At 64.4% G+C, this 102,969-nt stretch carries 99 protein-coding genes, 1 tRNA gene, 1 rRNA gene and 2 pseudogenes; 62 read left to right on the top strand and 41 right to left on the bottom strand.

Features of this window, described 5'->3' with window-relative positions:
- The 3 genes from rrf to C493_RS06820 form a co-directional block, all read left to right on the top strand.
- A 5S ribosomal RNA gene (gene rrf / locus C493_RS06830) occupies positions 1 to 102 on the top strand; the annotation flags it as partial.
- A 229-nt stretch (positions 103 to 331) separates the two neighbouring features.
- Positions 332 to 610, top strand: a complete 279-nt coding sequence (locus C493_RS22995) for a hypothetical protein (protein WP_161606885.1) — start codon at positions 332 to 334, stop codon at positions 608 to 610.
- Between the two features lie 244 nt (positions 611 to 854).
- Positions 855 to 1,727: a universal stress protein gene (locus tag C493_RS06820; RefSeq protein WP_007258688.1), complete on the top strand. Its 873-nt coding sequence runs from the start codon at positions 855 to 857 to the stop codon at positions 1,725 to 1,727.
- A gap of 67 nt (positions 1,728 to 1,794) precedes the next feature.
- Here the strand turns inward: C493_RS06820 and C493_RS06815 are convergent, their stop codons facing one another.
- From C493_RS06815 to C493_RS06805, 3 genes are all read right to left on the bottom strand, one after another.
- Complete coding sequence (locus tag C493_RS06815; protein WP_007258687.1) at positions 1,795 to 2,220, bottom strand: universal stress protein; 426 nt, start codon at positions 2,218 to 2,220, stop codon at positions 1,795 to 1,797.
- Positions 2,221 to 2,322: 102 nt separating this feature from the next.
- Positions 2,323 to 2,796, bottom strand: coding sequence for a universal stress protein (locus C493_RS06810; RefSeq protein ID WP_007258686.1), 474 nt, complete (start codon positions 2,794 to 2,796; stop codon positions 2,323 to 2,325).
- A 47-nt stretch (positions 2,797 to 2,843) separates the two neighbouring features.
- The gene (locus C493_RS06805; RefSeq protein WP_007258685.1) at positions 2,844 to 3,263 is read right to left on the bottom strand and encodes a universal stress protein; all 420 of its coding nucleotides are present in this window, start codon (positions 3,261 to 3,263) and stop codon (positions 2,844 to 2,846) included.
- A gap of 114 nt (positions 3,264 to 3,377) precedes the next feature.
- On the opposite strand from C493_RS06805, the gene C493_RS06800 reads away from it, so the two are divergent.
- Positions 3,378 to 4,235 (top strand): universal stress protein, encoded by an 858-nt coding sequence (locus tag C493_RS06800; RefSeq protein WP_007258684.1) that lies wholly within the window; start codon positions 3,378 to 3,380, stop codon positions 4,233 to 4,235.
- Between the two features lie 39 nt (positions 4,236 to 4,274).
- Here C493_RS06800 and C493_RS06795 read toward each other — a convergent pair whose 3' ends face one another.
- Positions 4,275 to 5,003: an SDR family NAD(P)-dependent oxidoreductase gene (locus tag C493_RS06795; protein WP_007258683.1), complete on the bottom strand. Its 729-nt coding sequence runs from the start codon at positions 5,001 to 5,003 to the stop codon at positions 4,275 to 4,277.
- Positions 5,004 to 5,141: 138 nt separating this feature from the next.
- On the opposite strand from C493_RS06795, the gene C493_RS06790 reads away from it, so the two are divergent.
- The 3 genes from C493_RS06790 to C493_RS06780 all read left to right on the top strand — a co-directional run bounded on the left by C493_RS06790 (position 5,142) and on the right by C493_RS06780 (position 9,618).
- Positions 5,142 to 6,305, top strand: a complete 1,164-nt coding sequence (locus tag C493_RS06790) for a thiolase domain-containing protein (RefSeq protein WP_007258682.1) — start codon at positions 5,142 to 5,144, stop codon at positions 6,303 to 6,305.
- Position 6,306: 1 nt separating this feature from the next.
- Positions 6,307 to 6,678 carry a Zn-ribbon domain-containing OB-fold protein gene (locus tag C493_RS06785; RefSeq protein WP_007258681.1) on the top strand — a complete coding sequence of 124 codons (372 nt, stop codon included), beginning with the start codon at positions 6,307 to 6,309 and terminating at the stop codon, positions 6,676 to 6,678.
- Positions 6,679 to 6,798: 120 nt separating this feature from the next.
- Complete coding sequence (locus C493_RS06780; protein WP_007258680.1) at positions 6,799 to 9,618, top strand: cation-translocating P-type ATPase; 2,820 nt, start codon at positions 6,799 to 6,801, stop codon at positions 9,616 to 9,618.
- Between the two features lie 163 nt (positions 9,619 to 9,781).
- On the opposite strand, the gene C493_RS06775 is transcribed toward C493_RS06780, so the two are convergent.
- Positions 9,782 to 10,222 (bottom strand): pyridoxamine 5'-phosphate oxidase family protein, encoded by a 441-nt coding sequence (locus C493_RS06775; protein WP_007258679.1) that lies wholly within the window; start codon positions 10,220 to 10,222, stop codon positions 9,782 to 9,784.
- 98 nt (positions 10,223 to 10,320) lie between these two features.
- On the opposite strand from C493_RS06775, the gene C493_RS06770 reads away from it, so the two are divergent.
- A complete protein-coding gene (locus tag C493_RS06770) occupies positions 10,321 to 11,079 on the top strand; it encodes a sugar phosphate isomerase/epimerase family protein (protein ID WP_007258678.1) in 759 nt (252 codons plus the stop codon).
- A gap of 115 nt (positions 11,080 to 11,194) precedes the next feature.
- On the opposite strand, the gene C493_RS06765 is transcribed toward C493_RS06770, so the two are convergent.
- Positions 11,195 to 11,845, bottom strand: coding sequence for a cytochrome b family protein (locus C493_RS06765; protein ID WP_007258677.1), 651 nt, complete (start codon positions 11,843 to 11,845; stop codon positions 11,195 to 11,197).
- A 317-nt stretch (positions 11,846 to 12,162) separates the two neighbouring features.
- Positions 12,163 to 13,398: a ferredoxin Fer gene (fer, locus tag C493_RS24025; protein ID WP_007258676.1), complete on the bottom strand. Its 1,236-nt coding sequence runs from the start codon at positions 13,396 to 13,398 to the stop codon at positions 12,163 to 12,165.
- Positions 13,399 to 13,622: 224 nt separating this feature from the next.
- Between fer and C493_RS06755 the strand changes: the two genes are divergently transcribed.
- The 7 genes from C493_RS06755 (at position 13,623) to C493_RS06725 (ending at position 18,128) form a co-directional block, all read left to right on the top strand.
- Positions 13,623 to 13,853 (top strand): hypothetical protein, encoded by a 231-nt coding sequence (locus tag C493_RS06755; RefSeq protein WP_049889182.1) that lies wholly within the window; start codon positions 13,623 to 13,625, stop codon positions 13,851 to 13,853.
- Between the two features lie 186 nt (positions 13,854 to 14,039).
- Positions 14,040 to 14,291, top strand: a complete 252-nt coding sequence (locus C493_RS06750; protein ID WP_007258674.1) for a hypothetical protein — start codon at positions 14,040 to 14,042, stop codon at positions 14,289 to 14,291.
- 138 nt (positions 14,292 to 14,429) lie between these two features.
- Positions 14,430 to 14,834: a universal stress protein gene (locus C493_RS06745; protein WP_007258673.1), complete on the top strand. Its 405-nt coding sequence runs from the start codon at positions 14,430 to 14,432 to the stop codon at positions 14,832 to 14,834.
- 141 nt (positions 14,835 to 14,975) lie between these two features.
- Entirely contained in the window at positions 14,976 to 15,395 is a 420-nt protein-coding gene (locus C493_RS06740; RefSeq protein WP_007258672.1) for a universal stress protein, read from the top strand.
- Positions 15,396 to 15,499: 104 nt separating this feature from the next.
- Positions 15,500 to 15,982: a hypothetical protein gene (locus C493_RS06735; RefSeq protein WP_007258671.1), complete on the top strand. Its 483-nt coding sequence runs from the start codon at positions 15,500 to 15,502 to the stop codon at positions 15,980 to 15,982.
- A 619-nt stretch (positions 15,983 to 16,601) separates the two neighbouring features.
- The gene (locus C493_RS06730) at positions 16,602 to 17,093 is read left to right on the top strand and encodes a universal stress protein (protein ID WP_007258670.1); all 492 of its coding nucleotides are present in this window, start codon (positions 16,602 to 16,604) and stop codon (positions 17,091 to 17,093) included.
- 156 nt (positions 17,094 to 17,249) lie between these two features.
- On the top strand, positions 17,250 to 18,128 hold the full coding sequence (locus C493_RS06725) for a universal stress protein (RefSeq protein WP_007258669.1): 879 nt from the start codon (positions 17,250 to 17,252) through the stop codon (positions 18,126 to 18,128).
- A 12-nt stretch (positions 18,129 to 18,140) separates the two neighbouring features.
- Here the strand turns inward: C493_RS06725 and C493_RS06720 are convergent, their stop codons facing one another.
- The 6 genes from C493_RS06720 to C493_RS06695 all read right to left on the bottom strand — a co-directional run bounded on the left by C493_RS06720 (position 18,141) and on the right by C493_RS06695 (position 23,348).
- The gene (locus tag C493_RS06720; RefSeq protein ID WP_007258668.1) at positions 18,141 to 18,617 is read right to left on the bottom strand and encodes a pyridoxamine 5'-phosphate oxidase family protein; all 477 of its coding nucleotides are present in this window, start codon (positions 18,615 to 18,617) and stop codon (positions 18,141 to 18,143) included.
- A gap of 99 nt (positions 18,618 to 18,716) precedes the next feature.
- A complete protein-coding gene (locus tag C493_RS06715; RefSeq protein WP_007258667.1) occupies positions 18,717 to 20,108 on the bottom strand; it encodes a nicotinate phosphoribosyltransferase in 1,392 nt (463 codons plus the stop codon).
- A gap of 58 nt (positions 20,109 to 20,166) precedes the next feature.
- Positions 20,167 to 20,499 (bottom strand): DUF7344 domain-containing protein, encoded by a 333-nt coding sequence (locus C493_RS06710; RefSeq protein ID WP_007258666.1) that lies wholly within the window; start codon positions 20,497 to 20,499, stop codon positions 20,167 to 20,169.
- Positions 20,500 to 20,660: 161 nt separating this feature from the next.
- Positions 20,661 to 21,077, bottom strand: a complete 417-nt coding sequence (locus C493_RS06705) for a universal stress protein (protein WP_007258665.1) — start codon at positions 21,075 to 21,077, stop codon at positions 20,661 to 20,663.
- 133 nt (positions 21,078 to 21,210) lie between these two features.
- Positions 21,211 to 22,428 (bottom strand): CBS domain-containing protein, encoded by a 1,218-nt coding sequence (locus C493_RS06700; protein ID WP_007258664.1) that lies wholly within the window; start codon positions 22,426 to 22,428, stop codon positions 21,211 to 21,213.
- Between the two features lie 269 nt (positions 22,429 to 22,697).
- The gene (locus tag C493_RS06695; protein ID WP_007258663.1) at positions 22,698 to 23,348 is read right to left on the bottom strand and encodes a phosphoribosyltransferase; all 651 of its coding nucleotides are present in this window, start codon (positions 23,346 to 23,348) and stop codon (positions 22,698 to 22,700) included.
- Positions 23,349 to 23,453: 105 nt separating this feature from the next.
- Between C493_RS06695 and C493_RS06690 the strand changes: the two genes are divergently transcribed.
- From C493_RS06690 to C493_RS06665, 6 genes are all read left to right on the top strand, one after another.
- Positions 23,454 to 24,101 (top strand): dienelactone hydrolase family protein, encoded by a 648-nt coding sequence (locus tag C493_RS06690; protein WP_007258662.1) that lies wholly within the window; start codon positions 23,454 to 23,456, stop codon positions 24,099 to 24,101.
- A gap of 89 nt (positions 24,102 to 24,190) precedes the next feature.
- Complete coding sequence (locus C493_RS06685; RefSeq protein WP_049889190.1) at positions 24,191 to 24,700, top strand: DUF2267 domain-containing protein; 510 nt, start codon at positions 24,191 to 24,193, stop codon at positions 24,698 to 24,700.
- 96 nt (positions 24,701 to 24,796) lie between these two features.
- A complete protein-coding gene (locus C493_RS06680; RefSeq protein WP_007258660.1) occupies positions 24,797 to 25,615 on the top strand; it encodes a universal stress protein in 819 nt (272 codons plus the stop codon).
- A gap of 109 nt (positions 25,616 to 25,724) precedes the next feature.
- Positions 25,725 to 27,074 carry a sulfatase family protein gene (locus C493_RS06675; protein ID WP_007258659.1) on the top strand — a complete coding sequence of 450 codons (1,350 nt, stop codon included), beginning with the start codon at positions 25,725 to 25,727 and terminating at the stop codon, positions 27,072 to 27,074.
- A gap of 127 nt (positions 27,075 to 27,201) precedes the next feature.
- Complete coding sequence (locus C493_RS06670; RefSeq protein WP_007258658.1) at positions 27,202 to 27,597, top strand: DUF2267 domain-containing protein; 396 nt, start codon at positions 27,202 to 27,204, stop codon at positions 27,595 to 27,597.
- A gap of 11 nt (positions 27,598 to 27,608) precedes the next feature.
- Positions 27,609 to 28,394, top strand: a complete 786-nt coding sequence (locus C493_RS06665) for a class I SAM-dependent methyltransferase (protein ID WP_083912379.1) — start codon at positions 27,609 to 27,611, stop codon at positions 28,392 to 28,394.
- Here the strand turns inward: C493_RS06665 and C493_RS06660 are convergent.
- The 4 genes from C493_RS06660 to C493_RS06645 form a co-directional block, all read right to left on the bottom strand.
- The gene (locus tag C493_RS06660; protein ID WP_049889188.1) at positions 28,360 to 29,244 is read right to left on the bottom strand and encodes a universal stress protein; all 885 of its coding nucleotides are present in this window, start codon (positions 29,242 to 29,244) and stop codon (positions 28,360 to 28,362) included. The genes C493_RS06665 and C493_RS06660 overlap by 35 nt on opposite strands.
- A 545-nt stretch (positions 29,245 to 29,789) precedes the next feature.
- Positions 29,790 to 30,401 carry a rod-determining factor RdfA gene (rdfA, locus tag C493_RS06655; RefSeq protein WP_049889180.1) on the bottom strand — a complete coding sequence of 204 codons (612 nt, stop codon included), beginning with the start codon at positions 30,399 to 30,401 and terminating at the stop codon, positions 29,790 to 29,792.
- Between the two features lie 179 nt (positions 30,402 to 30,580).
- Positions 30,581 to 31,345: an IclR family transcriptional regulator gene (locus tag C493_RS06650; protein WP_007258654.1), complete on the bottom strand. Its 765-nt coding sequence runs from the start codon at positions 31,343 to 31,345 to the stop codon at positions 30,581 to 30,583.
- A gap of 259 nt (positions 31,346 to 31,604) precedes the next feature.
- Positions 31,605 to 32,768, bottom strand: a complete 1,164-nt coding sequence (locus C493_RS06645) for an acyl-CoA dehydrogenase family protein (protein WP_007258653.1) — start codon at positions 32,766 to 32,768, stop codon at positions 31,605 to 31,607.
- A gap of 235 nt (positions 32,769 to 33,003) precedes the next feature.
- Between C493_RS06645 and C493_RS06640 the strand changes: the two genes are divergently transcribed.
- From C493_RS06640 to C493_RS06625, 4 genes are all read left to right on the top strand, one after another.
- Positions 33,004 to 34,053 carry a TAXI family TRAP transporter solute-binding subunit gene (locus C493_RS06640; RefSeq protein ID WP_007258652.1) on the top strand — a complete coding sequence of 350 codons (1,050 nt, stop codon included), beginning with the start codon at positions 33,004 to 33,006 and terminating at the stop codon, positions 34,051 to 34,053.
- A gap of 72 nt (positions 34,054 to 34,125) precedes the next feature.
- Positions 34,126 to 36,342 carry a TRAP transporter permease gene (locus C493_RS06635; RefSeq protein ID WP_206537587.1) on the top strand — a complete coding sequence of 739 codons (2,217 nt, stop codon included), beginning with the start codon at positions 34,126 to 34,128 and terminating at the stop codon, positions 36,340 to 36,342.
- Positions 36,343 to 36,473: 131 nt separating this feature from the next.
- Complete coding sequence (locus tag C493_RS06630) at positions 36,474 to 38,048, top strand: long-chain-fatty-acid--CoA ligase (protein WP_007258650.1); 1,575 nt, start codon at positions 36,474 to 36,476, stop codon at positions 38,046 to 38,048.
- A 259-nt stretch (positions 38,049 to 38,307) separates the two neighbouring features.
- Positions 38,308 to 39,447 carry an acyl-CoA dehydrogenase family protein gene (locus C493_RS06625; protein ID WP_007258649.1) on the top strand — a complete coding sequence of 380 codons (1,140 nt, stop codon included), beginning with the start codon at positions 38,308 to 38,310 and terminating at the stop codon, positions 39,445 to 39,447.
- Positions 39,448 to 39,617: 170 nt separating this feature from the next.
- Here C493_RS06625 and C493_RS06620 read toward each other — a convergent pair whose 3' ends face one another.
- A complete protein-coding gene (locus C493_RS06620; RefSeq protein ID WP_007258648.1) occupies positions 39,618 to 40,760 on the bottom strand; it encodes a thiolase family protein in 1,143 nt (380 codons plus the stop codon).
- Between the two features lie 522 nt (positions 40,761 to 41,282).
- Between C493_RS06620 and C493_RS06615 the strand changes: the two genes are divergently transcribed.
- The 7 genes from C493_RS06615 to C493_RS06590 all read left to right on the top strand — a co-directional run bounded on the left by C493_RS06615 (position 41,283) and on the right by C493_RS06590 (position 51,459).
- A complete protein-coding gene (locus tag C493_RS06615; RefSeq protein ID WP_007258647.1) occupies positions 41,283 to 42,164 on the top strand; it encodes a 3-hydroxyacyl-CoA dehydrogenase family protein in 882 nt (293 codons plus the stop codon).
- 848 nt (positions 42,165 to 43,012) lie between these two features.
- Complete coding sequence (locus C493_RS06610) at positions 43,013 to 46,276, top strand: FAD-binding and (Fe-S)-binding domain-containing protein (protein WP_007258646.1); 3,264 nt, start codon at positions 43,013 to 43,015, stop codon at positions 46,274 to 46,276.
- 976 nt (positions 46,277 to 47,252) lie between these two features.
- Positions 47,253 to 47,621, top strand: a complete 369-nt coding sequence (locus C493_RS06605) for a DUF7344 domain-containing protein (protein ID WP_007258645.1) — start codon at positions 47,253 to 47,255, stop codon at positions 47,619 to 47,621.
- 136 nt (positions 47,622 to 47,757) lie between these two features.
- Positions 47,758 to 48,474, top strand: coding sequence for a DUF2270 domain-containing protein (locus tag C493_RS06600; RefSeq protein WP_007258644.1), 717 nt, complete (start codon positions 47,758 to 47,760; stop codon positions 48,472 to 48,474).
- Positions 48,475 to 48,547: 73 nt separating this feature from the next.
- Entirely contained in the window at positions 48,548 to 48,754 is a 207-nt protein-coding gene (locus C493_RS22105) for a DUF4177 domain-containing protein (RefSeq protein ID WP_006671271.1), read from the top strand.
- Entirely contained in the window at positions 48,751 to 49,767 is a 1,017-nt protein-coding gene (locus tag C493_RS06595; RefSeq protein ID WP_007258643.1) for a hypothetical protein, read from the top strand. The genes C493_RS22105 and C493_RS06595 overlap by 4 nt, the downstream gene beginning before the upstream one ends.
- Positions 49,768 to 50,211: 444 nt before the next feature.
- Entirely contained in the window at positions 50,212 to 51,459 is a 1,248-nt protein-coding gene (locus C493_RS06590; RefSeq protein ID WP_007258642.1) for a Cdc6/Cdc18 family protein, read from the top strand.
- An 892-nt stretch (positions 51,460 to 52,351) separates the two neighbouring features.
- On the opposite strand, the gene ahbB is transcribed toward C493_RS06590, so the two are convergent.
- On the bottom strand, positions 52,352 to 53,392 hold the full coding sequence (gene ahbB / locus C493_RS06585) for a siroheme decarboxylase subunit beta (protein WP_007258641.1): 1,041 nt from the start codon (positions 53,390 to 53,392) through the stop codon (positions 52,352 to 52,354).
- A 175-nt stretch (positions 53,393 to 53,567) separates the two neighbouring features.
- Between ahbB and C493_RS06580 the strand changes: the two genes are divergently transcribed.
- The 4 genes from C493_RS06580 (at position 53,568) to C493_RS06565 (ending at position 57,614) form a co-directional block, all read left to right on the top strand.
- Complete coding sequence (locus C493_RS06580) at positions 53,568 to 54,329, top strand: GNAT family N-acetyltransferase (protein ID WP_007258640.1); 762 nt, start codon at positions 53,568 to 53,570, stop codon at positions 54,327 to 54,329.
- Positions 54,330 to 55,031: 702 nt separating this feature from the next.
- On the top strand, positions 55,032 to 56,099 hold the full coding sequence (locus C493_RS06575; protein ID WP_007258639.1) for an anthranilate phosphoribosyltransferase: 1,068 nt from the start codon (positions 55,032 to 55,034) through the stop codon (positions 56,097 to 56,099).
- Between the two features lie 123 nt (positions 56,100 to 56,222).
- Positions 56,223 to 56,984: an SDR family NAD(P)-dependent oxidoreductase gene (locus C493_RS06570; protein WP_049889187.1), complete on the top strand. Its 762-nt coding sequence runs from the start codon at positions 56,223 to 56,225 to the stop codon at positions 56,982 to 56,984.
- 120 nt (positions 56,985 to 57,104) lie between these two features.
- Positions 57,105 to 57,614, top strand: a complete 510-nt coding sequence (locus C493_RS06565) for a small multi-drug export protein (RefSeq protein WP_007258637.1) — start codon at positions 57,105 to 57,107, stop codon at positions 57,612 to 57,614.
- A gap of 22 nt (positions 57,615 to 57,636) precedes the next feature.
- Here C493_RS06565 and C493_RS06560 read toward each other — a convergent pair whose 3' ends face one another.
- On the bottom strand, positions 57,637 to 58,608 hold the full coding sequence (locus C493_RS06560) for a succinylglutamate desuccinylase/aspartoacylase family protein (RefSeq protein ID WP_007258636.1): 972 nt from the start codon (positions 58,606 to 58,608) through the stop codon (positions 57,637 to 57,639).
- Between the two features lie 152 nt (positions 58,609 to 58,760).
- Here C493_RS06560 and C493_RS06555 point away from each other — a divergent pair, with 152 nt between their 5' ends.
- The 9 genes and pseudogenes from C493_RS06555 (at position 58,761) to C493_RS06510 (ending at position 64,076) form a co-directional block, all read left to right on the top strand.
- A complete protein-coding gene (locus C493_RS06555; protein WP_007258635.1) occupies positions 58,761 to 59,279 on the top strand; it encodes a peptidylprolyl isomerase in 519 nt (172 codons plus the stop codon).
- An 87-nt stretch (positions 59,280 to 59,366) separates the two neighbouring features.
- A pseudogene (locus C493_RS22095) lies at positions 59,367 to 59,672 on the top strand (peptidylprolyl isomerase); the annotation flags it as partial.
- A gap of 407 nt (positions 59,673 to 60,079) precedes the next feature.
- Positions 60,080 to 60,445, top strand: a pseudogene (locus tag C493_RS06540) (peptidylprolyl isomerase); the annotation flags it as partial.
- A 216-nt stretch (positions 60,446 to 60,661) separates the two neighbouring features.
- A complete protein-coding gene (locus tag C493_RS06535) occupies positions 60,662 to 61,372 on the top strand; it encodes a CatB-related O-acetyltransferase (protein WP_007258632.1) in 711 nt (236 codons plus the stop codon).
- A 79-nt stretch (positions 61,373 to 61,451) separates the two neighbouring features.
- Complete coding sequence (locus tag C493_RS06530) at positions 61,452 to 62,399, top strand: oxidoreductase (protein WP_007258631.1); 948 nt, start codon at positions 61,452 to 61,454, stop codon at positions 62,397 to 62,399.
- A gap of 84 nt (positions 62,400 to 62,483) precedes the next feature.
- Positions 62,484 to 62,828, top strand: a complete 345-nt coding sequence (locus C493_RS06525; protein WP_007258630.1) for a ferredoxin — start codon at positions 62,484 to 62,486, stop codon at positions 62,826 to 62,828.
- A gap of 421 nt (positions 62,829 to 63,249) precedes the next feature.
- Positions 63,250 to 63,333: transfer RNA gene (locus C493_RS06520), tRNA-Leu, on the top strand.
- Between the two features lie 91 nt (positions 63,334 to 63,424).
- On the top strand, positions 63,425 to 63,730 hold the full coding sequence (locus C493_RS06515) for a response regulator (protein WP_161606884.1): 306 nt from the start codon (positions 63,425 to 63,427) through the stop codon (positions 63,728 to 63,730).
- 97 nt (positions 63,731 to 63,827) lie between these two features.
- Positions 63,828 to 64,076: a hypothetical protein gene (locus C493_RS06510; RefSeq protein WP_007258628.1), complete on the top strand. Its 249-nt coding sequence runs from the start codon at positions 63,828 to 63,830 to the stop codon at positions 64,074 to 64,076.
- A 105-nt stretch (positions 64,077 to 64,181) separates the two neighbouring features.
- On the opposite strand, the gene nadC is transcribed toward C493_RS06510, so the two are convergent.
- The 5 genes from nadC to C493_RS06485 all read right to left on the bottom strand — a co-directional run bounded on the left by nadC (position 64,182) and on the right by C493_RS06485 (position 69,926).
- Positions 64,182 to 64,997, bottom strand: coding sequence for a carboxylating nicotinate-nucleotide diphosphorylase (gene nadC / locus C493_RS06505; protein WP_007258627.1), 816 nt, complete (start codon positions 64,995 to 64,997; stop codon positions 64,182 to 64,184).
- A gap of 101 nt (positions 64,998 to 65,098) precedes the next feature.
- Positions 65,099 to 68,347: a PAS domain S-box protein gene (locus C493_RS06500; RefSeq protein ID WP_007258626.1), complete on the bottom strand. Its 3,249-nt coding sequence runs from the start codon at positions 68,345 to 68,347 to the stop codon at positions 65,099 to 65,101.
- A 154-nt stretch (positions 68,348 to 68,501) separates the two neighbouring features.
- Positions 68,502 to 69,194 (bottom strand): phosphoribosylformylglycinamidine synthase I, encoded by a 693-nt coding sequence (gene purQ, locus C493_RS06495; protein ID WP_007258625.1) that lies wholly within the window; start codon positions 69,192 to 69,194, stop codon positions 68,502 to 68,504.
- Positions 69,195 to 69,446 carry a phosphoribosylformylglycinamidine synthase subunit PurS gene (purS, locus tag C493_RS06490; protein WP_007258624.1) on the bottom strand — a complete coding sequence of 84 codons (252 nt, stop codon included), beginning with the start codon at positions 69,444 to 69,446 and terminating at the stop codon, positions 69,195 to 69,197.
- Between the two features lie 108 nt (positions 69,447 to 69,554).
- Positions 69,555 to 69,926 (bottom strand): rhodanese-like domain-containing protein, encoded by a 372-nt coding sequence (locus C493_RS06485; RefSeq protein ID WP_007258623.1) that lies wholly within the window; start codon positions 69,924 to 69,926, stop codon positions 69,555 to 69,557.
- Between the two features lie 168 nt (positions 69,927 to 70,094).
- On the opposite strand from C493_RS06485, the gene C493_RS06480 reads away from it, so the two are divergent.
- The 3 genes from C493_RS06480 to C493_RS06470 all read left to right on the top strand — a co-directional run bounded on the left by C493_RS06480 (position 70,095) and on the right by C493_RS06470 (position 73,295).
- Positions 70,095 to 70,901, top strand: a complete 807-nt coding sequence (locus tag C493_RS06480) for a helix-turn-helix transcriptional regulator (RefSeq protein ID WP_007258622.1) — start codon at positions 70,095 to 70,097, stop codon at positions 70,899 to 70,901.
- A gap of 180 nt (positions 70,902 to 71,081) precedes the next feature.
- Positions 71,082 to 72,548 carry an FAD-binding oxidoreductase gene (locus tag C493_RS06475; RefSeq protein WP_007258621.1) on the top strand — a complete coding sequence of 489 codons (1,467 nt, stop codon included), beginning with the start codon at positions 71,082 to 71,084 and terminating at the stop codon, positions 72,546 to 72,548.
- A gap of 180 nt (positions 72,549 to 72,728) precedes the next feature.
- The gene (locus C493_RS06470) at positions 72,729 to 73,295 is read left to right on the top strand and encodes an OsmC family protein (RefSeq protein WP_007258620.1); all 567 of its coding nucleotides are present in this window, start codon (positions 72,729 to 72,731) and stop codon (positions 73,293 to 73,295) included.
- Positions 73,296 to 73,349: 54 nt separating this feature from the next.
- On the opposite strand, the gene C493_RS06465 is transcribed toward C493_RS06470, so the two are convergent.
- From C493_RS06465 to C493_RS06460, 3 genes are all read right to left on the bottom strand, one after another.
- The gene (locus C493_RS06465; RefSeq protein ID WP_241430880.1) at positions 73,350 to 74,615 is read right to left on the bottom strand and encodes an MFS transporter; all 1,266 of its coding nucleotides are present in this window, start codon (positions 74,613 to 74,615) and stop codon (positions 73,350 to 73,352) included.
- Positions 74,616 to 75,270: 655 nt separating this feature from the next.
- On the bottom strand, positions 75,271 to 76,476 hold the full coding sequence (locus tag C493_RS22570; protein WP_152421106.1) for a hypothetical protein: 1,206 nt from the start codon (positions 76,474 to 76,476) through the stop codon (positions 75,271 to 75,273).
- Between the two features lie 300 nt (positions 76,477 to 76,776).
- Entirely contained in the window at positions 76,777 to 78,024 is a 1,248-nt protein-coding gene (locus C493_RS06460) for an FAD/NAD(P)-binding protein (protein WP_007258618.1), read from the bottom strand.
- Between the two features lie 181 nt (positions 78,025 to 78,205).
- Here C493_RS06460 and C493_RS06455 point away from each other — a divergent pair, with 181 nt between their 5' ends.
- Positions 78,206 to 78,640 carry an SHOCT domain-containing protein gene (locus C493_RS06455; RefSeq protein WP_007258617.1) on the top strand — a complete coding sequence of 145 codons (435 nt, stop codon included), beginning with the start codon at positions 78,206 to 78,208 and terminating at the stop codon, positions 78,638 to 78,640.
- A 7-nt stretch (positions 78,641 to 78,647) separates the two neighbouring features.
- Here the strand turns inward: C493_RS06455 and C493_RS06450 are convergent, their stop codons facing one another.
- On the bottom strand, positions 78,648 to 80,336 hold the full coding sequence (locus C493_RS06450; protein ID WP_007258616.1) for a nucleoside recognition domain-containing protein: 1,689 nt from the start codon (positions 80,334 to 80,336) through the stop codon (positions 78,648 to 78,650).
- Positions 80,337 to 80,506: 170 nt separating this feature from the next.
- On the opposite strand from C493_RS06450, the gene C493_RS06445 reads away from it, so the two are divergent.
- The 4 genes from C493_RS06445 to C493_RS23360 all read left to right on the top strand — a co-directional run bounded on the left by C493_RS06445 (position 80,507) and on the right by C493_RS23360 (position 82,677).
- Positions 80,507 to 81,865 carry a GTP-binding protein gene (locus C493_RS06445; RefSeq protein ID WP_007258615.1) on the top strand — a complete coding sequence of 453 codons (1,359 nt, stop codon included), beginning with the start codon at positions 80,507 to 80,509 and terminating at the stop codon, positions 81,863 to 81,865.
- 12 nt (positions 81,866 to 81,877) lie between these two features.
- A complete protein-coding gene (locus C493_RS06440; RefSeq protein ID WP_007258614.1) occupies positions 81,878 to 82,102 on the top strand; it encodes a DUF7511 domain-containing protein in 225 nt (74 codons plus the stop codon).
- A gap of 49 nt (positions 82,103 to 82,151) precedes the next feature.
- A complete protein-coding gene (locus C493_RS06435) occupies positions 82,152 to 82,409 on the top strand; it encodes a hypothetical protein (protein ID WP_007258613.1) in 258 nt (85 codons plus the stop codon).
- A 115-nt stretch (positions 82,410 to 82,524) separates the two neighbouring features.
- Positions 82,525 to 82,677 carry a C2H2-type zinc finger protein gene (locus tag C493_RS23360; protein WP_007258612.1) on the top strand — a complete coding sequence of 51 codons (153 nt, stop codon included), beginning with the start codon at positions 82,525 to 82,527 and terminating at the stop codon, positions 82,675 to 82,677.
- A 171-nt stretch (positions 82,678 to 82,848) separates the two neighbouring features.
- Here the strand turns inward: C493_RS23360 and C493_RS06430 are convergent, their stop codons facing one another.
- Positions 82,849 to 84,132 (bottom strand): NAD(P)/FAD-dependent oxidoreductase, encoded by a 1,284-nt coding sequence (locus tag C493_RS06430; RefSeq protein ID WP_007258611.1) that lies wholly within the window; start codon positions 84,130 to 84,132, stop codon positions 82,849 to 82,851.
- Between the two features lie 188 nt (positions 84,133 to 84,320).
- Between C493_RS06430 and C493_RS06425 the strand changes: the two genes are divergently transcribed.
- Entirely contained in the window at positions 84,321 to 85,271 is a 951-nt protein-coding gene (locus tag C493_RS06425) for a formyltetrahydrofolate deformylase (protein WP_007258610.1), read from the top strand.
- Between the two features lie 48 nt (positions 85,272 to 85,319).
- On the opposite strand, the gene C493_RS23355 is transcribed toward C493_RS06425, so the two are convergent.
- Complete coding sequence (locus tag C493_RS23355) at positions 85,320 to 85,478, bottom strand: DUF7576 family protein (RefSeq protein WP_007258609.1); 159 nt, start codon at positions 85,476 to 85,478, stop codon at positions 85,320 to 85,322.
- A gap of 173 nt (positions 85,479 to 85,651) precedes the next feature.
- Between C493_RS23355 and C493_RS06420 the strand changes: the two genes are divergently transcribed.
- Complete coding sequence (locus C493_RS06420; protein ID WP_007258608.1) at positions 85,652 to 86,464, top strand: enoyl-CoA hydratase/isomerase family protein; 813 nt, start codon at positions 85,652 to 85,654, stop codon at positions 86,462 to 86,464.
- A gap of 120 nt (positions 86,465 to 86,584) precedes the next feature.
- Here C493_RS06420 and C493_RS06415 read toward each other — a convergent pair whose 3' ends face one another.
- The gene (locus C493_RS06415; protein ID WP_007258607.1) at positions 86,585 to 86,992 is read right to left on the bottom strand and encodes a DUF2267 domain-containing protein; all 408 of its coding nucleotides are present in this window, start codon (positions 86,990 to 86,992) and stop codon (positions 86,585 to 86,587) included.
- 360 nt (positions 86,993 to 87,352) lie between these two features.
- On the opposite strand from C493_RS06415, the gene C493_RS06410 reads away from it, so the two are divergent.
- A complete protein-coding gene (locus C493_RS06410; RefSeq protein ID WP_007258606.1) occupies positions 87,353 to 89,194 on the top strand; it encodes an amidase in 1,842 nt (613 codons plus the stop codon).
- A gap of 260 nt (positions 89,195 to 89,454) precedes the next feature.
- Positions 89,455 to 90,762, top strand: a complete 1,308-nt coding sequence (locus C493_RS06405; RefSeq protein ID WP_007258605.1) for an acetamidase/formamidase family protein — start codon at positions 89,455 to 89,457, stop codon at positions 90,760 to 90,762.
- Here C493_RS06405 and C493_RS06400 read toward each other — a convergent pair.
- From C493_RS06400 to C493_RS06385, 3 genes are all read right to left on the bottom strand, one after another.
- Positions 90,759 to 91,079 (bottom strand): ubiquitin-like small modifier protein 1, encoded by a 321-nt coding sequence (locus C493_RS06400; RefSeq protein ID WP_007258604.1) that lies wholly within the window; start codon positions 91,077 to 91,079, stop codon positions 90,759 to 90,761. The genes C493_RS06405 and C493_RS06400 overlap by 4 nt on opposite strands.
- A gap of 277 nt (positions 91,080 to 91,356) precedes the next feature.
- The gene (locus C493_RS06390) at positions 91,357 to 91,572 is read right to left on the bottom strand and encodes a hypothetical protein (protein ID WP_007258602.1); all 216 of its coding nucleotides are present in this window, start codon (positions 91,570 to 91,572) and stop codon (positions 91,357 to 91,359) included.
- A gap of 237 nt (positions 91,573 to 91,809) precedes the next feature.
- Positions 91,810 to 92,829 carry a phosphoribosylaminoimidazolesuccinocarboxamide synthase gene (locus C493_RS06385; protein ID WP_007258601.1) on the bottom strand — a complete coding sequence of 340 codons (1,020 nt, stop codon included), beginning with the start codon at positions 92,827 to 92,829 and terminating at the stop codon, positions 91,810 to 91,812.
- 272 nt (positions 92,830 to 93,101) lie between these two features.
- On the opposite strand from C493_RS06385, the gene cofH reads away from it, so the two are divergent.
- From cofH to C493_RS06370, 3 genes are all read left to right on the top strand, one after another.
- Entirely contained in the window at positions 93,102 to 94,490 is a 1,389-nt protein-coding gene (gene cofH / locus C493_RS06380) for a 7,8-didemethyl-8-hydroxy-5-deazariboflavin synthase subunit CofH (RefSeq protein WP_007258600.1), read from the top strand.
- 187 nt (positions 94,491 to 94,677) lie between these two features.
- Positions 94,678 to 95,436, top strand: a complete 759-nt coding sequence (locus C493_RS06375) for an SDR family NAD(P)-dependent oxidoreductase (protein WP_007258599.1) — start codon at positions 94,678 to 94,680, stop codon at positions 95,434 to 95,436.
- Between the two features lie 115 nt (positions 95,437 to 95,551).
- Positions 95,552 to 96,004: a nucleoside deaminase gene (locus C493_RS06370; protein ID WP_049889185.1), complete on the top strand. Its 453-nt coding sequence runs from the start codon at positions 95,552 to 95,554 to the stop codon at positions 96,002 to 96,004.
- Here C493_RS06370 and cofG read toward each other — a convergent pair.
- From cofG to C493_RS06350, 4 genes are all read right to left on the bottom strand, one after another.
- Positions 96,001 to 97,191: a 7,8-didemethyl-8-hydroxy-5-deazariboflavin synthase subunit CofG gene (gene cofG / locus C493_RS06365; RefSeq protein WP_007258597.1), complete on the bottom strand. Its 1,191-nt coding sequence runs from the start codon at positions 97,189 to 97,191 to the stop codon at positions 96,001 to 96,003. The genes C493_RS06370 and cofG overlap by 4 nt on opposite strands.
- A gap of 98 nt (positions 97,192 to 97,289) precedes the next feature.
- Entirely contained in the window at positions 97,290 to 97,967 is a 678-nt protein-coding gene (cofC, locus tag C493_RS06360; protein ID WP_007258596.1) for a 2-phospho-L-lactate guanylyltransferase, read from the bottom strand.
- A gap of 176 nt (positions 97,968 to 98,143) precedes the next feature.
- A complete protein-coding gene (locus C493_RS06355) occupies positions 98,144 to 99,322 on the bottom strand; it encodes a tubulin/FtsZ family protein (protein WP_007258595.1) in 1,179 nt (392 codons plus the stop codon).
- Positions 99,323 to 99,597: 275 nt separating this feature from the next.
- Positions 99,598 to 100,518 (bottom strand): complex I NDUFA9 subunit family protein, encoded by a 921-nt coding sequence (locus tag C493_RS06350; protein WP_007258594.1) that lies wholly within the window; start codon positions 100,516 to 100,518, stop codon positions 99,598 to 99,600.
- A gap of 106 nt (positions 100,519 to 100,624) precedes the next feature.
- Here C493_RS06350 and tmk point away from each other — a divergent pair, with 106 nt between their 5' ends.
- Positions 100,625 to 101,230, top strand: a complete 606-nt coding sequence (gene tmk, locus C493_RS06345; protein ID WP_007258593.1) for a dTMP kinase — start codon at positions 100,625 to 100,627, stop codon at positions 101,228 to 101,230.
- A gap of 232 nt (positions 101,231 to 101,462) precedes the next feature.
- Here tmk and C493_RS06340 read toward each other — a convergent pair whose 3' ends face one another.
- Positions 101,463 to 101,693 carry an Lrp/AsnC family transcriptional regulator gene (locus C493_RS06340; protein WP_007258592.1) on the bottom strand — a complete coding sequence of 77 codons (231 nt, stop codon included), beginning with the start codon at positions 101,691 to 101,693 and terminating at the stop codon, positions 101,463 to 101,465.
- Positions 101,693 to 102,412: a potassium channel family protein gene (locus tag C493_RS06335; RefSeq protein WP_049889184.1), complete on the bottom strand. Its 720-nt coding sequence runs from the start codon at positions 102,410 to 102,412 to the stop codon at positions 101,693 to 101,695. The genes C493_RS06340 and C493_RS06335 overlap by 1 nt, the downstream gene beginning before the upstream one ends.
- A gap of 119 nt (positions 102,413 to 102,531) precedes the next feature.
- Here C493_RS06335 and C493_RS06330 point away from each other — a divergent pair, with 119 nt between their 5' ends.
- Positions 102,532 to 102,762, top strand: a complete 231-nt coding sequence (locus C493_RS06330) for an Lrp/AsnC family transcriptional regulator (RefSeq protein WP_049889183.1) — start codon at positions 102,532 to 102,534, stop codon at positions 102,760 to 102,762.
- The last annotated feature ends 207 nt before the right edge of the window (positions 102,763 to 102,969 follow it).

Here is a 102,969-nt window from a genome sequence, read left to right as displayed (position 1 = left end):
GGTGCCTCCCGTACCCATCCCGAACACGGAAGATAAGCTCACCTGCGTGTCAGTGAGTACTGGAGTGGGCGACCCTCTGGGAGAACTGACTCGCCGCCACCCATTCATACACATTCATTACATCCGATAGCTACTGCTATCGGCAATTCGGACTGAATTTGCAAAAGTACCTTCACAGCAGTCACCATTTCGAATAATACGTCGAGATTAGTATTCAGTGAGCGATACGAAGGACAATATTCCGAGTAATTGACTACAGCTCGGATGACAGCGAGTCGAATCGATCCTGTAGTGGATCTTCAGTTGCACTGCGTCCCGGTCGTTTCGGAAGTTGACGTGCCGTGAGAAGGTCGCCGTCTTTGAGCACGACGGTCAAGATATCGCCTTCTTCGACGAACTCGAGTTCGGATCGTGGTTCGACGTGCTGGTCGACGAGTTCACCGTCTCGTTCGAGGAGCAAGACGACGTGTTCGCCGTCGACGATTCGGTCGACGACGGCGACGTACCGCGTTGCGGAGCACGCATCGGTTACCGCATTCGAACGACCAGCAGTATCGCCGGCTGCACTAACGGTCGTTGTCGATGCAACGGCAGCGAGGCCGAGTGTTGAGAGAACGGTACGTCGTGTTCGATGTCGTCGGTTCGACATACGACCGTTGGCCGCGCCATCGGTTATAAACTCGAGGTCGGACCGTCGGCGGTCGTCAAACGAACTGTAAAGAGTGACGACAGTGGGTCTATCCAGCACGCGAACCGCGTACTCGAACGGCGACGGGGGACCGTCCACCGATCAAACGCTCGATCGCGTCGGGCCGGACACTGATTACGGTAGCAGCCGTTGGATGCATCCTACCATGGCAAACGATGACTCGACCGTAGAGGGGTCGCTGCTCGTGCCGATTGCGAACGAGGAAACGGCGGAGCGCCAGCTCGAGACGGCGATCGACATTGCGACCGATCGGTCGTATCGAATTCAGCTCGTGTACGTGCTCGAGGTACCGGTGCAACTATCGTTACAGGATGGTGTACGGTATCTCCTCGAGGACGAAACGACGGAGCTACTCTCGGAGGCTGCGGCACGCGTCGACTCTCGTGGAGTCCCGGTCGAACAGCGAATCCGGGTTGCTCGCGGCGTCGCGACGGGAATCGTCGGAGCGGTGGCGGAATACGACATCGATGCACTGGTGCTCGGGTGGCGTGGGCGGCCCCCGCGGCAGAACATCGTCCTCGGCGGTCATCTCGATCGAGTTCTGCGTCGCGCTGAGTGCGACGTGCTCGTCGAGCGAATCAAGACGCCGCGGCCCGAAACCGTCGAGTCGGTGCTGGTTCCCGTCGCTGGTGGTCCGCACACCGAGTTCGCGGCGGAGGCGGCGGCGTCCATCGCCCGTCAGAACGGTGCATCGGTGACGCTGTTACGCGTGTCCGATCCGGATGCGGCCGCGTCGTCCCGAGACGAGGCGGCGATACTCGAACGGACGACGACGGCGTTCGAAGGAGTGCAAGCGGTCGACAGAGAACTCCTCGAGGACGACGACGTGGCGGGGACGATCACGGACTGGACGGCGGATCACGACGTTACCGTTCTGGGTGTCTCTCGAGGGGGGTTGCTCCAGCGGAAGCTGCTCGGGACGATTTCGGAAGCGGTCGGGAGACACGCCGCCGGGAGCGTTATCCTGGCACAGCGGTACGATCCAGTTCCGTCGCGGCTTCGACGGTTGCTCCCGTAGACCGTGTGGTGTGGTTCGGTAGTTCGACTGCGGCGAGAACGGGAGGCGAGAAGCCACGTCCGCTTTGCTATCGGACGACGGTCACCGGTACGTCGGCGCGCCGGACGACGAGTTCGGCGGTGCTCCCGAGCGGGCGGTTAGGTCTGCCCGGACCGCGACTTCCCATGACGACCTGGTCGACGTCAGTATCGGCAACGTACGCGACGATCGTCTGTGGCGGGTTACCGACTGCGGTGTCCGTCTCGATCGTCGTGTCCTCGTCGACGGTGACGGTCTCGAGGGCGTCCGCGAAGAGATCGTCGGCCGAATCGCGTTGCTCGTCGTGCCACTCCTCGGTCAGTCGGGGCAGTCCCGCATCGTTCGGGGTGACTTCGAACGGATCGATCGCGTGAAAGAGAACGATTCTGGCGTCCGGAAACGTCTCGAGTGCGTACTCGAACGCTGTCTGTGCGTGTGACGAGCCGTCGTGTGGGACGAGGACCGTGTGTGACATCGTGGTGTGTTTCGGCCTCCGGTGCGTAAACTCTTGGCCCGGTTGCGGTTGCGGTCGCGGCTCGGATAGCGACTCGCGGTAGGACCCCACACGGGTTTCCGCTCAGTTTCGAGACTCGGGTGTGTCGGATTCGTCGGCGGGAACGACGAGGACGGGGATCGATGCCTGACGGAGCAGTCGATCGGTGGTGCTCCCGAGCAGCGCTTTCGATAATCTGCTGCGTCCCGTCTGACCGACGACGATCGTATCGATGTCGTTCTCGTCGGCGTACGTGAGGGCAACATCGGCAGGACGGCCGCGACGGATCGCCCCGCGGACGTCGACGTCGCGCGTCCCTGCCGTTTCGACGATTTCGTCGACGAGGTCAGTTTTCGCCTGGTGTAACTCGGCGACGTCGGCCACGTCGAAGCGCAGCGGATCCGTCGTCGTATCGAGCACGGAGAGGACGTGAACGGTCGCGTTCGTCCGGCTGGCATGCGCCAGCGCGCGCTCGAGCGCCGCCGTTGCGGCGTCGCTGCCGTCAGTTGGAACGAGAATCGAGCGGGGCGGATCGGCGACTCGGTCGGCGTTGGACATCGGTGGTCGTACGCCGTTCCAGTCGCCCGCGACGCATAATTGTTGAGTTATCGGACGACGATCACGGGGATCGGCGCTCGACGGACGACGTTTTCTGCAACGCTTCCGAGGAGAATCCGTGAGACGCCCTCCCGGCCGTGACTTCCGATCACGACGGTGTCGTACTCGCCGTCTTCGGCCCAATCGACGATTTCGTGATCGGGCCTCCCCGTGGCGGTTTCGGCGTCGATGTCGCGGTCGTGATCGGCGGCGACCGCCACTGCGTCGTCGAGAATCGTATCGCCGTGGTCGCGAGCGCCGCTTGGAATTCTGTCTTCGGTGTCTTCGAACGCCGCCCAGTATCCCTCGGGGATCGGAATCACGTACAGTGCGGTGACGTCGGCATCGGGAAACGTTTCGAAGGCGTACTCGAGGGCCGCCTCGGCCGGTTCGGAGCCGTCGTAGGGAACGAGGATGTGCTCGCTCATAGCGAGCAATACACCGCCGAATGATATATAGAATGGTGCCGTATCGGGGTCGGAGCCGGATTTATGTCGCCGCTCGTTCAACAGACGTGCAGGCGTTCGATCGCCATACGACTCATGCCACGACACGTTCTCGTTCCGCTCGACGGTGCCGACCGCTCGTTGGGTGCCCTGGAGTACGCCCTCGAGACGTTCCCGAACGCGTCGCTGACCGCGCTGTACGTCGTCGATCCGGCGAGAGATTCGGCTGAGATGGATCTCGAGCGACGCGGGGAACGGGTACTCGAGCGTGCCAGCGAGCGCGGGGCTGATCACGGTCGCGAAATCGAGACCGAACTGCAGACGGGGCTCCCACACCGCGAGATCCTCTCGCGGGTCGTCTGTACCGACGTCGATCACGTCGTCGTCGGCAGCCACGGGGAGTCGCCCGTGAGTCGCCCGTTTCTCGGGCGGGTCAGCGAGGCCGTCGTTCGGCGGTCGCCGATCACGACGACGGTCGTTCCCGAATCGGCGCGATCGATCCGCGAGCGCGACCTCCCGGGTCGCGTGCTGGTCCCGGTCGACGGGTCCGAGCAGGCCGAGGCGGCCCTCGAGTACGCCCTCGAGGCCTTGCCGAGTGGCTCCCGGACGGCACTGCACGTGATCTCGCTTCCGTTCGACCCCGACCGCGCGGCGGAGGGAACCTACCTCGACCGGATCCGTACCGCCCACGAGCGGAGCGCGGCGGAGGTTCTCGAGTCCGCACGGGCGATCGCCGACGAGCGCGGCGTCGGCCTCGAGACGGCGACTGCGTACGGAGATCCGTCGGAAGCGATCCTCGCCGAGGCGGCCGAGGGCGGGTTCGACCAGCTCGTCATGGGGATCCACGGTCGGCCGTTGACCGCTCGCCTGTTTACCGGGAGCGTCGCAGAGCGGGTCGCCCGCCGCGCTGAGCGAACGGTGACGCTCGTTCGGGGTCGCCCGTCGACGAATTGAGCGAACTGAGCGGCGGCCGCGAACCGCTTCGGCAATCCATCAGAACGCCGTCCAGCCGCCGTCGACGGGAATGTTCGCGCCGGTGATAAACGACGCGTCGTCGGAGGCCAGAAACGCGGCCATCGGCGCGATTTCCTCGGGCTGGCCGTGGCGATCCATCGGCGTCTTCTGCTCGAGGTAGTTGTAGAATCGTTCGTCCTCGAGCAGGTCTTTTGTCATCGGCGTTTCGACGAAGCCGGGACAGATGCTGTTGACGCGGACGCCCTGGTCGGCGTAGTCGACCGCGACCTGCTGGGTGAAGTTGACGACGCCTCCTTTCGCCGCCGAGTACGACGCCGCACCCTTTCCGCCGACGAGACCGTATATCGAGCCGAAGTTGATGATACAGCCGTTCGACTCCATGAGATGGGGCATCGCGGCCTTGGTTCCGTGCATGACGCCGTCGAGGTTGGTCTCGATCACCTGCTTCCACTCCTCGAGTTCCATCTCCTCGACCGACGTCTCGCTCCCGATACCGGCGTTGTTGACGACGATGTCGAGACCACCGAACTCGTCGACGGTGGTCTCGACCACCGTTTCGACCTGTTCGTACTCGCGGACGTCACACCGTTCGAACTGACAGCCGAGTTCGTCGGCCACTGTCGTGCCGGTGTCCTCGTCGATATCCGCGATGACGACGGTCGCTCCCTCCTCGAGAAATCGTTCGGTGACTGCTCGTCCGATACCGACTGCGCCGCCGGTGACAATCGCGGTCTTCTCCGTGAGCATTGCGACCGCTGGCTACAACGGGTATGTATAAATTGTTTCGTGCCAGAAAGAATACCGGAACATCGCGGCCACTGACCGATCAGGCCGTGTATCGGTAGCTGGAAGTATTACGTAGTGGATCGTCGTAAGGTGCGTCGCATGTCCGTTCAGATCGCTGGCGTAGCCAGCACGCCGTTTGGCGAACACCCCGGCTCATCGACCCGCGAACTGTTCACCGACGCCGCGCTCGAGGCGCTCGAGGACGCGTCGCTGTCGCCGGCTGCCGTCGAGGAACTGTACGTTGGGAACTTCATCGGCGACCTCACCGACGACCAGGCACACGTCGGCGCGATGCTCGCCGACGCTATCGGCGCACAGCAGGCCGCGTCGGTGCGGACCGAGAGCGCGTGTGCCTCCGCGAGCTCGGCCGTCCGATCCGGCGTCCAGGCCCTCGAAGCCGGCGACGCCGACGTCGCGGTCGTCGGCGGCGTCGAGTTGATGTCCGCGAGCGGGCTCGGCGAGGTCACCGACGCGCTGGCAAACGCCGCGGACAACGAGTACGAGAACGAGGCTGGACTCACGTTTCCCGGTATCTACGCGCTGATGGCACAGGCCTACCTCCACGAGTTCGACGCCACGCAAGCGGATCTCGCGGCCGTCGCGGTCAAGAACTACGAGAACGGCGTCTCGAACCCGCTCGCACAGCGCCAAGAGGAGACGACAGTCGAGCGTGTACTGGACTCGCCGCCGATCGCGACGCCGCTGAACCTCGGCGACTGTTGTCCGATCACCGACGGTGCAAGCGCTGCCGTCCTCGTCAGCGACGCGTTCGCCGACGAGCACGGCCTCGAGACGACAGTTACGTTCGCGGGTAGCGGCCAGTCGAGCGACTCGCTCGCGTTACAGGACCGACCGGACCTCGCGCGGACGCGGGCCGCCGAGCGGGCGGCCGAGGACGCCTACGAGCGCGCCGGCATCTCCGCCGACGACGTCGACGTCGTCGAACTCCACGACTGCTTTACGATCGCCGAAATCCTCGCCGTGGAGTCGCTCGGATTCTTCGAACGCGGCGAGGGCGCTCGCGGAGCCGTCGACGGCGAGACGGCCGTCGGCGGACGAATCCCGATCAATACGTCGGGCGGGTTGCTGGCGAAGGGCCATCCCGTCGGTGCGACCGGCGTCGCACAGCTCGTCGAGATCACGAAGCAACTCGAGGGGCGCCACCCCAATCAGATCGACGATCCGAGCGTCGGACTCACGCACACGGTCGGCGGCAGCGGGGCGAGTTGCGTCGTCAACGTCCTGCGGACGGGGGGTGCGTAAGATGCAGCCGTGGTTCGTCGAGTTCGCCGAACGTATCGACGACGGCGACCCGTTTTACCTCGCCTGCGAGGAGTGCGGAGCGGCCGCTTTACCGCCGCGGTCGGTCTGTCCCGACTGCGGCACGCAGACGCTCGAGGAGCGCTCCCTGTCGGGGACGGCGACGGTCGCAGCGTCGACGACGATCTTCAGTTCGATTCCCGAGTACGCCGACGACACCCCCTACACCATCGTCATCGCGACCTTCGACGAAGGCGTGCGGCTGACGGGTCAGCTCCGAGATGTCGAAGAGATCGATCGCGGCGAGACGGTCGCAGTCGACGTCGAGTCCCGCGGTGAGGACGCGTGGCTCGTGACGTTCGCACCGACCGGCTGACGCCGGCTGCGCTCACACCCATCTCTCGACTGCCGGCAGCGCGTATCAATCGCCGTCGGACATTCTCGTTCGGCGTGGATTTCGATTAAGTACACTCATCGTGTCATCGAGGACGTACGCGTGTCACGTTCAGAATACTCCGAGCGGACCGAGTCAGCGACGAATCACAACTGGCACTCACGGCCGCTCGAGGACGTTTACGACGAGCTTGGATCGTCCGAGCGGGGACTCGACGCGGCCGACGCAAGCGAGCGCCTCGAGCGCGAGGGACCGAACGCGATCGAGGGCACGGAAGGAATATCGCCGCTCCGGATCCTCGTAGAACAGTACACCTCGGCGCTGATCTGGGTGCTAATCGTCGCTGCGATCGTGATGGCCGCCGTCGGGCACACGATCGACGCGGCGGTCATCGCCGGCATCGTCGTCTTCATCACGCTGTTCGGTTTCGTCCAGGACTACCGAGCCGAGCAGAGTATCCAGGCCCTAAAGGAGATGTCGACGACGTACGCGATCGTCAGACGCGACGGCGAGAAGACGGAACTCGATGCGACGAAGCTCGTTCCGGGCGACGTGATCTTCGTCGAATCGGGCGACATCGTCCCCGCGGACGCCCGCATCGTTTCGGAGTCGAACCTCAGCGTCGACGAGGCCGCGCTGACCGGCGAGAGCGTCGGCGTCTCGAAAGCGGTCGGCGAAGTCGACCCGGAGACGTCGCTCGCCGAGCGCGATAACATGCTGTACAAAGACACCGTCGTCGAGCGTGGTTCCGGGACGGCGGTCGTCGTCGAGACCGGTTCCGAATCCGAGATCGGACAGATCGCGACGGCGCTCGAGGAGGCCGAAGACCGCGACACGCCGTTCCAGTCGGAGATGGACCGGCTGGGGAAGATCATCGCCGGCGTCGTCGTCGCCGCCGTCGCCGTGATCGGAATCGCGGAGCTCGTCGTCGGCGAGACGGAACCGCTGCAGGTGTTCCTGACAGCGGTCGGCATCGCCGTCTCGGCCGTTCCCGAGGGGTTACCCGCGGTCGTCACGCTCTCGCTGGCGCTCGGCGCCCGGCGGATGGCCGACCAGAACGCGCTCGTCCGCCGGCTGCCGATCGTCGAGGCGCTCGGCTCGGTCGACGTCATCTGTACCGACAAGACGGGCACGCTCACCGAGGAAGAGATGACGGTCCAGCAGATCGCCACCGGCGGAGACGTATACGAGGTGACCGGCACCGGCTACGACACCGACGGCGAGTTCCGCAGCGACGGCGAGTCGGTCGACGAGGCGCACGTAGCCGAAGTGTTGCGTTGTGGAATGCTCTGTAACAACGTCGATATCGGGACTCGAGAGCGCGAGGAAGGCGGTGATGGCGGAGCGAGCGGGGGCGACGACGGTGACGGCGACGACGAGCGGACCTACCTGGGCGATCCCACCGAAATCGCGCTGTTCGTCGCCGCACAGAAGGCCGGCTTCGATCACCGCGAACTCGCTGCGGAGTACCCCCGACTCGGCGAAGTCGAGTTCACCTCCGCCCGAAAACGGATGACGACGGTCCACGAGACTCCGGACGGCGATACGGTCGCGTACATGAAAGGGGCGCCCGAGACCGTTCTCGAGCGCTGCGATCGCGAACTCGTCGATGGCGAGATCGTCGACCTCACGGACGAGCGCCGTACGGAGATCGAGCGGCGCAACGAGACGTTCGCCGAGGACGCGCTGCGCGTGATGGGCTTTGCGTATCGACCCGACGTCCCCGACGCGCAGGCCGAATCGCCGGACGACGGCGTCGAGCGCGAGATGGTCTTTCTCGGCCTGCAGGGAATGCTCGATCCGCCCCGGCCCGAGGTCTCCGGCGCGCTCGCGGGCTGTCTCGACGCCGGGATCAACGTCGTGATGATCACGGGCGACAACGCCGTCACCGCGCGGGCGGTCGGCGAGGAGATCGGGCTGCGGTCGACGCGGGTGATCACGGGCCCCGAACTCGAGGAAATGGACGACGACGAGTTGCGCGAGGTCGTCGACGACGTCGACATCTTCGCGCGGACGTCGCCGGACCACAAGACGCGTATTTTGCAGATGCTACAGGCGAAAGGCCATACGGTCGCGATGACCGGCGACGGAGTCAACGACGCCCCCGCGGTCAAGAACGCCGACGTCGGCGTCGCGATGGGGATCCGCGGGACGGACGTCACCGAGCAGGCCTCGGACATCGTCCTGCTGGACGACAACTTCGCGACGATCCGGGACGCGGTCAGGGGCGGCCGGCGGATCTTCGACAACGTTCGGAAGTTCGTCAACTACCTGCTGTCGGGCAACGGCGGCGAAGTGACGATGGTCTTTACGGGGTCGATGGCCGGCCTCGGCCTCGTCATCACGCCGATTCAGATCCTCTGGATCAACGTCGTCACCGACGGTATTCCCGCGCTCTCGATGGGCGTCGATCCGCCCGCCGACGACATCATGGAGCGCGATCCGCGGCCCCCGGACGAGGGCGTCATCACCGACCGGATCTTCACGTCCATTGTCGGCATCGCGCTGTTTATGACGGTCTGTCTGCTCCCGCTGTTTACGCTCAACTACTTCGGCGAACTGATTCCGGGGTACGACGTGACCGGGGCCGCGGTGGGCTGGAGTCCCGGCTACGAACCGAGCCGCGAACTCGCCCAGACGATGGTGTTCACCGGCTTCGTCGTCTTCGAAATCGTCCGCATACAGGCGATCCGGTTCCGGTACGGGCTCGGCATCTTCTCGAACCGCTGGCTCGTACTCGCGGTCGGTGTCGCGGTCGCACTCCAGTTGCTCGTCCTCTACACGCCGACCGGCCAGTTGCTGTTCGACGTCGAACCGCTGGGGCTCGTCCACTGGGCCCAGATCGCGGCCGCCGCCTTCGTCTTCGCCGTGCTGATGGCCGTCTTCGTGAAGGTCCAGGACCGATACTTCGATCGGTACTGAGCGTCCGTTCCGTTCGGTCGCTCTCTCCGTTTCCCCTCGAAATCCCTCGAAAGTGGTCGGCCGCGCGTACGGCTGCAGGACCGATGTACCGGTGTGATCCCAGGAGAGGGGGCCGGTTGTGCCCGGAAATGACACGCAGGAAACCGCAGTACAGCAGTCCGTCTCACTCGAGTGCTTTCCGGCCGGTGATGGAGTCCGGAACCAGCCGGAAGTCGTGAAACGGAATCTCCTCCCGAGGCCGGTCGAAGATATCGACGGTCGGTATCGAGACGGCCCACATTCGCTGGACCGCCGCCGATTCCGGCGGCAGGTTCGCCAGTTCCTCGAGCGTGCCGCTGGCGACGACGCTGTGCCACGTCCCGTCTCGCTCGCCGTGGACGACGAACGACGCCGGATTGCCGACGAGCTCCGACTTCGAACTCCCCGGCGGGAACGAGAGCTTGAAGTAGAAGTGTTCGGGCTCGTCGAGGTAGCCGTAGGAGACCGGCAGCGAGGCCGGTGGCTCGGCTTCGTCCGTCCCAAAGGAGAGGACGCCGATGCCGCCGTCGCCCAGGAATTCGGCGCGTTCGTCGCTCGGAAGTTGTACCCATCGCAGTCCCGTCATACTGCTGCCTACGACGCGGACGGCAAAAAAGGCGGGTGCGGCGACCACGGGCCGAACACCGCCAGCGCGTTTATATGACTGTCGCCGCATCTCCACGTATGGACGTCGGCCTCACCATCGGCGACTCGCTCGATCGACTGGACGCGACGATCGAGGGCTTCGATCTGGCGGAGCTCTCGATCGGCGAAGGAACCGCTCCCGAGGAGATCGATGCAACCCGTCTCGAGTCGCTCCTCGACGATGCTGACGCGGACCTCTGTGTCCACCTCCCGTTCAAGCAGGACGTCGTGACGCCGGTCCCCGTGATCAACGACGCGATCGTCGACTACCTGACGCGCCTGCTCGAGTGGGCGGGCGAGGCGAACGCACGGAAGGCGGTTCTGCACGGAACGGCGCGCAATCCACACGACATGGATCTCCGCCCGCTCTTTGCCGACCAGCTCGCGGCGATCGACGCGGCCGCGGCCGACGCCGGCGTCGAACTGGTCGTCGAGAACGTCGGCCACCAGAAGCGCGGACTGCAGTTGTCGGTGCTCGGCGACCTCGCCCGGGAGACGGGAACGTCCGTCTGTTTCGACGTCGGCCACGCCTACATGGAAGACGGTAACGACGGCGTCGATCGATTTCTCTCGGGCTATCGAGACCTCGTCTCGCACCTTCACGTCCACGACGCGCGCAGCCGCGGCGACACGCACATCCCGATCGGCGCGGGCGAGATCGACTACGACGTCGTCACGGACCATCTCGCCGGCTTCGACGGCACCGTCGCGGTCGAGGTGTTCACTGACGACGTCCCGCTGCTCCGGGAGACGGCCCGACGGGCGAGGGCGGCGCTCGAGGCCGACAGCGAACCGTAACACCGGATCGAGCCGGCCGATCCGACGCTGACGTTCACAGAGAAGCAGCGACGGACAGGGCCCCGAGCGCGGCGTCGGCGTCGGCTCTCGAGGAACGAGGCGCCGAGACGACCGCTCACAGGTCCGGCGGATACTCGCCGGTCTTCCGGTACTCGGAGACGACGGCGACGAACGCGACCACGTGGAGCGCGACGACGATGACGATCATCGCGAGGTAAATCAGGTGGAGCGGATCGTCCGAGGGAAACCCCATCTCCTCGTACGGACGGAGGTACGCCCGATCGTAGCCGTGGACGGCCACGAGCCAGAAGATGACGTACGTGCCGTGGCTCTGGTGCCACTTCCAGGCTTTCGGTCCGAGGTAATCGTAGGCCCGGTTGTTGGACGTAAACGCCAGCACGATCGCGATGAGGACGGCAACCATCGCACCGAACGCCCACGGACTCATGTCGACGAGATAGCCGACGACGTCCCAGTCGCGCGCCCAAAAGACGAACAGCACGTGGATAACGGACCAGATCGCAAACCAGATGCCCAGCTCCGACCGCCAGTTCACGGGGAAGTTCCCGGAAAACCGCTGCCTGATCGACGGACGGATGCGCACCAGCGGACCGATGATCATCACGACAAACAGGATGAAGAAGGGAACGCCGGCGACGACTCGCTGGCCGCGGTATCCGATGCCCCACAGCAAAACCGCCACGGCGACGCTGGCGATCGCTACGCCCAGATGATGGGTGAGTTCGTTGGTAGTGTCAGAGGTCATGATTGATCCGCGTCACGTATCTCGAACGGACATCGATCACTCAAATAAAACTGATCCCGTTCCTCACGGCCGTGTGCAGCGAAACGGTATCGTGATCATGAACGTTACTGCACACCTGACCGCACGGCAGTGTTCCCGTCAGCGCGTGTATGCTTCTAGGACGGCGATAATTGACCTGAACCGCGGCAGTATCCGAACTTCGAACCACGGAGTACGTCCACCGTCCGGATTGGAGCGATCTAGCGAGAGTGACGGTGAAAACGGAGTCGTAGCCAGTGCGACGCGAGAGCCTGGATGACATGACCGTGGAGAGTCGGTCAGATAACCCGATCCTGGAGTCGGTCGAGGTGCTTTGCGTTGTAGACCAGTCGCAACGAGTCGCTCGCGGGCGTCGCGACGCAGGTCAGGCGTAAATCCTCCTCCTCGACCTCCTCGTCGGAGAGACTCCGCTGGACGTCCATCTCGAGGTCGCCCTCGAGGACGACCGCGGCGCAGTTGACACAGCCCCCGGCCCGGCAGTGAAACGGCCAGTTCAGGCCGGCCGATTCGGCCGCGTCGAGGACGTACTCCTCGCGGCCGGCCTCGAACGTCCCGTAGGCGTCTGCCTCGAGGTCGGCCGCGTCGGCCCGCTCGAAGGGGTCGTCGTCGATCGACCAGCCGCGTTCGTCGACGACTCGATAGTCGAGGTACTCGACGGTTACCGGCTTCGTCCGCGGTGCGCTGAGTCCGATCACCGGGACGTCCGCAAACCGGACGACGCGTTCGGTCGTGCTTCCGAGGAGGTACCGCCGGAGTCCGGTCTCCCCGTGGGTCCCCATGACGATCCCGTCGACGTCGTGTTCGGCCGCGACCGCGAGAATCTGCTGGTCGACCCGTCCGCTGGGTGTCGAGACGTCGACTGACGCCAGTTTCGAATCGCGAACGCGCTCGAGGGCGTCGTCGACCGGTTCGAGGCCGACCGTCTCCTCGTCGGTATCCGACGCGCCGTACGTCACCGTCTCGTCCTCGAGCGGCGCCTCGTCGCTGACGTGTACCAGGTGAAGCCGGCCGTCGGTTTCGGTCGCGAGGTCGATCGCGTGTTCGAGTGCGGTCGCCGCGCTGTGGCTGCCGTCGATCGGCACCAGCAGTCGATCGAACTCGCGCTCGAGGGCGGTCTCGTCGTGGACCGTCGCGACCGGAACGGACGACTCCCGTAACGTCTGCTGGGCGACGCTGCCAAGCAGGAACCGATCGAGGCCGCTGCGGCCGTGGGTACCCATCACGACGAGGTCGACGTCGTGTTCGTCCGCGTACTCGAGTAACTCGCTATGGATAGCGTCTTCCGGGTCACGGACGCTCGTCGTCACGTCGATGCCCTGCCCGTCCGCGCGCTCGGCGAGGTCCTCGACCGCCTGCTCGCCGTCGCCGTCGTCGCCGCCGAGGAGTCCGCCACCTTCGGTCACGTGAAGGGCATGAACCGTCGCGTCGAACCCGTCTGCGAGTTCCAGCGCGTACTCGCCCGCTCGGTCGGCGACTGCGCTTCCGTCCGTTGGAACGAGAATGGTCTCGTACATCTCGGTTACGTCTGTTCTACGGCCGTCCGGAAGTAGCTCTAGGCCGTCGGCTGCACTCGACGGGCCCCACGCTCGAGGCGGCGAGGGCGACCAGCGTCGAGAGCGAAGCGATGTCGGTCGTGTTCGGCCCGAAAACGAACAACACGGTGTAACGACCGGGACGATGAAAACGACGAGCGTGTCCGACCGGGCGACTTAAGCATTGTGGAGCGCTACCAATAGACATGAGGTATTTGAACTGGCAGTGTCGGCTGTACGGCCACGACTGGCGCCACCCCTGGGAGCACGAGGTTATCGTCGGTGACGAACAGCGCGTGGTCTATCCGCTCCGATGTCCGCGCTGTGAGAGTATCCGACTCCTGGACCGCAGCGGTCGCCGGTGGCGGCCGGACGACGAGAACGGTCCGTCGGTTCACGACCGAGCGCTCGAGGTCGACTCGAGGCGGCGACCGTAATCGACTCGAACCGAGAGTCGAGACTCGGGACTCGTGTTTCGCGTCTCGCGTCTCGAGCACGTGGACGACGGAGGCGAAGACATTCGAGTGGAGAAGGAGCGCTGAGATGTCGGCGTGTTCCCGACCGTCGGGAACGCCCGTTGGTTCTTCGTCGGTCCGGCTCGTAGAGGAATGCAGGTGCTACCAGTGATCTCCTACTACGACAAGATCCTCGTCGGGATCGCGGGCTGCGTCCTGGGGGGAATTCTGCTCGGGGTGCTGACCCCGATTCCCTTCGAGAGCGGGCTCTTTCTCGGGGCGATCACCGCGAGCGTGTTCGTCTACGACGCCATGTTCCGGAATCCGCCGCTGCAGACGACGGATCCGCGCGTCGCGGCCGCGGTGATCGTCTGGCACGCGGCGTTGTTCGTCCTGGCGATCGGTGCGGTCGTCGAGTAGTTCCACCGCGCGCTCGAGACGATCGTTGCCGCCGTAGTTCGCGCCGTCGAGGGCCCGGCGTGGTACCCGATCGTCACCGGTCGCCGGCTCGGACGACTGTAACGTATATGTGATCGCCGGTAGTGACTACGCACGTCCATGTACGACACGATACTCGTCGCCACGGACGGCAGCGAGCCGGCGGATCGCGCGATCGATCATGCGCTCGATATTGCGTCCACGTTCGACGCGACGCTTCACGCGCTCTTCGTGGTCGATACGCGCCGGTACGGGAACACGATGCTCGAGGATTCCGAGGCGACCCTTTCGGATCTGAACGAGCGCGGCCGAGACGTGTTGTCGACGATCGAGGGTGAGGCCGCCATCAACGTGACGACGGAGCTCCGCAACGGGGCACCACACGAGCAGATCGACGCGTACGCGAGAGAGATCGACGCCGACCTGATCGTGCTCGGCCACCGCGGACTCACGTCGGGCGACGAGATCGGCAGCACCGCCGAGCGCGTCGTCAGATACGCCGAGCGGCCGGTGATTACGGCCTAACGTCGCGGTGACGTCGGCCTCGAAAGCGGTCCCACGCGGTCCCACCTCGGGCAAACGTGTCGTGTTCGGGTCGCTATGAAACCTATCAGCGAACACGGTACAAGCTATTTGGCAGCTTTCGACGTTGCTACCGATGCACCGATGTACGAGACGATCCTCGTTCCAACGGACGGTAGTGATCCGGCAAACCGAGCGGTCGAACACGCGCTGGCGATCGCCGAACGGTACGGCGCCGACGTTCACGCGCTGTACTGCGTCGAGACCCATCGATACGGCGAACCGGCCCTGAGCAGCGCCGAACTCGTCCTCGATCGCCTCGAGGATCAGGGCGCAGCGATGCTCGACGAACTCGGCAGTCGGGTGGACAACGTCGGACTCGAGTACGGGTCGACCGTCTGTCACGGCCGTCCCTGGGAAGAGATTCGCGAGACGGCCGACGAGGTCGGCGCCGACCTGATCGTGCTCGGCTTTCAGGGACAGAGCCACGAGCGACCGGGGAAAATCGGCAGCGTCGCCGAGCGCGTCGTTCGATACACCGATCGACCGGTGTTGACCGCCTGATAGTGGCCGCGCGACCGTCCTTCGGTTTCGCACACAGTATCGCGTGACTGTCTCTCGAACCGCCAAAACACCATTATTACTGTCGGAGGAGTGGGTTCAGTGTCATGACGGAGAGCGAACGGTACACTCGACGAACGGTACTGATCGGCACTGGCGTCGCGGGCACGACGGCACTCGCCGGTTGCGCCGGTCCTGGCGACGAAGACGAAGAGAACGATAACGGAGCGGAAAACGGTCTCGAGGACGCAGACTGGGAAGACGTCGACGAGTTCTACTTCGAGGGCGTCGTCGAACACTGGGGCGGAATCGAACCGGAGTTCCTCGAGGGCACGGAGAATCCGACGCTTACGCTCATCGAGGGCCAGGAGTACGACTTCAGGTGGGTCAACGGCGACGGCATCACGCACAACTTAGAGATCCGCAACGAAGACGGTGATATCGTCGATGATTACCAGAGCGAAGACGTCGAAGAAGAAGGCGAAGAGACGACGCTCGAGGGCGTCGTCGCCACCGAGGAGATGACGACGTACATCTGTACGTACCACGAAGCGACGCAGGTCGGAGACATTACCGTCGAATCCGAGTGAGAGACGCTATTTTGGAATCGGTCGACGCGTTGTAACGTCTGCCTTCGGTTTCTCGGAGGGATTGTGATCCCGCCGTCTCGCGACAGTTGCGTGACGACCGCGGATGCGCCATCACGACGACGTCGGCCCGTCTTCGTCACAGAGATTGGCCCGTCTACCACCGGAGAGAGTGGTCGGTGTCGTTTCGTCTGCCACCACGAGGCGGCCGGCGGAGCGCGTCCGATCCGCTTGCTTGGGTGTGTTTGAATACCGTCATGTATGTGTTCGATACGGTGCCGTTTCATGGACCGCTTGCCAGCGCACCCAGTATATGGTGGTTCTTTTCTAGCTCCGTTACTACCATACGAGCGTAAAAGACCCATTCATTCAACGACAGATTATCTCCTCACCGGACGAGCAAATGTGTTCTTCAACTGTCTATTCGGCGGCCGCGAACGGCATTGTCTCGCTCGAGTCGACGCACTCAGCCACGGTGGCGTTCGACTCGAGCACCTCGAACGAACCGGACTACTGACACCACGTCCAGACCACATCCCAGCGAGCCCGTCGATACTGACGGACGGCATCCGGCGGAGACGACGTCCCTCGAAGTTATTGTGCGCGGGGTAGAACGGCTGGTATGACGTTCGTCGTGCCGTTCGATGGATCGAGACTCGCCGAGGCGGCCCTCGTGAGGGCCGTCGAGTACAGCGCCGCCCTCGAGGAATCCGTCGTGGCCGTCTCCGTGATTCCGGAACGGAACGGCTACGCTCGGCGGAAGGGATGGATCGACGAGGGCGAGCCGTACGACGTAGACGCCGTCGTCGAGACGCTCCGCGAGCGAGTCCGGGAACTCGCGCCGGAGGCGGCCTACGAATGTGAGCGCATCCGCGAGTTCCCACCGGAGGCGCGACTCGCGAACCGAATCGAGCAGTTGGTTCTCGAGCAGGAGCCGAGCGTCGTCTTCCTCGGCAGCGACAACGTCGGCCGCGTCGTGACGCCGCTGACCAGCGTCGGCGTCCACCTCGCCGACGAGGAAGAGTACGACGTGTTCGTCGTCCGCCAGCCGTCGCCTCCCCGCGTCGCCGCGCTCGATCCGCACGACACCTTCTACACGGACGACCCGGCGTAGCCGGCGGACCGGGTGAACGGGCGGCGCCGTTCGACGGGCCGCCCGCCGCGTTCCGGACGGAAACTGGCTCGAGTCACCCGGAACGAGCATCGGCCGGGCGAGTAGGAGACAGAAGACAGGGGGAGGCTTGATACGGATCCGCGTCGAAGGGCCGGTATGCTCGAGACGATACTCGTCCCCACGGACGGTAGTCCCGGCGCCGAAGCGACGATCGATCACGCGATCGAACTGGCGACGACCTACGGCGCGGCGGTCCACGCGCTCTCGGTCGTCGACGCGCCGAACGGTTCGGCGGCCCTGTCTGCCGACGACCGGGACGAACTCGCCGACGCGTCTCGAGACCGCGGCCGCGAGATGACGATCCGAATCACGGATCGGGCCGAGGAACGCGGCCTCGATGCCGCTCGAGCGGTTCGCGAGGGAACGCCCCACGAGGAGATCCTCGCGTACACCGACGAACACGACGTGGACCTGATCGCGATGGGAACTCGCGGCCGGACCGGCGCCGATCTCGCCCGACTCGGGAGCACAACCGAACGGGTGCTGACGCTCGCCGACGTCCCGGTGCTGTCGATTGGCCTCGCGGACGACGGGACGACCGCGGATCCGGGCGAAGACGGATACGATCGGATCGTCATCCCGACCGACGGTAGCGACGCCGCCGAACGCGCCGCCGAGCGCGCCATAGACCTCGCTACGCGGTACGATGCCGACGTCCACGTCGTCTACATCGTCGACACGACGACGTACACGCTCGAGGACGCGCCGCGCAGCATCGTCGGACTGCTCACCGAGGGCGGGAAGAACGCGACGGACGAACTAGCGTCGATGGCCCGCGACCGCGGACTCTCGGCGACGACGGCCGTCCAACGGGGCGATCCGACCGACGAACTGCTCGCGTACGCCGACGGCGCCGACGCCGACCTGCTCGCGATGGGAACGCGCGGACGAACCATCGGAACGGGTCGACTGCTCGGCAGCACCACCGCTCGCGTCGTTCGCCGGTCGCCGGTCCCGGTGTTGACGGTCGGATAGCAACGCCGCGCGTTACTCCGACGACGGCTCGAGGGCCGGCGGAAGTCCCTGGTGTTTGAGCCCCGTCCAGTCGTCGACCCGGAACTCGAAGACGCTGACTTCACCCGAGAGGGTCGCGTCCTCCAGGAGCGCGGGGCGCCAGACGTCCGCCAGGTGGTCGTCGATCTCGTCCCACGACGATTCGGGAACGCGATTCAGCGATCCCGATAGCAGGGCGCTCTCCCAGTTGTATAGCGTATCGACCGCGTAGCACAGGAAACTCGCGGCGTCCGCCCGTTCGCTCAGCGTCGTCTTTCGACTCCCCGCACCTTCGAGATACGTAAAGTAGAGTCGACGATCGCCGTCGTAGCCGTACGATATCGGAAGGAGGTACGGAGCAGCGTCGTCGGGGAGACCGAGGACGCCGGTCGTCTGTACGGACAGGAAGGCCTCGATCTCGTCGTCGCTCATCTCGCGTACGCCGTAGGCTTGCAGTTCGTCAGTCGCCATACCGGCGTCGACGACGGACGCGGAGAAAAAAGCTCACACCGTCCGAATCCGACGACAGTCTCGCGCTCGAGCGTCTCCCCGACACGCGACTGCCGCTCGTCACGCGCCGTCGCCGCTGGAGTCAGCGGCGACCCGCGACTCGAGCGTCTCTCGCAGATCTTCCGTCGACCGCTGGAGGCCGTCGCTGATACGAACCTCGTAGGGGTCGGGATCGTCGATCCGTCGGTGGCGCTCGGGAAGTTTCCGTCGCCGCTCGCGTGCGCGCTCTCGGATCGTCTCGAGGGCCGGAAGATCGACGACGCGCTCGCCGTCCTCGAGGACGGTCACCAATAGTTCGGTGCCCGGACAGTCCTCCTCGCACAGGCCCAGCACGTCGCCGGCGTACCGTCCGTCCGACTCGGTCCGGCGGACGCTCTTCGCGCCGGGATAGGTGACCTTTCCCGCCGAGAGCTTCATCGTCGGTCGCATCTCGCCGTCGCGCTCGACGGCCACGAGTTTGTAGACGCCCTCGACCGCCGGCGCGTCCGTACTCGTTACCAGCGCGGTCCCCGGGCCGAACCCGTCAGCGACGCCGTCTCGCTCGAAGAAGTCGGCGATCGCGTACTCGTCGATTCCCGAGGAGATGGACTTGTCGACGTCCGGGATGATCTCGTCGACGTCCCTCGAGAGCGCGGCCAGATCACCCGAATCGAGGCGGACGCCGGCCAGATCGACGCCCGACGCCGCGGCGACGTCGCGGGCGATTTCGGCGCCCCGAACGGTGTCGTAGGTGTCGATCAGCAACACGCTCTCGTCGCCGTACTCGTCGACGAACGTCTCGAAGGACTCGCGCTCGCGCTCGAAGCTCTGGACCCACGAGTGAGCCATCGTTCCCGAAACGGGAACGCCGAAGGCCTCGCCGGCCGCGACGTTCGACGTCGCGTCGAACCCGCCAACGTAGGCGGCTCGCGCGGCCTTGATCCCCGCGTCGGTGCCGTGGGCGCGCCGCGAGCCGAAGTCGACGAGCCGCTGGTCGTCACCCCTCCGGTCGATCACGTCGCGCATTCGACTCGCCTTCGTCGCGATCAGCGACTGGTAGCCGACCTGGTTGATCAGCGCCGTCTCGAGCAACTGCGCTTCCAGCAGCGGCGCCGTGACCTCGAGCAGCGGCTCGTTCGCGAACACCGGCGTTCCCTCCGGCAGCGCACGTATCTCGCCGGAGAACTCGAAGTCGGCCAGGTGCTCGAGGAAGCCCTCGTCGAACCCCTGCTCAGTCAGGAACGCGAGGGCGCGCTCGCCGAACTCGAGCGTTTCGACGTACTGGATCGCCTGCTCGAGGCCTGCGGCGACCGCGTAGCCACGGTTTTTCGGAAGGTCGCGGACGAAGAGGCTAAACGTCGCGTTCGGATTGTGCCCCTGGTTGAACGCCGCCTGCATCATCCGCAACTCGTAGAGGTCGGTAAACAGCGCGAGTGTCTCCTCGGTCAGGTGGCCGAACGTGGTGTCGGTCATCGTCGGTGGAGGCCGTTCGACGCGAACGGTGATAATACGCTGGCACCGATCGAGCCGGTCACTCGGCCAGCTCGAGGAGGCGCGAAACCAACTCGCAGTTAGCGTAGTGGACCGTTCCACGGCGGTCGTCGTAGTCGGCGACCCCCGCGTCGACGAGCATCGGGACGATGACGTGGTGAAGGTCGAGTCGGTAGTCGGCCGCGTCGTCGGTTTCGCCGTCTTCAGCGAGCCGCCGGTGGAGGGTCTCGATATCGATCCGGTCGGTTTCGGCTCGCTGGAGCGCGGCAACGACGCGGCGACGGCGCGCGTCTGCGAGGAGCCGGAAGAGCTCGTCGACCTCGCACGAACAGCGGACGGCTTCCGCACCGTCGACGATCTGGCACTTGGTCATTGTCGTTGGTTCGATGGTCGACGGAGGAACTGATATACTTCTATCGTCTTCCCACGCGGTGAAAGTTCGTCCGGGATTGATCCGCGCCTCCGCGCAATCGCTCTGGACCCGATCACCGGAATCAACCGCTCGAAGCCGCCGTCTGCGGCCAGTTTCGTCGACTACCGGAGTATCGTCACCGGGACCGGCGCCCGTCGAACGACGCTCTCGGCGACGCTCCCCAGCAACACCCGGGATACGCCCGAGCGACCGTGGCTCCCGAGGACGATCTGGTCGACGTCGTTCTCCGACGCGAAGGACACGATCGCACGGGCGGGCGAGCCGACCAGCAACTCGGTCGTCACCGACGCATCGTGCTCGTCGGCCAGTTGCTCTGCGGACTCGAGTAGCTCCTCGGCGGCCGACTCCTCGAGATCGATAAGTCGATCGACGCTGGACTGACTGCTGGCGCCGTAGAGCGCCGTCGGCGGGTTGAGGACGTGGAGGGCGGTAATCTCGGCGTCCGGATAGGTCTCGATGGCGTGTTCGAGTGCGTCTCGTGCGGGATCCGAGTCGTCGAGTGGAACCAGAACGTGCATACGGACGCGTTAGCCGGAGAGTCATAAATACTGTCGGGTGCGTTCCCGGCTCGTGGGGGTGGCGGACGTCGCACCCGTCCAGGCGCAGAACGCGAGACCGAAACGGGGTTCGTGGTGCGCTCCGGGAATCGGCTTACGCCTCGAGCAGCCAGCCGAACCGCTTCTCCCAGAACTCCTCGCTCGGCGGCTTCTTCGTCCGTCCGTAGGTCTTCCGGTCGCGGATCTGTCGCTCGAGGATGTCTCTGGCCTCGTTGAGCGCCTGGCTCGCGCCGAACCCCTCGCCGGAGGCGACGTACAGGCCGCGGTCGGTGTGCAACCGGATGCGCGCGAGCAGCAAGGGCGTCCCGCGTCGCTTCTCGTCGTGTTCGTGAAGGTGGATCTTCGCGTCTAATACGGACATGCCGTGGTCCTTGTCGTCGAAGCCGTCGACCATCGCCACGATTTCGTCGTACGTCGCGTCGTCGATCAGGTTCGCGCCGTAGAGCTGGACGCCGCGGTTGCCGCCAGCTTCCCACGTGAGCGACTCGAGAGCGTCCGTCTTGGTGACGATGCCGTGTGGAGAGCCGTTCTCGGTGACGACCAGCGCCGAGCCGTCGATCTCGAACATCTCCTCGACGGCGGTCTCGAGCGTTTCGGACGGCTGGATCGTCCGGACCGGCGACGACATCACGTCGCGGATCGGCAGGTCGAGCATCCGCGCGGACTCCCCCTCGCGGGCGCCGAACCCGCCGCGGCGCGCGCGAGCGGTGCTGGACGAAATTTCGCCGCCGAACGGATCGACGCCGGCGGCGTCGCCACCCTGGCTCTGGACTTCCGCGCGAACCGTCAGGCCGGTCACGTCGTACAGGCTGAGGATGCCGACGGCCGCGTCGTCCTCGACGACCGGCAGGTGGGTAATTCGATTGTTACGGAACTGGTTGAGCGCCGTTCCCAGGGTCGAATCCGGGTCGAGCGAGACGAGTTCTCGAGTGGCCGCTTCGGCGACCGTCGCGGCCTCGAGGTACGGCGCCACGGCCTCGAGGATGCCATCGGCGGTGACGACGCCGACTAGCTCGCGGTCCTCGAAGACGGGCAGCAGTCGCGAGTCGCTGTCGAGCATCAGCTGCGCGACCGTCCGGACGTCCTCGTCCGGCGCCAGCCGCGGCACGTGCCAGACCAGCGAGCCGAGCTTTTCGTCGGGCTGGCGGTGAGACGAGGCGAGCTGTCGTCGCGTCACGACGCCCTCGAACTCGTCGCCGCGGACGACGACGCCCTCGACGTCCGAATCGGCGAACGTTCCGACGAGCTTCGAGACGGTGGTATCCGGTGTGAATTCGACGTATTCCTGGGAAACGATGGCTTCGATATTCATGGATCTGAGTTGTACGGTCGGTCGATACCCTGTGCGTCGACGCCGCGTGTTCTCCACGTCCTCCTTCGTCGGTCTCGATAAAATACCCGCGGGTCGTTCCCACTGTGTTCGAATGCGAACGTTCGTTTTACCTGAACAGAGTTGACACTGAGCGCCGCGTCGTCGGCAAAACGGGCGTACAGCGACGTTCATACGGCTTACTGTACTCGATTACCGCTGACCGCCAGAACGGGGTCGGCGATCGCCGATACATAATGATAGCAATCCCTCTAGTCGCGATCACCGTCGTCGAGGTAGGCCATCGCCTCCTCGTCGGAGACTTGCCCGAAGTTCGCGTAAAACTGCCCGACACCCATGAAATTCGCCGGCGTCTCGAGGCAGACTACGTCGTCGACCTGCCCTTCGAGGTCCGCGATCGTGTCGGGCGGGCCGACCGGCACCGCGAGGACGACCCGGTCGGCGTCGGAATTCTCGAGTTGCGCGAGGCAGGCTCTGACGGTCGATCCCGTCGCGACGCCGTCGTCGACCACGACGACCGTCTTTCCGCCGAGGTCGGGCGCCGGCCGGCCGCCGCGATAGCGATCCGCTTTCCGACGGGCACGCTCCGCTTCGGCCTCCCGGCGCTCCTCGACGTACGCTTCGTCGGTTCGCGTGCCGTCGATCGCCACCTCGTTTCGCCAGACGCTCCCGTCGCTCGCGACGGCGCCGACGGCGTACTCCGGATTGCCCGGCGCGCCGATCTTCTTCGCGACGACGATATCGAGTGGCACCTCGAGCGCGTCGGCGACCGCGCGGCCGAGCGGCAATCCGCCCCGCGGGACGGCGAGTACGAGGTCCGCTTCGACGCCCCGCTCGCGGAGGGTCTCGGCGAGCCGTTTCCCCGCGTCGGTTCGGTTGTCGAATCGTCGAGCTCCGTCCATCGTTCCGGTTCACTCCACGCTGCGGGGAATCATATAACGGGAGGGGTGTGGCGTCCTCGAGGCGACCACCCCAGCGCTCAAGGCGACTCGAGATGTGGAGAACCTATGACACGGGAGACCAGTAGTCACGTCACGATTCCGGTCGACGACGCGACCGTCCCCCTCGAGGGTGCACTCGAGGTTCCGCCGGACGCCCCGGGCGTCGTCGTTTTCGCACACGGCAGCGGCTCCAGTCGGAAGAGCCCGCGCAACAACTACGTCGCGGAGGTGATCCGCGACCGCGGGCTCGGGACCCTGCTGTTCGACCTGCTCACCGAACCGGAGGACCGCCACCGCGAGAACCGGTTCGACATCCCGTTACTGACCGACCGGCTCGTCGCGGCTACCGAATGGCTGCGAGCGCGAGACGGAACGAAGGACGCGAGCCTGGGTTACTTCGGTTCGAGCACGGGCGCCGCGGCCGCGCTCCGAGCGGCGGCGCGCCGCCGAGACGACACCGACGTCGTGGTCTCACGCGGCGGGCGCGTCGATATGGCGTCCGACGTGCTGGCGGACGTCCGCGCACCGACGCTGTTCATCGTGGGCGGCGCGGACACGCAGGTGCTCGAGTACAACCGCGAGGCTCGCACGCGACTGCCCTGCGAAAGCGAGTTGCACGTCGTCGACGGCGCGGGACACCTCTTCGAGGCCGAGGGCGAACTCGAGGAGGTCGCTGCGACTGCGGCCGACTGGTTCGCCGACGCGATGGCGTGAGGACGGTCGAACTGAACGGGAGCCGCGACACTCTCGATTGCCGACCGGTACCACACACGTTGACGTACTCGCTCGGCGAAGCGGGAGCCATGAACTTCGACGAGTTCACCGGCGAAGTACAGCACCGACTCGAGTTTCCCGACACCGGTCGAACGGTTCGCGCGATCCGGGCGACGCTGATGACGCTCGGCGAACGGATCCCGGAGGGCGCGGCCGAGGACCTCGCCGCGTCGCTTCCCTTAGAGATCAAGTGGTACATGACCGGCGCCGTCCACGAACACGGACAGCGCTTCGACTGGCAGGAGTTCAACGCCCGCGTCAGCGAACGGGAGGGCGAGCGGACCGACCTGTCCGAGGCGGCCTATCACTCGCGGATCGTCGTCGACTTCGTCGCGTCGCAGGTCCCCCCGTCGGACTTCCAGCAACTGCGCGATCAGTTACCGGAGGACCGGGCCGACGAGAACTGGGGGAAACTGTTCGAGGTCGTCGACGCCGGCGGCTGGGGCGACGCCCAGGAAGCACAGACCGGCGGCGGCCCGCAGCCCGAAGCCACGCCGGAAGGCGGATCGGGAACTGCAGGCGACGAACCGGAGGACTGACGCGCTCGAGTGACGTCCGCGTCGTCTCCGGGGCCGTCTTCCCGCTCGCGGATAGTTGCCGATAGAACGAAGAGCGTGCCCGGTAGACGTAGACGTATGTACGACGACGTGCTCATCGCGACCGACGGCAGCGACGTCGCAACGAACGCGGCGACGGCGGGGATCACGATGGCTCGAGCGCTCGAGTCGACGGTACACGTTATCTCGGTCGTCGAGAGCCGACGGGGCGACAAAGCGAAGCGACGCGAACGGCGCGGCGCGGAGGCGGAATCGGTCGCCGATCGGGCCCGCGACGCCGGCTGCGAGGCCGATTCGACCGTCCGGGTCGGGCGTCCGGCGAGCGAGATTCTGGCCTACGCCGACGACGCGGACGTCGACGCGGTCGTCGTCGGCACGCACGGCAGAACCGGACTCCGTCAGGCGCTGCTCGGCAGCGTCGCCCTCGAGGTGATTCGGGACGCCCGTCGGCCCGTACTGACGGTCGGCGCCGACGCGTCGTGGGACGGCGAGCACATCGACGACATCTGCCTCTCGACGGACGGCACGAGCGGATCGGCGGCGGCGACCGATCAGGCGCTCGGACTCGCCGAGGCCTGTGACGCGCGACTCCACTCGCTGTATGCGGTCGACGCGACGGACGACGACCTCCGCGAGGCCTTCGAACGCCACGGCGAGGGGACGACGAACGGAGTCGCCCAGCGGGCCGCCGACCGCGGACTCGAGACGACGGGAACGGTCGAACGCGGCGAACCGACCGACGTCGTGCTCGAGTACGTCGACGACGCCGACGTCGATCTGCTGGTGATGGGGACGGAGAGCAAATCGAACCTCGAGCGACTCGTCGTCGGGAGCGTCTCCCAGCGGGTGGTGCCGAACGCGTCCGTGCCGGTGGTGACGGCCCGCACGCTCGAGTGAGCGGGCGCCGGTCGACCAGCGCTCGAACGCACCGTCGTGTCGCCGTCCGAACTGGTCGGTATCCGCGAGTACCAAACCGTTATCAGCGCGGTCGTGGTCGGTACCCTCGATGGACGTCTCACGCCCGAATATTGTCCTGATTACGTGTCACGATCTCGGCCGCTACCTCGGCTGTTACGGCGTCGACATCGAGACGCCGCGACTCGAGGAGTTCGCGGCTGACGGCGCACTGTTCGAGAACCACTTCGTGACGGCGCCGCAGTGTTCGCCCAGTCGCGGGAGCCTGCTGACCGGTCGATACCCCCACGTCAACGGCTTGATGGGGCTCGCACACGGGGACTGGGAACTCGACGAGGGCGAGCGAATCCTGCCCCAGTACCTGAGCGACGCCGGCTACGAGACCCACCTCTTCGGCCTCCAGCACATCTCGCAGGACACCGACCGGCTCGGCTACGACTACGTCCACTCCGAGGGCAACCTCTACCCCGGCGTCTCGCCGACGGTCCACCAGGCCAACCGGGCGCGGAACGTGGCGTCGGTCGTCTCGGGCTTTCTCGAACGCGGCTCGTACGAGTCGCCGTTTTTCGCGTCGATCGGACTGTTCGAACTCCACCGCGTAGAAGAGGAAAACGGCCGGTTCGGCTTCGACAGCGACCACTACGAGACCGACGATCCGGACGACGTTCGGCCGCTGCCGTACCTGCCCGACCGACGGGGGATCAGACACGATCTGGCAGAGATGCGCGGCATGGTCTACGACGTCGACGACGCGGTCGGCACGTTGCTGGACGCACTCGAGGAAAACGACCTCGCGGAGGAGACGCTCGTCATCTTCACGACCGAACACGGGATCGCCTTTCCCCGCGCCAAGGGAAGCTGTTACGACCCGGGGATCGAAGCCGCGTTGCTCGTGCGCGGGCCGGGGATCGACGCCGGCGTCAGGTACGACGAACTGCTGAGCAACGTCGACGTGTTGCCGACGCTGCTCGAGTACGTCGACGTCGACGTTCCGGACGACCTCGACGGCCGCAGCTTTCGGCCGCTGCTCTCGGACGGGGCGGAGTACCGCGAACGCGAGCGACTCTTCGCGGAGATGACCTGGCACGACATGTACAACCCCGTTCGCGCGATCCGGACGGAGCGGTACAAGTACGTCCGGAACTTCTGGCACCTGCCCGCGGTGTACCTCACGAAGGACATTTTCGCCAGCGAAGCGGGACGGATGGTTCGCGAGACGGACGGCGTGCCGCCCCGACCGTACGAGGAGCTGTACGACCTCCACGAGAGCCCGCAGGAAGACGACAACGTCGTCTTCGAGCCGACCTACCAGAACGTGCGCCGCGACCTCTCCCGGGAGCTTCACGAGTGGATGGTCGACACCGACGATCCGCTCCTCGACGGCCCGGTCGTTCCCGGCGACTACGACGAGATCACCACGTGGGCCCACGAGCGCGAGTAACCGCGGTCGAGCGGGAACTGCCACACAGAATTATCTGGGTCGACGACGTACCGTCGATCGGTCGACGGTTCGGCGCGTTCCGTCGAGCGCCCGCCGCGTCGGTCGACCGCGATCACACCTCGAAGCCATGAACTACAAAGAATTCGTCGGACAGGTCCAGCACAGACTCGAGTACGCGCAGTTCGGGCAGGCCGTCCGCTCGAGCCGAGCGGTGCTGACGACGCTCGGCGAGCGACTGCACGAGGGCGAAGCGACGGATCTCGCCAGCCCCTTGCCGATGGAGATCGACCGGTATCTGACGGAGGCCGACCACGGACAGCGATTCGACTACCACGAGTTTCTCGATCGAATTGCCGACCGCGAGGGTGTCGACCGCTCCGACGCCAACTACCACGCACAGCAACTGTTCGCCGTCGTCGCTGAGGTCGTCCCGCCGGGTAACGTCGAGAAGGTTCGCAACCAGCTTCCCGACGACTTCGATCCGCTGTTCGAACTGGTCGAGGCGGAGTCGTCGGCCGAGTGACCGGTGGCTCGATGATCGACGACGACGGCAACGGTGACGGTGACGACGACGCCGATACCGATCGTCCCACCGACCCTCGAGCCCGCGACGATCCACTGCAGCCGCCAGGGCCGATCGCCCGCGTTCGGAGACCGACCACGGCCGCGCGGGACTGGTACGACTTTCTCAGCGGCCGGTACGACGCGCTCGCCGATCCGTTCGAGGCCGAAGCGCGAGCGACGGGACTAGAAATCCTCGACGTGCAGCCTGGCGAGCGCGTCCTCGACATCGGCTGCGGGACCGGCCGGGCCCTCGTCGACCTCGCCGACGCCGTCGGACCGACGGGAACGGCCGTCGGCATCGACGTCGCAGACGGCATGTGTCGCGTCTCGAGTCGAGCGCTTTCCGAGGCCGGCCTCGAGTCGGGCGTCGTGGTCGCGGGCGACGCGGCGACGTTGCCGTTTCGCGACGACGCGTTCGACGCCCTCTTTTCGAGTTTCGTCCTCGAACTCTTCGATACGCCCGCTCTCGGTCCCGTCCTCGAGGAGTGGCGACGCGTGCTCGACCCCGACGGCCGGCTGTGCGTGGTTTCGCTCTCCCGACGCGGCGACGGCCCGATCGTCCGGTTGTACGAAACAGTCCGCAAACTGGCGCCGACGTACGCCGACTGCCGCCCGATCTACCTGCGCGAAACGCTTCTCGAGGGAGGGTTCCAGGTTCTCGAGGCGCGATCCGCCTCCGTCTGGCGGTTCCCGGTCGAAATCGTCTGCTGTCGTCCGGGCGCTACACCTCTGTCGGCGCCCCGCGGACCAGCGTGACCGTCCGCGGGGAGCGACGCGCGACCCGTTCGGCGACGCTCCCGGTAAACAGCCGCGCCGCGAGCGATCGACCGTGGCTCCCCATGATCACCTGATCGAAATCGTTCGCGTCGGCGTAGTCGACGACCGCGTTCGACGGCGACTCGTTGTCCGTCGCCGTCTCGAGCGCGACGCCGTACTCGTCGGCCAGCGCCCGCGCAGCGTCGAAAATCTCCTCGGCGCGGCGCTCCCGGTCGTCGAGGATCGCTTCGAGGTACGTCCCCTCCACCTCCTCTTGCGGCCGATCGAAGGGGAGTTCGAGGGCGTGAAACGCCGTGAACTCCGCCTCGGGAAACGTCTCGAGGGCGTACTCGAGGGCCGCGGTCGCCTGTTCGGAGCCGTCGAGCGGGACCAGCACCGTTCCGGGAAGCTCTCGCTCGCGGACCGCCGTCGCCGGCTCGTGGACGATCGTCGTCGTCACGGGCGCGCGCCGGACGACGGCCTCGCTGACGCGGCCCAGAAACGGCCGGACGAGGGGTGATTCGCCGTGGCTGCCGATGACGACGTGATCGACGTCCGTGTTGGCGACCGCGAGGAGTTCCGTGTGTGGCGTTCCGGTTCGAAGCACCGTCTCCACCTCGCGGTCGCGGCCGTCGGCGTACTCGACCGTTCGCTCGAGAACGCGTTCGCCGTGTGCCTCGGCCGCGTCCTCGGCCGACGTCGTCGATCCGACTGTCGCTTCGTGATCTGCCGCCGGATCGACGACGTAGGCCGTAGTGACAGTCGCGTCGGGAAACGAACGGAGGCAGTACTCCAGTCCGCCGAACGAGTGGGGCGATCCATCGACCGGAACGAGAACGTGTCGTGACATAGCGGTCTCCGGCGAGCGGCGCTCGCCGAAACGACGTTCGTCGGCCACGAAAATAAAGCCGGAGCCACCCGCCGACGTCACGAGAGTCGAGTCGGACGGGAAGACGCGTCGGTCGGCGGATATTCGGCGGCGACTTCGGCCCCGAACGAATGCCGACCGTCGCGATCGAGACCGTTTGACACACACGAATTATCGCGACCGGCACGTCGTTCGCAAGCACGAATTACCGCGGTCCGAACGTCCATTCGTTTCTCGTTCGAGCCACAGGCTGCGCCTCGCTCGAGGGAGGCCGCCGCTTCGGACTGTTCCCTTTGTAAGGGGATCGTACTGGTAGTAATAATCCGTTCTTCGGGTGGTAAGACGATGTTACGAGCTCGGGCCACCTCGAGGTGCGAACGGGGAGGCGAGAACCGACAGCGATCACGACGGGAGCACGCCGGACTCGCCGCCGTACGACGAACGACTATTCTCTAACAGCGGTACCGCTGTTAGAGGTTCGTCGGCGAAAACCGAGCGCGCATCGGAACGAGCGACCACGGCACCCGTCAGTCACAATCACACGCTCCGTTCTCGAGCAGTTTCGACACGTCGTACTGGGCGTGACACTCCTCGCAGACGACCTGGACGGTCGCGAGGACGCGGTGGGACCCGACCTCGAGTCGGTCGGCTTCGGACAGTCGGTCGAGTTTGCTCTCCGTGACGGCGACCGTCCGCTGGCGGAGTCGCTCGATCGCCCGTCGTTCGCGCCGGCGAGCATCCTCCGGCGTGGGTTCGGGAAGCGACGCGTCGCGGTACGCCGTCAGATACGTTCGAATCGCCCCGTAGGAGACGAACTCATCGGTGAGCGCCTCGACGTCGACGTCCGCTCGCTCGAGTCGACGCCTGGCCTGTAACTGTTCGCCTCGGCTGCCGGTTTCCTCGGTGAGCAACGCATAGAGGTGACCGACGTCCTCCGTGAGCAGTTCGACGTTCGCGCTCTCGAGCGCCGCTTCGAGAAGCCGTTCGTTGAAGCGATCCGCGAGCGTTCGGAGCCCAGTTCGTTCTTCGGGATCGGTCCAGCGCGCCTCGAGTTCGTCGCCCAGTCCGTCCAGTTCGTACTTCTCGAGCAGGCGCGGCACTTTCGGACGCGGACCGGGCCCTGTACTCCGCTCGGTCATCGACCGTGCGTATTCGGAAAGTCAACAAAGGTGTTTCGGCGGCCGCGTTCTCGTTTCACCATGCGGTCCCACCACAGCCGGTCGCGAAGCGTCACGTGGAGACGCTGTTTCGGGCTGACTGCGGTCGGTATCCGCTTCGTGGACGGTTGTGCACCGACGACGCGGGACAGCGACTCCTCTCAGCCGTAGGCGAGCGTGACTCTGATCTCACCGGCCTTGTCCCGCAGTCGGTCCGGAAGTTCGTCGTGAACGTACTCGCCCGTAAACCGACTCGCGGGTCCGAACACGGCGAGTGCGCCGAGCAACTCGTCGTCGGGCGTAAATACGGGCACGGCAACGCCTCCCATCCCCTCCATGAACTCTTCGTTGTTGGTCGCGTATCCGCGGTCACGGATCCGGTCGAGTTCCGCATAGAGGGAATCGCGATCCGTAATAGTGTGGTCCGTGTGCGCGTCGAGTCCCCGCGCGTCGATGAACGCGTCGACCTCGTCGTCGGTCCACTCGGCGAGAATCACTTTGCCGGATGCCATGCAGTGCAGCGGCCGCCGTTTGCCGATCATCGTGTTCGTGAGACTCCCGTGGCGATAGACGTAGACGGCGTCGTACGCCTCTTCGACGATGAACACCGCCCGTTCGTCGGTCTCCTGGCCGAGTTCGAACACTTTGCGCTTGGCGGCCGTGTATCCCGTCTTCCGGGTTCGAGCCTGCTCGCTGATCTCGACCAGCCGGAATCCGATGTAGTACTCGCCGTCGCGTTCGATCACGTACCCCATATCGGTCAACGTCGCGAGGTGCCGGTAGGCGGTACTCTTGCTCAGATCGGTCCGGCGCGTCAGTTCGGTGATCGTCACCCCCTCTTCCTCTTTGAGCGCCTCGAGGATCTCGAACGTCTTTCGCGTCGTCGAGACGCCCGCACCGGTTTCGGTGCCGTCGTTCGTGCCCATGAGATGGCTATGCAGTACCGGCCAATCAATGTTCCGGATGGTGAAACACAGTTCGTGCTATCCGGAACAAAACCCCGTCGTTCGCGAGCCGTTTCACCATCCGAAACGGTGGAACGGTTCTCGGCGTCGCCCGAAACCGGACACGATCGGTATCGTCGCCACTGTTCGTCGTTGCACGCTCGATCGCAGAACAGCAGGTCGATTGGCGTGTGATCGCTTCGAGTGGCGGCGAGAACGCCGCCGGAGCCGACCGGTTGCGTTATTCGTACGCCGGGATTCCCGTGAACTCCTCGCCGAGGACGAGGGTGTGGATGTCGTGGGTGCCCTCGTAGGTGTAGACCGTCTCGAGGTTGGCCATGTGACGCATCGGCGAGTAGTCCGTCGTGATGCCGTTCCCGCCGAGCATCTCGCGGGCGATGCGCGCCTGATCGCGGGCCATGCGGACGTTGTTTCGCTTGGCCATCGAGACGTGCTGGGGACGCATCTCGCCGCGCTCTTTCAGTTCGGCGAGGCGGTACGCGAGCAGTTGGGCGAGGGTGATCTGGGTGCCCATCTCCGCGAGTTTGCGCTGTTGAAGCTGGAACCGACCGATCGGACCGCCGAACTGGTCGCGATCTTTCGCGTACTGGCGGGCCTCCTCGAAGCAGTCGCGCGCGGCGCCGATCGCGCCCCAGGCGATGCCGTAGCGGGCCTGCGTGAGACAGGACAGCGGCCCCTTCATGCCGGAGACGCCCGGCAGGACGTTCTCCTCGGGGACGTAGACGTCGTTGAGGCCGATCTCGCCGGTGATCGAGGCGCGCAGCGAGAGCTTCTCGGTGATCTTGTTCGTCGAGACGCCGTCGCGGTCGGTCTCGACGAGGAAGCCCCGAACCGGCGCGTCGGGGTCGGTCTGGTCGCGCGCCCAGACGACGGCGACGTCCGAGATCGGCGAGTTCGTGATCCAGGTCTTCGAGCCGTTTATCACGTAGCCGTCGCCGTCTTCCTCCGCGCGGGTCTCCATCGCCGACGGATTCGAGCCGTGTTCGGGCTCCGTGAGACCGAAGCAGCCGACGGCCTCGCCCTGTCCGAGTTTGGGCAGCCACTCTTCTTTCTGTTCCTCGCTTCCGTAGGCGTGGATGGGGTACATCACGAGCGCGCCCTGAACCGACGCCATCGATCTGAGTCCCGAGTCACACGCCTCGAGTTCCTGCATCAACAGCCCGTAGGCCGTCTCGGAGACGTTCGGCGAGCCGTACCCCTCGAGGTTGGGGGCGTAGAAGCCGAGTTCGCCCATCTCGGGGATGAGCTCTTTCGGGAACGTGCCGTTCTCGTAGTGGTCGCCGATGTCCGGGCGCACGTGTTCGTCGACGAACTCTCGGGCCGTATCCCGGATCATGCGCTCTTCCTGGTCTAAGTCCTCCTCGAGGCTAACGAAGTCGAGCATACTCTCTATGTGCATAATGGGCACAATAGGTATTATGGTATCGGTGCTGGCATCCGTACCGGCTGGAACGCTGACCCGTGCTCGCGAGACCGGGCGTCGATCTCAGTTTCCGGCGTGCTGTCTCCGCAGCGGCATATTGATCAGTGTTAACTCTTAACTCGATTTATCTTACGAGTGGTGAGTTATATGAAGAATATAAATACTATTATAACGCATTAGGTTAGATCCTATGTCCATGGTAGATCGAACCAATCGTTTCTCGAACGGCCAGTCACGACGATCGTTCCTCGCGGCGGCCGGTGTTGGTACTACGGCAGCGTTTGCGGGATGTCTCGATGCCAGCCTTGGAAACGGCGGTGACGATAGCGATCTCGTTCTGGTCACGGCCGAATCCGGTACCGGATCGTATACTGCGAGTCAGGGGATCGCATCGACCGTCGATAACAACGCCGACGAGATCGGTCTCAGCGCAGAACCGAGCAGCGGGACCGAAGACAATATCGGCCGACTCGACAGGGGTGAAGCAGACATTGCGATGCTGCAGAACCGCTCTGCCGACGCGGCAGTCGCCGACGAAGAGCCGTTCGACGACCTCGATTTCGACGTTCAGCAGGTCGTCAACTACCACGACCTTCCGTGGCTGTTCGTTACGTACCACGAGTGGACCTCTATCGAGGACATCGAATCCGGAAGTCGAATCTCGCCAACCCCGGGAGATTCCGGGACGTCCCGAACGCTTACAGACGCACTCGAATACGTTCTCGACGAGGACGACTACGATCGAAACAGTATCGCCTACGACGAACAGTCGGGCTCGTTCGAAGAAGGACAGCTCGACGTCGGCGTCGTCACGATTTCGAACTTCGACTTCGAAGCATCGTGGGTGGAGGAGATGAAGTCCAACAGCGACACGTACGTTCTCGAGTGGCCGGACGAGATCGCCGAGGAACTCGAGGCCGACGACTCGATTCCAACGGGGACCATCGACATGACGACCGACGAACTCGACGGCTACGCTCACGCGCCCGACGAAGCGCTCGCGATTAACATTCCGTACAACTTCGTGGTCCGTGACGACCTCGAGTACGACTACGTCTACGAGTTCCTCGAGACGCTTCACGAGTACCGCGAAGAGATGGAAGACGACCACCCGTACCTCAGCTACTACATGGACGACGAGTGGTGGACGACTCGGATGTACGACGATATGCCGTTCCATCCGGCGGCTGCGGATTTCTACGAAGAGCTCGGCGTTTGGGACGACGACTTCGTCCGCGGCGACTAACGACCGATGAACGCCATCGCTACCGTTCGTCGACACGTGGCATCTCGAAAGCCGTCTCGTGAGGACGTGACGATGCCAGCCGTTCTGACCGCCCTTATTTACGTATTCGGGGTCACGTTGACCGCGTTTACGGTCTACTATGCGTATGCGTTGCCGTTTACCGAGCCGGTACAGTACGTGAATATCTTCCTCGGGATCGGACTGGCACTGTACTATCTCATGGAGGCCAGGGACGCGCTCGAATCGGATCCGCTTTCGGGCGGACGACTCGGATCAGCACTTCCGAGTTCGCCGCGACTCGAGTCGGGGCTCCCGTATCTGCTGTCGACGATAGCGATCGTCTTCGCAGTCGCGTCGCTCGTCGCAACCGGGTACGTTCACGTCAACTTCGATCGACTGGATGGAGCGCTGTCGAATACGACGCTCGATATCGTGATGGGGATACTGATAATCTTCCTCGTCACGGATGCGACCCGGCGCGCGTTCGGCTACATCTTCACGTCGGTCGTCGTTCTCTCGCTCGTGTACGCGTTCGCTGGACCGCTCCTCCCTGGACTCCTCAACCATGGCGGGTGGTCGATCGAACGAATCGCTCGCGAGGGGGCCATCGGCATCCAGGGAACGTACGGCTTCATTCTCGACGTCGGATCGACGTGGGTCGCCATCTTCATCATGTTTGCGGGTATCGCCAAAGTGTACGGCGCACTCGATTTCGTTCTCAACGTCGGCAGCGAGCTCGGGAAGAGCCTCCGATCTGGCGTCGTCCAGATCGCCGTCGTCGCGAGTATGATCATGGGTTCCATTACCGGAAGCGCTGCGGCCAACACCGCGACGACCGGTAGCTTCACGATTCCGATGATCAAAGAGCAAGGCATTCGCGACGACTTCGCGGCCGCGATCGAAGCCGTCGCCTCCTCGGGCGGACAGATGCTCCCGCCGGTGATGGGTGTCGCGGCGTTCTTGATGGCGGACATTCTCGGCGTGTCCTATCTGTCGATCGTTCAGGCAGGGGTTATTCCTGCAGCCCTGTTCTACGTTAGCGTCGGCGTCGCGATCTACCTGATCGTGCTCAAGTTCGGCTGGACGACCGACGAACGCGAATCGTTCGAGTACCTCTCGCTGCTCAAAGGCGTTCACTTCCTGATCCCGCTGGGAGTACTGCTCTATACGTTGATCGTCCTCCGATACACGCCGCTTGCGGCCGGACTGTACACGATCGCGACGATCGTCGCGGTCATGTACGTTCGCAACGCGCTCGTCGACGTCTTCGACGCCGATACGCGGGCGCAAGCAGCGCTCGACGACGAACTCGAGCGTCGGTCGACCGATCGCGAGTCCGGCATCGTCGCGCGCACTCGAGTCGGTACAACCACGCTCGCCGCAGTGTTGGGACGCGGCGCTCGTGCTACCGTTTCCGGCGTCAGCGGGACGCTCTCCGACCTCGGATCGATGCGGCGGATCGCGGTCGAGACAGTGTTCTCGATCCTGCGAAGCACGAAACAGACGCTCGACGGATTCAAACAGGGAGCCGTCGAAATGGCGCCGCTCGTCGGCATTCTGGCGTCGCTCGGCGTCGTTCTCCAGATGGTCGATGGAACCGGTTTCGCCGGACGGCTCAGTCAGGAGATGGTCGCGCTCTCCGGTGGCGTGCTGATCGTCCTGCTCCTGATGGCGATGATCGCGAGTATCCTCTTCGGACTGGGCATGCCGACGCCGGCAGCGTACCTGCTCGTCGCGATGCTGATCGTCCCGAGCGTCATCGCAATGGACGTTCAGCCGATCACCGCTCACATGTTCGTGTTCTACTTCGCGATGCTGTCGGCGATCACGCCGCCGGTCGCCGTCTCGGTCGCGATCGGATCGAACATCGCGGGCGCGAGCTTCCCGCGGGCCAGTGTTCAGGCGCTGCGTATCGGCGCACCCGGGTTTGTCATCCCGTTCGCCTTCATCGCGAACGACAGCCTCATCTACTGGTCGTTCCCCGAGACGCTGCTCGCGTTCCCGCTCGTTCTCGCCGGAACGATTGCGCTGGTCGTCTCGACAATCGGATTCGACGGAGCCCACTCCCTCTCGCTTCCGGCTCGAGGGCTCTACCTCGTCGCCGCGTTCGCCGCGATGTTCGGCGCGACGACGCTGACGCCGCTGCTCACGGTAACGCCGCTGCTCGATCTCGCCGTGCAACTCGCCGGCGGGCTGCTCATCGCGGGTGCGCTGGGCTACGCTAACGTCGTCGTCGGTTACGACCCCGAGACCAGCGGACCGACCGAGCCGTCCTACGAGGTCGACTGAGCGCGCCGTCCCGTTTTTTGTTCTCTCACGTCGATACCACCTCGAGTCGACCGTCGTTTCGACGTCGGCTCGCGCCTCGAATTCGCGTAAGTAACAATTCTTTTGTACCGCTCAGATGACCGTCTATACCGATGACGAACCTCGTGACAGACGTCGGCGAAACCGTCGACGAATACGGCGACTCTCCCGCGATCGTCTACGACGACACGGAACTCACCTACGAGCAGTTCTGGGAGCGGGCCGGACAGTTCGCACAGGCCCTCGAGGACCGCGGCATCGGCGAGGGCGACCGCGTCGGGATCTACCTGCCGAACCTCCCGCAGTTCGTGACGGCCTTCTACGGCACGCTGCGCGCCGGCGGGATCGTCGTCCCGATGAACCCGCAGTACAAGACCCGCGAGATCAGCCACCTGCTGGACGACAGCGGCGCGAAGGCGGTCGTCTCGCTGGCCGACAACGTCCCCAACGTCGTCGACGTGCTCGAGGACACCGACGTCGAACAGGTCGTCAGTGTGGGCGCCGACGTCGACGGCGCCACCGCGTTCGAGGACTTCCTCGCCGACGACACCGCGGGAATCGCCGAGCGCGCGGACGACGACGTCGCGGTCCAGCCCTACACTTCGGGAACGACGGGGACGCCGAAAGGCGTCTTGCTGACCCACGAGAACATCGGCTGGACGACCCGCGCCAACGCCGACGTCCCGCCGGGCGGCTTTCAGGCTTCGGACCGACTCGTCGGCACCCTGCCGCTGTTCCACATCTACGGCATGTCCGTCGTCATGAACGGCGCCATGTACAGCGGCGGCACCTACTACCCCGTCCCCGAGTGGGACGCTTCCGAAGTGATGAGCCTGCTCGAGGAGGCGGAGATCTCGATCATGTTTGGCGTTCCGGCGATGTTCAACGACATGATCAACCAGCCCGACGCCGACGAGTACGAGTTCGAGGCGCTTCGGTTCGTCAACTCCGGCGGTTCGAGTCTCCCACTCGAGGTACTGGAGACGTTCGAGGAACTCTACGGCGTCGCACTCTACGAGGGGTACGGCCTGACCGAAACGAGTCCGGTCACCCACGCCAACCGCGGCGAGGCCCGCCGGAAGGGCTCGATCGGAAAACCGCTCGAGGGCGTCGACGCGAAAGTCGTCGACGAGGCGTTCGAAACGGTCCCCCGTGTCGAGGAGGGGCCGATCGACGAGGAGGAAGCCGACCTCCGCAAGATCACGGGCGAACTCGTCGTCTCTGGACCGAACGTGATGAAAGGCTACTACGGGCTGCCCGAGGCCAACGAGGAGGCCTTTACCGACGAGAACGGTACGACGTGGTTCCACACCGGCGACGTCTGCTACTGGGACGAGGACGACTTCTTCTTCGTCGTCGACCGCGAGAAACACATGATCGTCACCGGCGGCTACAACGTCTACCCGCGCGAAGTCGAGGAGTTGCTCTTCGAGCACGAGGACGTCGCCGACGCCGCGGTGGTCGGAATCCCGGACGACAGACGTGGCGAGACCGTCAAGGCGTTTATCGTTCCCACGCCGGACGCCGAGACGACGCCCGAGGGGATCAAACAGTACTGCCTCGAGAACATGGCAGAGTACAAACACCCGCGCGAGGTCGAGTTCGTCGAGGAGCTGCCGCGGACGACGACCGGCAAGGTCCAGAAGTTCAAGATTCGCGACGAAGACGGGGGCGAAACCGAAGCGTAGGCGAGACGGAGCCGCTCGAGTCGCGGTGACGTACCGCGACTGTTCCGAACCTCTGTGGGCTGACACGATATCGGTTCCAGTCTCGGTCTCCCGGTCTCGAGTGCCGTCGGCCTCATGTGGGAGAGACACCCACACACTGGTCGAACAGAGTATTCGCAGATAGGCGATGGTCTTTACAGCGTTAGATTTGCGTGTGTTTTTCGTTGCGTCTGTTGAATGAATCGAAGCTATTTTGGTACCGGTCCACAATCAATGCGATATGGCATTCACGCTGTCCGACGAACACGAAGCGATTCGCGAAGCCGTCCGCGAGTTCGGTGAAAACGAGATCGCTCCGGTCGCCGAGGAACACGACCAGGAACACAAGTATCCGGAAGAACTCCGCAAGAAGGCGGCCGAGTACGACTTCGTCTCGCCGAGTATCCCACTCGAGTACGACGGTGCCGGGATGGACAAGATCGCCAGTACCATCGTCACCGAGGAACTCTGGCGTGCCGACCCGGGAATCGGTTCGGCCATCGGTAGTGCCGGCTTCGGCTCGAACATGATCATCGAGTTCGGCGACGAGTGGATGAAAGAGGAGTACCTGCCCAAGATCGCAAACGGTGAGATCGCGTCCGTGTCGATGATCTCCGAGCCCGCACACGGCTCGAACGTCGCCGGAATGGAGACCGTCGCCGAGAAGGACGGCGACGAGTACGTCGCCAACGGCAACAAGATGTGGATCACCAACGGCACGGTCGCCGACGTCGGCGTCCTTATGGCCAAAACCAGCCCCGACGAGGGCCACCGCGGCATCACCGCCTTCCTCGTCGAGATGGACTGGGACGGCATCAAGACCGAGAAGATCGACAACAAGCTCGGTATTCGTGCCTCCGACCTCGCGGAGGTCATCATCGACGACGTCCGCATTCCCGAGGAGAACGTCATCGGTGAGGTCGACAAGGGCTTCTACCAGCTGATGGAGTTCTTCGCCTCCGGCCGAACTAACGTCGCCGCCCAGGCCGTCGGCGCCGCACAGGGTGCCCTGGACGCCGCCATCGAGTACGCCAACGAGCGCGAGCAGTTCGACCAGAAGATCTCCGAGTTCCAGGCCATCGAGCACAAGATCGCCGAGATGGCCACCAAGGTCGAGGCCGCCCGCTCGCTGACCTACCGCGCCGCCTCGGAGGTCGAGAAGAACAACCAGGATATCGCCGCGCAGTACTCGAGCATGGCGAAGCTGTTCGCCTCCGAGATCTCCGTCGAAGTCGCCGACGAGGGTATCCAGGTCCACGGCGGCTCGGGCTACGTCACGGACTACCCCGCCGAGCGCTACTACCGCGACGCCCGCATCACGAAGATCTACGAGGGTACCAGCGAGATTCAGAAGAACATCATCGCCGACCAGATCCTCTAGAGCGGATCCCCCGATTGTACCGTTTTTCTCGGACAGCGGATAGGGACATCTCTGTGCTCGAGTCACCGCTGTAGACGCCTCGAGTCGCATCTCTGTTCACGACCGAACCGCGTCCGTGTCCACGCTGGAGCCGGCCCGCACAACAGGGGCCTCGAGTCGCCGGCTGTCGACTACGGCTCCGGAACCCGGAACTCGACTGCCGCGCCCTGCCCGTAGCCGACACACATCGTCGAGAGCCCGAGGCCGCCGCCCTCGCGCTCGAGTTCGTGAATCAGCGAGACCGGCAGGCGAGCGCCGGAGGCGCCGAGCGGGTGGCCGATGGCGATCGCGCCGCCGTTGACGTTGAACTGGTCGTCGTCGAAGCCGAGTTCGTCCTGACAGTACAGCGTCTGGCTGGCGAAGGCCTCGTTGAGTTCGACGCGATCGTAGTCCGCTGCCGAGCGGCCGTTTCGCTCCCAGATGCCACGAACTGCAGGTACGGGGCCGATACCCATCACCGTCGGATCGACGCCGGCGACGTTGTGGCCCTCGATTTCAGCTCGGATCTCGAGACCGTTCTCCTCGGCGAACTCTCGAGACGTGACGATGACGCCCGCGGCCCCGTCGGAGACCTGCGAGGCGTTGGCCGCGGTGACGGTGCCGTCCTCCTCGAAGGCCGGCGGGAGGCCGCTGATCTTCTCTTTCGTCGTGCCCGGCCGGAGGCCCTCGTCTTCTTCGACGACGTGCTCGCCCGTGTCGATCGGAACGATTTCGTCGTCGTACTTGCCCGCCTCGGTCGCCTCGACGGCGCGTTGCTGGCTGCGAGCGCCGTACTCGTCCTGCCGGTCGCGGGAGATGTCGTACTCGCGGGCGACTTTCTCTGCGGTCTGGCCCATCTGCAGGCCGGCAGCGTCGTACTGCTCGGCGATGCCATCGTAGGAGTCGATCCCCTTGCGACGCTCGTTGCGGGACATGTTCTCGACCCCGCCGGCGACGATCACGTCACGCTGGCCCGCGCGAACGGCGTCGCTGGCGCTCATGATCGCTTCCGCCGAGGACGCACAGAGTCGGTCGATGGTCGTCCCGGGAACGCCCTCGCCTAACTCCGAGAGGAGTGCGATGACGCGCGCGATGTTGTTGCTCTGTTCGTCGACCTGCTTTGCACACCCCCAGCGGATATCGTCGACGTCGTCGCCGGTGAGGCCGGTTTGCTCGAGCATCTCGTTTACGAGCGGGACCGAGAGCTCCTCGCTGCCGGTTTCGGCGAAGACGCCGCCGTGTTTTCCCTGCGGAGTTCTAACTGCCGCGACGATGACTGGTTGGCGATCGCTCATTGGTACTGTATGACTCGCGCCGCGGGCCCAAAGTAGCTCCGTTCTTTGTCATTCGACCGTGCAACCGTGGGTCGGGTAGCGACTGCCGAGGCTGGCCTCGTGTCCAGGGCGGCACGGATTGTGTCCATCAAGCACAGCGTGGATTGTGTCTAACCCAGCACGCCGCGGAGACGTCACAGTGGCGCGCGCTGTCGATCGTCTCCGAGCGACAGCGAAGGACGATCGACGAAATTGCGCGAGGGATGAGCGAGTGAGCGAAGTGAACGAGCGAATCGGCTGGGGAGGATGTGGCGTCCCTGGTTGCCAGTGATCGCGACGTCGCCTCTCCGTCGGCTTCCGTGGACGGACGCGTCTCGGCTACACCCAGAAATCCCAAGACCCGCCAGTCGGGGAGCTTGCTGCGCTTCTCGGTTCGCGCCCCGTGGTCGCTCACCTCGAGCGGCGACATAACGGTCCGGAAGCGCACTGATGGCGGTTGTTCGAAAGGGAACGCTTTTGATAGTTTCCCCTGTGGCTTCGAACATGCAGATCGCAGTCCTCGGAGCCGGGAGCATGGGCCACGGAATCGCACAGGTCTCCGCGATGGCGGGCAACGACGTCGTCCTGCGGGACATCGAGTCGGACCTCGTCGAGGACGGCCTCGAGGGGATTCGAAACAACCTCCAGGGTGGCGTCGACCGGGACAAACTCACCGAAGAAGAAATGGAGGCGGCCCTCAAGCGCATCGAGGGAACGACCGACCTCGAGGCGGCGGTCGAGGACGCGGACCTGGTCGTCGAGGCGGTGCCGGAGGACATGGACCTGAAGAAGGACGTCTTCTCGGACGTCGAGGACGCGGCGGACGAGGAGACGATCATCGCCTCGAACACCTCCTCGCTGTCGGTGACGGAGATGGCGAGCGCGCTCGAGCACCCCGAGCGCGCGGTCGGCCTCCATTTCTTCAATCCGCCCCACATCATGGACCTCGTCGAGATTATCGTCGCCGAGCAAACCGACGAGCGAACCGAAGCGTTCGCCGTTGACTACGTGCGGGACATCGAAAAGGAAGACGTCGTCGTCCGCGACACCGCCGGCTTCGCGACCTCGCGGCTGGGCATCGCGCTCGGACTCGAGGCGATTCGGATGGTCGAACAGGGCGTCGCGAGCCCCGCCGACATCGACGAGGGGATGGAGATCGGTTACGGCCATCCGATGGGGCCGATCGAACTGACCGACCACGTCGGACTCGACGTCCGACTGCACATCGCCGAACACCTCCGCGAGGAACTCGGCGAACGGTTCAAACCGCCACAGTCGCTCCGCCGGAAGGTCCGCGCCGGAAAGCTCGGCAAAAAAAGCGGCGAGGGCTACTATGTCTGGGAGAACGGCGAGCGCGTCGGGATGAGCGGCGACTGGGACGACTGAGCTGGACGCCGGCTCGGGACGACCGCAGGCGATCGCAGATAGTAATCAAGTTGCTGTCAATACGGCCAACCTCTCGACGGCCGTCGATTTCGGGTGCCGATCGCGTTCCGTAGCGGTTTTCCGTCGAGTACGCCCTCGACACCGACTGTACTGCACGATTCGTCTCGCCTGACCCGCTCGAGCGGTCGGCGGTGGTCCTGGCGAACCAACCGCTTCAGCGACGGCTCACGCCCGCGATTCGCGGTTCCACGACGAGTCCGTCCGGAGTCGCTCGAGTCGTCGATCGAATCTATTTAATATCGCGCTATACTGTGTATCAGGTATGTTTATCGGCGACAGTCTTCGAGTCGATTCGTTCGGTAGCGACGGCAACAGCGCCGCGTTCGAGCCCAACTAGTAAGGCACTCCGCTTGTATCGACACCGACCGAACGGTGATGTGCCGTCCACGCGTCGGACGGTGGCCCCGGGGGCGTACACCGAAGCGATGGGGCCCGATCCATTCGGTCACCACCAGTGCTACAACGCGGCGATCGGTCCCGAATCGCGCCACCGGTCGCCGTCCCACCAGACCGGACAGGCTATCGCACCGTGTCAGAGGCAGTCAGCGGCGCCCGATCAGCATGAGAGACAACCGATGGATCGGACAGACGTTCTGAGACAACAGACGGACGCCTCGAGCGACTGTTATGGAGAAATCGAAGCGAGCGACGTCGCCGCTGGCTGACGGTCGTCGTCGCCCGCTGTCTTCCCGGCCTCCCGGCCGAGCCGTCGACGTTCTTGCACTGCCGTCGGATAGTCGGGTTCGGCAACGCCGACGCTTTTGCTACCCAATGCGTTAGATGGACGCATGTCACTCGAGCCGAGCGCCGACCCGGCCGCCGATCGTCGTGCGAACTACGACTACCGAAGCGACGAGGTCACCCGCCCGGCGCTGATCGCGGACCTCGAGCGGGTCGCCGACTGCGACGTCCGGGGTGACACCTACTCCCGGGAACTGTACGCGACCGACGCGAGCGCCTACGAGGTGACGCCGATCGCGGTCGCGTTTCCGACGGCGACGAGCGACGTCGCCGCCGTCGTCGACTACTGCGCCCAACGCGGGATCCCCGTGCTCCCGCGCGGCGGCGGAACGAGCCTCGCGGGGCAGACGGTCAACCGCGCCGTCGTCCTCGATTTCACCCGATACATGAACGACATCCTCGAGATCGATCCGGACGGGCGAACGGCGACGGTCCAGCCGGGAACGATCCTCGGAACGCTGAACGAGGCCTGCTCCCCGCACGGTCTGAAGTTCGCTCCCGACCCGGCGTGGGGGGACAAAAGCGCCATCGGCGGCGCGATCGGGAACAACTCGACGGGCTCTCACTCCCTTCAGTACGGCAAGACGGACGCGTACATCGAGGACGTAGAAGCCGTCCTCGCCGACGGTACCGTGACGACGTTCGGCGAGGTGACCGTCGCGGAGATCGGCGAGCGCGCCGAGTCCGACGGCGACCTGGAGGGGCGAATCTACGCCGAAATCGAGCGCATCCTCGAGGAGGACGCGGACCTGATCGAAGACGCGTATCCCGACCTCAAGCGCAACGTCTCCGGTTACAACCTCGACCGACTCGTCGCCGAGGCCCGCGGCGAGGACCTGCCGGGCGGGGAAGCGACCGGCGAGCCGGGCACCGTCAACCTCGCGCGCCTGCTCGCCGGCAGCGAAGGAACCCTCGCGATCGTCACCGAGGCGACGGTGTCGCTCGAGCCCGTTCCCGAGACCAAGGCCGTCGCCTTGCTGTGTTATCCCGACCTCCACGAGGCGATGCGAGATGTCGCGCCGATCCTCGAGCACGATCCGGCCGCCGTCGAGGTGTTAGACGACGTGCTAATCGATCTGGCTCGGGAGACGGCGGAGTTCGGTCCTGTCACCGAGATCCTTCCCGACGGGACCAACGCCACGCTCCTGGTGGAGTTCTACGCGGAGGATAGCGCCCACGGGAAGGAACGGGTTGCCGAACTGCTTGCCGATCGCGTCCCGTCGGCGACGCCGGCGGGGGCCGTTCCGGACGGAGCGACGACAACGACGACGAACGCCGATCCGCTCGCACTCGAGGCGCTCGAGGCCTACGACCGAGAAGAGCGCGCCCAGCTCTGGAAGCTTCGCAAGTCGGGGCTCCCGATCTTGCTCTCGCGGACGACCGACGAGAAGCACGTCTCCTTCATCGAGGATACGGCGATTCCACCGACGAAACTCCCCGAATTCGTCGCGGCGTTCGAGGAGATTCTCGAGGAACACGACACCTATGCATCCTTTTACGCCCACGCCGGTCCCGGCGTGCTCCACATTCGGCCGCTGGTCAACACGAAGACCGAGATCGGACTCGACCAGCTACACGGTATCGCGGACGACGTGACGGATCTCGTCGTCGAGTTGGGCGGATCGGTCTCTGGCGAGCACGGCGACGGCCGCGCCCGCACCCAGTGGAATCGGAAGCGCTACGGCGAGGAGCTCTGGGAGACGTTTCAGGACCTGAAGTCCGCCTTCGATCCCGACTGGCTACTCAATCCCGGACAGGTCGTGTTCCGGGATGCGGAGCCGACCGACCTGCGCGAGCACCTGCGATTCGATCCCGACTACGAGTTCACGGCCGGCTTCGAGCCCGAACTGAACTGGGCGAACGACAACGGCTTCCAGGGGATGGTCGAACTCTGTCACGGCTGTGGCGGCTGTCGCGGCGAGCAGGAGACCACCGGCGGCGTGATGTGTCCTACCTACCGCGCCAGTCGCGAGGAGATCACGGCGACCCGTGGCCGAGCGAACGCGCTTCGGCAGGTGATGAGCGGGGAGATGGGTCCCGAGGAGGCGTTCTCCGACGAGTTCGTCGAAGAGGTGATGGGTCTGTGTATCGGCTGCAAGGGTTGTGCCGTCGACTGTCCCAGCGAAGTCGACATGGCGAAGCTCAAAGCCGAGGTCAGCCACGAACACCACAAGCGACACGGCGCCACGCTGCGCGACCGACTCTTCGCGAACGTCGCCACGCTCTCGAAGTGGGGCTCGAGGTTCGCTCCGCTCTCGAACGCGATGGCGAAAGTTCCCGGCGCTCGCTCGGCGCTCGAGGCCACGATCGGCATCGATTCGAGTCGACCGCTGCCGACGTTCCACGCCGAGACGTTTCGGGACTGGTTCGAGACGCGGCGGGTCGAAGAAACAGGGGGAGTTGAACGGACGCGAAGCGGTGAAGCGCCTCGAGGAGACGGCGGGTCACGGCAGGTCGAAACGAGGTCGGATGAGCGCCCCTCGAGCGCGGAGTCGCGAACCCGACGCGGTGGGCCGCAAGTGGGCCGAGCCGAGGCCGATCGGAAGGTCGTCCTCTACCCCGACACCTACACCAATTACAGCCATCCCGCGGCCGGCCGGGCCGCCGTGCGCGTCCTCGAGGCCGCCGGCGTCCACGTGCAGGTTCCGGACGACCTCGGCGATACCGGCCGTCCCGCGTTTTCGAAGGGCTTTCTCGATCGGGCTCGAGAGACAGCGCGGGAAAACGTCGACGCGCTCGCACCGCTCGTCGAGGAGGGCTGGGAGATTGTCGTCGTCGAACCTTCGGACGCGGTCATGTTCCAGCTCGATTACGGCGACCTGCTCTCGGGTGCGGACGTAGAGCGGGTGGCGGGTGCAACCTACGGCGTCTGCGAGTACATCGATACGTTTCGACTGGACGAGAAGATGGCGTTCGATGGCTCGGTGTCCGGTGGCGGTGGGGCAACTGGTGGAGATGCGGCGACCGGTGACGACGCGGCGACCGACGGAAGGCTCGTCTACCACGGCCACTGCCACCAGAAGGCCACGAAGAAAGATCACCACGCGGTCGGCGTGCTCCGGCGCGCCGGCTACGCCGTCGACCCGCTGGATTCGGGCTGCTGTGGAATGGCCGGCAGCTTCGGCTACGAGGCCGAACACGCCTCGATGAGCGACGCCATCGCATCGATCCTGTACGACCAGGTCGACGACAGCGACGGTGAACGCGTCGTCGCTCCCGGCGCGTCGTGTCGAACCCAACTCGAGAACCGCCCTGGAGCCGACGAGGAACCGCCGACGCCGATCGAACTGGTCGAGGCGGCCCTCGAGTGAACACCGAGACGGCGTCGGCGATGTGGATCGCTGGTTCGGGTTTCGTGTCGGGTGTGTCTGATGATGGTTCGGGTTTCGTTCAGGGGGTGGCTGGGTGGTAGTTCTGATCGTGTGTCGAGTTGTGTCGAGTCGTGGCTGAAGCTGTTCGTTGGGTTATGGGACGCCCACACCCCGGGTGTCGAGTGTAGAGTGGTGAAATGGGGGTGTAGCGTCTGTGTACCTGTGGGGTAGAGAGATTACCTGGTTTCGATTGAATACACACATCAAAACATCGATCTTTAATATGGATAGATTTATTAAATAGGGCTAGAAACCATATCCGCACTGCAGCTAGTGGCTTGCGTGTGTGGTTCTCGTCGTACTCTCGACACCACTTCGACTCTTCCTCGACTCTTCCAACCATGTATCTAGGCCGTCCATTTAGGCGCTACCGACGCTGATTTTCCCACTCTACACTCGACACCTGGGGTGTGAGTGTCTTCGACCTCGGGAGTACGTTCTTGGACGAGACCAGTTTCTCGAACAGGACCAGCTTCCCGGACGAGCTCAACTTCTCGGACAAAACCAGTTCAGCGGCTCTGTTGAAATCCTAAAGTTGTGATAGGTTTTACGCGTCGTGCGAGATACAGAGGATGCATGCAGCACGGCAGCATCGTTTGCTTCACGTATAATCAGGCGAATCAACCGTTCAGTAGACCTGCCAACGTTTTGCTCTGCGTGCGGTCGCGAAGCGACCGCACTCGGCAAAACGTTGATGAAAAGCACTCCTCCCTCCCCTACGGGTCGGTCGTCGGCCCGCTCGCTCCCTTCGGTCGCTCGCGGTGGGTGCACACTCGTTGCCCTGTACTGAACGGCAACTACATGTGCGTACGGATCGCACCTTGTTTACTCACTCAGTTAATCAAAACAACAACCGCTCGTTAAAATGTTCTATAGTTAATGGGATTGACGACGAATACATATCGAGGAGACCAGGATGATCGATAATGATGGATCGTTTGACGCTTTGGCTGACAGCCGCCGACGCCAGTTGTTAGTCGAGTTAGTAACCCACAACCCGTACCACGTTCCGGAGCTCTCTGGAAAGTCACAGGAGATCGCTAACGCTGACGAAAATCTCTTCCAACAACACCTGTCCAGCTCCCGAACGGTTCCAGGAGTGGACGAGGAACTCCTTCGGTTGCACCACGTTCATCTTCCCAAATTGGCCGACTACGGTTTCATCGAGTGGGACCGAGACGCCCACGTCGTAACGAAAGGTCCACGGTTCGACGAGATGAGGCCCTTGCTCGAACTGTTGATCGACCAGCAAAAGGAAGAGACCGTTGTACTCCTTCGTGAGTGAGAGGGGACGGCGTTCACTGTTTCACCTGTATTGAACGGCAACTACATATGCGAACTGTTCGATGTTCTCCAGTACATGACACTCAGATTACGCTGTCACCATAACTTCTTATGGAGCGAGGAGATGTCTCTCCTCTATGACCGATTCGAATAGCGACGAGTTCGACCCAACAGCACCAGATCAACGGGAGATCGGTCGTGAAATGGTTGACGACAGTACGGGACTCGGTTCGGTGATGGCCCATGTCTATCGCGGAGAGATAGACCGAGTGGGGACGTGGCGGGAGCGCCTTGACGAGACAACGACGTGGGCGGTGACGCTGATGGCGGCAATCTTGACGTGGGCGTTTTCGAGTCCCGATAACCCACACTATATCTTGCTGGTCGGGATCCTTATCGTCACCATCTTTCTGGGCATCGAAGCACGGCGGTACCGGGACTACGACGTCTTTCGCTCTCGTGCTCGAATCATCCAAGAGAACCTGTTCGCAAACGCCCTCGATCCGTCCCAAGGCGTTGAAAGTCACGACTGGCGAGCGGAACTGAGCAGGGACTATCGCAGGCCGACGCTGAAAGTCTCGGTATACGAAGCACTCGCAAACCGGCTCCGGCGTGTGTACCTTGCTCTGCTCAGTGTCCTCTTGGTCGCGTGGGTCTTCAGGATTACAGCGTTCGCACCGCGCCAGGACTGGCTGACAACCGCTGAAATCGCCCGTATCCCCGGGATTGCTGTGGTTGCCGTTGTGGGTGTGTTCTACGTCGTACTGCTGGGCGTCACCTTCTGGCCCCACGAGCGCCATGCTAAGGGTGAGTTCCGTGAAGGGGACCCGGACGACTGGAAAGAGAACCGATAAATTCGTTCTCCGTATAACGTACAGTCTCGGTAGTGGAGCGGGATATAGAGGGCTGTAGTACCTACTAGTAGTGATGTCCGAATCAGAGGCGATCCGCTGGGAGTACGAGACGCTTTGCCCACCGCGCGATGAGAGCCAAAAAGAAGCAGAGGATCCGAAAGCAGAATTGAATCAACTCGGTGCAGAAGGCTGGGAGTTTGTGGAGACAATCGACTACGAAGGAGGCGGCACCAAGTACCTCGTTTTCAAGCGACCTGCCCAATCGGATGAGCCAGTATGACTGACGAGACCGATATCAGTACGGCCAATACGATGCGTGAGCGCTCAGGCGAGAGTAGGATTAAACTCTGGTTGATGCTGCGCGCGAACCGTCTTCTCGTCTCCAGCATCTTGACCAGTGCCGTGTTCGTCGCATTCGTCATCGCCGTTGCTGTCCTTGATCCACCGTTTTCACAGCAAATCGAGTCCGGTAACATGATCAACACGATGTTCTCAACGATGATTACGGTCATCGTGACTGGGACGACACTCGTCGTCACGATCGGTCAACTCGTCCTCTCCCAAGAGAACGGTCCGCTCGGCGATCAACGCGAGCGTATGTCCAGTTCGATGGATGTCCGGGACTTTACTGAAGAATTAATCGGATCTCCGAGTCCTGCCGATCCATCCGAATTCCTCCGGCAGATCATCGGGATCACGGCACAACGGGCGACGGCCCTTCGAGAGTCCATTGACAAGAATGATAACGAGAACCTTCGAGAAGAAGTCGATGAATTCGCTGAAAGCGTCACTGGGAACGCTGACACGGTGCATGACCAACTTGAGGATGCGCAATTCGGCTCGTTCGATGTGTTATTCGCTGCACTAAATTTCAATTATAGTTGGAAAATATTCCAAGTTGAACGTCTCGGGAACGAATACGAAGAGAGCCTCAATGAGGAAGAACGCGGCTTACTTGACGACCTCAAAACAGCGCTGTCTCTGTTTGGTCCGGCGCGCGAACACGTCAAGACGCTGTACTTCCAGTGGGCACTCATCGACTTGTCTCAGATGATTCTCTATGCTGCAGTCCCGGCATTGACCGTTGCGGGTATCATGGTCGGAATCGTCGATGCGGGGACGTTCCCAGGAAGCACACTCGGTCTCGATCACATCATCCTCGTCGTGGGCGGTGCGTTTGCGGTGACGCTCGTTCCATTCATGCTGTTCGTCTCGTACGTCCTTCGCATCGTCACCATAGCAAAACGGACACTTGCCATCGAGCCGCTGATCCTCCGCGAATCACAACGCTAAGATCCGACGCAGTATCTTGTTCCTCTGTCTCTACCAATTCGTCTTCTCACCAACGGCTGAGATATCAGTGACCGATACGCGCTGTGTATTCAGCACGGAGTTCGTATCTGACTGGAAGGATTTCAACAAAGCCAGTTCAGCGGAATCGGACCGTGATCTGGCCAGCGAGAATCGGACTGCAGTCAGGTCAACGAGAATCGAACTGCGGTCCGCTCGAGGAAGGGCACTCCGACACCCCAGCGACCGATTTCACTCGACACCCGGGGTGTCCGAGTGTTCATCACACAACCGCAGTCCCCCGGTTTCATTCGACGGTGGGTCTCATTCATCGTTTGTTATATCACCTACATACCTCTCAGAAGGGGTTATTTTCGCATCCTACACCCGACGGTCGGTCGTCCTCGATCACCGGTCTATATGTAATCCCGGTGGGACGCCTCGTATATGAGCGAGGACGCCGATCACGAAAACGGATCCCTGGAGGATTTCTGGGCCACGGAGGATCCGATCTTCAAGCGCAAGGAACTCCTCGATATCGACCTCGTGCCGAACGAGGACCGAATTATCGGCAGGGACAGCGAGATCCAGAACGTCGCCTCGAGTATTCACCCCGCGGTAAAGGGGCAGTCGCCGCGAAACACGCTCGTCTACGGAAAGACGGGAACCGGAAAGTCGCTCGTGGCCAAACACGTCACCAGGAGCGCCCAGCAGTACTCGATCGAGAACGGAACGGAGATGGGCAGAGCCTACATCGATTGTACGCAGACGAAGACCGAGACGCGCGTCGTGATCAATCTGGCACAGGAGCTGAACGATCCCGAACGGACCGGGATCAGTATCCCCGTCACCGGTCTCTCGACCGACGTCTACTACGAGCGGTTCTGGTCGATCCTCGACCGACTCTACGACGTGGCGATCATCATTCTCGACGAGATCGACAAACTGCAGGACAACGAGATTCTCATGCAACTGTCCCGCGCGGGGGAGGCCGGCAAGTTAGACTCCTGTAAGGTGGGGATCATCGCGATCAGCAACAAGATCTCGTTCAAGCAATCGCTCGACGAACGGATCCTCAGCAGTCTCCAGGATCGCGAGTTCGTGTTTCCGCCCTACGATGCCAACCAGCTCCGCGAGATCATGTACAACCGCGCGGACGCCTTCCGGGACGGCGTGCTCTCGGACGACGTCATCCCGCTGAGCGCCGCGTTCGCGGCCCAGGAACACGGCGACGCGAGAAAAGCGCTCGACATCCTCCGCAACGCCGGCGAACTCGCGAAAGACGAAGACGCCGACGAAGTCTCTGAATCCCACGTCCGCGACGCTCGAGAGAAAGCCGACATCGACCGCTTTTCCCAGCTGCTCGAGGGGCAGCCGACCCAGATCAAGGCGTCCGTCTACGCGCTGTCGTTGCTCGCGGGCCGCCACAGCGATCGGGAGGAGTTCGCCACGCGCGAGGTGTACGAGATGTACAAGAACATCACCTCGGACAGCGCCCTCGGGATCGAAACGCTCTCGCAGCGGCGGATGAGCGACAAACTCGACGAGCAGGTTTTTCTCGACATCCTCGGCCGAACCGAACGAGTCGGCCGCGGCTACAGCAGCGGCGTGACCAATTACTACTACCTGCTCGAGGATCCGTCCGTCGTGCAGGCGGTTATCCACAACGACGACCGGTTCTCGGAACTCGAGTGAGCGGTGATGATCGATTCTCGGATCGGATTTCATTCGACACCCGGGGTATCGAGACCGCTCTGGGGCAACCGTCGACGCAGATTACACTCGACACCCGGGGTATCGGTCTCGAGGGTCCGCTGCCCATACCGTCGTCTCGAAAGCGAGTTCGCGTGTTGGGGGTGAGTTCGCGTGCTGGGGGTGAGTTCGCGTGCTGGGGGTGAGTTCGCGTGCTGGGGGTGAGTTCGCGTGCTGGGAGTACGTCCGCATGCTGGCTGTGTGGATAGTTTTCACTCGGCATCCGGTGTGTCGGTATTACAAAACGCCAACTGCAGGGCCTGTAGCGTGCTATTTTGCGAGACTACACTCGACATGTGGGGTGGTGGATTCGCCGGAAAATCCGCTCGATTCGCCGCTGCGGTTGGGTAGTCCCTGTCGACGGAAAAGCCGATTGTGTTCCGTTGGCAGAACGGTCGGTGTGTGCTGTCGGCAGAAAGTGAGATTCCGCCCGCCGACACAGCGGCCGATTTCACTCGACACCCGGGGTACGAGTGAGACGGTCGGTACGTAACCGCGGTTCCCGTTGCGGGTCCAACGAACCGGCTACCTGATTTCACTCGACACCTGGGGCGTCGGATTCGTCAGTGGGTGGAAGGGTCCGTTTCGCTCGAGGAATTCGCCTATTTCATTCGACACCTGGGGTGCCTGCTCGAGAGTGTTTCACTCGACACCTGGTGTGAGCATCCGTCACCGATTTCATTCGACACCCGGGGTACCTGCTCGAGAGCGTTTCACTCGACACCTGGGGTGAGCATCCGTCACCGATTTCACTCGACACCCGGGGTGGAACCCGTGAACGCGGTCGCACTCCACGAACGCGATGGCACTTCGTGAGTCACCACCGTCGCTGCCGTCACTGACCGACCAGTTCCTCGTACTGCGCTCCCGTCTGCTTCAGCGTCTCCGTCGAGTACAGTCGCTCGTGGTCGACCGGCAGATAGTCGGCCGTCAGTTCGTCGATCTTGGCGTCGACGGCGTCGGAATCGCGACCGTGGATCATCGTAAACAGATTGTACGGCCACTCCTGGTCGGGACGGCGCGGACGGTGATAACAGAGCGTCACGTACGGAAGCCCGCCCGCGCGTTCGCCCCACTCGTCGAGTTGGTCGTCCGGCACGTCCCAGACGACCATGCAGTTCGCGTCGAAGCCCGTGACGACGTGGTTGATCACGCAGCCGACGCGCTTGATGCAGCCGTTCTCGAGCAGTCGGTCGACGCTCGCGATGACGTCGCCGACGTCGCCCTCGAGTCGCTCGGCAACGTCCCGGTAGGGTGTCGTCGAGATCGGAAAGCCGTCCTGAATCTCGAGTAAGAGATCGGCGTCGAACGCCGAGAGGTCGCCGGCGGCCTCCTCGCTGATCCGGGTCGCGGAGGCGTCGATGGCTTCGTCTAACGATTCGCGCGCGAACCGATCCGCGTTGACGACCGGGAACTCGAGGTCGATGTAGTAGTCGGTTAGCATCGGCAGGTTCAACACGTCACAGCCGGTTCGGTCCTCGATTTCGGCGAGGATGTCGTCGCGCGTTTCGCGGTCGCCGGCGGTGACGACGAACCACATGTTCCAGGCGTGGTCGCGGGCGTAGTTGTGGTTGACCTGTCGGTACTCGTTGATGATCGCCGCGATCTCGTCGAAGCGGTCCGCGGGCGCCTGGACGGCCGCCAGCGTCGAGGAGCCGATCACCGGCGGATTGAGAACGGCGCCGAAGCGACGGACGATTCCCGCCTCGTGGAGTCGGCGGACGCGCGCGACGGCGTCGTCCTCGTCGATCCCGAGTTCGTCGCCGATACGTCGGAACGGTCGTTCCTCGACGGGGACGTCGCTTTGATAGCCGTCGATGATGGCCGCATCGACGTCGTCGATGCCCTCGCGCCAGTCCCCCGAGAGGCTGCTCATTGGTGTGCCTAGGGAGAAGGCCACCGTATGGTTTTCGGGTCCCGGTTGCGTCGGTCGTCGCTCGAGGTTCCTCGAGGCGGCGTTCGAACGACGACTCGACTGTCTCGACGATCGAACACTCTCTCGTTTCGAACTATTGAAACGGTTATTACTGTGGGTGTAGTTACCACAGAACATGGTGCTCACCGAGCCGATCTCGATCGAGGGCGACGAACGGGCACAGATCTACGAGTACGTCGAAGCCCACGGCGCGGTCGATCGCGAGCGGGCGCGGGACGAACTGTTCCCGGCCGATCCGCCCGGTGAGCCGCTGTACTCGCGGGCGTATCGACACAACGTCGCGTTGCTCAAACGCGACGGCTACCTCGAGGAGGACGACGACGGGACGCTGCGGATCGCGATCGACACCGAAACGGACCGCGAGGAGTTTACGATCGAGGACGTCGACGTCACGATTCGACCGGCCAGACAGGAGGATCTCTCGGGCATCGTCGGCGCGATGCGCCAGGTCGTCGAGGAGATGACCTACATCGAAGCCGAGACGGTCGCGGACGAACTCGACCACGAGGACGTCCTCCTGCGGCACAACGAGTTCGAGTCGCGGATGTTCTTCGTCGCGACCGTCGAGGGCGACGTCGTCGGCTGGGCCCACCTGCACGTGCCCCACCTCGAGAAGCTCAGCCACACCGCGGAACTCACCGTGGGGGTCCTCGAGGGCTACCGCGGGCTGGGGATCGGCAGCGAACTGCTCGACCGCACGCTCGAGTGGGTGCGTTCCCAGGACCACGAGAAGGTCTATCAGAGCGTTCCCTCGACGAACGAGGCGGCGATCGAGTTCTTCGAAGAGCGCGGCTGGACGACGGAAGCCGTCCGCGAGGATCACTACAAGCTCGACGAGGAGTACATCGACGAGGTGATGATGGCGATCGAGTTGTAGCGATCGGCAGTCGCGAGCCGTAGCGAGTGGTGGCGGTAGCTGTGCGGCTCGGTCTGGTCCGGGGGTTTCGTCCAGGTCCTGTGATTTCGTTCCGGCCCCGGTATTTCGTCCCGGCCCGGGACTTTGTCCCGGTCTCGAGGGTTCGTTCTGGTTACGGAGGTACGTCCTCGGCCGCGCGATTTCGTTTCCGTACCGGACACGGAACTCACCGTCTGATTCAGCACGTCTCGAGTCCGATTCAGCACGTCTCGAGTCCGATTCAGCACGTCTCGAGTCCGATTCAGCACGCCTCGAGTCCGATTCAGCACGTCTCGAGTCCGATTCAGCACGCCTCGAGCGGGACCGATCGCGGTGTTCGTGTGGCTGGCAGTCGAAACGAGCCGCCGCTGCTACCGTGGACGCGAGGATTTCCACACCCTCCCCAACCGATTGCGGTCCGCGCGTCCTCGCGGCGCGTTCCGCCGCGTCGGAACGCTGCGGTCCTCACCCCTCGCGCGCCGTCGTCGTCCAGCCTCACTGGCGTTCGGCTGGACCACAGCACGCGCCACCGCGCGTCAGATGGCCGGTCCGAAACAGCGGTCGGAAGTCCGGAACAGCGACGGTCCGAAAACAGCGGTCCGAACCGTCGGTGCTTCGTTCGCCTCGACCGCCGCCGTCGCCGGAAGCGGGAGGCTTTTGCACGGTCCGTCCGAAGACTCGCGTATGGCGCAGGCATCCCAGGAGTTCGGTGAGTGGCCGCTCAAGCGGCTCATGACGGAGATCGTCGGTTCCGGTCCCAAATCGGCCGACGACATGACTCGAGACCAGGCTCGAGAGGCGTTCCAGCGCATTCTGGCGGGCGAACCCGACGAGACTACCCTCGGCGCGTTCTGGCTGGCCAACCGCTGGAAGCGAAACACCCCCGAAGAGTTAGCGGGCTACACGGACGTCATGCGGGAGGAGTCGGTCGTCACCGCCGCGCCCGACGCCGATCCCGTCGACTGCGGCGCGAACTACGACGGCAAACACTCCTCGGCCCTGCTCGGCGTCGGCGCCGGCCTCGTCGCCGCCGCCGCGGGGACTCCGATCGTCGTCCACTCGGGAGACCGCGTCCCGACGCAGAAAGCCACCGCGTACAAACACGTCCTGGACGACCTCGGCGTCCGAACGGAACTCGAGCCAGCCGAGAGCGCCGACATGGTCGACGAGACCGGGTTCGGCTTCTACTACCAGCCCGCGTTCAACCCCGGGATTCAGGACCTCTACGAGCGACGCGATCAGATGGGCGTCCGCACGTTCGTCAACACCATCGAGACCGTCGCCAACCCCGCCGAGGCCGACGTTCACCTGGGTTCGTTCTACCACCTCGCGTTCGCGAAGAAGATGACCGATCTCATCCACGAGAGCGACGAACTCGACTACTCGCGGGCGATCTTCTTCCAGGGAATGGAGGGCTACGACGACATCCGTCCCGGCTACACGAAGGTCGCCGAGTGGAACGACGGCGAGGACCTCGAGGACTACGAGATCGAGACCGCCGACTACGGTATGGAGATGGAAAACGAGGATCTCGAGGTCGACGACGTCACCGCCGACTCGGCGACGATCACCGAGGCGGTCCTCGCGGGCGAGCGCGACGACCACTTCGCCGACGCCATCGCGCTCAACGCCGCGTTCCGCATGCATGCCCGACAGGACGTCGACGACCTCGAGGACGGCCTCGAGCAGGCTCGCGACGCGATCGCTGATGGCAGCGCCGAGGCGGTACTCGAGGCACTACGAGACTTCTGAGCGGCCACGTCTCGTCCTTCTCGAGTTACCACTGTTGCAAACTATGGTAATATCGTTACCAACCTAGCGTACCGAGTTGTAAATAATGAACGTCTTTATGTGTTCACCGTCCGAACCGTCGGTATGCGACTCGAAGACAAGACAGTAGTCATCACGGGAGCAGCGTCGGGGATCGGTCGGGAAACGGCGACGCGGTGTGCCGAAGAGGGAGCGTTCGTCGTCGTTACGGACGTCGACGCCGACGGCGGCGAAGAGACCGTCAAACTCATCGAGGACGACGGGGGCAGCGCCGAGTTCCGACGACTCGACGTGACGGACAGCGAGCGATTCGACGAGGTCGTCGACGCCGTCGCCGATGAGTACGGCATCGACGTGATGATCAACAACGCGGGAACGGGCCATCCCGGCGGCAGCCTGGAGGATCTCGACGACGAGATTCGGGATTTCGTCATCGACATCAACATCAAGGGCGTCTGGAACGGCTGTTCGGCGGCGCTACCACACATGAAAGAGCAGGGCCACGGCTCGATCGTCAACGTCGGCTCGCTGGCCTCGCTCCTCGGCCTCCCGAAGCAGGCCGCCTACTCGACGACCAAGGCCGCCGTCCTCAACATGACCCGGACGATCGCCGCAGAGGCCGGTCCCTACGGCGTTCGTGCGAACGCGGTCTGTCCCGGATTCACGGAGACCCAGATGCTCGATCAGTACCTCGCGACGCAGGACGACCCCGAAGCGGCCCAGGAGGCGATGGCTGCGGACTACCCGCTCAAGCGACTGGGCAAGCCCGAAGAGATCGCCGACTCGATTCTCTTCCTCGCCAGCGACGAATCCTCCTTCGTCACCGGTCACGGACTCGTCGTCGACGGTGGATTCTCCACCTGCTAACGGCGGAAGAGTCGACCGATTGCAAGCCGTCGACCCGGAGATTCGATCGATCTCGACCGACGCCGCGCCGGAGAAATCGAAACCTATTTTCAAGTATATTCCCATTTGTACTATAACACGATGCCTGCCGACGCGACTCTCGCTCCCGTTTTCGTCGACGTCGGCACGTCCCTCGAGGAAGCCCCCGGTCTCGCCCGCTACCTCCTGGTCTTCCTGCTCGCGATGATCCCCGCGGTCGAACCGTTCATCGTTATTCCGGCGGCGATCGGTCTCGGACTCGATCCGATACTCACGGGACTGGCCGCGTTTACCGGCAGCGTCACCGCCGTCGGCATCATCGTGCTGGCCCAGCAGCGAATCGCGGCCTGGTGGTCCCATCGAACTGACGGCGAGAGCAACTCGAGCAACCGCTACGATCGTGCGCAACGGCTCTGGAAACGCTACGGACTCGCCGGCCTCTCGTTTGCAGGGCCGATACTCGCGGGGATTCACCTGACGGCACTGCTCGCTACGGTCGTCTCCAACGACACCGGACGAGTGATCGGCTGGCTCTCCGTCGGACTCGCCGCCTGGACGGCGGCGCTCGTCGCCGGGTCGGTGTTTGGTTTTTCGCTGGTCGGGCTCGCCTGACTGTCGCCGTGAGCGCCGTTTCTCACTCCTCCCGGATCAGCGCGACGCTGGCGAGTTGATCGCCGCCGACCACCGTCGACTCTTGTGTGAGTGCATAGAGGATGCCGTCGCGGTCCGCCGTCGCCTCCTGGAGCGGCTCGTACGTCGTCGGCTCGTACACCGTCCCGAGCCATTTGCCCGCTTCGATTTCCTGTCCGACCTCGAGCGAGGGGTCCGGGTGGAAGAGGCCGGCTTCCGTCGCGGTGACCTGTCCGAGGTGGTTTCGCGCGAGCGTCTGGTCGCGATCCGAAACCTCGCCGGGGAGCATATCGAGATACCGGCAGACGTCGAGCAAGCCGTCGACGCCGATCTCGACGGCGTCCTCGAGGATCTGCTTGTTGTAGGCGAGTTCGGGGGTGATCGTCGGGATGCCGTGTTCGGCGGCGGCGACCCGCAACTTCCCGGCGAAACCGCGGCGATGCCACTCGTCTGCGGCGTCGTCGTCGGCCTCCTCGGAGAGCAAGAGCCCGGTGCCGAAGGCCTCGGCGAGGTCGCGGGCGGCCTCGTCGCCCTCGCGGAAGACGACGTGGGGGAGCATGTCGGGACTGCCGGTGTGTAAGTCGATGATGACGTCGGCTTCCTTGCTCTCCTCCCAGAGCCGGGCGGCCATGCGCTGGTGGAGGCTCCCTTCGTCGTCGCCGGGCCAGACCCGGTTCATGTTCGGATTGACGCTGTCGAACTCCTCGGGGGTGATGTAGGAGACGAGATCGAACGTCAGCGGATTCGCCACGGGGACCGCGACGATCGTCCCCCGCAACTCCTCGAGCGGGAGCCGATCGTGAAACCGTCGGAGCGTCTCGGTCCCGTTGATCTCGCGGCCGTGCTGGGCGGCCTGGACGTACAGCGTCGGCCCGTCCTCGGCGCCGTGGTAGCGGTGGATCGCCGTCGAGAGATCGACGCCGGAGGGCAGCCGTGCGAGCGTCACCTCCTCGATCGTGTGTGATCCGGTGCTCATGGCGTTTCGTTCTACGTCCCGCGGTATGTAGCTGCGGCTGACTATCGCCACTCCGCACCGTCTCGGGCGTCGACGGTTCGAAGCGACCGACGAAACTCCCGTCGCGACTCGAGACCACTATCGTTTTCCGTCGGCCCGCCGTCGGCGAGGGTATGGGAGACGTTACTGCGACACTCCACACGAACAAGGGAGACGTTGAAGTCGAACTTTACGACGAGCGCGCGCCGCGGACCGTCGACAACTTCGTCGGGCTCGCGACCGGCGGCAAGACCTGGGAGGACCCCGAGACGGGCGAGGAGATCGAAGGCGAGCCCCTCTACGACGACGTTGCGTTCCACCGCGTCATCGAGGACTTCATGATTCAGGGCGGCGACCCGACCGAGACCGGCCGCGGCGGTCCCGGCTACCAGTTCGACGACGAGTTCCACGAGGAGCTGCGCCACGACGACGAGGGCGTCCTGAGCATGGCCAACTCCGGCCCGAACACGAACGGCTCGCAGTTCTTCATCACGCTCGACGCCCAGCCACACCTCGACGACCGCCACTCCGTCTTCGGCAAGGTCACCGACGGGATGGACGTCGTCCGCGAAATCGGCAGCGTCGACACCGACCCGAACGACCGGCCGCGCGAGGACGTCGTCCTCGAGTCGGTCTCCGTCGACTACGAGTAACGCGACCGCGACGCGCCGATTCGACACCGTTATTTCGTCGCCGCGTCCACGAGTGGTATCACCCTTCGCCCCTCCAGACGAGCGGTACTGGCGTCCGCCTCGAGCCTCGGCCTCTCGCTCGCACTCGCCGGCTGTGCGAGCGTCGGCGACGACGCGAGTGACTCGAGTGCCGCCGACGCGAGCGACCGACCGGACGCCACGCTCCACACCTCGCGCGGCGATATCGAAGTCGAACTCCACGACGAGCGCGCGCCGCGGACCGTCGACAACTTCGTCGGATTGGCGACGGGAAATAGGACGTGGATCGACCCTGAGACGGGCGAGGAGGTCGAAGGCGAACCCCTCTACGACGACCTTCTCTTCCACCGCGTCATCGCGGAGTTCATGATACAGACCGATAGCGCATACCTCCGTCTTCAGGCGCAGGTCAAGCGGTAGGCCCGGCTCGACATCTGCCATCGATGGCCAAACTGGATTTCCATCGTAACCGTTTTGGTGTGGCCCTGCATAACANAGATGCCGTCCCCGAACCACAAGGGGTGGCGAACCAGCGGTGGTTCGCACGGCGATGACATGGTATTCGACGGGGCCTGTTTGACCGGGTCACAGCCCTATACAGGGGAGGAAACGAGAGTTCCTCCGGTATCAAGCGAGAGCTTGGCTCTCGCGGACCGTCGGAAGGCTGTGTCTTCCGAGATGCTACCGGTTCCCCTTGAGTGCGGGTTGGAACCTCGAACGCCACGCTCGGCGGAAATCCGATGGTCGGATTCCACGTCCTTCAGGGCGTGGAGGAGGTCAATCAAACGGGCGATCCGATCGAAACCGGTCGCGGCGGTCCCGGCTACCAGTTCGACGACGAGTTCCACGCGGAGCTGCGCCACGACGATGCGGGTGTCCTGAGCATGGCCAACTCCGGCCCGAACACGAACGGCTCGCAGTTTTTCATCACGCTCGACGCCCAGCCACACCTCGACGACCGCCACTCCGTCTTCGGCACGGTCGTCGACGTCTCCGCGAGCACTGCGAGCGGAGGCTCGGAAGACGAGCCAAGCGAGTCTTCCGTTGGCATGGACGCCGTCCGCGAGATCGGTAGCGTCGACACCGGTCCGAACGACTGCCCACGCGAGGACGTCGTCCTCGAGTCGGTGACGGTCCACCGGGCGTGACCGTCAGCCCTTCGTCGGCGCCGACTCCGACTTCACTCCATCCGTTCTCCCGAGCGTGACGTCTCGCTCTCGTCCGGTCAACGCCCTGTTACGACTCGCTCTGGCATTGTACCCGCTCGTTGTCGCCCGTAGCATCGTCTTTCATTACAATTTCTCGTTGACACTACGGTGTAGTTGAGCGATTGCTTTAGGCGTGGAACGTGACTCGAGTCCACAGTGCCCCTCGAAACCATCCTGGAACGGTCGCTGTCGATACTCGGTTATCCGACCGCGACCCACGGACTGGCCGATCGGTATCTCGACGGGACGGCCCTCGACGTCGCGCCGTCGGCTCGAATCGCCGCAGGGTGTCTCCTCCGCGGTCGCGTCGACGTCGGCCCTCACGCGCGGCTGAGCCGCGGCTGCGTCCTCGGCGGCGACGTGACGGTCGGCCGCCGAACGAACCTCGAGCCCAACTGCTCGCTGGTCGGCGACGTCGAGCTCGGAAACTACTGTGCGATCGCTCGCCAGACGTGCTTCCAGCAGACGGGCCACCGGACGTCGAAGCCGTCCCAACAGATCCGGCTCTACGAGGAAGTGCTCGACGCGGAGTTGCCGCCGTCCGGCGACGAGCCGATTACGGTCGGAAACGACGTCTGGACCGGGCTTCGCTCGACGGTTCTTGCGGGCGTGACCATCGGCGACGGCGCCGTCGTCGGCGCCGGTTCGGTCGTCACCGACGACGTCGAACCGTACGCGATCGTCGCCGGCGTTCCCGCCGACCGCATCGGCTGGCGATTCCCACGCGACGTTCGAGCCGAACTGCTGGACCTCGAGTGGTGGGAGTGGGACGAAGCGACGATCCGGGAGCGGCGGGCGTTCTTCGAGCGGGACCTGGAGCAGGCGGCCGACGTGGTCGACGCGGTGGGGATCGGCGACCGACGCTGAGCCGCCGTCGCGGACGGCGACCGAACCGGACCGCCATGGCGCGCAGCAGCTTTAGGTCGCTCACTGTTGGGAACGACGTATGGGCTGGACGGCCGACGACATTCCAGATCTGGAGGGGCGAACGATTCTCGTCACCGGTGCGAACAGCGGTATCGGCCTCGAGGCGACCCGCGAACTCGCGCGCAACGGCGCGACCGTGATCATGGCCTGTCGAAGCGCCGAGCGCGGCGAGTCGGCCGCGGACGACGTTCGGTCGGACGTTCCGGACGCCGACCTGCGCGTCGAGGGCTGCGATCTGGCCAGCCTCGAGTCGATCCGCGCGTTCGCGGGTCGACTCGACGACCCGCTTGACGTTCTCGTCAACAACGCCGGAACGATGGCGATTCCGCGCTCGGAAACTGACGACGGGTTCGAGACGCAGTTCGGCGTCAACCACCTCGGCCACTTCGCGCTTACCGGGCTGGTACTCGAGCACCTTCTCGAGGGAACGATCGGCGGCCCCGCCGCGCGGGTCGTCACCGTCTCGAGCGGGCTCCACGAGCGCGGCGAGATCGATTTCGACGATCTCCACGGCGAGGAGCGCTACGATCGCTGGGGCGCCTACGCGCAGTCGAAACTCGCGAACGTCCTCTTCGCCTACGAACTCGAGCGACGGCTGCTGACCGCGGGGGCAAACGCCAAGAGCGTCGCGGTTCACCCGGGTTACGCCGACACCGAACTCCAGTTTCGCGGGCTCGAGGGTCGCGGCAGTCGGCTGCGGACGGCCGGCCGCCGACTCATGAACGCGCTGCTGGCGCAGTCGGCCGAACGCGGCGCGCTGCCGACGCTGTACGTCGCCGCGGCGGCCGATGTCGAGGGGGGCGCCTACTACGGCCCGGGCGGGCTGGCGAACATGCGCGGCGCGCCCGAGCGACAGGCCTCGTCGGATCGCTCCTACGACCGGGAGACGGCCCGGCAGCTGTGGGACGTCTCGAGCGAACTGACCGGCGTCACGTACGCGCTTCCGGAGCCGAAGGCGCCGTCCTGACGTTTCACACCGGCCGAACCGAGGAGGCGACGCCGCCTTGCGCTGACCGTAAGTCGAAAGGTGACGCAGCCGAACCGTCTGATAATGAGCGACGACGACAACGGTATCCAGCGCGCGAGCGATGTCGGCTCGTCTGACGCGCCACCCGTCGAGGAAAAGCCCTACAAGATCATCTTCGAGGCGAACAAGTGCTTCGGCGCGGGCAAGTGCGCCGAAGTCAGCGACAACTGGGAGATGTCCATCGCCTCGGGGATGGCAAAGCCCACCGAGTACTTCATCGCCGAGGACGACCTCGAGCACAACGTCCGCGCGGCCGAGATCTGTCCGGCGAAGAAAGACGACGGCTGCATTCACGTCGTCGACCGCCGTACCGACGAGGAGATCGCCCCCGATCCCCACGGCGACGGCACGCTGAGCGTCGACTGGTAGGCGACCCGCGGTTGCGTCCCGACTGGCCCGCTCACGTCGTTCGCTCGCGACGCGAACATCGAAACGCACATTCCCAGGGAGGACTATCTTCGAGTGCACTTCTGTGCGAGGATAGCCACTCCCATTGACCGAACGTGTTCACGAATTCGCCCATTTTGGGCGAATCCGATCACTGGTCTCGGTCGATGGGAAAGCAGGCCAACGGCGGTGGACCGATGACGCCGGGACCTTTTGCTGCGTTTCGTTCGTGACTCACGGGTTGCACCCGCTCGTCACTCACTTCACTGGCAACATCTCCACCAAAAGCCTCGTCACCTCCTGCCGGAGGATTCCTCGACTCGCTCGCTCACGTCGTTCGCTCGCGACGCGAACATCGAAACGCACATTCCCAGGGAGGCACTATCTTCAAGTGCACTTCTGTGCGAGGGTAGCCAAGCAGGCCAACGGCGGTGGGCTTAAGACCCGCTCCCGTAGGGGTCCTTGGGTTCAAATCCCAACCCTCGCATGTCGCTTCGAACAGTACGTGAGCGGCGGCTACGTTCTTGGAAATCAGGTCGCGTCTCGAACTCCGAACCGAGAGTCGGACGATTCGACAGTTGCGATCGTGCTCGTCGAAGACACCCCCGGGCGACGTTCGACTCACTCGAGAAGCGATCACAGAAGCCGGCGTCGAGCGCACGCTGTTGACGTTTCCGACCGGCGAACAGGCGCTTGAGTACCTGGTAGACGACGAAACCGCGCTCCCCACTCTCGTCTTTCTGGATCTGAAGCTTCCGGGGATGGACGGCTGTGAGATCCTCGAGAAGATCCGCGCACGGAAACGAATCAGTCCCGACGTCCCACGAGGCGTTCACCGCGATGATCGAGTCTGGAGCAAGCAGGTTCGATTGCCGCCGAGCTGATTCCGAGAGCGACTCGACGAGGCTTGCCGGGAAGCGATTCAACCGGAGCGTGCAGGGAGAACGGTTTCACACCGCCGAGCGGTAGCACGGTCGATCGATGGTCGACCGGACTCGCGAGGGCGAGGACTCACGGCTCGCCACCAACCGACTGGCGCTCGTCGTCGTGGTCTGTTCGCTGCTCGTCGCGGCCGCGGTCGTGTTCCTCGCTCGAGCCGACGCGATCGCTGCGGTCGTTCCGGAACACGGTCCCGCGGCCGACGCGGTGCCGTTGTATCTCCTGGCTGCCGTCGGAGTGCTCGTGCTGATCGCCTGGAGCTGGGGACGGCTGCTCTCGTGGTTCGAGTAGCGAGCGGCAGTCGTTCGGCGTTCGACGTTCGACGTTCGGGTTTCGTCTCTCATCTCGAATCGCTGATCGCTGAGTTCCGATCTCTCGTTTCTCGTCCGGTGGACGCTACTCGCCGGTTCGAAACGACAGATCGAGCGACGGCGCCGAGTGGGTCAGCGATCCCATCGAGATCACGTCGACACCCGTCGCGGCGTAGTCGGCGACGGTCTCGAGCGAGATGCCGCCGCTCGCCTCCGCGAGAACGTGTTCGTCGTCGGCGAGGCGGTCGACGGCGTCGGCGGTTTCGTCGGGGCTCATGTTATCGAGCAGGACGATATCGGCGCCCGCCGCGGCGGCTCGCGGTGCGTCGTCGACGGTTTCGACTTCGACTTCGACCTTCGTCGCGAAGGACGTTCGCTCCTGGAAGCGTTCGACGGCGCCCTCGAGCCCCAGTTCCGCGATGTGGTTTTCCTTGACCATCACCATGTGCGAGAGATCGAGACGGTGGGTGTCGCCGCCGCCGGCGACGACGGCGCGCTTCTCGAGGCCGCGGAGCCCGGGCGTGGTCTTGCGGGTCGCGGCGATCCGAACGGACTCGGATTCAGTGCGAGCGCGGTCGACCGCCTCGGACGTCCGCGTCGCGACCCCCGAGGCGTGGCCCGCGAGGTTCACCGCGACGCGTTCGCCTCGCAGTACGTCGCGCGCCGCGCCGTCGACGCGGAGCACCTCGTCGCCCGGCTCGACGCCTGTCCCGTCTTCGAGTCGGTCAGTTACGTCGACGCCGAGGAAGTCGAAGACGGCCGTCGCGGCCTCGAGGCCGGCGACGACGCCGGCGTCCTTCGCGACGAGTCGGCCGGTCGTCTCGCCGGGGACCTGATTGGTGACGTCGTGGTGGCCGACGTCCTCGCGGAGCCAGCGGTCGATCTGTGCGTCGGTAATCATGTGGCTGAGGTGCACGCCGAACTCGGATAAGCGGTCTGTTTTCGGCCGCACGCTGCACCGTCGGGTGCCGTCTTCGTCGCCGACGTTGCCGCCGACGATTATCAATCGCCGGTCGCCGTCGTGTCGGCGACCGAGTCGGCCAGTCGGGTATCAGCTCGCGGTAACTCGAGCGTGACGACCGTTCCGCGAGGTTCGTTCGCGTCGAAACGCAACTGGCCGCCGGACTGCGTGACGACGAGGATGACGAGCCAGAGTCCCAGTCCACTCGCGTGGCGAAGCTGCGTAATCTCTCGGTCGCCCTGGAGTAGTTCGCGTTCTTCTTTCGGCATCCCGGGGCCGTCGTCGGCGATGGAGAGCGCGACCATGCCGTCGCCGCCGTCGTGCGCCGAGACCTCGATCGTCGGCGTCTCGCGATCGGTGTGTTCGACGGCGTTTTTGAGGACCTGATAAAGTGCGGTCCGCAGCGTGGCGTCGGCGCGAACGAACAGCCGGTCCGGGAGCGCTCGATCGAACTCGACCTCGTGTTCGGGGTTAGTCTCCCGAAGCCGATCGATCGACGACGAAACGACTTCGGAGAGGTTGATCGGCCCTGCGGTCGCTGGCTCGCGCTCGAGTACCCGTTCGACGGCGCGGGTCTTCTCCGCGAGCGAGATGAGCTCTTCGGCCCGTTCCTGAATAGCGGCTGCGTACTCGGCGTCTTCGCCGTCGACGACCTCGGCGAGCATCTGTGCATAGCCGTCGATGATGTTCATCCCGTTTCGCATATCGTGGCGCAATACTCGGTTCAGGATCTCGACGCGCTTCTGGCGTTGTTTCTGGTCCGTGATGTCCGTGTACAGCCCGAACGCGTGACCGGCGGATTCGCCGCGCTCGACGGGAACGACGCGCATCATGAACTCCCGGAGTCCGTCGACGGTCCGCCGTTTGACTTCGGCTTCGACGATCTCACCGTCGCCACCGCGTCGGGTGATCGTTTCCGCCTCGTCTCGCTCGTCGGCGGGAACGATGAACTGATCGAGGGGCTCGCCGGCGATCGTCGACTCGTCGTAGCCGAAGACGTGCTCGAACGACGAGTTGACCGACTCGACCATCGCCGCGTCGTCGGTGTGTCTCGTGCTGACGACCGCGTCCGGGACGTTCTCGAACAGCGCGGCGAAGCGGTCGCGCTCGGTCCGGATCTGTTTTGCGAACGCGATCCGATCGAGGGCGTCGGTCACGTGCGAAAGCAGGAGTTCGGCCAACTCCTCGTCCTCGCGAGTAAACGCCCCGACTTCCGTCGAAACCGTCTGGAAGACGCCCCAGTCGCCGATCGGGACGGAAAGCACCGAGCGGAACGTCTCGTCTTGCGAGATCGCGTCTGGGTCGTTCCTGACGTCGGCGATACGCTGGGTTTCGCCCGTTCGATACGTTCTGCCGACGATTCCTTCCTCGACCGAGACGCGGCGATCGAAGTCGTCCTCGAGCGTCGAGGAGAGCGCCATTTTGACGAATGCGCCGTCTTCGATGGTGTCGATGGCGCACACGTCGAAATCGAGGACGTCCTCGGCGGCCTCGACCGCACAGTCACAGATCGCCGCGGGCGTCTCGCAGTCGTCGAGCCGGGAGGCGACATCGTGAAGACTTTCGATTTTCGCTTTCCGCTCGACGAGTTCACGTTCCATGCGCTTGCGGTCGCTGACGTCGCGGACGATCCCCACGGACCCGTCGAGAACCCCGTCGTCGCGCAACAGCGTCGCGTTGATCTCGCAGGGGAATCGATCGCCCGCGCTCGTCGTCAGCGTGACCTCGTAGGTCGCGACGAACTCCTCGTCCGCGGAGGCCAGCGCGCGCACTCGCTTTTCGCCCCGGGCGACGCTTTCGTCGGTGAGGATTCGCGACGCGTGTTCGCCGACGAGTTCGTCCTGATCGTATCCGGTCATCTCCGCCAACCGATCGTTGACCGCCAGCAGTGTTCCGTCGCAATCCAGCGCGTAGACGCCGTCGCCAACCGTCTCGACGATCGTCTTCGTCCGCTCGAGTTCGCGCTCTCGAGTCGCGCGGTCGAGTGCGGCCTCGGTCGTCGCAGCGAGGACGTGAACGAGGTTGATCTCGGCGGTATCGAGGCGGTTTCCGTCGGCGGTCGCCACCGACAACAAGCCGTGTCTCTCGAGGGGATAACAGACGACGGAGCCGACCTCGATATCGATATCGTAGGGAAGCCGGTCCGGCGAGATGTCGTTGATTACCGTCGGTTCGCCGCGCGTGTAGACGTCCCAGAGCAGACCGTCGTCAGGGCCGACCGCGTCGATATCGCCGGTGGCTGTCGCGAGCGCCTCGGTGCCCGCTGCGAGCTCGAGGACGTCTCGATCGTCGTCGGCGAAACGCAACGCGGCCAGCGGTTGATCGAGGACGTGTTCCGTGGCCTCGATCACGATCGACGCGATCTCGTCCGTCGACTCGGCGCGCATCAGCTCGGCCGTCGTCTCCTGTAGCGCCTCGAGTGCGTTCGCTCGTTTGCGCTCGGTGGTGACGTCCTGGATGAACGAGAGGATGCTGACGAGGTCGCCGTCGTCGTCGACGATCGGCGCGTTGAACCACTCGCACGTGATCGTCGATCCGTCCCGTCTGACGTTCGCGTTGACCCGCCAGGCCGGACTGATTTCCGAGTCGCTGCTGGTCAACGCATCCCAGTGATCGCGGACGGCCGCTCGCGTCTCGTCGGGGACGACCAACTCGAGGCCGTTTTCGCCGCGGGCCTGCGTCGCCGTGTAGCCGAACAGTTCTTCGGCCGCGGCGTTCCAGGTTTGTACCTCGAAGTCGGGCGTCCATTCGACGACCGCGAACGGGGCCCGACTGACGAGGTGCTCGAATCGATCCGACGAGACGGCTTCTGCGTCGGGTGGCGAAACGGATGCCGCAGACGTCGCAGTCGATATTCGGGAGGACGCTGCGGACGAGTCTCCGTTCCGGTCCGTCGCGCGATCTGTGGATGTTCCCGCTGCGAGCGTCGCTGGCGTTTCATCGATAAGCGTGCGAACTCGGGTGAGAAGCGTCTCTACGCCGTCTGACTGTGGGACGTAGCCGTCGGCGCCGGCGGCGATTACGTCGCCGGCGAGCGATTCGCTGCCGTCGGCCGGGAAGACGACGACCGGAACGAACGGCCGGTAGTCGTCGATTCGCGAGCAGAGCGCGACGGGATCGGCGTCGGCGAGACCGTCCGTCGCAACGATACAGGTTGCACTCGAGAGATGCGCGAAACAACCAGCGACGGTTCGAACGACCGTCAGCCGATCGCTGATCGCACGCAGTTCGTCGGCGACGGAGTCTCGCCCGTCGCCGTCGACGTAGACGATATGCGTTTCAGATTCCATACACCCGTTCCCCAGCGGTGTCTATCAGCGTCAACGAACCACCACGTTATTACTGTTCGACTCGACTCAGAACGTGAGTCGTTCGTGGGTATCGATTAATATATCGGCAGAACTTTCACTCCTACTGATAGTATCGAAAATCCTTGTGTGCGGGTTAGGCGCCGCCGTCGGCCGCCTCGAAGCCGCGTAAGACACCCTGTCCGTCGGTCGGTCCGACGTCCGGAAGCGTCGCTCGTTCGGGGTGGGGCATCAACACCGCGACGGTCTCGTGCTCGCCGAGGACGCCCGCGACGTTGTGTTTGGAGCCGTTGGGGTTGGCTTCGGGGTCGGTCTCGCCGTCCTCGTTGCAGTACCGAAAGAGGACGCGGTCGTCGTCCTCGAGTTCGGCGAGTCGCTCGTCGTCGATCTCGTAGCGGCCCTCGCCGTGGGCGATGGGGACGTCGATGACGTCGCCCTCGTCGTAGGCCGCCGTCCACGGCGTGTCGTCGCGCTCGACACGCAGGGAGACGTGCTCACACTGGAAACGGGCGCTCTCGTTGGTCGTGAACGCGCCCTCGGTGAGTCCGGACTCGCAGCCGATCTGGGCGCCGTTACAGACGCCGAGTACGGGCGTTCCCTCGGCCGCGGCCTCGCGGACCTCGGCCATGATCGGCGAGCGCGCGGCCATCGCACCCGCGCGCAGGTAGTCTCCGTAGGAGAACCCGCCCGGAAGCATGATTCCCGACGTCTCCGCGGGGAGGCCGTCCTCGTGCCAGACGATCTCGGCGTCGATCTCGAGGTGCTCGAGGGCGCGCTCGGCGTCGCGGTCGCAGTTCGAACCGCCGAACCTGATTATTGCAACCGTCATCTACCGCTCGTCGACCTCCACGTCGTAGTCGTGGATCGTCGGATTCGCCAGCAGTCGTTCGGCCATCTCGCTGGCGCGCTCGCTCGCGTCGTCGGCATCCTCGGCCTCGAGGTCGACCTCGAAGCGGTCGGCCGAGCGCAGGTCCTCGAGGTCGAACCCGAGTCGCTCCAGGGCCTGCTGGGTCGTTTCGGCTTCTGGGTCCAGCACGCCGTGTTTGAGTCGAACCGTCACCGTCGCGGTGTACGCGGTCATTACCTGATACCCCGTAACCGTGCTCAAAAACGCTTTCGCCTTTGGTGCGTGATACACGTTTGTGGATACCTCCGTTCGGAAACCCCTCGAACTGCCTCGAGCGCCCGCTCAGGGGAGGAATCGGCGAACGGTCGACGTCAGCCGGTAGCCCAGCGAGCCGTTTCGGTAGCCGCGCCAGCGTCGCATTCCGCCGGCGAGCGTGACGGCGTCGTACCCCTCGGACTCGAGCACCGTCGTCGCCTTCTTCGCGACGATGCCGGCCTTGCAAACGGTGACGACCGGTCGGTCGTCGGGCACCTCCGAGAGCGACTGTCGAAGTTCGGCCTCGTCCCCGCGTCGAAGGTCGTCGTAGACGGGAACGTTTCGGCTCCCATCGATGTGCTCACGCTGGTAGGCCGTTCGTGGTCGAATATCGAGCACGTACGGCTCGTCGTCGCTCGAGAGTTGCTCGTCGAGCGCTGGCGGACTTATCTTGCCCATATTCCCCAATATAGTGCACGCGTACAAAACGATGCGGATCTCGAGTGCGCCAATTCGGTCCCGACGGGCGAGCTATCGCCCGCGTTCGGTCGACGTTTTTCTCGACCACAACCGTTCGGAGAACAGTCAGCAGACACAGCTATAGCCCCCTATGTGTTAATTTATACCATGGCCTCGTGCAAGACGGAGTCGCCGCTGGCCGACCTCGAGTTTCTCGTTCGATCGGACCATCGGGTTACGGCACTCGAAGCGCTCGCTGAGCGACCGCGAAGCCGGGCCGACCTCCGAGAGTTGACGGGAGCGTCGTCGTCGACGGTCGGGCGATTGCTCCGGGAGTTCGAGGCGCGACAGTGGATCGTCAGGGACGGTCCCCGATACGAGTCGACAGCGCTCGGAGCGTTCGTCGCCGCTGGGCTCCGAGAGCTTCTCGACCGGATCGAAACCGAGAGAAAACTCCGTGACGTCTGGGAGTGGCTTCCCGACGAAGCGAGCGCAATAACCGTCGAGATGGGCGCCGACGCCGTCGTCACGGTCGCCGAAACCGACGATCCGTACGGCCCAATCAACCGGTTCGCAGCGTTGCTCCGAACTGCCGATCGATTTCGGTTCGTCGGCTCCGATCTGGGCTTGCTCGAACCGTGCAAGGACGACCTTCGCGACCGGATCCTCGCCGGCATGGAGGCGGTGATCGTCGACCCGCCGGCCGTCGCTCGACACATTCAGTCGCGGTACGGCGACCACTGTGCCGGTCCCATCGCGAGTGGCAACCTCGAGGTGCTGGTCCACGACGAACTTCCCGCATGTGGCATCGGTATCGTCGACCGTCGGGTCGCGATCGCCTGTTACAATCCGACCAGCGGAACGGTACGGGCGCTGATCGACACCGACGCGCCCGCCGCACGTGAGTGGGCGGAAGCGACGTTCGACGCGTATCGACGGGAGGCGCGCCCGTTCGCGCTCGGGACGCCCGCGTAGAACGACCGAGCGATTCAATCGTTCCGTTCTCGAGCGTCGGGAGCGACAGCCCCTCGGTTCAGCGCTCGGCCGACGGTCACCCGGTGCACGGTCGCCACCGACTGAACGGTCGCCACCAACTGCACGTCGGGCAGCAGATGCCTTCCTATTCGCCGCTCTCGTCAGTTTCGACGGGAACCCATGACTACCGAAGACCACGACGGAACCGACGCGCGACGACGCGAGCGACCCGACGACCCGATCGACGCTCCGGCGATCCAGGCGTTCACCGAGGCGTTTTCAGGGCCGGTCCTCCGCCCCGACGACGAGGCGTACGACGACGCGAGACGCGTCTGGAACGGGATGATCGACAGGTATCCGGCGGTGATCGCCCGCTGTACCGGCACGGCCGACGTCCTCGCAGCCCTCGAGTTCGCCCGCGAGCAGGACCTCGAGATCGCCGTTCGCGGCGGCGGACACAACGTCGCCGGCTACGCGACCTGCGACGGCGGGATCGTCGTCGATCTCTCGCCGATGGACTGGGTCGACGTCGATCCCGAGGCCCGGACCGTCCGCGTCGGTGGCGGCGCGACCTGGGGCGTAGTCGACCGCGAGACGCAAGCGTTCGGCCTCGCGGCGCCGGGCGGCGTGGTCTCGACGACCGGCGTCGCGGGGCTCACCCTCGGCGGCGGGTACGGCTACCTCCGGCGCAAACACGGGCTGTCCTGCGACAATCTGCTCGCGGTCGACCTCGTCACCGCGGACGGCAAGTTCCTGACCGCGAGCGAATCCGAGCACGCGGAGCTCTTCTGGGCCGTCCGCGGCGGCGGCGGGAACTTCGGCATCGTTACGGCCTTCGAATTTCGACTCCACCCGGTCGGCCCCGAGGTGGCGACGGTCGAAACCTGGCACTCGCTTTCGGACGCGCCGTCGCTCGTCCGGGAGTGGCGCGACGCCGTCGCGACCGCGCCGGACGAAATCAGCGCGGAGTTGGTCTTCTGGAGCGTTCCGGACGACCCGGCCTTTCCCGACGAACTGCGAACCGAACCCGTCGCCATCGTTGCCGCGGTCTACAGCGGCGACGTCGAAGCGGGCGAACGGGCGATGGCGCCGCTTCGCGAACTCGGAGCCCCGCTGTTCGATTTCAGCGGCCCGACGCCGTACGTGGACCTGCAGCAGGACTTCGACCCGTTCTTCCCGGCCGGCGAGTTCCGGTACTACGCGAAGTCGATCTTCCTCGACGAACTCACCGACGAAGCGATCGAGACGATCCTCGAGCGCGCAGCGTCTCGTCCGCATTACCGCGTCTTACTCGACATCTGGCAGCTCGGCGGCGCGATCGCGGACGTTTCCGAGACCGAGACGGCCTACAGCGGTCGGGAACACCCGTACTTGCTGGCGATCGACGCCACGTGGGAAGACCCCGACGACGACGAACGCGTCGTCGCGTGGTCTCGAGCGTTTTGGGAGGACATGCGCGAGTTCTCTCCCGGCGGACTCTACCTGAACTTCCCCGGTCTCGAGGGGGAGCGCGAGGATCAGCTCCGGGAGACCCACGGCTCGGAGACCTACGACCGACTGGTCGAGATCAAGACGAAATACGACCCGGAGAACGCGTTCCGGCGCAACCAGAACGTCGAACCCGACGAGCGAGCGGTCGGTCAGTGAGACGGTCGTCCGTCGTGTCGACCGTCGGTCACCGCGTGCCCGCCGGTCAGTCGCCGGGCGACGATCACGGGATGCCTATATCGGTGTTTCCGTCGTCGAGCATCACTAGGGCCTCGAGTCGGGCCCGCCGAACGTCGCCGCTCGAAAGACGGCGTTCGAATACGGAACGGAGGAGAACCCATGACTGTCAGAAACAACGTAGACGTAACGCGGCTGGGAGAGACGATTGACGCGGTCGCCGAGGAGCCGGAACTGGGCCAGTTCACCTTTCGGGCGGAAACCGAGTGGACGGACGGACTCCGGTGTGTGACCTCGATCGGAGACTTCGATCAGGCGGGCGAGCGCGTCCCCTCGCGGGAGTTCGAGATCGCGGGCGACGAACCCGAGGAAATACTCGGCCAGCGGACGGCCCCGAACGCGGTGGAGCTGTTGCTCGCCGCGATGGGATCGTGTCTGAGCGTCGGCTACGCGGCCAACGCCGCCGCGATGGGGATCGAACTCGACGAACTCCGCTTCGAGATGGCCGGCGACGTCGATCTCCGGGGATTCCTCGGCATCTCCGAGGACGTTCGTCCCGGCTACGACGCCGTGGACTGCACCGTCCACATCGACGCGGACGCGTCGGAATCGGAGCTCGTCGAACTGCAAGAGCGGGTCGAAGCCACGTCGCCGCTGCTCGACGACGTCGCGAATCCGGTCCGGGTCGAACCCGAACTCGCCATCGCCAGTCGGGAACGCCCGGCCTGACGCACCGAATGTTCACCGACCGACTGGGTCGGTCTCGAGTCGCCTCGAGGCCGCTCACACGTCGGTTCGGACGACCCTGACCGCGAGGAAGAACGCGGCGGAGATCAGCCCGATCACGGCGGCCGCCGCGAACGGCACGTCGTAGCTCCCGAATCGATCGACGCCCACGCCGACGGCGTAGGGTGCGGCGACGCCGGCGACGGCGAAGCCGATACACGTGAGTCCGAAGAGCGTCCCGAGGTCGTCCGTCCCGAAGAGGTTCGCCACGAGCGGCGACATGAGCGCCGCGATTCCGCCGTAGCCGAATCCGAAGACGGCCGAGAGCGCGAGCAGGGTCGCCGGCGTCGGGACGGCGACCATCGCCAGCAACGCGACGCACATCAGCCCGGTACAGGCGGCCAGCATCCGGTCGGTGCCGATGGCGTCGGCCGCCCAGCCGGCGGTGAACTTGGCGACGACGTTCATCACGCCGATGAGGCTGAGCGCGATCACGCCGATCTCCCGCGTGAGGCCGGCGGCCTCGGCGAAGTCGACGACGTACACCAACACGGCGTTGGCCGGGATGAACACCACCAGCAGGGCCAGAAACACGACGGCGAAAAGCGGCGTCAGCATCGTCTCGAGGGTCGCATCGAGCTGCGATCGAACGGATCGGCCGCCGTTCGCCGCCGGCTGGCGGGTTACGAACTCCTCGCCCGTCTCGGCGCCGATCGCCGACGGTCGGTCCGCGAGGAGGACGAACGCGATCGCGATCGCGACGGCGAACAGCCCGCCGAGGACGAGATAGGTCGCCTGCCAGCCCAGCTGTCCGATGACTGATTCGACGAACGGTGGCATCGCGACGATGCCGACGCCCCAGCCCGAGACGGCGACGCCGGTCGCCAGGCTCCGGCGGCGCTCGAACCACCGCGGCGGCGTCGTGTACGCGACGACGAACGTGATCCCCATCCCCGCGGCGGCGACGACGCTGTACGACGCGACGACCCAGTAGAAGGAGGGCGCTCGGCTCGCGCCGAGCAGTCCGAGGGCGATCAGCCCCGCGGCGACGAGGAGCAGCCGCTGGACTCCGTATCGATCCATCGCGAAGCCGAGGACGGCGGCCCCGGTGAAGGTGACCAGCGACTGGATACTGAACAGCAGCGACGTGCTCGCATACGTCTGGTCGAACTCCGCGAGAACCGGGCCGAGAAAGACGCTAAAGGAGAACATCGTTCCGGCGGTCATCAGCGACAGCGCAAAACAGCCGACGACGACATACCAGCCGTAGTAGCGGTCGGACTCGAGGAGCCGACGCTGAGTTCGATTGCGAATCCCTCTCACGAGCGGTGGTTTTCCCCAGGGGACCATAACGGTTGTCGTGAATACGAGTTCGCCATTCAACGGTAGTTGTGAAAGAACAATGTAGCGCGACCTATAGTAGCCACTGAACGTCAATACACACCTGATCGCAGGACGGACGCGCGGCTCGGAACGACGTGAGAGCCGCGGAAACGCGAACGGGGAGGGACGACCCGTGAGCTGTGCGATCAGGGTGTAAATCGTTTCAGTTGTTACTATAGCATCTTTCGATGCGAACAACCGATCAGATGGCGACAAATACTGGTCTGGTTTTGTCCCACGTGTGGGTGAATCACGAGGTATTTATATTAATTGGTGTGTCCCTAGAATATGCAAAGTACGAATTGGTTCCTTGCTTCGATAACATTTTTGCTTGCGGTAATGATAGTCGAAGCAGGAATGAGAGAGGTTCCGCTACACATAGATTCAGTAGTTCGTATACTAATGTATATACTACCTATTTATTTACTTTTGTCTGTATTATATGTTCCATTACAATATATTTCCAAATACAGATACGAATTCGATCGATCATCATACAAGGAGTAGGTCTAAATCAATTAAATTATATAAGTTAAATAACTGTTGGGTACTAAATACGTACTAGAACAATGGCGTCAGTGACTACACGTCCGACTTATGCTCTGGTCCACCTGAAGCCATCGTTGTATATTCGACTATTCGGGAATGGATTACTAAAGGACCTTGACTCTCTAAAGCGAACCATCCAGTTTACACCTACAATTGTGTCACCTGAAGACATGCTATCCATATCCATTTCACAGACACTCGCGTTATTAATAATAATTGAACCATCGCGAACGTTGCCATCGAAATCGAAATGAGTCCGGGCTTCAGCATGGTTTCGAGTAGACTCATCTGTCACTAAGAGATCTGGTTCTGTCCTTGAATATGATCTTCCGACGAAGAGTTCTACCTCTTTATTACTGCTGGCTGTCAGTCCTAACTCCCATCCTCTCGTTGTTGATGTCACGTCAGTGTGAGGTGCTCGAACAAATTGCTCTGCGGCACCATTTATTTCGGCGTAATTGTTCCAGTCAGAAGTAAGTATAGCCTCCCGATGTCGATCGCCAACGGAGGAGATATCCATTTCGAGTCTCGTCCCGTAGAGTGTTTTATCTGAGGTCACCTTCCGTCTTAACTCCGCTATTTCTGTGAACTGATTGTAACCAGGATCAGAGCCGCCCCCTATAATTACACCTTCTATATGTTCACCACGTGATTGCCAGTCACTGAAGTCCTGTTTTTCATTAACCGCTATTCGAAATTCGTTATCAGCACGCGACTTTGCTTCCCATCGGCTTTTGGTCTCTTCTGCCTCCTGATGTAGCGAAGAAATATCTAACTCCGTCTTGTCACTCGTGATGCTTTCGGTGGTATTATTTCCTGTATCATTCCCGTTTTGGTTTAGACTATCATCTTCAGCTTCAACAATGCCCATGTATTGATGAGGGGAACCATATTTTATCTCGAAGTTATACGCAACTAGAATAGTGTTCTCCGGGGTTTCTATCTCTGGGACATCTAGTGCTGAATCCTTGTCTCTCTTCCATGCATCAATACGCTGATCACGGACCTTTCTCGCTTCACTCTCCAGGATTGGATTCTCAATCGACCCGTACATAATGCTTTCATTGGTATTTCGGATTTCTGCACTTACTGAACCCATTCCAACCATTGAACCGAGCGTGAGACAGCTTGTCGTGAGGAGCTTTCGCCGGCTTACTGCCGTGCAAGTCTTTGAGGAGTGCTCTTCAGAATGATTATTAGATGATGATGTTGATTCAGATTTGTTCGAATATTTTGTATTATCTCCACACATAATAATTCTAATTATTCTATATATATATATACTTTTCTATTATTCAGTCATAGAAATATATATCAGATATATACACCTCGGGAAATTTACTAAAGCGGGTCCACTAGTCGCACGGGCAGTCACGTCACTCTCACAACGACGACTGATGGCAGCGAGTTCCGACGTGTCACCGTGTCGCTCCATAATAGGCTCAAGGACGGGACGCTGCGAAGATTGCGAAGCAAACTGGAGCGAACGATTTCATGAGTTCTGCCGGTGGATCAATCGGCATCGGTGACACTTGTCCTCGTCCCGGTCGGATCAGGCGGGGACGAGCGCTCGTCGGTCCGCGATCGCCGCCGTCAGGCGATCGGCCGCCCGACGCGCGCCGGCGATGTTGCCCGCGAGCGGCCCGACCGTTCCCGCCGCGAGCGCGCCCGTGACGAACAGCGGCGTCGACTCGCCGCGCTCGTCGCGCCAGGCCAGCGTCTCGTCCTCGAGGACGGGCATCCCGCGATAGCCGCGCTCGAGGTCGAGCGCGGTCGCGACGCGGTCGACGAACGGGTGTTCGGCGACCGGTTCGAACCCGGTCGCCAGAATCGCGCGGTCGGCCGAGAGACAGCCGCCGTCCTCGAGCAAGAGGCGCACTCGACCGTCGACTGCGCGGGCCGAGCGAACGTCTCCGTAGCGAACGGAGAGCCTACCGGTGTCGGCGGCCGACTCGAGGCGCTCGACGAGCGTCGGCGGCACCGTCGCGTCGTTTCGCGCCGCACGAATCGCCTCGTAGCGCGCCCGCGACCCCGGCTCGTGGCGGTGGAGGTGGCGTTCGATGTGGTTCCAGTTGATCCAGCGGGGATCGGCCTCGGTGGTCGCTTCCTCGAGGTCGTGGCGCGAGCACAGCGTCACCGACTCGCCCTCGCGGTCCGCGAGACAGGTCGCGAGCTGGGCGGCCGTGACCCCGCCGCCGACGACGATCGACTCGTCGGCGCGCGTCTCGGGATCGAAGCCGTCCCAGACGTGGGTGACCGCGTCGACGCCGTCGGCCCACGGCGGCGTGCGGTAGCGGCCGCCGTGACCGATCGCCAGCACGCACGTCCGCGTTCGGAGTCGCTCGGCGCTCGCGTTCGCCGCGTCGGTCGCGTCGGGTTCGGTCGCCGTCTCGAGGACGAGCGACCCGTCGTCGGCGTCCGACCGACGGATCGACTCGACGCTCGCCCGCCGGTGAAGCGCCTCGAGGTCGCCGCGGTCGATCACGTAGTCGGCGTAGTCGAGAAACAGCGACAGCGTCGGGCAGGGCGGGTAGTTCGGCCGCGAACGGAGCTCGTCGTCCCGGTCTCGACTCTCGGCGAACGTCTCGAGGCCGAACGGCTCGGTGCCGACGTGGTGAACGAACGTCGAGCGCAACTGCTCCATCTCGCAGGCCGCCGCCTTCCGTCGGAACGACTCGAGCAGGCGCTCGTGGGGATCGACGAGCAACACGTCCGAGCGCTCGAGGCCGGTCTCCTCGAGCAGCCGCTGACAGCAGTAGGTGCCGTGGATGCCGCCGCCGACGATAACGCACTCGTACATCGGGACGTCGTACGCGGTGTTATTACTTCACTCTTCTGTGTTAATAACCATTGATTTCGATAGGCTGTGTGTTCACATCCCGACCGCAAGGAGGGTCGGTCACGATCCGCGCCGTCCTCGTCAGTCGCTCCCCGGCGGATCGACGGCAGCACCTTTTGTGTTGCATCACGAACATCATTCCATGTCCAGACGTGGCACACTCACGCGGGAGCTCACGCCGTCCGTGGCCGTCGTCATCGTCGCGTTGCTCGCGGGGTTCGTCGCGCTCGCGGCGATCGAGCCGTCGGTCGCGATCATCCTCGCGATCTTCGGATTCGTCTTCGGCGACGAGATTCTCCGTCAGTTCGCTCAGCTGCTCGAGCGCTCCGACTCGACGGACGAGGGCGACGACTCCGTCGTCGACGGCCCCGAGGACGCCCTCGAGCGACTGCGCGTGCGGTACGCCGACGGCGAACTCTCGGAGTCCGAGTTCGAACGCCGACTCGAGGTCCTCCTGGAGACGGAGACGGTCGCCGACGTCGAACGCTACCTCGAACCGACGAGCCCCGACGGTCGCTCGAGCGACCGCGGCGTGGGCGAACTGGAGCGCGAACCCGATCCCGAGTTCGATCGCTGACCGTGGATCACAACAACAACAACTGCCCGCCCCAGGCGATGACGAGCGCGAAGCCGATCGCCGCGGCGGCCTGTCGCGCGAGCATCGCCGCGACGAACCGCGTCGAGACCTCCCGCGCGACCGTGATCGCGGTGACCAGACACGGCAACAAGACGCCCGCGAGGTAGACCGCCACGAGCACCTCGAGCGGCGAGAGCGCGGCGACGCCCGCCGAATCGGCCGTCAGGAGCGCGATTCCGTCCTTGCGAATCGACGCGAGTACGACCGGCAGCGCCGCCTCCGCCGGGAGGGCGAAAGCGGCCATCGCCGGCTCGAGGACGCGACCCGCGCGCTCGAGGACGCCCGCGTAGTCGAACAGTGCGGCGATCACGCAGATGCCGGCGAAGACGGGCAGCGCCGTCGTGAGGAAACTCGCGATCGAACTGCGGGCCTCGCGCCAGATCGCGCGGAGTCGCGGTCGCTCGAGGAACGTCCGTCGGTCGACGGCGAGGTCGGCCGTGCGGGCGTCCGGCGGAGCGATCAGGCGAACGTAGACGAGCGTCGTCGCGACGAGGATCGCGAGGTAGGGGACGACGAGCCAGGCCATCCCCACCGCCGCGAACACCGCGAGCGTCGCGGGGAACTGGTAGGAACAGGCCGACCCGAACGAGATCGCCGAAATCGTGGTACAGCGCGTACAGTCCGAACAGCTCCGGGTGCTCGTGACCGCCGGGACGTTGCATCCGAAGCCCATGACGACCCGCACGAGGTCGCGGCCCGTGAGGCCGACGCGGCGCATAACCGGGTGTAACGCCGTCGTGACGCGCATCGTGAGCCCGCTGGCCGAATAGGCGCCCGTGAAGAGGGCGAAGATTAGCATGGTCGGTAGCGCCCAGACGAACAGGAACGGCCCCATCGCGAGCAGGCCGTAGTCGCCGCCGAGTACGGCCGCGAGCGGGCCCGGAAGGGTTTCGGCCCACGCGATCGCGGGCTCCAGGCCAGCCCCGACCAGCGGATCGAGTTCGCCGGCGATCGCATTCGCGAACCAGACGGCGACCGCCGCCGGAAGGAGGAGAACGAGCGCGCTCACGATCGGGCCGAGAAGGGGCCGCTCGAAGATTCGCTCCGGGGGTTCGATCTGCCAGCCGGTTTTCACTGCGGTTCCGCCCGGGAACTCGCCCGCATACCGGAGCGCGGCGCGGACGTCGCGGCCGTCGGCCGAGTGCGTCGTTGAGCCCGCTCCGTCGCCGGTTGGCACACCGCCGTCTGCCGCGACCCGGTCCAGTTTCCGCGCGTCGACGGGGAGGACGGGCACGCCCAGATCCGCCTCGAGGTCGGCGATTGCGCCCCGTGCCTCCCCGGTCTCGTCGACGTGGTCCCAGTGGGTCACGACGACGGCTCCCGTCCGCCCCTGCACCAGCGGGAGGAGGTCGGCGAGGTCGCGATCGAGCGCCGTCGCGGGAACGACGAGGACGACCGTCTCCGCATCCCCGAGCGCGGCCAGGGCCTCGCGGGTCGTCTCGGTATCCGCCTCGAGCGTGATTCCGGGCGTGTCGACCACCGCGAGGTCGTCGGTCCGGTAGACGTCGCTCGAGACCGTCGAGCCCGCCACGTTCTCGACGGCTCCCGACGCGCCGGTGAGCCCGGCCGCGAGCGCGGATTTGCCGACGCTCTCCTTCCCGATCAGGACGACGCGGTCGCGATCGACTCCGGTCATTCGGTCCGTCTCACCCCGTCGTATCGGTCGGTTCCGCCAGTAGTCGCTCTCACCAGCAGCGATCGAATCGGTTGCGATGACATCCTCGAGTCGTTCGGCGCTCCGTGCTTAATAACTTCTGTAGTGGAAATAATAACTACTATTATCCCCCACTCCATATTGATAACCGAATGCCCGACAACTCGACTCCCGTCACGGTACTCTCCGGCCTCCTCGGCGCCGGGAAGACGACGACGCTCAACCACGTGCTGCGTGCGAGCGACGAACGAGACCTCGCCGTGCTCGTCAACGACATGGGCGAGGTCAACGTCGACGCCGAACTCGTCGCCGAGTCCTCGGATATCGCGGACGAGGACGAAGAGCTGATCGAACTCTCGAACGGCTGTATCTGCTGTGAACTGCGCGGCGACCTGCTCGACGCTATCGGCGGACTCACCGCCGCCGACCGCGAGTTCGACGCCATCGTCGTCGAGTCGACCGGCGTCGCCGAACCGCTGCCCGTCGCCCAGACGCTGACGCTCGGGTTCGACCAGTCCGACCTCGATCCCACCGAATTCTACGAGGAAACCGGTATCGAGCCCCTCGAGGGCTGTCACCTCGATACGACCGTCACCGTGGTCGACGCCCACCAGTTTCGGACCGCGATGGAGTCGGACGAACTGCTCGACGACGACGGCACCGAGAAACACCTCGGCGACCTCGTCGTCGAACAGGTCGAGTTCTGTGACGTCCTCCTGGTGAACAAGTGCGACCTCGTCGACGAGGAGACGCTCGAGGAGATCGAGTCGACCCTCGAGGTGCTCCAACCCCGCGCGGAGATCGTCCGCACCGAACACGGTCGCGTCGACCCCGACGCGATCGTCGACACCGATCGGTTCGACTTCGAGGCGGCGAGCCAATCCGCTGGCTGGATTCGAGAGCTCCAGGAGCCCCACGCCTCGGCCGAGGAGGAACACGGCGTCACCTCGTTCGTCTTCGAGGCCCGCCGGCCGTTCCACCCCGAACGCTTCGCCGACCTGCTCGACGAGTTCCCCGACGCCGTCGTCCGCTCGAAGGGGCATTTCTGGCTGGCGAGCAGCGAAGACGAACGAAGTGAGTCTTCGAAGAAGCGAGCGGGAGGGAATAAACCCGTGAGCCGCCAAGACCAGGCCCTTACGCTCAACGTCGCCGGTCAGTCGATCCGCGTCGGCCCCGGCGGGCGATGGGTCGCCTCGCTTCCCGAAGACGAGCGCCGCGAACACCTCGCCGAGAATCCCGAACTCGAGGCCGCCTGGCACGAACGGTGGGGCGATCGCAACGTTCGACTCGTCCTGATCGGCACCGAGATGGACCACGAATCGCTGCGTGGCTCGCTCGAGGACTGCCTCGTGACCGACGCGGAACTCGAGGCCGGTCTCGAGGGGATCGAAGATCGGTTCCCGACGTTCGAACCGCCGGAAGAAGACGTCGATGAAGACGACGACTCCGCGGCCGACGCGGCCGCCGACCAGGATCGCTCGGAGTCGGAGGAACTGGGTATTGCCGACTGAGCGACTCCCACGATGACAGACCGAAACACCGACGCCGAACAGCCGACCCCACCGCCGCGGCCGGATCCCCAACCCGCAGACGGGGATCTCTCGCCGTGTTACAAGGCCTATATCGAGCGAAACGACCACCGCCCGGACGTCTGTACGATCTACTCGGATGCCACGCCGGGCGACGTCGAAGAGACGTGGATCCGCGCCCGCGGGTCGGCGTTCGTCAGTCGAGAGGAGTGTCGATAGTCGAGACGCCCGCCAACTGCCGCTTTCCACCACACCATCCACACCACAGATGTCCACTGCATTCCAGACCGCCGTCAAATCGAACGTCCACCACACGCAACGCCGCGACGCCATCGACCGGTTGATCGACGACCGCGAACTGACGAACCTCTCGATCCTCGTCCAGATGGGCGGACTCCGCGGTGAGTTCCGCCGACGGGCACTCGAGGGGTTGGCAGCGTGCAACGCGACCGACGAACTCGAAGAACTGGCCGACGATACGACGATCGACGCGTCGCTGCGTCGGCGAGCGGCCGATCTCGCCTGACTGTCCGACCGCGAGCGACGCCCCGTCAGCGAGCCTCGAGCCGCCCCGGTCTCTCCGGCCGGCGATAGTCCGGACGTGTTTTTTGTCGCTGCTCGTTGCAGGCGTGACCGGAACTATGTCCTACAGCTGTGCAACCTGTGACGAATCGTTCCAGTCCGCGGCGGGCGTCACCCAGCACGTCGCGCTCCACCACAACACCTGTGCCGTCTGCGACGACTCGTTCGACGAAACGGACGAACTCCGCGAACACGTCCACTCGAGTCACTGACGCGCCTGATCCGAGTGGGACGTCGGTCTCGCGCGGACGGTTGTTCTTTCGCCGCTGGACTCATACTGTCGGACAGCAGTCAGTGCGCAGTCGGGCGCGAATTCGCGGTCGGCTCCGACGGCGACGACCGCAGTCGCGCGACCGAACGTCAACTCGTGCTGTCCGGCAGTATCAGCAGTCGCAGTACTCGGGCTCACAGCACTCGAGGTCGTCGAGGAACAGCCGCTTCTCTCGGTAGACCTCGAGTGACTCGGCGTCGACGTCGAGTCGCTCCGCGATCGTCTCCGCGACGACGGCGAACCGCTGGCGGAACTTGTAGATAAAGCAGAACTGCTGGCCGTCGTGGGCGACCTGCGGACCGCCCAGGAAGAGCCCGGGCGTCTCGGTGGACTCGTCGCGGTTCGTGAGCGCCGGGAACGCGCCGTCGAACGCGAACAGGTCGTCGACGACGGCGAGACTCCCCTCGAAGCCGGTCGCGAGCAACGGGGGCGCCCGCGACCGAAAGACGTCGCCGTCGGTCGTTCGGACGACGTACTCGTCACCGCCGACGGGACCTCGCTGTTCGCGTTCGATACCCTCGGCGCGCGCGCCGGAAACGAGATCGAGCGGTCGCCCCTCGCTGAGAGCCGACTCGAGTCGCTCGGTTGTCCGCGGCGAGAGCACTTCGCTGGGATCCGGGCTGCGATACTGCCACGGTCCGTCGTCGTCGAGGACGGTGACCGAGACGCCGGCTGCGGTGAGGGCGAGCGCCGCGTCGATGCCGCTCTCGGCGCCGCCGACGATGACGACATCGTCCGTGACGGGGCCCGCAACGCCGGCACCGTCGGCCGCGATTCGTGGCTCGTCGACCGCGTCGCTCGAGTCGCGTTCGCCGGCGTCTTCGGCACCGCGCTGAGCGACCCACCGTTCGGCGTAGGTTGCCCACGAGTCGACCGTCGACACGTGGACCGCGTGTTCGGCGCCCGAAAGCGAACCGTCAGCAGGATACTGGTACTGGCCCGCAGCCCAGATAACGTAATCGGCGCTGATCGGTCCCTCGCCGGTCTCGAGGGTGAAGCCGCCCGCCTCGCCGGTCGCGTCCGATCGATCGCCCTCGACGCCGTCGGGAACGACGCGTTCGACGTCGACGTCACCGTAGATCGGCAGTTCGTGGAACGCCGCGACGGCCTCGAGGTAGTCGGCGTACTGGTCGCCGGTCGGGTGTTCGCAATCCAGCGCGAGCGCCGGCGACGTGTCGGTCGTGACCGCGTTCAGGTCGCGCACGCCGAAGGCGTTGCCGGGAAACGACGGCGTCAGCAGGCGCATCTCGTCGGGCCAGTGCCGAAACGAGGCGCCGATGCAGTCGCGCTCGAGAACGGCGTATTCGATCTCGAGACGCTCGAGTGCGACTGCGATGCCGATACCTGCGGGACCGGCGCCGACGATCGCAACGTCAAGCGTTCGTGGGAGCGTCATGGGGGTTAGCAGTAGTGCACCCATTATTAATAAAGCTAGCACGTTAGATAACAATTGGTGTTAATCATAGTGGGTATATTGCCATCATCCCGTTCTCAGCACCATCGACGGAAAGCAGGACTTTTGACTCCCGATAGACTGAAATCCGTAGTGATGGATCTAACTTCGCTCGAGCGGAGGTGGCTGCGATGACGACCGATATCACCGAGATTACCGTGATCGGAGACGACGACACCGGGCTGGTCGCCCGCGTGACCAGCCTCCTCTTCGAGCGCGGCGTCAACATCGAAGACCTCGATCAGGCGGTTCGCGACGGCGTCTTCCGTATGTATCTCGCCGTCGACACCTCCGAGATGGTCTGTACCGAGGCGACGCTCCGCGAGGACATCCAGGAGCTCGGCGACGACCTCGACCTCGACGTGCAGGTGCGGTTTCCCGCCGACCGCGAGACCCAGCGGATCGCCGTCCTCGTCACGAAAGAGAGCCACTGCCTCGAGGCGCTGTTCGAGGCGTGGGCCAACGACGAACTCGGCGCCGACATCGGCGTCGTCGTCGGGAACCACGACGACCTCCAGCCGCTGGCCGAACACTACGACGTTCCGTTCCACGACATCGGCGACGAAGGCGGTCAGCAAAACGAGGATCAGCTCCTCGAGTTGCTCGAGGAGTACGACGTCGACCTGATCGTACTCGCCCGCTACATGCGGATTCTCTCGCCGAACGTCGTCTTCCGCTACGAGGACCGGATCATCAACGTCCACCCCTCCCTGCTGCCCGCCTTCCCGGGCGCCGAGGCCTACCGACAGGCCGTCGAGGAGGGCGTCCGCGTCGCCGGCGTCACCGCCCACTACGTGACGACCGACCTCGATCAAGGGCCGATCATCACCCAGCGGGCCTTCGACGTACCGGACGACGCCGACACGGCGGAGATGAAACGCCGCGGCCAGCCCCTCGAGGCCGACGCCTTACTCGAGGCGGTCAAACTGCACCTCAACGGGGACGTCTCGGTGCACCGCGGACGGACGACGGTCCGCGAGAACGGCGCCGACTACCAGCTCGGCCTCCCCGAAGAAGCCGACGAGTACACCCCGGACCGACCGGTCGACGGTATCGGCGACGTCGTCGCAAAGAAACAGTAGGCGTCGGTCGTCAGTTCGACCGGCTCGTCGCTATTTGTCTGTCTCGACTCACGGGTTCCAGTCGCCGAGGCAATCGTCGTCACAGAAGTACTCGTATTCGGTCTGTCCGTCCTCGACAGTGGTAACGACGCGCCGGTCGGTGGTCGATTCTACCGGATCGCCACACTGTCGACACTCGATCGCGTCTTCGTCCGTCGAATCAGCCATTGAGTGTTTGATAGAGGGTAACACACTTGAGCGAACCTGTTGCGGCGGTATCGGCCAGAGCGTATGAACTGGAGAGTAGTCACTCGCCACGAGTACCGATCGAACTGTGTTCTGTTCGTCGCGATCGATTCAGGGTGATAATTATCACGCTGCGCGACGAATCGCGAACTCACATGGCATCAGATGCGTCATCGACCGACCAGTCTTCGGCCGTCGAAGTCGACCGCGACGGGTACGTAGGCCGGATCACGCTCGCTCGCCCAGAGGCGATGAACACGTTCAGCACGGCGCTCGCCCAGGGGCTCGACGACGCGCTTCGTTCGCTCGAGGAAGCGTCCGACGTGCGAGCGATCGTCGTCGACGGTGCGGGCGAGACGTTCTCGGCCGGCATCGACCTCTCGGAGTACGACGACCACGAGACCGAATCGGAGTACGAGGAGTGGGTCACTCGCATGGAGGACCCGTTCCACACCGTCACCGAGATGCGAACACCCGTGATCGCCGCGGCCCACGGCCACGCGGCGGCCAACGGAATCGGTCTGGTCGCGGCCTGCGATCTGGCCGTCGCCGCCGAAGGGACGAAGTTCGGGGCGACGGCCCCGAAAGTCGGCCTGTTCTGTATGGGTCCGGCCGTCCCGCTGATGAAGTCGCTCACCAGAAAGCGGTGTCTCGAGTTGCTCCTCACCGGCGACCTGATCGACGCCGAGACTGCCCTCGAGTGGGGGCTACTCAACCGCGTCGTTCCGGACGGGGAGCACGTCACGGCGGCGATGGCCCTCGCCGAGACCGTGGCGGCGAAGAGTCCGACGGCCGTACAGATGGGTAAAGCGGCGTTCTACGAGATGGTCGAGCGGGAGTACGGAGAGGCGCTCGACTACTCGAACGAGCAGTTTGCGGCGCTCTGTGCGACGGACGACGCACGCGAAGGGATCGAAGCCTTCCTGCGAGGCGACACCCTCGATGCCGACGACTGGCCCGAACGGTGACCGCGCTGTAGCGACCGCATCGCGGGCTCTTCGGTACCGAGTAATCGGTGGTGAAAACGGCGGATTCCGGCGGTAAACGCTGGTTTCGCGGCTCTGAACGAGACGGTAGCGATCTGGCGATCAGATTTGCTCTGGGTCGACCGTCACGTCCTCGAACAGCGGCTGAAGCTCCTCGTCGAGCTGTCCTTTCAGGTTCTCGACCTCGCCGTCGGTCAGCGCTGCGGCGACCGCGTCGGTGACGGCTTCGGCGAACTGCTCGGCGTCGTCTCCCTCGACGTTCGTCTCGTGGAGGTGCTCGCCGACGCGGTCGACGAACTGGTCGCGGTCGTAGCCCGCGCCGTCGTGGCCCGTATCCTCGAGGATGGACGCGAGTCCGTCCGGAAGCTGCGCCGCGACGTCTTCGGCTTGCCCGCCGGTCAGCGTCTCGCCGAGCGTGGCGAGAACGGCTTCGCTCGCCGCCTGCGCGCTGTCCATCGACTCGAGGTGGCCGTCTTCCTGTACGAGCGAGTAGAACTCGTTTTCCTGCATACGGCGACGTTCGACGGACGGCGGTTTTGGGATTTGGCTCTCAGTTGGAAGGGTATCGAACGCCGACGCTCGAAGCGCCTATCGAACGTCGCACGCCCACGGTCGGAGACGTGACTCGCCGACGAGCGGTCATGGAGAAACGACCGCGACATAGTGTCAACAGACAGTCATATTGGTGCCCTGTGCCACTTCCTCAGGTAACTCATCCAGTGACTAGATAAACAGTGAAACTGACTAAATGTCCAGTCTGATATGATGTTGTAGGTGTTAGTTGAGGTCATGTGGAGTTGGAATTGTAATACTGACCTTCCACAGAGAATTTATTACTATGTTTCACTCACGAACTTCTGCTGACAAAGAATGAACGGAGAAAATGAAACTACGCTGACAGCGGACGAAAGCGGCTCCATCTCCCTGAGCCGCCGTTCCGTCCTCGGAGCTACCGGAGCCGTCGCCGTCAGTGGACTGCTGGCCGGTCTGGGCGGCGCACGTACTGCGGACGAACTCGATTTTATCGACGCGACCGCCCTGGAGATTCGGGAGGGGTACGAACGTGGCGAATTCACGGCGAAAGCGGTCGTCGAGTACTATCTCGACCGGATACACGAGTACGAAGACGCTCTACAGGCCGTTATCTCGATCAATCCCAACGCCCTCGAGCGGGCCGCGGAACTCGACGCCGCGCTCGGGGTAGAGGACTCCCCGTCCAATCCAGGAGGCGGGCCTCCCTCCCACGCCGAGGGCAATCCACCGGCTCACGCCGGCGGCGGCTCGCCTTCCGGCGAACTGGTTGGTCCGCTTCACGGGATTCCCGTCCTCGTGAAGGATAACGTCAACACCGACGATATGCCGACGACCAGCGGAACGGTCGCGATGGCGGATTCAATCCCGGCCGAGAGCGCGACCATCGTCGAACAGATTCGCGAGGCCGGCGGCATCGTCATCGCGAAGGCGAACATGGACGAGTTCGCGTTCGGCTACTCCTCGTCGAGTTCGCTGGGCGGAACGGTGTACAATCCGTACGATCTCGAGCGAACGGCGGGCGGCTCGAGCGGCGGGACCGGCGCCGGAATCGGCGCGAACTACGCGCCGCTGGGGATCGGCACCGACACCGGCGGCTCGGTTCGTGTCCCGTCGCTTGCGAACAACCTGGTCGGTCTCCGGCCGACGAGGCAACTGGTGAGCGGGGACGGCGTCTCGCCGCTACACTCGAGCCAGGACGTGCCGGGGCCGATGACGACGACGGTGGAAGATGCGGCGCTTCTGACCGACGTCCTCGCAGGGGTCGATCCCGACGATCCGCTGACGCTGGAAGCCGACGGGAAAACGCCCCACGCAGCGGGTGGCCAGTACACCGACTACCTGAACGAGGACGGCCTCGAAGGGAAGCGAATCGGCGTCTATAGCGACTGGATGCCGGACGAAGATGAGGCGGATATCGCCGCGCTGTTCGGGGAGGCGATCTCCGATATCGCGTCCGCCGGCGCGACCGTCGTCAGCGGTCTCGAGCCGCCGTCCGGTTCGTTCGTCAGCGACGCGTACCGCGGGAACCACACGCACATGGACTGGAACGACTACCTCGAGGGTATCGCCGAGTTCGACGACCTCGAGGAACTCGCCGCCTCGGGAGAACTCGAGTCCTGCGGTATCACGAGCAGCCTGGAACTGTCCGACGACGTCGACGAACTCGCGGAGGATCTCGACTTCGTACAGCCCTTCTACGAACAGCGAGACCTTCAGCACTACGTGCTCAGACAGGTACACGAGAACGATCTCGATGCGATCGCGTACCCCGGGAACTGGGACGTGCCGCCGGCCGAGGGGCGGGGGAGCTGGGGGCCGGCCAACCTCCACCTCTCACCCGTCCTCGATTGGCCGTCGATCGTTCTGCCGGTCGGCTTCACCGACGACGGTGCGCCGGTCGGAATGGAGTTCCTGGGACGAATGTGGTCCGAACCGACGCTCTTCGAAATCGCGTACGCGTTCGAGCAGGTCTCCGACAACCGCGAGCCGCCGGCTGATTTCGGACCGGTCGATGGGACTGACGTCGACTGGGACGCCGACGCGATCGAAGCGTGGAACGACGAGCGCCCCGTCTACAACACGGTCGAAGGCTGCGGCGTCTCCGGTGTGCGCGCGACGAACGCCGATCGACCGGGGACGGAGGGGGTCGACACGTCTAATCTGCCCGCCGATCGGTGACGCCACCGGCTCTGCTCGGCAGTAGCTCCCGAATCCGATGACTCGGCACCCCTCCGGGCGCCGAGTGTTCCCGTTACTGGCCGTCCTTATCGGCCGCTCTCGCCGTCGGCGACGCCGGGCCGACGAACGCGGTCGTCGAATTCGGATCGATCCATCTGCGCCCGCCGGGCCGACGCGTTGCTTTCGGATCGTTGAACGGCGGACCTACCGGCTCCGCGCACAGTAGCCTTATCGCCGCCTCCGCCGTAGATTGGTATGGCATGTCACAACAGGAAGTCCAACAGGAGCTGTTTGTCGACCAGTACACGCTCGGGCTCGTCGGTCCCGATCAGGAGTGGGCGGGAACGGTCGCCGACGGCGGAACGATCGAGACGTACACGCCGCCGGGCTGTTGGGGTCCGATGGTGACTCCCGAGTTCCGCGGCGGCCACGAGGTCACGCGGCCGATTCGCGTCGAGGGTGCCGAGGTCGGCGACGCCGTCGCGTTGCACATCCGCGAGGTCGAGGTGACGAGCATGGCGACCAGCACCGGGTCGATGGCCGAGCGCGAGGACGCCTTCGGCGACGATCCGTTCGTCGACCACCGTTGTCCGGAGTGTGGGACGGAGTGGCCGGAGACCGTCGTCGAGGGCACCGGCGAGGAGTCGATCAAATGTGCGGAGTGTGGCGCCAACGCCTCGTCGTTCGGCTTCGAGTACGGCTACACCGTCGCGTTCGACGACGACCACTCCGTCGGGATCACGCTCGACGAAGACGCCGCCCACGAACTCGCAACGGACGCCGACGAGGTGATGGACATTCCCGAGAACTCGCGACAACACCCCATCCTCCTCTACGAACCCGGCGAGATGCCCGGCACGCTGGGCAGACTCCGTCCGTTCGTCGGCAACGTCGGCACGACGCCGCCGACCACGATGCCCGACTCGCACAACGCCGGCGACTTCGGCCAGTTCCTCATCGGCGCCGAACACGACTACGGGATCGAGACCGAGGCCGACCTCGAGGACCGGACCGACGGCCACATGGACGTCTCACAGGTTCGGGCGGGCGCGACGCTCATCTGTCCCGTCAAGGTCGACGGCGCCGGCATTTACGTCGGCGACCTCCACGCGAACCAGGGCGACGGCGAACTCTCCCTGCACACGACCGACGTCAGCGGCACCGTTCGAATGGACGTCGAAGTGATCGACGGACTCGAACTCGACGGGCCGATCCTCCTGCCGAACGAGGACGATCTCCCGTTCATCAGCAAGCCTTACAGCGACGCGGAACGCGACGCCGGCAGCGACCTCGCCGCCGAACACGGCGTCGACCTCGAGGACGATATGGGACCGATTCAGGTCATCGGCTCCGGCGCGACGGTCAACGACGCCACCCAGAACGCCTTCGACCGCGCGACGAAACTGCTCGACATGAGCGAGGGCGAGGTCCGCTCGCGGTGTACGTTCACCGGCGGCGTCCAGATCGGGCGGCTACCGGGCGTCGTCCAACTGGACATGCTCGCGCCGTTGGGGGTGCTCGAGGAGCGCGGAATCGACCATCTCGTGCGCGAGCAGTACGGTCTCTAGACACGGCTTCGAGCCGACCGCTCGCACGCTCGCTCTCCCGTCCGTTCGCCCTCTCGCGAACCGCCCTGAACCGCCGGCATCAGCGCCAGCGACGCGTCGTCCGAAATCGGCGCCTCGAGTTCGGCGCGCTCGCCGTCGACCGTCACGCGAACGCTCGCTCGGATCGCCCCGCGGTCGTCGTAGAGGTACTGCTCGGCCCGCGGGTACGCGTCGGCGAACGCGTCGATCGCGTCCGCGACGGTGTCGCCCGCGAACTCGAGCCCCACCGTCTTCGAACCGGTCGCAGCGCGTAGCGGTCCGTACACCGTGATTTCCATGCCGATAGAGACGTCCTCTCGGGAGAAAGACCCTCGCCTCGATCGCGGCCGTTCGATCCGAATTCGGGTATCTCGAGTTCGTTCGAACCCACTCGACGCGAACGAGCCCTGTCGCTATTCGGCGATCGATACGGTCCCGAAAAAGACGCGTCGAGACGAACCGACGTTCATACTGCTGGACAGCAGTCAGTGAAACGTCGGTCGCGAATTCGCGGCCGTCACCGTTGGAGACGGCCGCAGTCGTACGACCGACGGTGAATAGTTCTGTCCGGCAGTCTCAGTCGTCGCTCGGTTCGGCGGTTTGGGCGGCAGCGGCGTCCGTCGCCGGCGTCCGCTGGTAGTCGTTCCACGAGGAGGAGACGAGCGGTGCCACGGCGAACGCGATCATCGCGATGACGAACACCGTCAGCATGACGGACGCGACGGCGGCGATACCGAGGGTTGGCTCGAAGGGGACGATGCTTGCGACGAGACCACTTGATGCGAGGGACATAACCTGTCTAGTACGGGTTTTCCGGCCCCGAATATGAGGGTTACTTTTCACGCACTGGATGTGACGTGCTAGCAGAATACAGTAGTGCGAACGAAATCCCGACACGGGAGGGCGACGACGCGAATACGCTGGAACGGTACAATCGTACCAGTATTCGGAGATATCGTCGGTCGATCTCGAGCGTTCGTCGGAACTGAACGCCCGGACTCGCCGCCCGTCGATCGATCCGGAATCGAACTACAGTCGCTGAACCGCGCCGATCGCACTCGAGAGCGGCGGCGCCTCGAACAGCTCTCGGCCGGTGTAGGCGTTGGCGCCCGAACAGTAGAGATCACGGGCGACCTCGATGACGTGGTCCTCGAGGGGCTCCGGCGAGGCGTCACAGAGAGACTTCCAGTCGGCGACGTCCTGTGCTTTCGCCTCCGCCTTCGCGTCGTCGACGGCGCCGACCCAGTCGGGCTGGGTGCGTTTGTGGTGCTGGCGCAACACCTCCTTCGAGAGTTGGACGCCCTCGTAGCTAAAGCGGTTCTCGTCGAACGTGCCGACGACGTCCGCGACGCGGATCTCGCCGTCGAAGTACAGACACTCGATCTTCCCGTCTTCGTGGGTCAGCCCGTTGGTCTCCGCCTGCTCCGTGACGATGCGGTTGACCTCGCGGGCGATCGACTCGAGGTCCTCGATGGCGGCTTTGCCGGCGATCTCGTCGGCCTCCTCGCGGTCGAGTTGGCGGTCGCTTTCCTCGTACTTCGTTGTGAACTCGACGATCGGCTCCTCGAGGTCGACGGCCTCGTCGGGCCACGCTTCGTGGTCGAGTCCGTGATCCGCGGGCTCGGTCCGCGAGCGGAGACTCGAGCCGACGGGGACGCGGTTCCGGAAGACGATCTCGAGCGGAACCAGGTAGTTCTCGCCGGCGGCCGCGTGATACTGGTCGTAGTCGTAGGTCCGGCCCTCGTTGGGGAGGGCTGGCACCTGCGTGAGGTCGATCGCCATCTCCCAGGGCGGCGACGCGGTCTCCTCGAGGGGAACGATCTCGCCGTCCTCGATGACGCCCCGGTAGTGGGTCGGGACGCCCTCCGACTCGAGGAGTTCGAAGTTGAACGCGCCCATCGCACAGAGGCTCGCGCCCTTATCGGGAATGCGGTCGGGCATCTGCCCCCAGTCGAAGACGGAGTAGGCGTCGGTGAAGGCGAACGCGCCCTCGCCGAGTTCCTCGTCGGTCGCTTCTTCATCGATGCGAAACTCCTTGACGCTCGTCATGCGAGACACCTCGAGACGTGTCCGGCGCCGCCGTTCATATCTCAGTTGCCGTGGCCGGCCCGTAAGAAGGTTTCAGTATCGGGTCGGTCGTCGATCCCGTCGCCGGCGACGATCGGTGGCAGCGCGAATCGCAACGGTCGAAACGCCTGTCGTACTCGCAGCCGAACCTATTCGCACCGCTAAACCCACCCGTAACGCATACGTGCGTTATGTGCGCACACGTAACAAATAATCCACCATCCTTTTCTCGTTGTACTGAAATTGGTACGTCGATGGAGCGACCGGTGACCGAGGCCGACCTCACGTTCGACCACACCCCCGAGACCGAAAGCGACCAGTCCTTCGAGAACGCCCTCGAGAAGGCCCGCGCGGGCGACCGACTCACGGTCGCCGACGCGATCGAACTACTCACGACCGGCACGGACGTCGACGGGATCGACCGCCGCCGCAAAGAACAGGTGCTCGAGGCCGCCGACCGCCGCCGCGCCGACGTCGTCGGCGAGGAAGTGACCTTCGTCGCGAACCTGAACAACAACGTCACGACCGCGTGTAACGTGGGCTGTCTGTTCTGTAACTTCAAGGACGCCGCACACACGTTCGAGGCGGACGCCGAGGTCGAGACGGCGGGCTTTACGAAGACCCCCGAAGAGTCCCGCGAGATCGTCGCCGACGCCGTCGAGCGCGGCATCTACGAGGTGACGTCGGTCTCCGGCCTCCACCCCGCGTTCGCACTGGACGACGAACACCGCGAGATCCTCGAGGCCCACCCCGAACCGAAGGAGATCAACTACAAACCGCCGGAACGGTACGCGACGGATCCCGGCACCTACGTCGAGCAGATCGCGGCGATGAGCGTCGACGGGGTCCACGTCCACTCGATGACGCCCGAGGAGGCCTACCACGCCCGACGGGGCACCGACTGGTCCTACGAGGAGGTGTTCCGCCGGCTGCGGGAGGCGGGGCTCGATACCGTCCCCGGAACGGCCGCCGAGATCCTCGTCGAGGAGGTCCGAGAGGTCATCTGCCCCGGCAAGATCGGCACTGAGGAGTGGCTCGAGGCGATGGAGGCCGCCGCCTCGGTCGGTCACGGACTGACGGCGACGATCATGTACGGACACGTCGAGAACGAGGCCCACCGCGCGATGCACCTGAAACGCCTTCGTGACCTCCAGGAGCGCGTCGACGGCGCCATCTCGGAGTTCGTCCCACTCTCGTTTATCCACCAGAACACGCCGCTTTTCGAACACGACGTCGTTTCCGGCGGCGCGAGCGTCGACGAGGACGAACTGATGATCGCCGTCTCGCGACTCTTCCTCGACAACATCGATCACGTCCAGTCGTCGTGGGTCAAGTACGGCGACGAGCAGGGGCTGAAGATGCTGAACTGCGGCGCCGACGACTACATGGGCACGATCCTCTCCGAGGAGATCACGACTCGAGCGGGCGGCACGCACGGCGAGTTCCGCTCCTTCGAGGACTACGTTGAGATGATCACCTCGATCGGTCGCGTACCGGTCGAGCGCTCGACGGACTACGAGCGCCGCCGCGTCGTCGACCCCGACGAGCCGCCGTTCGGGCCCGAACTCGGCCCGAAGGCCGACGGCACGCCGCTGCTGACCGAGACCGAGCGCGCGGATCGAACGCTGGCGGCCGACGACTGATACGGATTCGTGTCCGTAGTTACCGCGGATCGGCGAACCGTCCCGGCCGATCGGCGGTAATTGATGACACGAATCCGTATGACGGCGCGTCTGTTCCGTCTACGTTTTCACCGGCCGACAGCCCGGCTGCTCCCTCGAGCGCTCGCCGCGTCGAATAATTTATACAACGCCTCGAAATGGTATGAGTATGCGACTCGAAGGCAAGACAGCGATTATCACGGGAGCAGGATCAGGGCTCGGCCGCGAAGCAGCGACGCTGTTCGCCAGCGAAGGGGCGACCATCGTTGCCGCCGATATCGACCTCGAGGGCGCCGAAGAGACGATCGACCTGGTCGAGAAAGCGGGGCAAGACGGCGCCGCGATCGAACTCGACGTCCGGGACGCCGAGGCGGTGCAGGCGGCGGTCGACGAGACCGTCGCCGAGTACGGACTCGATATCGCGGTCAACAACGCGGGCGTCAGCCACCAGCGCGCGAACGTCGAGGAGATCGACGCCGAGGAGCGCGACCGGGTGATCGACGTCAACGTCAAGGGCGTCTGGAACGGCTGCCAGGCGGTGATTCCACACTTCAAGGAGCAGGGCTCGGGTGCGATCGTCAACACGTCCTCGCTGGCCGGCGTCATCGGCGCACCGCAACTGGGCGCCTACTCGCTTTCGAAAGGCGCGGTCGCCAACTTCACGCGGACGGTCGCCGCGGAGGTCGGCCCCGCCGGGGTCCGGGCGAACGCGGTCTGTCCGGGCGTGACGGACACGGCGATGCCCCGAAAGGGCAAGACGACGGCGGAGTGGGAACAGACAAAAGAGGAGATGGCGCGGTACTATCCGCTGAAACGACTCGGCGAACCCGAGGATATCGCCAACGCGATGCTCTTTCTGGCGAGCGACGAAGCCGCCTGGATCACCGGCCAGGCGCTGGTCGTCGACGGCGGCTTCTCCTGTGCGTGAAAGCGAACGGGTCGAGACTACGACGGGTCGAGACGCCGCTCGCTCGACCATCGCCCCGCGAGAGCCAGCAGGGCCCGGAAGAAATCGTTTCGGTGCCGGCGACGAAACGGACGGTATGGCTACCGACGAGGACTACGTCCGCGACGCGATCGACATCTCCCGACTCGCCGTCGAGCACGGAAACACGCCCTTCGGCTCCCTGCTGGTCGTCGACGATTCGGTCGTCCGAACGGCCGAAAACACGACCCGGACGGACGACGATATCGCAGCCCATCCCGAGTTCAAACTGGCTCGGTGGGCCGCGAGCGAACTCGAGGCGAGCGAGCGCGAATCGTGTGTGATGTACACCAGTACGGAGCCGTGTCCGATGTGTGCGAGCGCCATCGTCTATGCGGGGCTCGGACGGGTCGTCTACAGCGTCTCAGTCGACTCGCTCGCGGCGCTTCGGGAAGACTCCGTTATCGAAATTCCCTGCGAGGAAGTGATCGAGCGGAGCGGCGGATCGACGACGGTCGAGGGACCAGTCCTCGAAGACGAGGGACTCACCGTCCACGAAGCGTTCTACTAGCGCGAGACGGTGGACGTCCCGGTCCGGAGCACCGCTCGGTACCGCTTTCCGGCCTCGTCGTCGGCCTCGAGCGCCTCACGGATCGTCGGCGAGAGCCACTCGCGGTCCGCGCCGGGATCGTGACCGCCGGCCGCGCCCGCAGTCCCGTCGGCCGCCACGCCGTCGAACCCGTCGGTCCGCAGGTCGTCGGTCAGGAACCGTTCGTAGACGGGGAGGCGTTCGCCGAGCGGGAGGTCGGCCGAGGCGGAGATCTCCTCGAGTTCGCGCAGCGCGGGCCACTCGTAGTCGGGGTTGATGTGGTCGTCGGTGACGGGCGAGACGCCGCCGAGGTCGTCGACGCCGCAGTCGATCAGGTCGCGAGCGGGGGCGAGGTTCGGCGGCACCTGCACCGAGATCTCCTCGGGGAGGGCGGCGCGGGCCATCGCCGTCACCCGACGCATCGTCTCGAGGTCCGGCGAGCCGTCGGACCAGCGTTCGTTGTTCACGACGGGCTGGACGATCACTTCCTGGATGTGGTCGTAGCGGTCGTGCATCTCGCGGATCGCGAGCAGACTCTCCGCGCGGTCGCGCCAGGTCTCGCCGATCCCCACGAGGATTCCGGTGGTGAACGCGACGTCGAGTCGCCCCGCGTTCTCGATGGTTCGCAGCCGCTGGCCCGGCGACTTCCGGCGGGGTCCGGCGTGGGCGCCGACCTCGGCGGTCGTCTCGAGCATTACGCCCATACTGGCGTTGACGTCCGCGACGGTTTCCATCTGTTCGAGCGTCTGATCGCCCGGATTCGCGTGGGGGAGCAGTCCCTCCTCGAGAGCGACCTCGCAGGCCGCTCGCAGGTAGTCGTGGATGGAGTCGTACCCCCACTCCGCGAGTTGGTCGTGGACCTCGGTGTAGCGGTCGTCGGGGTCGTCGCCGAACGTGAACAGGGCTTCCGTACAGCCCGCGTCGGCGCCCGTCCGGCAGATCTCCCGGACCTCCTCGAGGGAGAGCAGGGAGGCCTGTCCCGGCGGATCGAAGTACGTACAGTAGGTACAGGTGTACCGACAGGCCGTCGTCAGCGGCACGAAAACGTTTCGCGCGTAGGTCAACTCCGCGGGCGCCGCGACGTCGGCCGGCATCACCTCGAGGAGCTCCGCGACTGCCGTCTCGTCGACCGCGATCTCGACGCCGTACTCGCTCGCCCCGGGAAACATTACCGATCACTCCCGGCGCTCGCCACATAAGCGCTTCACTTCGTTCGACCGACTCGATCGACGCGCGAGCGGTCGGTCGGCCAGCCGCCGGGCGCGGACTACCGCGAACTGGTCGACCCTTCGAGTCGTACCGCACTCACCCGACCGTCGCTCCGGTCGAGGTCGAATCCCAGTTCGCACAGACACGCCGGCGTGCGAGCGGTCTCGTCGCCGTGGACGAGCACCTCGACGAGGTCGTCCGGCTCGTCGACGTCGGTTCCGAGTCGGAAGGAGTCGATCGTCTCGAGGGTCGCGCCGGCCGTCCGGGCGAGCTCGCGGTGGTCGAGGTACGAGGCGCCGTGGTAGTCCACCCGGAACTCGGGGTGGCGAACGACGAGGGCGTTCGTTCCGCCACCTCGACCCGGCGCGATAGCGACGTCGGCGTCGCTCGACCAGAGCGTCTCGAGGGCGGCGGGCGTCGTCAGCGCGAGGTCGGCCATGACGACCGCGACCGGATCGTCGCCCTGGGTCTGTGGCAGGCGCGCGTTGACCGCCGCGGTGAGCGGCCGGTCGTCGACCGTAACCGACGTTTCCGCCTCGACGGTCGGATCAACCGCGAGGCCGCGGATCTCGAGCGGCGCCGTCGCGACGACCGTCGGCTCGTGGCCGGTCTCGACGACCGCGTCCAGGACGTCCGCGAGCATGGCTCGAGCGAGTTGCGACCGCTCCGCGGGTGCGAGAACGCCCGCGAGTCGAGTCTTGGGATCGCTCGCGGCGAACGGAACGACGACCTCCATTACGTGGGCCTACTCACGACGTCCCCAAAAACACGTCGACCCCGTCACCCCGACGCGACGCGTTGCGCTCTACTCGAGCGGGCCCAGCGCAATCGCTCGTCGGTCGACCGCCGTCGTGCCCCCCGACACGAACGGGCGCGGCCGCTGGCGCCGTACTACCGCAAAGAAAGTCGAGCCTAGAAGAGGGGCTCGAGTTCGTCCTCGTCGTCCTCGACGAGTTCTTCTAGATTCTCCTCGCTTTCGGCCTGGATGTCGTCGATGTTGTCCTGGGCCTCGATCGCGACCTGCTGGAGGCGCTTGATTCGGGGAACGTTCGTGACGCCCGAAAGCAAGATTGCCGCGGCGACCTCCGGTTCCTCGCGGGGGTAGTCGCCGCCGCGGACCTCCATGCTGCCGGTTTCCTCTTCGAGCCACTTCCGCCCGCGCTCGATGCCTTTCCGGTTCAGATACTCCGAGGGACCGGCGAGGACGAGCAGCGCGCGCTCGGTGCCTTCGATCTCACAGGGCAGCGTCAGTCGGCCGAGTGCGGCCTTGCGGACGAGGCTCGTGATGCGGTTGGTCGTGTTCGCCGCGTCGAGGTCGTCGTCGCCACCGCTTTCGCCGGTGAACCGGGAGAGGAGTCCGCCGCCGGTGTTGAGTTCGACGTCCTCGCTGGCGAATCCGACCGTGGAGACGCCGCCGCCCGAGAGCGTGTTGATGATCTCCGAGGAGTCGACGACGCTTTCGGCCACTTCCTGGCCGTCGCCGACCTCGCCGGCGCCAAAGAGGATGCCAAAGCGGCGAACGATCTCCTCGTTGATCTGGTCGTAGCCGCCTTCGACGGACTCGCCGGTCTGTCGCCACGAGTCGTTGTCGAAGACCATCAGATTGTCGACCTCCCGAACGAACGTCTGGAACGAACGGGCCGCGTTGAGCGTGTAGATGCCGCCTTCGTCCGTGCCCGGAAGCACGCCGAGACCGTAGACGGGAATCGTATAGATCCGCTTGAGATGTTTCGCGAGAACGGGGGCGCCGCCGGAGCCGGTCCCACCGCCCATTCCGGCGACGACGAGGAACGCGTCGACCTCGTGGGTCGGGATCGCGTCGATCGCGTTCTGTACCTCGTCGATGTCTTCCTCGGCGATTTCCGCGCCGAGCTCGTTGTCTGCACCCACACCGTGGCCCTTTACGCGGGCCTGTCCGATGAGGACGCGATTCTCCTGTGGTATATTGTCCAGGCCCATGAGGTCTGCTTTCGCAGAGTTAACGGCAATCGCCGCGCGGACGATTCCGCTACCCGTCCGATCGTCGTACTCGAGGAATCGATCGACGATCTTGCCACCGGCCTGTCCGAATCCGATCATCGCCAGCTTCATTGTTTGTCAGGGGGCTCCGTTGGATTGGTAACAGAGTGATCAAGGACATAAATCTTTTGTTGAGGTGAATTTCAGTTCTTCTTCAGTGTTGCTAAAACCGCAAGCGGGCACCGGGTTGACCCAAAGACTGATAATTTCCTGATAAGTTGTAATCGAGAGTTGACTAACGCTTTATAGTAAAGCTTTGGGCCGACTGGTTCACGGATAAATCGGGTCGGATAATCGGCCTGTGTAAATGCGCCGTCGGGCGCGACTCGAGCGGGCGGCCGTCAGCCTCACGCCGAGGTTTGCTGCGATGACGGGGGCCTGTCACGTCTGACGCCGAGATACGAGCCGAACGTCGTGAGTTCGTCCTCGGAAACGCCGAAGGCGTCGACGTCGTTGGTGACGACGGTGTTGTTCGACTCGAGCGAGCGGGCCTGGTCCGCGCCGAACGGGAGAAACGGCACCGGATCGATCGCGGACAGTCCGAGTTTCGTCACGGCCATAGGAATCGGCAGGATCGTGACCGACTTCCCCTCGGCTTCGTAGGCAAGTTTGGTCGCATCCGCGAGCGTGACGATCTGCGGGCCGGCGAGTTCGTACGTCTCGCCGACGTGGCTCTCGTCCGTGACGGCATCGGCGAGCATCGGGACCAGATCGCCGACCCAGATCGGTTGAAACTGCGTCTCGCCGCCGCCCGGCAGCCCCGTCACGTACGGCGTCGTCACCTGCTTCGTGAACTCGACGAACTCGGCGCCGTCGCCGAAGACGACCGACGGACGGACGATGGTCCACTCGAGGGACGACTCGCGGACGACGCGTTCGGCCATCCCTTTCGCCCGAATGTAGTCGATTTCGCTGTCGGTGTCGGCCCCGAGCGCGCTTATCTGGAGCAATCGGTCGACGCCGTGTTCTTCGGCCGCGCGGACGAGGTTCTCCGTTCCGCCGAGGTGGACGGTCTCGTGATCGAGGCCGTCCGGCGGCTGGTACAGCGGCGAGAGCGAGACGAAATTGACGATTGCGTCGTGGCCCGGGACGGCGTCTGCAATCGAGTCGAACGAACTGACGTCGCCCATCGTGCGGTCGACTCCCGCGGGGAGGTCGGCACCGCTCGGATCTCGAGACAGCGCCGTGACGTCGTGACCGCGCTCGTGGAGTGCCGTACAGAGGTTCGTACCGATAAATCCGGTTCCGCCGGCGACGAGGACCTTCATACGCGAAAGATACAGTCCGAGCGATAAATAGCTGGGCGCCTCCGTGGTTTGGCACTCACGGGACGCGATAGGTTCTTCTAAGTAGTTCTCTCCACGAGAATCGACCATGCTCGTCACGCTCGAGGGACTCGACGGCAGCGGCAAGACGACGGTCTGGGAGGCCGTACAGGAGCGCTACCCCGACGCCGTTTTCACCCGCGAACCCACGAACGACTCCTGGTACGGCGACGCGGTTTACCGTTCGATCCGCGACGACGACGCCGACTCGCTGGCCGAACTTTTCCTTTATACCGCCGACCACGCCGACCACCTCACCCGGAAAATCGAACCGGCGCTCGAGCGCGGCGATCTCGTGATCTCCGATCGCTACTCCGACTCCAGATTCGCCTACCAGGGCGCGACCCTCGACGCCTACGACCGCCTCGCCGTCGACGACCCCCTCGAGTACGTCGTCGACGTCCACGAGCCCTTTACGATCGCCCCCGATCTCACGCTCTATCTCGACGTCGACCCCGAGACGGCCGCCGAACGCGCGGGCGCGACCAACAAGTTCGAACGCGTCGACTACCTCGAGTCCGTCCACGACAACTACGAGCGCCTCCTCGAGCGCGACCCCGAGCGGTTCGTTCGCATCGACGCGACGCAGGAACCGGAGGCCGTGCTCGAGACGGTCGAGAACGCGCTGGCCGACGTGATCGGCGACGATTATTGAAAGACGTACTCGAGCAACTGATTTATCGGCCGGGAGCGCGACTCGAGCACCGCGAGAGGCGCGCGATCCGGGGAAGGGCAGGCTGTCACATCGCTATTGACCGCGAGTGAGCGCAGCAAACGAGCGGGCCGACGACTGACCCGGAACGCAGTGGAGGGGAAGGAGGAGTGCTTTTAATCGAATTTTTGCCGAGGGTGCGCCTTCGGGGCACCCGCAGCGCAAAACTTCGTTTCTAGTCCATCGCGATGTACGTCTGCGTATCCTCCACACCGTTGATGCCCTGAATCTGGGTTGCCGCGATCTCCTTGACGGCGGCGGGCGTTTCGACCTGTGCCTTGGCGATGATATCGACGTCGCCGGCGACGATGTGGGCCGATTCGACGCCCTCGATGGTTTCGATGCTGTCTCTGAGTCGGTCCGCCTCGCCGGTGTTCGCCTTGATCATGATAAATGCCGTAACCATCAGTGGACACCTCCGGTACCGGATGTCGCTCCCGAACCCGCGTTCGCGGCCGCTTCCGCCGTCGATTCGCCGACGAGGAGTTGTCGGACCTCGCTCAGAACCGCGAAGTCTGCGAGGACGACCAGTCGGTCACCGTCCTCGAGCGAGAGGTCTTCGTCTGGAAGACCGAGGTCCTGATCGCGTTTGCCGAACGCGAGGACGGTCGCGTCGGCGGGAAGTTGCAGTTCGCTGATCGTGTAGCCGTTGACGGGAGCCGCGTCGGTGACTGTCAGTTCGACGACCTGCAGGTGGGGTGCGATATCCGCGACGGCGCGGATCGTCCCGCCGAGCAGGGCGTTTTTCGCGCCGATGGCGCCGAGGCGTTCGGGGTAGATCACCTCGTCGACCTCGGCGGCGTACTTGCGGTAGATTCCCTCGCGGTAGGCCTCGTCGATGCGCATGACAGTCCGACAGCCGTAGTGGTTGGCGATCATACACGCCGTGAAGTTGGCGTTCAGGTCGCTGGTCAGCGCACCGAACACGTCGGCGTCGGAGAGGCCGGCTTCGAGGAGGAGTTCCTCCCGAGAGCCGTCGCCCTGAATGATGGGAAACTCCTGATCGCGGGCGCGACGGACCTTCATCTCGTCTTGCTCGATCAACGTCACTTCGTGGCCTTCGTCTCGGAGGACGCGCGCTGTACGCAGACCAACCCGTCCGGCCCCGATTATCACGAACCGCATACACCGCAGTACGCTCGCCCCCATCAATAATCTTGTCCCAAGTTACCACACGACGATGTATGCGCGACGTCCGACGGGCAAAGGCTTTAGTCATGCCAGAGAGTACCACGCAAGGAACGATGGTTCACGCGTTTATTATGGTTAAAACGGCCGCCGGAAAGTCCGAGGGGCTGCTCGCGGCGATTCGCGACCTCGAGTCGGTCGCCGACGCCCACATCGTCGCGGGCAACTACGATATTATCGCCGAAGTCGACGCCCCCGAAGTTTACGACGTCCTGTCGGCGGTCTCCTCCGGTGTGCAGGGACTCGAGGGCGTGACGGAGACGAAGACGTACATCGCGATGGACTAGAGACGAACTTTTACGCTGCGTGCGGTCGCTGCGCGACCGCACTCGGTAAAATCTTCAAAAGAGCGCGAGCGCTCTTTTGGACCTCGCGGGATCTTCGATCCCGCTCAGCTTCGATGAAACGCTCTTCTGTAGGAGATTGTTGATACTGCTCAGCTGTCGCTGTGGAATCGAAGAGAGCAAGGACACCGCGTCAGCGGTGTCCGTTAG

Origin of the sequence: Natronolimnohabitans innermongolicus JCM 12255 (assembly GCF_000337215.1) — an archaeon.
GTDB classification, from domain to species: domain Archaea; phylum Halobacteriota; class Halobacteria; order Halobacteriales; family Natrialbaceae; genus Natronolimnohabitans; species Natronolimnohabitans innermongolicus.
The sequence above is the reverse complement of the archived record's forward strand: the minus strand, read 5'-3'. Positions and strand labels throughout refer to the sequence as shown.

Bases quoted from the DNA above. Each gene is read 5' to 3' on its own strand.
- C493_RS22570 (WP_152421106.1), bottom strand. From the start codon at position 76,476: ATGTGTGGAGATAATACAAAATATTCGAACAAATCTGAATCAACATCA.
- C493_RS06710 (WP_007258666.1), bottom strand. From the start codon at position 20,499: ATGACCAAGTGCCAGATCGTCGACGGTGCGGAAGCCGTCCGCTGTTCG.
- C493_RS06560 (WP_007258636.1), bottom strand. From the start codon at position 58,608: ATGAGCACCGGATCACACACGATCGAGGAGGTGACGCTCGCACGGCTG.
- tmk (WP_007258593.1), top strand. From the start codon at position 100,625: ATGCTCGTCACGCTCGAGGGACTCGACGGCAGCGGCAAGACGACGGTC.
- C493_RS06410 (WP_007258606.1), top strand. From the start codon at position 87,353: ATGAACGGAGAAAATGAAACTACGCTGACAGCGGACGAAAGCGGCTCC.
- C493_RS06415 (WP_007258607.1), bottom strand. From the start codon at position 86,992: ATGCAGGAAAACGAGTTCTACTCGCTCGTACAGGAAGACGGCCACCTC.
- C493_RS06775 (WP_007258679.1), bottom strand. From the start codon at position 10,222: ATGACGGGACTGCGATGGGTACAACTTCCGAGCGACGAACGCGCCGAA.
- C493_RS06565 (WP_007258637.1), top strand. From the start codon at position 57,105: ATGCCTGCCGACGCGACTCTCGCTCCCGTTTTCGTCGACGTCGGCACG.
- C493_RS06700 (WP_007258664.1), bottom strand. From the start codon at position 22,428: ATGAATATCGAAGCCATCGTTTCCCAGGAATACGTCGAATTCACACCG.
- C493_RS06385 (WP_007258601.1), bottom strand. From the start codon at position 92,829: ATGACGAGCGTCAAGGAGTTTCGCATCGATGAAGAAGCGACCGACGAG.
- C493_RS06460 (WP_007258618.1), bottom strand. From the start codon at position 78,024: ATGTACGAGTGCGTTATCGTCGGCGGCGGCATCCACGGCACCTACTGC.
- C493_RS06400 (WP_007258604.1), bottom strand. From the start codon at position 91,079: ATGGAAATCACGGTGTACGGACCGCTACGCGCTGCGACCGGTTCGAAG.
- C493_RS06470 (WP_007258620.1), top strand. From the start codon at position 72,729: ATGACTGTCAGAAACAACGTAGACGTAACGCGGCTGGGAGAGACGATT.
- C493_RS06800 (WP_007258684.1), top strand. From the start codon at position 3,378: ATGCCACGACACGTTCTCGTTCCGCTCGACGGTGCCGACCGCTCGTTG.
- C493_RS06580 (WP_007258640.1), top strand. From the start codon at position 53,568: ATGGTGCTCACCGAGCCGATCTCGATCGAGGGCGACGAACGGGCACAG.
- C493_RS06640 (WP_007258652.1), top strand. From the start codon at position 33,004: ATGGTAGATCGAACCAATCGTTTCTCGAACGGCCAGTCACGACGATCG.
- nadC (WP_007258627.1), bottom strand. From the start codon at position 64,997: ATGATTACCGACGCACAGATCGACCGCTGGCTCCGCGAGGACGTCGGC.
- C493_RS06595 (WP_007258643.1), top strand. From the start codon at position 48,751: ATGACTGACGAGACCGATATCAGTACGGCCAATACGATGCGTGAGCGC.
- C493_RS06790 (WP_007258682.1), top strand. From the start codon at position 5,142: ATGTCCGTTCAGATCGCTGGCGTAGCCAGCACGCCGTTTGGCGAACAC.
- C493_RS06645 (WP_007258653.1), bottom strand. From the start codon at position 32,768: ATGCTCGACTTCGTTAGCCTCGAGGAGGACTTAGACCAGGAAGAGCGC.
- C493_RS06445 (WP_007258615.1), top strand. From the start codon at position 80,507: ATGCCCGACAACTCGACTCCCGTCACGGTACTCTCCGGCCTCCTCGGC.
- C493_RS06725 (WP_007258669.1), top strand. From the start codon at position 17,250: ATGCTCGAGACGATACTCGTCCCCACGGACGGTAGTCCCGGCGCCGAA.
- C493_RS06355 (WP_007258595.1), bottom strand. From the start codon at position 99,322: ATGAAGCTGGCGATGATCGGATTCGGACAGGCCGGTGGCAAGATCGTC.
- C493_RS06575 (WP_007258639.1), top strand. From the start codon at position 55,032: ATGGCGCAGGCATCCCAGGAGTTCGGTGAGTGGCCGCTCAAGCGGCTC.
- C493_RS06620 (WP_007258648.1), bottom strand. From the start codon at position 40,760: ATGAGCGATCGCCAACCAGTCATCGTCGCGGCAGTTAGAACTCCGCAG.
- C493_RS06745 (WP_007258673.1), top strand. From the start codon at position 14,430: ATGTACGACACGATACTCGTCGCCACGGACGGCAGCGAGCCGGCGGAT.
- fer (WP_007258676.1), bottom strand. From the start codon at position 13,398: ATGTACGAGACCATTCTCGTTCCAACGGACGGAAGCGCAGTCGCCGAC.
- C493_RS06440 (WP_007258614.1), top strand. From the start codon at position 81,878: ATGACAGACCGAAACACCGACGCCGAACAGCCGACCCCACCGCCGCGG.
- C493_RS06785 (WP_007258681.1), top strand. From the start codon at position 6,307: ATGCAGCCGTGGTTCGTCGAGTTCGCCGAACGTATCGACGACGGCGAC.
- C493_RS06590 (WP_007258642.1), top strand. From the start codon at position 50,212: ATGAGCGAGGACGCCGATCACGAAAACGGATCCCTGGAGGATTTCTGG.
- C493_RS06390 (WP_007258602.1), bottom strand. From the start codon at position 91,572: ATGTCCCTCGCATCAAGTGGTCTCGTCGCAAGCATCGTCCCCTTCGAG.
- C493_RS23355 (WP_007258609.1), bottom strand. From the start codon at position 85,478: ATGGCTGATTCGACGGACGAAGACGCGATCGAGTGTCGACAGTGTGGC.
- C493_RS06720 (WP_007258668.1), bottom strand. From the start codon at position 18,617: ATGGCGACTGACGAACTGCAAGCCTACGGCGTACGCGAGATGAGCGAC.
- C493_RS06670 (WP_007258658.1), top strand. From the start codon at position 27,202: ATGAACTACAAAGAATTCGTCGGACAGGTCCAGCACAGACTCGAGTAC.
- C493_RS06675 (WP_007258659.1), top strand. From the start codon at position 25,725: ATGGACGTCTCACGCCCGAATATTGTCCTGATTACGTGTCACGATCTC.
- C493_RS06525 (WP_007258630.1), top strand. From the start codon at position 62,484: ATGAGCGACGACGACAACGGTATCCAGCGCGCGAGCGATGTCGGCTCG.
- C493_RS06420 (WP_007258608.1), top strand. From the start codon at position 85,652: ATGGCATCAGATGCGTCATCGACCGACCAGTCTTCGGCCGTCGAAGTC.
- C493_RS06630 (WP_007258650.1), top strand. From the start codon at position 36,474: ATGACGAACCTCGTGACAGACGTCGGCGAAACCGTCGACGAATACGGC.
- C493_RS06730 (WP_007258670.1), top strand. From the start codon at position 16,602: ATGACGTTCGTCGTGCCGTTCGATGGATCGAGACTCGCCGAGGCGGCC.
- C493_RS06450 (WP_007258616.1), bottom strand. From the start codon at position 80,336: ATGACCGGAGTCGATCGCGACCGCGTCGTCCTGATCGGGAAGGAGAGC.
- C493_RS06810 (WP_007258686.1), bottom strand. From the start codon at position 2,796: ATGTCCAACGCCGACCGAGTCGCCGATCCGCCCCGCTCGATTCTCGTT.
- C493_RS06755 (WP_049889182.1), top strand. From the start codon at position 13,623: ATGAGGTATTTGAACTGGCAGTGTCGGCTGTACGGCCACGACTGGCGC.
- C493_RS06635 (WP_206537587.1), top strand. From the start codon at position 34,126: ATGCCAGCCGTTCTGACCGCCCTTATTTACGTATTCGGGGTCACGTTG.
- C493_RS23360 (WP_007258612.1), top strand. From the start codon at position 82,525: ATGTCCTACAGCTGTGCAACCTGTGACGAATCGTTCCAGTCCGCGGCG.
- C493_RS06485 (WP_007258623.1), bottom strand. From the start codon at position 69,926: ATGGGCAAGATAAGTCCGCCAGCGCTCGACGAGCAACTCTCGAGCGAC.
- C493_RS22105 (WP_006671271.1), top strand. From the start codon at position 48,548: ATGTCCGAATCAGAGGCGATCCGCTGGGAGTACGAGACGCTTTGCCCA.
- C493_RS06705 (WP_007258665.1), bottom strand. From the start codon at position 21,077: ATGCACGTTCTGGTTCCACTCGACGACTCGGATCCCGCACGAGACGCA.
- C493_RS06425 (WP_007258610.1), top strand. From the start codon at position 84,321: ATGACGACCGATATCACCGAGATTACCGTGATCGGAGACGACGACACC.
- C493_RS06820 (WP_007258688.1), top strand. From the start codon at position 855: ATGGCAAACGATGACTCGACCGTAGAGGGGTCGCTGCTCGTGCCGATT.
- rdfA (WP_049889180.1), bottom strand. From the start codon at position 30,401: ATGACCGAGCGGAGTACAGGGCCCGGTCCGCGTCCGAAAGTGCCGCGC.
- C493_RS06370 (WP_049889185.1), top strand. From the start codon at position 95,552: ATGGCTACCGACGAGGACTACGTCCGCGACGCGATCGACATCTCCCGA.
- C493_RS06510 (WP_007258628.1), top strand. From the start codon at position 63,828: ATGGTCGACCGGACTCGCGAGGGCGAGGACTCACGGCTCGCCACCAAC.
- C493_RS06665 (WP_083912379.1), top strand. From the start codon at position 27,609: ATGATCGACGACGACGGCAACGGTGACGGTGACGACGACGCCGATACC.
- C493_RS06340 (WP_007258592.1), bottom strand. From the start codon at position 101,693: ATGGTTACGGCATTTATCATGATCAAGGCGAACACCGGCGAGGCGGAC.
- C493_RS06650 (WP_007258654.1), bottom strand. From the start codon at position 31,345: ATGGGCACGAACGACGGCACCGAAACCGGTGCGGGCGTCTCGACGACG.
- C493_RS06625 (WP_007258649.1), top strand. From the start codon at position 38,308: ATGGCATTCACGCTGTCCGACGAACACGAAGCGATTCGCGAAGCCGTC.
- cofG (WP_007258597.1), bottom strand. From the start codon at position 97,191: ATGTTTCCCGGGGCGAGCGAGTACGGCGTCGAGATCGCGGTCGACGAG.
- C493_RS06715 (WP_007258667.1), bottom strand. From the start codon at position 20,108: ATGACCGACACCACGTTCGGCCACCTGACCGAGGAGACACTCGCGCTG.
- C493_RS06805 (WP_007258685.1), bottom strand. From the start codon at position 3,263: ATGAGCGAGCACATCCTCGTTCCCTACGACGGCTCCGAACCGGCCGAG.
- C493_RS06615 (WP_007258647.1), top strand. From the start codon at position 41,283: ATGCAGATCGCAGTCCTCGGAGCCGGGAGCATGGGCCACGGAATCGCA.
- C493_RS06815 (WP_007258687.1), bottom strand. From the start codon at position 2,220: ATGTCACACACGGTCCTCGTCCCACACGACGGCTCGTCACACGCACAG.
- cofH (WP_007258600.1), top strand. From the start codon at position 93,102: ATGGAGCGACCGGTGACCGAGGCCGACCTCACGTTCGACCACACCCCC.
- ahbB (WP_007258641.1), bottom strand. From the start codon at position 53,392: ATGAGCAGCCTCTCGGGGGACTGGCGCGAGGGCATCGACGACGTCGAT.
- C493_RS06695 (WP_007258663.1), bottom strand. From the start codon at position 23,348: ATGGACGGAGCTCGACGATTCGACAACCGAACCGACGCGGGGAAACGG.
- C493_RS06330 (WP_049889183.1), top strand. From the start codon at position 102,532: ATGGTTCACGCGTTTATTATGGTTAAAACGGCCGCCGGAAAGTCCGAG.
- C493_RS06480 (WP_007258622.1), top strand. From the start codon at position 70,095: ATGGCCTCGTGCAAGACGGAGTCGCCGCTGGCCGACCTCGAGTTTCTC.
- purQ (WP_007258625.1), bottom strand. From the start codon at position 69,194: ATGACGGTTGCAATAATCAGGTTCGGCGGTTCGAACTGCGACCGCGAC.
- C493_RS06765 (WP_007258677.1), bottom strand. From the start codon at position 11,845: ATGACCTCTGACACTACCAACGAACTCACCCATCATCTGGGCGTAGCG.
- purS (WP_007258624.1), bottom strand. From the start codon at position 69,446: ATGACCGCGTACACCGCGACGGTGACGGTTCGACTCAAACACGGCGTG.
- C493_RS06690 (WP_007258662.1), top strand. From the start codon at position 23,454: ATGACACGGGAGACCAGTAGTCACGTCACGATTCCGGTCGACGACGCG.
- C493_RS06795 (WP_007258683.1), bottom strand. From the start codon at position 5,003: ATGCTCACGGAGAAGACCGCGATTGTCACCGGCGGCGCAGTCGGTATC.
- C493_RS06530 (WP_007258631.1), top strand. From the start codon at position 61,452: ATGGGCTGGACGGCCGACGACATTCCAGATCTGGAGGGGCGAACGATT.
- C493_RS06335 (WP_049889184.1), bottom strand. From the start codon at position 102,412: ATGCGGTTCGTGATAATCGGGGCCGGACGGGTTGGTCTGCGTACAGCG.
- C493_RS06735 (WP_007258671.1), top strand. From the start codon at position 15,500: ATGACGGAGAGCGAACGGTACACTCGACGAACGGTACTGATCGGCACT.
- C493_RS06405 (WP_007258605.1), top strand. From the start codon at position 89,455: ATGTCACAACAGGAAGTCCAACAGGAGCTGTTTGTCGACCAGTACACG.
- cofC (WP_007258596.1), bottom strand. From the start codon at position 97,967: ATGGAGGTCGTCGTTCCGTTCGCCGCGAGCGATCCCAAGACTCGACTC.
- C493_RS06555 (WP_007258635.1), top strand. From the start codon at position 58,761: ATGGGAGACGTTACTGCGACACTCCACACGAACAAGGGAGACGTTGAA.
- C493_RS06430 (WP_007258611.1), bottom strand. From the start codon at position 84,132: ATGACGCTCCCACGAACGCTTGACGTTGCGATCGTCGGCGCCGGTCCC.
- C493_RS06660 (WP_049889188.1), bottom strand. From the start codon at position 29,244: ATGTCACGACACGTTCTCGTTCCGGTCGATGGATCGCCCCACTCGTTC.
- C493_RS06500 (WP_007258626.1), bottom strand. From the start codon at position 68,347: ATGGAATCTGAAACGCATATCGTCTACGTCGACGGCGACGGGCGAGAC.
- C493_RS06605 (WP_007258645.1), top strand. From the start codon at position 47,253: ATGATCGATAATGATGGATCGTTTGACGCTTTGGCTGACAGCCGCCGA.
- C493_RS06455 (WP_007258617.1), top strand. From the start codon at position 78,206: ATGTCCAGACGTGGCACACTCACGCGGGAGCTCACGCCGTCCGTGGCC.
- C493_RS06600 (WP_007258644.1), top strand. From the start codon at position 47,758: ATGACCGATTCGAATAGCGACGAGTTCGACCCAACAGCACCAGATCAA.
- C493_RS06350 (WP_007258594.1), bottom strand. From the start codon at position 100,518: ATGAAGGTCCTCGTCGCCGGCGGAACCGGATTTATCGGTACGAACCTC.
- C493_RS06375 (WP_007258599.1), top strand. From the start codon at position 94,678: ATGCGACTCGAAGGCAAGACAGCGATTATCACGGGAGCAGGATCAGGG.
- C493_RS06610 (WP_007258646.1), top strand. From the start codon at position 43,013: ATGTCACTCGAGCCGAGCGCCGACCCGGCCGCCGATCGTCGTGCGAAC.
- C493_RS06770 (WP_007258678.1), top strand. From the start codon at position 10,321: ATGGACGTCGGCCTCACCATCGGCGACTCGCTCGATCGACTGGACGCG.
- C493_RS06740 (WP_007258672.1), top strand. From the start codon at position 14,976: ATGTACGAGACGATCCTCGTTCCAACGGACGGTAGTGATCCGGCAAAC.
- C493_RS06680 (WP_007258660.1), top strand. From the start codon at position 24,797: ATGTACGACGACGTGCTCATCGCGACCGACGGCAGCGACGTCGCAACG.
- C493_RS06685 (WP_049889190.1), top strand. From the start codon at position 24,191: ATGAACTTCGACGAGTTCACCGGCGAAGTACAGCACCGACTCGAGTTT.
- C493_RS06570 (WP_049889187.1), top strand. From the start codon at position 56,223: ATGCGACTCGAAGACAAGACAGTAGTCATCACGGGAGCAGCGTCGGGG.
- C493_RS06475 (WP_007258621.1), top strand. From the start codon at position 71,082: ATGACTACCGAAGACCACGACGGAACCGACGCGCGACGACGCGAGCGA.
- C493_RS06435 (WP_007258613.1), top strand. From the start codon at position 82,152: ATGTCCACTGCATTCCAGACCGCCGTCAAATCGAACGTCCACCACACG.